Source organism: Methylorubrum sp. SL192 (assembly GCF_026672325.1).
Lineage (GTDB): Bacteria > Pseudomonadota > Alphaproteobacteria > Rhizobiales > Beijerinckiaceae > Methylobacterium > Methylobacterium extorquens.
The window spans coordinates 4962501-5073431 of the sequence record NZ_JAPPQV010000003.1 but is presented as its reverse complement, the minus strand read 5'-3'; the positions used below and the strand labels follow the sequence as shown (position 1 = coordinate 5073431).

General features: G+C 69.4%; 112 protein-coding genes and 1 riboswitch (1 of these 113 cut by a window edge). Of the genes, 39 read left to right on the top strand and 73 right to left on the bottom strand.

Annotated features, from left to right (window positions below):
- Nucleotides 1-63 precede the first annotated feature (63 nt).
- The 18 genes from OVA30_RS24645 to OVA30_RS24560 form a co-directional block, all read right to left on the bottom strand.
- Entirely contained in the window at nt 64-957 is an 894-nt protein-coding gene (locus tag OVA30_RS24645) for a dihydrodipicolinate synthase family protein (RefSeq protein WP_268177286.1), read from the bottom strand.
- Between the two features lie 95 nt (nt 958-1052).
- Nucleotides 1053-1499 (bottom strand): hypothetical protein, encoded by a 447-nt coding sequence (locus tag OVA30_RS24640; protein WP_012605745.1) that lies wholly within the window; start codon nt 1497-1499, stop codon nt 1053-1055.
- Between the two features lie 3 nt (nt 1500-1502).
- Nucleotides 1503-1835, bottom strand: a complete 333-nt coding sequence (locus OVA30_RS24635; RefSeq protein ID WP_268177285.1) for a flagellar protein FlgN — start codon at nt 1833-1835, stop codon at nt 1503-1505.
- A gap of 5 nt (nt 1836-1840) precedes the next feature.
- Nucleotides 1841-2281 (bottom strand): rod-binding protein, encoded by a 441-nt coding sequence (locus OVA30_RS24630; RefSeq protein WP_268177284.1) that lies wholly within the window; start codon nt 2279-2281, stop codon nt 1841-1843.
- A gap of 101 nt (nt 2282-2382) precedes the next feature.
- A complete protein-coding gene (locus OVA30_RS24625) occupies nt 2383-2793 on the bottom strand; it encodes a hypothetical protein (RefSeq protein WP_003604060.1) in 411 nt (136 codons plus the stop codon).
- A gap of 5 nt (nt 2794-2798) precedes the next feature.
- Nucleotides 2799-3569 (bottom strand): flagellar biosynthesis protein FliR, encoded by a 771-nt coding sequence (fliR, locus tag OVA30_RS24620; protein ID WP_012252435.1) that lies wholly within the window; start codon nt 3567-3569, stop codon nt 2799-2801.
- On the bottom strand, nt 3566-5647 hold the full coding sequence (gene flhA, locus OVA30_RS24615) for a flagellar biosynthesis protein FlhA (protein WP_012252434.1): 2082 nt from the start codon (nt 5645-5647) through the stop codon (nt 3566-3568). The genes fliR and flhA overlap by 4 nt, the downstream gene beginning before the upstream one ends.
- Nucleotides 5648-5989: 342 nt before the next feature.
- Nucleotides 5990-6256 (bottom strand): flagellar biosynthetic protein FliQ, encoded by a 267-nt coding sequence (locus tag OVA30_RS24610; RefSeq protein WP_003604057.1) that lies wholly within the window; start codon nt 6254-6256, stop codon nt 5990-5992.
- 130 nt (nt 6257-6386) lie between these two features.
- Entirely contained in the window at nt 6387-6803 is a 417-nt protein-coding gene (gene flgD / locus OVA30_RS24605) for a flagellar hook assembly protein FlgD (protein WP_056112466.1), read from the bottom strand.
- A 6-nt stretch (nt 6804-6809) separates the two neighbouring features.
- Complete coding sequence (flbT, locus tag OVA30_RS24600) at nt 6810-7295, bottom strand: flagellar biosynthesis repressor FlbT (RefSeq protein ID WP_373691188.1); 486 nt, start codon at nt 7293-7295, stop codon at nt 6810-6812.
- 46 nt (nt 7296-7341) lie between these two features.
- Nucleotides 7342-7692 (bottom strand): flagellar biosynthesis regulator FlaF, encoded by a 351-nt coding sequence (gene flaF / locus OVA30_RS24595; RefSeq protein ID WP_003604052.1) that lies wholly within the window; start codon nt 7690-7692, stop codon nt 7342-7344.
- Between the two features lie 40 nt (nt 7693-7732).
- Complete coding sequence (locus OVA30_RS24590) at nt 7733-8785, bottom strand: flagellar hook-associated family protein (RefSeq protein WP_182570127.1); 1053 nt, start codon at nt 8783-8785, stop codon at nt 7733-7735.
- A gap of 7 nt (nt 8786-8792) precedes the next feature.
- Entirely contained in the window at nt 8793-10256 is a 1464-nt protein-coding gene (flgK, locus tag OVA30_RS24585; RefSeq protein WP_268177282.1) for a flagellar hook-associated protein FlgK, read from the bottom strand.
- Between the two features lie 78 nt (nt 10257-10334).
- Nucleotides 10335-11546, bottom strand: coding sequence for a flagellar hook protein FlgE (locus OVA30_RS24580; protein WP_268177281.1), 1212 nt, complete (start codon nt 11544-11546; stop codon nt 10335-10337).
- Between the two features lie 82 nt (nt 11547-11628).
- The gene (fliI, locus tag OVA30_RS24575) at nt 11629-12957 is read right to left on the bottom strand and encodes a flagellar protein export ATPase FliI (protein ID WP_268177280.1); all 1329 of its coding nucleotides are present in this window, start codon (nt 12955-12957) and stop codon (nt 11629-11631) included.
- Between the two features lie 4 nt (nt 12958-12961).
- Nucleotides 12962-13690 carry a flagellar basal-body rod protein FlgF gene (flgF, locus tag OVA30_RS24570; RefSeq protein WP_003606031.1) on the bottom strand — a complete coding sequence of 243 codons (729 nt, stop codon included), beginning with the start codon at nt 13688-13690 and terminating at the stop codon, nt 12962-12964.
- Between the two features lie 5 nt (nt 13691-13695).
- On the bottom strand, nt 13696-14949 hold the full coding sequence (locus OVA30_RS24565) for a DUF1217 domain-containing protein (RefSeq protein WP_268177279.1): 1254 nt from the start codon (nt 14947-14949) through the stop codon (nt 13696-13698).
- A gap of 172 nt (nt 14950-15121) precedes the next feature.
- Nucleotides 15122-15694: a hypothetical protein gene (locus OVA30_RS24560; RefSeq protein WP_268177278.1), complete on the bottom strand. Its 573-nt coding sequence runs from the start codon at nt 15692-15694 to the stop codon at nt 15122-15124.
- Nucleotides 15695-15896: 202 nt separating this feature from the next.
- On the opposite strand from OVA30_RS24560, the gene OVA30_RS24555 reads away from it, so the two are divergent.
- Both OVA30_RS24555 and OVA30_RS25970 read left to right on the top strand, forming a co-directional pair.
- On the top strand, nt 15897-16196 hold the full coding sequence (locus tag OVA30_RS24555; RefSeq protein WP_268177277.1) for a PilZ domain-containing protein: 300 nt from the start codon (nt 15897-15899) through the stop codon (nt 16194-16196).
- A gap of 522 nt (nt 16197-16718) precedes the next feature.
- A complete protein-coding gene (locus OVA30_RS25970) occupies nt 16719-18476 on the top strand; it encodes a flagellin N-terminal helical domain-containing protein (RefSeq protein ID WP_085856751.1) in 1758 nt (585 codons plus the stop codon).
- A gap of 119 nt (nt 18477-18595) precedes the next feature.
- On the opposite strand, the gene OVA30_RS24540 is transcribed toward OVA30_RS25970, so the two are convergent.
- The gene (locus tag OVA30_RS24540) at nt 18596-19276 is read right to left on the bottom strand and encodes a response regulator transcription factor (protein ID WP_268177276.1); all 681 of its coding nucleotides are present in this window, start codon (nt 19274-19276) and stop codon (nt 18596-18598) included.
- Nucleotides 19277-19660: 384 nt separating this feature from the next.
- Between OVA30_RS24540 and OVA30_RS24535 the strand changes: the two genes are divergently transcribed.
- Nucleotides 19661-20938 (top strand): aminotransferase class I/II-fold pyridoxal phosphate-dependent enzyme, encoded by a 1278-nt coding sequence (locus tag OVA30_RS24535; RefSeq protein ID WP_268177275.1) that lies wholly within the window; start codon nt 19661-19663, stop codon nt 20936-20938.
- Nucleotides 20939-21088: 150 nt separating this feature from the next.
- Here the strand turns inward: OVA30_RS24535 and OVA30_RS24530 are convergent, their stop codons facing one another.
- The 8 genes from OVA30_RS24530 to OVA30_RS24495 form a co-directional block, all read right to left on the bottom strand.
- A complete protein-coding gene (locus OVA30_RS24530) occupies nt 21089-22210 on the bottom strand; it encodes an ATP-dependent DNA helicase (protein WP_003600490.1) in 1122 nt (373 codons plus the stop codon).
- A gap of 47 nt (nt 22211-22257) precedes the next feature.
- Nucleotides 22258-23181, bottom strand: coding sequence for an oxygen-dependent coproporphyrinogen oxidase (gene hemF, locus OVA30_RS24525; RefSeq protein WP_268177274.1), 924 nt, complete (start codon nt 23179-23181; stop codon nt 22258-22260).
- 43 nt (nt 23182-23224) lie between these two features.
- A complete protein-coding gene (locus OVA30_RS24520; RefSeq protein ID WP_268177273.1) occupies nt 23225-25411 on the bottom strand; it encodes a TonB-dependent siderophore receptor in 2187 nt (728 codons plus the stop codon).
- A 191-nt stretch (nt 25412-25602) separates the two neighbouring features.
- Nucleotides 25603-27309 carry a flotillin family protein gene (locus OVA30_RS24515; RefSeq protein ID WP_268177272.1) on the bottom strand — a complete coding sequence of 569 codons (1707 nt, stop codon included), beginning with the start codon at nt 27307-27309 and terminating at the stop codon, nt 25603-25605.
- 36 nt (nt 27310-27345) lie between these two features.
- Nucleotides 27346-28014, bottom strand: a complete 669-nt coding sequence (locus OVA30_RS24510) for an OB-fold-containig protein (RefSeq protein ID WP_268177271.1) — start codon at nt 28012-28014, stop codon at nt 27346-27348.
- The gene (locus tag OVA30_RS24505) at nt 28011-29150 is read right to left on the bottom strand and encodes a PspA/IM30 family protein (RefSeq protein ID WP_268177270.1); all 1140 of its coding nucleotides are present in this window, start codon (nt 29148-29150) and stop codon (nt 28011-28013) included. The genes OVA30_RS24510 and OVA30_RS24505 overlap by 4 nt, the downstream gene beginning before the upstream one ends.
- 263 nt (nt 29151-29413) lie before the next feature.
- Nucleotides 29414-31111 (bottom strand): methyl-accepting chemotaxis protein, encoded by a 1698-nt coding sequence (locus OVA30_RS24500; protein WP_268177269.1) that lies wholly within the window; start codon nt 31109-31111, stop codon nt 29414-29416.
- A 229-nt stretch (nt 31112-31340) separates the two neighbouring features.
- On the bottom strand, nt 31341-31790 hold the full coding sequence (locus OVA30_RS24495; RefSeq protein ID WP_268177268.1) for a tRNA (cytidine(34)-2'-O)-methyltransferase: 450 nt from the start codon (nt 31788-31790) through the stop codon (nt 31341-31343).
- A 140-nt stretch (nt 31791-31930) separates the two neighbouring features.
- Between OVA30_RS24495 and OVA30_RS24490 the strand changes: the two genes are divergently transcribed.
- The 3 genes from OVA30_RS24490 (at nt 31931) to OVA30_RS24480 (ending at nt 35643) form a co-directional block, all read left to right on the top strand.
- Nucleotides 31931-33787 carry an ABC transporter ATP-binding protein gene (locus tag OVA30_RS24490; protein ID WP_012605725.1) on the top strand — a complete coding sequence of 619 codons (1857 nt, stop codon included), beginning with the start codon at nt 31931-31933 and terminating at the stop codon, nt 33785-33787.
- A 24-nt stretch (nt 33788-33811) separates the two neighbouring features.
- Nucleotides 33812-35230, top strand: coding sequence for an MATE family efflux transporter (locus OVA30_RS24485; protein ID WP_268177267.1), 1419 nt, complete (start codon nt 33812-33814; stop codon nt 35228-35230).
- 65 nt (nt 35231-35295) lie between these two features.
- Nucleotides 35296-35643, top strand: a complete 348-nt coding sequence (locus OVA30_RS24480; RefSeq protein WP_012252413.1) for a DUF3140 domain-containing protein — start codon at nt 35296-35298, stop codon at nt 35641-35643.
- Nucleotides 35644-35654: 11 nt separating this feature from the next.
- Here OVA30_RS24480 and mtnA read toward each other — a convergent pair whose 3' ends face one another.
- The 6 genes from mtnA to OVA30_RS24450 all read right to left on the bottom strand — a co-directional run bounded on the left by mtnA (nt 35655) and on the right by OVA30_RS24450 (nt 41482).
- A complete protein-coding gene (gene mtnA, locus OVA30_RS24475; RefSeq protein WP_268177266.1) occupies nt 35655-36752 on the bottom strand; it encodes an S-methyl-5-thioribose-1-phosphate isomerase in 1098 nt (365 codons plus the stop codon).
- A 142-nt stretch (nt 36753-36894) separates the two neighbouring features.
- On the bottom strand, nt 36895-37098 hold the full coding sequence (locus OVA30_RS24470; RefSeq protein ID WP_268177265.1) for a DUF1902 domain-containing protein: 204 nt from the start codon (nt 37096-37098) through the stop codon (nt 36895-36897).
- Between the two features lie 123 nt (nt 37099-37221).
- Nucleotides 37222-38829: a phosphoglycerate dehydrogenase gene (gene serA, locus OVA30_RS24465; RefSeq protein ID WP_253389550.1), complete on the bottom strand. Its 1608-nt coding sequence runs from the start codon at nt 38827-38829 to the stop codon at nt 37222-37224.
- Between the two features lie 157 nt (nt 38830-38986).
- Nucleotides 38987-40162 carry a phosphoserine transaminase gene (locus OVA30_RS24460; protein WP_268177264.1) on the bottom strand — a complete coding sequence of 392 codons (1176 nt, stop codon included), beginning with the start codon at nt 40160-40162 and terminating at the stop codon, nt 38987-38989.
- A gap of 173 nt (nt 40163-40335) precedes the next feature.
- Nucleotides 40336-41058, bottom strand: a complete 723-nt coding sequence (trmD, locus tag OVA30_RS24455; protein ID WP_268177263.1) for a tRNA (guanosine(37)-N1)-methyltransferase TrmD — start codon at nt 41056-41058, stop codon at nt 40336-40338.
- Between the two features lie 106 nt (nt 41059-41164).
- Complete coding sequence (locus tag OVA30_RS24450) at nt 41165-41482, bottom strand: hypothetical protein (RefSeq protein WP_268177262.1); 318 nt, start codon at nt 41480-41482, stop codon at nt 41165-41167.
- Nucleotides 41483-41591: 109 nt separating this feature from the next.
- Between OVA30_RS24450 and OVA30_RS24445 the strand changes: the two genes are divergently transcribed.
- Nucleotides 41592-42323, top strand: coding sequence for a class I SAM-dependent methyltransferase (locus OVA30_RS24445; RefSeq protein WP_268177261.1), 732 nt, complete (start codon nt 41592-41594; stop codon nt 42321-42323).
- A gap of 68 nt (nt 42324-42391) precedes the next feature.
- Nucleotides 42392-43186 carry a bestrophin-like domain gene (locus OVA30_RS24440; RefSeq protein ID WP_012605717.1) on the top strand — a complete coding sequence of 265 codons (795 nt, stop codon included), beginning with the start codon at nt 42392-42394 and terminating at the stop codon, nt 43184-43186.
- Between the two features lie 7 nt (nt 43187-43193).
- Here the strand turns inward: OVA30_RS24440 and rimM are convergent, their stop codons facing one another.
- From rimM to OVA30_RS24415, 5 genes are all read right to left on the bottom strand, one after another.
- Complete coding sequence (gene rimM, locus OVA30_RS24435; protein ID WP_268177260.1) at nt 43194-43865, bottom strand: ribosome maturation factor RimM; 672 nt, start codon at nt 43863-43865, stop codon at nt 43194-43196.
- A 124-nt stretch (nt 43866-43989) separates the two neighbouring features.
- Complete coding sequence (gene rpsP, locus OVA30_RS24430) at nt 43990-44352, bottom strand: 30S ribosomal protein S16 (RefSeq protein ID WP_268177259.1); 363 nt, start codon at nt 44350-44352, stop codon at nt 43990-43992.
- The gene (locus OVA30_RS24425; protein WP_012252404.1) at nt 44352-44699 is read right to left on the bottom strand and encodes a chorismate mutase; all 348 of its coding nucleotides are present in this window, start codon (nt 44697-44699) and stop codon (nt 44352-44354) included. Before OVA30_RS24425 ends, rpsP begins: the two co-directional genes overlap by 1 nt.
- Nucleotides 44696-46258 carry a signal recognition particle protein gene (gene ffh, locus OVA30_RS24420; RefSeq protein WP_268177258.1) on the bottom strand — a complete coding sequence of 521 codons (1563 nt, stop codon included), beginning with the start codon at nt 46256-46258 and terminating at the stop codon, nt 44696-44698. Before ffh ends, OVA30_RS24425 begins: the two co-directional genes overlap by 4 nt.
- A gap of 18 nt (nt 46259-46276) precedes the next feature.
- Nucleotides 46277-46498: a hypothetical protein gene (locus OVA30_RS24415; protein ID WP_003601553.1), complete on the bottom strand. Its 222-nt coding sequence runs from the start codon at nt 46496-46498 to the stop codon at nt 46277-46279.
- A gap of 492 nt (nt 46499-46990) precedes the next feature.
- Here OVA30_RS24415 and OVA30_RS24410 point away from each other — a divergent pair, with 492 nt between their 5' ends.
- The 5 genes from OVA30_RS24410 (at nt 46991) to OVA30_RS24390 (ending at nt 51240) form a co-directional block, all read left to right on the top strand.
- Nucleotides 46991-47497, top strand: a complete 507-nt coding sequence (locus OVA30_RS24410) for a hypothetical protein (RefSeq protein ID WP_268177257.1) — start codon at nt 46991-46993, stop codon at nt 47495-47497.
- A 365-nt stretch (nt 47498-47862) separates the two neighbouring features.
- Entirely contained in the window at nt 47863-48948 is a 1086-nt protein-coding gene (locus OVA30_RS24405; protein ID WP_268177256.1) for an aromatic ring-hydroxylating oxygenase subunit alpha, read from the top strand.
- Between the two features lie 49 nt (nt 48949-48997).
- Nucleotides 48998-50059, top strand: coding sequence for an MBL fold metallo-hydrolase (locus OVA30_RS24400; protein ID WP_268177255.1), 1062 nt, complete (start codon nt 48998-49000; stop codon nt 50057-50059).
- 93 nt (nt 50060-50152) lie between these two features.
- On the top strand, nt 50153-50581 hold the full coding sequence (locus OVA30_RS24395; protein WP_268177254.1) for a RusA family crossover junction endodeoxyribonuclease: 429 nt from the start codon (nt 50153-50155) through the stop codon (nt 50579-50581).
- The gene (locus OVA30_RS24390; RefSeq protein ID WP_268177253.1) at nt 50578-51240 is read left to right on the top strand and encodes a hypothetical protein; all 663 of its coding nucleotides are present in this window, start codon (nt 50578-50580) and stop codon (nt 51238-51240) included. The genes OVA30_RS24395 and OVA30_RS24390 overlap by 4 nt, the downstream gene beginning before the upstream one ends.
- Before the next feature lie 4 nt (nt 51241-51244).
- Here OVA30_RS24390 and OVA30_RS24385 read toward each other — a convergent pair whose 3' ends face one another.
- The 3 genes from OVA30_RS24385 to hslV all read right to left on the bottom strand — a co-directional run bounded on the left by OVA30_RS24385 (nt 51245) and on the right by hslV (nt 54105).
- On the bottom strand, nt 51245-52117 hold the full coding sequence (locus OVA30_RS24385; protein ID WP_268177252.1) for an EamA family transporter: 873 nt from the start codon (nt 52115-52117) through the stop codon (nt 51245-51247).
- A gap of 2 nt (nt 52118-52119) precedes the next feature.
- Complete coding sequence (gene hslU / locus OVA30_RS24380; RefSeq protein ID WP_003601561.1) at nt 52120-53433, bottom strand: ATP-dependent protease ATPase subunit HslU; 1314 nt, start codon at nt 53431-53433, stop codon at nt 52120-52122.
- Nucleotides 53434-53544: 111 nt separating this feature from the next.
- Entirely contained in the window at nt 53545-54105 is a 561-nt protein-coding gene (hslV, locus tag OVA30_RS24375) for an ATP-dependent protease subunit HslV (RefSeq protein WP_012252396.1), read from the bottom strand.
- Nucleotides 54106-54303: 198 nt separating this feature from the next.
- Here hslV and motA point away from each other — a divergent pair, with 198 nt between their 5' ends.
- From motA to OVA30_RS24360, 3 genes are read left to right on the top strand one after another with little or no spacing between them, the layout of a single operon-like run.
- Nucleotides 54304-55179: a flagellar motor stator protein MotA gene (gene motA, locus OVA30_RS24370; RefSeq protein WP_003601565.1), complete on the top strand. Its 876-nt coding sequence runs from the start codon at nt 54304-54306 to the stop codon at nt 55177-55179.
- Nucleotides 55180-55193: 14 nt separating this feature from the next.
- A complete protein-coding gene (locus tag OVA30_RS24365) occupies nt 55194-56240 on the top strand; it encodes a flagellar motor switch protein FliM (protein WP_268177251.1) in 1047 nt (348 codons plus the stop codon).
- On the top strand, nt 56224-56520 hold the full coding sequence (locus OVA30_RS24360) for a hypothetical protein (protein ID WP_076641205.1): 297 nt from the start codon (nt 56224-56226) through the stop codon (nt 56518-56520). Before OVA30_RS24365 ends, OVA30_RS24360 begins: the two co-directional genes overlap by 17 nt.
- 13 nt (nt 56521-56533) lie before the next feature.
- Here the strand turns inward: OVA30_RS24360 and OVA30_RS24355 are convergent, their stop codons facing one another.
- Nucleotides 56534-56806, bottom strand: coding sequence for a PepSY domain-containing protein (locus OVA30_RS24355; protein ID WP_268177250.1), 273 nt, complete (start codon nt 56804-56806; stop codon nt 56534-56536).
- Between the two features lie 200 nt (nt 56807-57006).
- On the opposite strand from OVA30_RS24355, the gene fliN reads away from it, so the two are divergent.
- From fliN to OVA30_RS24330, 5 genes are all read left to right on the top strand, one after another.
- Entirely contained in the window at nt 57007-57333 is a 327-nt protein-coding gene (gene fliN / locus OVA30_RS24350; RefSeq protein ID WP_003601570.1) for a flagellar motor switch protein FliN, read from the top strand.
- A gap of 22 nt (nt 57334-57355) precedes the next feature.
- Complete coding sequence (locus OVA30_RS24345) at nt 57356-58435, top strand: flagellar motor switch protein FliG (protein ID WP_003601571.1); 1080 nt, start codon at nt 57356-57358, stop codon at nt 58433-58435.
- A gap of 43 nt (nt 58436-58478) precedes the next feature.
- Nucleotides 58479-59540, top strand: coding sequence for a flagellar biosynthesis protein FlhB (gene flhB, locus OVA30_RS24340; protein ID WP_003601572.1), 1062 nt, complete (start codon nt 58479-58481; stop codon nt 59538-59540).
- Nucleotides 59537-59983: a hypothetical protein gene (locus tag OVA30_RS24335; RefSeq protein ID WP_003601573.1), complete on the top strand. Its 447-nt coding sequence runs from the start codon at nt 59537-59539 to the stop codon at nt 59981-59983. Before flhB ends, OVA30_RS24335 begins: the two co-directional genes overlap by 4 nt.
- Nucleotides 59984-60204: 221 nt before the next feature.
- Nucleotides 60205-60906, top strand: a complete 702-nt coding sequence (locus tag OVA30_RS24330) for a response regulator transcription factor (protein WP_003601574.1) — start codon at nt 60205-60207, stop codon at nt 60904-60906.
- A 7-nt stretch (nt 60907-60913) separates the two neighbouring features.
- Here the strand turns inward: OVA30_RS24330 and OVA30_RS24325 are convergent, their stop codons facing one another.
- The 16 genes from OVA30_RS24325 to flgB form a co-directional block, all read right to left on the bottom strand.
- Nucleotides 60914-61582 carry a transglycosylase SLT domain-containing protein gene (locus OVA30_RS24325; protein ID WP_081397072.1) on the bottom strand — a complete coding sequence of 223 codons (669 nt, stop codon included), beginning with the start codon at nt 61580-61582 and terminating at the stop codon, nt 60914-60916.
- Nucleotides 61536-63116 carry a flagellar hook-length control protein FliK gene (locus OVA30_RS24320; protein ID WP_268177248.1) on the bottom strand — a complete coding sequence of 527 codons (1581 nt, stop codon included), beginning with the start codon at nt 63114-63116 and terminating at the stop codon, nt 61536-61538. The genes OVA30_RS24325 and OVA30_RS24320 overlap by 47 nt, the downstream gene beginning before the upstream one ends.
- Before the next feature lie 275 nt (nt 63117-63391).
- Entirely contained in the window at nt 63392-64747 is a 1356-nt protein-coding gene (locus OVA30_RS24315) for a chemotaxis protein (protein WP_268177247.1), read from the bottom strand.
- On the bottom strand, nt 64744-66132 hold the full coding sequence (locus tag OVA30_RS24310) for a MotB family protein (protein ID WP_268177246.1): 1389 nt from the start codon (nt 66130-66132) through the stop codon (nt 64744-64746). Before OVA30_RS24310 ends, OVA30_RS24315 begins: the two co-directional genes overlap by 4 nt.
- A gap of 1 nt (nt 66133) precedes the next feature.
- Entirely contained in the window at nt 66134-66859 is a 726-nt protein-coding gene (locus OVA30_RS24305) for a hypothetical protein (protein ID WP_268177245.1), read from the bottom strand.
- Entirely contained in the window at nt 66859-68538 is a 1680-nt protein-coding gene (gene fliF / locus OVA30_RS24300) for a flagellar basal-body MS-ring/collar protein FliF (RefSeq protein WP_268177244.1), read from the bottom strand. Before fliF ends, OVA30_RS24305 begins: the two co-directional genes overlap by 1 nt.
- A 545-nt stretch (nt 68539-69083) precedes the next feature.
- Nucleotides 69084-69866 carry a flagellar type III secretion system pore protein FliP gene (gene fliP / locus OVA30_RS24295; RefSeq protein ID WP_012605699.1) on the bottom strand — a complete coding sequence of 261 codons (783 nt, stop codon included), beginning with the start codon at nt 69864-69866 and terminating at the stop codon, nt 69084-69086.
- The gene (locus OVA30_RS24290) at nt 69863-70345 is read right to left on the bottom strand and encodes a flagellar basal body-associated FliL family protein (protein ID WP_056112353.1); all 483 of its coding nucleotides are present in this window, start codon (nt 70343-70345) and stop codon (nt 69863-69865) included. Before OVA30_RS24290 ends, fliP begins: the two co-directional genes overlap by 4 nt.
- 82 nt (nt 70346-70427) lie before the next feature.
- Nucleotides 70428-71135: a flagellar basal body L-ring protein FlgH gene (flgH, locus tag OVA30_RS24285; protein ID WP_003602007.1), complete on the bottom strand. Its 708-nt coding sequence runs from the start codon at nt 71133-71135 to the stop codon at nt 70428-70430.
- Nucleotides 71135-71719 carry a MotE family protein gene (locus tag OVA30_RS24280; RefSeq protein WP_003602010.1) on the bottom strand — a complete coding sequence of 195 codons (585 nt, stop codon included), beginning with the start codon at nt 71717-71719 and terminating at the stop codon, nt 71135-71137. The genes flgH and OVA30_RS24280 overlap by 1 nt, the downstream gene beginning before the upstream one ends.
- On the bottom strand, nt 71719-72846 hold the full coding sequence (flgI, locus tag OVA30_RS24275) for a flagellar basal body P-ring protein FlgI (protein WP_012605695.1): 1128 nt from the start codon (nt 72844-72846) through the stop codon (nt 71719-71721). The genes OVA30_RS24280 and flgI overlap by 1 nt, the downstream gene beginning before the upstream one ends.
- Complete coding sequence (flgA, locus tag OVA30_RS24270) at nt 72843-73337, bottom strand: flagellar basal body P-ring formation chaperone FlgA (RefSeq protein WP_003602013.1); 495 nt, start codon at nt 73335-73337, stop codon at nt 72843-72845. The genes flgI and flgA overlap by 4 nt, the downstream gene beginning before the upstream one ends.
- 65 nt (nt 73338-73402) lie before the next feature.
- The gene (gene flgG / locus OVA30_RS24265; RefSeq protein WP_003602015.1) at nt 73403-74191 is read right to left on the bottom strand and encodes a flagellar basal-body rod protein FlgG; all 789 of its coding nucleotides are present in this window, start codon (nt 74189-74191) and stop codon (nt 73403-73405) included.
- A gap of 92 nt (nt 74192-74283) precedes the next feature.
- Entirely contained in the window at nt 74284-74637 is a 354-nt protein-coding gene (locus tag OVA30_RS24260; protein WP_003602017.1) for a flagellar hook-basal body complex protein FliE, read from the bottom strand.
- A 13-nt stretch (nt 74638-74650) separates the two neighbouring features.
- The gene (gene flgC / locus OVA30_RS24255) at nt 74651-75064 is read right to left on the bottom strand and encodes a flagellar basal body rod protein FlgC (RefSeq protein WP_173390174.1); all 414 of its coding nucleotides are present in this window, start codon (nt 75062-75064) and stop codon (nt 74651-74653) included.
- On the bottom strand, nt 75064-75453 hold the full coding sequence (gene flgB / locus OVA30_RS24250; RefSeq protein WP_012252379.1) for a flagellar basal body rod protein FlgB: 390 nt from the start codon (nt 75451-75453) through the stop codon (nt 75064-75066). The genes flgC and flgB overlap by 1 nt, the downstream gene beginning before the upstream one ends.
- Nucleotides 75454-75610: 157 nt before the next feature.
- Here flgB and OVA30_RS24245 point away from each other — a divergent pair, with 157 nt between their 5' ends.
- Nucleotides 75611-78286, top strand: a complete 2676-nt coding sequence (locus OVA30_RS24245; RefSeq protein WP_268177240.1) for a heparinase II/III domain-containing protein — start codon at nt 75611-75613, stop codon at nt 78284-78286.
- A 143-nt stretch (nt 78287-78429) separates the two neighbouring features.
- Here OVA30_RS24245 and OVA30_RS24240 read toward each other — a convergent pair whose 3' ends face one another.
- Together OVA30_RS24240 and carA are read right to left on the bottom strand one after the other, a co-directional pair.
- Nucleotides 78430-78804, bottom strand: a complete 375-nt coding sequence (locus OVA30_RS24240) for a hypothetical protein (RefSeq protein ID WP_003602026.1) — start codon at nt 78802-78804, stop codon at nt 78430-78432.
- A 138-nt stretch (nt 78805-78942) separates the two neighbouring features.
- Nucleotides 78943-80193 (bottom strand): glutamine-hydrolyzing carbamoyl-phosphate synthase small subunit, encoded by a 1251-nt coding sequence (gene carA / locus OVA30_RS24235; protein ID WP_056498554.1) that lies wholly within the window; start codon nt 80191-80193, stop codon nt 78943-78945.
- 188 nt (nt 80194-80381) lie between these two features.
- Between carA and OVA30_RS24230 the strand changes: the two genes are divergently transcribed.
- Nucleotides 80382-80840 (top strand): GatB/YqeY domain-containing protein, encoded by a 459-nt coding sequence (locus tag OVA30_RS24230; protein WP_268177238.1) that lies wholly within the window; start codon nt 80382-80384, stop codon nt 80838-80840.
- Between the two features lie 188 nt (nt 80841-81028).
- Here OVA30_RS24230 and OVA30_RS24225 read toward each other — a convergent pair whose 3' ends face one another.
- Nucleotides 81029-82195: an L-dopachrome tautomerase-related protein gene (locus tag OVA30_RS24225; RefSeq protein WP_268177236.1), complete on the bottom strand. Its 1167-nt coding sequence runs from the start codon at nt 82193-82195 to the stop codon at nt 81029-81031.
- Nucleotides 82192-83178 (bottom strand): SMP-30/gluconolactonase/LRE family protein, encoded by a 987-nt coding sequence (locus tag OVA30_RS24220; protein WP_268177235.1) that lies wholly within the window; start codon nt 83176-83178, stop codon nt 82192-82194. The genes OVA30_RS24225 and OVA30_RS24220 overlap by 4 nt, the downstream gene beginning before the upstream one ends.
- Nucleotides 83179-83312: 134 nt before the next feature.
- Between OVA30_RS24220 and dnaG the strand changes: the two genes are divergently transcribed.
- Both dnaG and rpoD read left to right on the top strand, forming a co-directional pair.
- Nucleotides 83313-85238, top strand: a complete 1926-nt coding sequence (gene dnaG / locus OVA30_RS24215) for a DNA primase (protein WP_268177234.1) — start codon at nt 83313-83315, stop codon at nt 85236-85238.
- Nucleotides 85239-85439: 201 nt separating this feature from the next.
- Nucleotides 85440-87440, top strand: coding sequence for an RNA polymerase sigma factor RpoD (gene rpoD, locus OVA30_RS24210; RefSeq protein ID WP_015821049.1), 2001 nt, complete (start codon nt 85440-85442; stop codon nt 87438-87440).
- A gap of 44 nt (nt 87441-87484) precedes the next feature.
- Here rpoD and OVA30_RS24205 read toward each other — a convergent pair whose 3' ends face one another.
- The 3 genes from OVA30_RS24205 to OVA30_RS24195 form a co-directional block, all read right to left on the bottom strand.
- Entirely contained in the window at nt 87485-88828 is a 1344-nt protein-coding gene (locus tag OVA30_RS24205; RefSeq protein ID WP_268177233.1) for an MFS transporter, read from the bottom strand.
- An 8-nt stretch (nt 88829-88836) separates the two neighbouring features.
- On the bottom strand, nt 88837-89841 hold the full coding sequence (locus OVA30_RS24200; protein ID WP_003604499.1) for a helix-turn-helix domain-containing protein: 1005 nt from the start codon (nt 89839-89841) through the stop codon (nt 88837-88839).
- A gap of 291 nt (nt 89842-90132) precedes the next feature.
- A complete protein-coding gene (locus OVA30_RS24195) occupies nt 90133-90501 on the bottom strand; it encodes a hypothetical protein (RefSeq protein ID WP_003604497.1) in 369 nt (122 codons plus the stop codon).
- Nucleotides 90502-90797: 296 nt separating this feature from the next.
- On the opposite strand from OVA30_RS24195, the gene OVA30_RS24190 reads away from it, so the two are divergent.
- From OVA30_RS24190 to OVA30_RS24160, 7 genes are all read left to right on the top strand, one after another.
- Nucleotides 90798-92072, top strand: coding sequence for an adenylate/guanylate cyclase domain-containing protein (locus OVA30_RS24190; RefSeq protein ID WP_003604495.1), 1275 nt, complete (start codon nt 90798-90800; stop codon nt 92070-92072).
- Nucleotides 92073-92195: 123 nt separating this feature from the next.
- Nucleotides 92196-92318, top strand: a riboswitch (TPP riboswitch).
- Nucleotides 92319-92396: 78 nt separating this feature from the next.
- On the top strand, nt 92397-93632 hold the full coding sequence (gene thiO / locus OVA30_RS24185; protein ID WP_268177232.1) for a glycine oxidase ThiO: 1236 nt from the start codon (nt 92397-92399) through the stop codon (nt 93630-93632).
- Nucleotides 93629-93841: a sulfur carrier protein ThiS gene (gene thiS / locus OVA30_RS24180; RefSeq protein WP_268177231.1), complete on the top strand. Its 213-nt coding sequence runs from the start codon at nt 93629-93631 to the stop codon at nt 93839-93841. Before thiO ends, thiS begins: the two co-directional genes overlap by 4 nt.
- A gap of 2 nt (nt 93842-93843) precedes the next feature.
- The gene (locus OVA30_RS24175) at nt 93844-94665 is read left to right on the top strand and encodes a thiazole synthase (protein WP_268177230.1); all 822 of its coding nucleotides are present in this window, start codon (nt 93844-93846) and stop codon (nt 94663-94665) included.
- Nucleotides 94666-94671: 6 nt separating this feature from the next.
- On the top strand, nt 94672-95289 hold the full coding sequence (locus tag OVA30_RS24170; protein ID WP_268177229.1) for a thiamine phosphate synthase: 618 nt from the start codon (nt 94672-94674) through the stop codon (nt 95287-95289).
- 283 nt (nt 95290-95572) lie between these two features.
- Nucleotides 95573-96367, top strand: a complete 795-nt coding sequence (locus tag OVA30_RS24165) for an inositol monophosphatase family protein (RefSeq protein WP_003604530.1) — start codon at nt 95573-95575, stop codon at nt 96365-96367.
- Between the two features lie 82 nt (nt 96368-96449).
- Nucleotides 96450-96995 (top strand): adenine phosphoribosyltransferase, encoded by a 546-nt coding sequence (locus OVA30_RS24160; RefSeq protein WP_003604529.1) that lies wholly within the window; start codon nt 96450-96452, stop codon nt 96993-96995.
- 125 nt (nt 96996-97120) lie between these two features.
- Here the strand turns inward: OVA30_RS24160 and purQ are convergent, their stop codons facing one another.
- The 5 genes from purQ to OVA30_RS24135 all read right to left on the bottom strand — a co-directional run bounded on the left by purQ (nt 97121) and on the right by OVA30_RS24135 (nt 100671).
- The gene (gene purQ / locus OVA30_RS24155; RefSeq protein WP_268177228.1) at nt 97121-97801 is read right to left on the bottom strand and encodes a phosphoribosylformylglycinamidine synthase subunit PurQ; all 681 of its coding nucleotides are present in this window, start codon (nt 97799-97801) and stop codon (nt 97121-97123) included.
- The gene (gene purS, locus OVA30_RS24150; protein ID WP_003604525.1) at nt 97801-98040 is read right to left on the bottom strand and encodes a phosphoribosylformylglycinamidine synthase subunit PurS; all 240 of its coding nucleotides are present in this window, start codon (nt 98038-98040) and stop codon (nt 97801-97803) included. The genes purQ and purS overlap by 1 nt, the downstream gene beginning before the upstream one ends.
- Before the next feature lie 191 nt (nt 98041-98231).
- Complete coding sequence (locus OVA30_RS24145; RefSeq protein ID WP_015821040.1) at nt 98232-98456, bottom strand: hypothetical protein; 225 nt, start codon at nt 98454-98456, stop codon at nt 98232-98234.
- Nucleotides 98457-98637: 181 nt separating this feature from the next.
- Complete coding sequence (locus OVA30_RS24140; protein ID WP_003604522.1) at nt 98638-99240, bottom strand: ActR/PrrA/RegA family redox response regulator transcription factor; 603 nt, start codon at nt 99238-99240, stop codon at nt 98638-98640.
- A gap of 36 nt (nt 99241-99276) precedes the next feature.
- The gene (locus OVA30_RS24135; RefSeq protein ID WP_147018654.1) at nt 99277-100671 is read right to left on the bottom strand and encodes an ActS/PrrB/RegB family redox-sensitive histidine kinase; all 1395 of its coding nucleotides are present in this window, start codon (nt 100669-100671) and stop codon (nt 99277-99279) included.
- A 145-nt stretch (nt 100672-100816) separates the two neighbouring features.
- Between OVA30_RS24135 and OVA30_RS24130 the strand changes: the two genes are divergently transcribed.
- On the top strand, nt 100817-102061 hold the full coding sequence (locus OVA30_RS24130) for a polyhydroxyalkanoate depolymerase (protein ID WP_076641243.1): 1245 nt from the start codon (nt 100817-100819) through the stop codon (nt 102059-102061).
- Nucleotides 102062-102156: 95 nt separating this feature from the next.
- Nucleotides 102157-102882, top strand: coding sequence for a M48 family metallopeptidase (locus OVA30_RS24125; protein ID WP_076641245.1), 726 nt, complete (start codon nt 102157-102159; stop codon nt 102880-102882).
- Nucleotides 102883-102968: 86 nt separating this feature from the next.
- On the opposite strand, the gene OVA30_RS24120 is transcribed toward OVA30_RS24125, so the two are convergent.
- Nucleotides 102969-103388: a hypothetical protein gene (locus OVA30_RS24120; protein WP_056456722.1), complete on the bottom strand. Its 420-nt coding sequence runs from the start codon at nt 103386-103388 to the stop codon at nt 102969-102971.
- A gap of 236 nt (nt 103389-103624) precedes the next feature.
- Here OVA30_RS24120 and OVA30_RS24115 point away from each other — a divergent pair, with 236 nt between their 5' ends.
- Genes OVA30_RS24115 through OVA30_RS24100 form a run of 4 tightly spaced genes read left to right on the top strand, consistent with a single transcriptional unit; the run spans nt 103625 to nt 108625 of the window.
- Nucleotides 103625-104167 carry an invasion associated locus B family protein gene (locus tag OVA30_RS24115; protein ID WP_015821037.1) on the top strand — a complete coding sequence of 181 codons (543 nt, stop codon included), beginning with the start codon at nt 103625-103627 and terminating at the stop codon, nt 104165-104167.
- 60 nt (nt 104168-104227) lie between these two features.
- Nucleotides 104228-104860, top strand: coding sequence for a hypothetical protein (locus tag OVA30_RS24110; protein ID WP_268177226.1), 633 nt, complete (start codon nt 104228-104230; stop codon nt 104858-104860).
- A gap of 58 nt (nt 104861-104918) precedes the next feature.
- Nucleotides 104919-106973, top strand: coding sequence for a glycosyltransferase family 2 protein (locus OVA30_RS24105; RefSeq protein WP_268177225.1), 2055 nt, complete (start codon nt 104919-104921; stop codon nt 106971-106973).
- The gene (locus tag OVA30_RS24100) at nt 106970-108625 is read left to right on the top strand and encodes a glycosyltransferase (RefSeq protein WP_268177224.1); all 1656 of its coding nucleotides are present in this window, start codon (nt 106970-106972) and stop codon (nt 108623-108625) included. Before OVA30_RS24105 ends, OVA30_RS24100 begins: the two co-directional genes overlap by 4 nt.
- 6 nt (nt 108626-108631) lie before the next feature.
- On the opposite strand, the gene purC is transcribed toward OVA30_RS24100, so the two are convergent.
- Together purC and nth are read right to left on the bottom strand one after the other, a co-directional pair.
- Entirely contained in the window at nt 108632-109426 is a 795-nt protein-coding gene (purC, locus tag OVA30_RS24095; protein ID WP_003605938.1) for a phosphoribosylaminoimidazolesuccinocarboxamide synthase, read from the bottom strand.
- Between the two features lie 193 nt (nt 109427-109619).
- A complete protein-coding gene (gene nth, locus OVA30_RS24090; protein ID WP_268177223.1) occupies nt 109620-110321 on the bottom strand; it encodes an endonuclease III in 702 nt (233 codons plus the stop codon).
- Between the two features lie 131 nt (nt 110322-110452).
- Between nth and OVA30_RS24085 the strand changes: the two genes are divergently transcribed.
- Nucleotides 110453-110931: the 5' portion of a DUF2244 domain-containing protein gene (locus OVA30_RS24085; RefSeq protein WP_268177222.1), read on the top strand. It continues 43 nt past the right edge of the window; only the first 479 of its 522 coding nucleotides appear in the window; the start codon lies at nt 110453-110455; the stop codon falls past the right edge of the window.

Here is a 110931-nt window from a genome sequence, read left to right as displayed (position 1 = left end):
AAACAGTTCTGCGTGAATCGACCTTTAAGAACGCGGGAGCGCGAGTGTCCCGCAGCGGCCGGATCAGGCGAGCGCGAGCCGGTCCACGACCTCCGCGACCCGATTCCGGACGGGTTCGGACAGCGGCAGGATCGGCCGAGGCGGATCGGCCCGGCACAGGCCGAGGTGATGGGCCGCCGCGTAGGTGACCCGCAGGCTGGAGAATTCCTTGAACAGGTCCCAGAGCGGCTGCATCCGCGCGTTCAGGGCCCGCGCCCGCGCGGCCTCGCCGGCGCGGGCCGCCCGCAGGATCGCGAGACAGGGTTCCGGAAACAGCCCAGCCGCGACGCTGTACCAAGCCTCGCCGCCAGCCAGCAGCGCCTCGGCCGCGTTCCAGTCGCCGCTGAAGCCGAGCCGAAACTCGGCCGGCACCGCCCGGCGCAGGGCGTCGAGCTGGCCGGCCACCGCGTCGGAATCCGACGCCGGGCTCTTGAGCGCGCGGATTCCGGGCACCTGCGCCAGCCGCCCGACCAGCGAGGGCGTGAACCGGAAATGCGTGGTGCCGGGATTGTCGTAGATGCAGATCGGCAGGCCGCTGCCCGTGGCTACGGCAGAGAAATGCTCGAACACCTCCTCGTCGGTCAGCGGCGTGTAGGAGATGGCGGCCAGGAGCCCGGCGGCGGCGCCCGCCGCCCGCGCATCCTGCGCCAAGGCCACGGCCTCGTCGGTGCGCAAAGCCCCGATTCCAACGATGACCGGCACCCGGCCGCCGGCTTCCTCAAGAGCCACATCAAGCGCGCGGCGCCGCTCCGCGCGGGAGAGATAGGCGTAGGTGCCTGTGCTGCCGAGCAGCCCGATCGAATCCACCCCCGCGGCGGCGAGCGGCGCGATGAGGGCGCGCAACGCCGCCGGATCCACGCGTCCGTCGGGGGAGGCGGGGGTGATGGGAAAGGCGGAGAGGCCGGTAAAGCAGGTCATGACGGCGGCAGGATGGGCGGGCGCCGGAGCGCGGTCAACGCCGACCGCATGTTCGACGCGACGGTCAGTTCAACCGGTCACGGCGCGCGGCGCGATTACGAGCGCACCTCGCGCTTGGCCACGAAATTCAACTCGTCCACCAGCACGTCCTTCACCACGTCGGAGCCGAGGCGCTCGTTCACCTTGGCGCGGATCTGGGCCAGCCGGCCGTTGATGTCGTAGCGGGCGAGCTTGCGGAAATCGATCGTGGTGTCGCCGTAGATCTGGCGGAAGGCCTCATCGACCACGAAGGCGTTGGGCGCGACGGGGAGCGTGTGCATCAGCTTGGCGTCGGCCGTGAAGACCAGCACGGCGATGACGTAGCCCTGCACCTTGCCCTCGGCGACCATTGGAATGTTGATGGGCGCAAGCTTCTGATATTGCAGCCCTTCGAGATAGGGCTCGGTCGATTTCGAGAAGAACCCGCCGCCGAAGGTCACTGCCGCGTAGCAGGAGGCGATGGTGACGGCGCAGATCCACAGGCCGGAGACGAGGACGCGCATGGATTAGTCGCGTCCCAGGCGGGCCGAATAGGTGCCGTCGGACTCGGCGGCCTGCAGGCTAGCCTGCAGCGTCTCGCCGACCTCCTCCACCGCCCGCAGATGCAGGGCGACGGCCTCCTGGTTGCGGATCAGCTTGTCGCGCAGGCGCGCCAGCACGATCCCGGTCTCGGCGTCGAGGGTCGCGACGTCGAGGCCGCGGGCGAGGCGGGTGAGTTCCAGCAGGCTCCGGCTCTTGGCCCGGTTGACCGCATCGAGATCGAGGGCCGCGTTGGCGCCGAGTGCCTCGGTCTCGGCCTCGACGGTGGCTTCCAACCGCTTCAGGGAGTCGATCAGCATGGCGGTCAGACCTTGCCCGAGACGCCGGTGCCGGTGGGCGCGACGGTGGTGGCGGCGGGGCGGGCGGCGTTCAGCATGCGGGCGATGCCGATGCCGCCGGTCTGCGCGATCTGCTGGCCGAGCTGCTCGGCCAGCATCGACTTCCAGATGCCGCCGGCATTGCCCTTGCCGAAGACGGTCTCGGCCTTGGGCAGCATTGCCTCGACGAATTGCTGGATCACCTGCCCTTCGAACTTCCGGTAGGGGTCGGCGGAGCCGGTCCGTGCGGTTTCGTTCTTCAGGCCCGTCAGCGCCCCGTGGACGTCGAGGGGCATGTGCGTGGTCAGGCCCACCTCGCGCGCTGCGTCGTCGGCGGCGCTGGCGAAGGCGGCCGGGTCGCCGGGCTGCGACAGCTTGGCCGCGGCCTCCTGATAGCGGGCCGGGTCGGCGGCGCGCGCCACGTCCATCACGATGTCGGAAGGGGGGTGATGCTCATCGCGCCGTCAAACCTTGATACGGCGCGAACCGGGCGCGCCGCTGAGGATGGACCGATCCTAGATCCGCTGGCTTACGGGAGGCTTGCGTCGCGGCGCTGGGCGAGGCCGTCGAGCCGCTCCATCGCGTCGAGCCGGTCGCGCTCTCGGTCGAGCAGCGTCTCGATCCGCTCGGCGCTCAGCTCCGCGCGCTTCTGCGCGAGGCCCTGCTCGCGCACCTCGTCGGCCTGGGACGCGGCGATGCGTTCGAGTTCGGTCGCCCGCGCGGCGAGCCCGCGCAGACGGCGGTTGGCGGCTTCCAGGAACAGGTGGCCGTGGGCGGAGGACCCGACCGCCGCGAGCAAAGCCGCCCGGTCCGCCTCGACCGCCTCGGCATTGCGCCGGGTCTCGGCGAGCTGCCACTCGGCGGCGCGGCGCATCTGCTCCTGCACGGCGGTGAGCCGCTCGGCGCGCTTCAGGCGCTTGGCGATGTCGGCGGCGGACATGGCACTCAGCCTTTGCGCAGCCAGGCGACGTAGCCGGACAGGAACTGCGTCATGAACTCGCTGGAGAGCGTGTAGAGCAGCAGCAGCGCACCGAACATCACGAAGGGCGTGGCGACGAAGTAGACGGGGATCGTCGGCGTGAGCTTGTTCACGAAGCCCGCCGCGAGGTTCACCGCCACCGCGTAGATGATGAAGGGGGCCGCAATCCGCAGGGCGAGGGTGAAGGCCTCGGCGATCTGGTCGGCGATGCGCACCAGCGCGGTCTGCGTCCCGAAACCCTCGCCGGGCGGGATGCGGCCGTAGGAATCCACGAGGCCGCGGAACAGCTCCCAATGCAGGTCGGCGGCGAACATCAGCGCGACCGCGGTGAAGACGATCAGCGATTCGACCGCGGGGATCGCGTCGGTCCCCTCGACCGGCGTGCCCGGCATCGAGCCGAAGCCGACCATGGTCGAGACCGCGTTCATCACGGTTTCCAGCACGAAGACGAAGATGCGTCCGAGCAGGCCGATGAGCAGCCCCGTCACCGTCTCGCTAGCGATCCAGGTCAGCGTTTCGGTCGGCGCCTGACCCGAGAGTTTGGTCTGAAACAGCGGCAGCAGAAGCGGCGTGACGGCGAGCGACACGCCGCCGGCAATGAGGAGCCGCACCTGCGCCGGCACGCGCGGGCTGGAGAAGCCGGGCACGATCAGGAGGCAGCCGCCGATCCGGCAGAAGATCAGGAAGACGCCGAGGAAGGCCTCTCCGCCGAACAGGCTGCCGAAGCCCGGAATCACGAGATGGTGCCCAGCGATTTCAGCTCGACGCCGCGGGCGATCTCCAGATGCGAGAGCACGGGCAGGGTCGGGAAGATCCGCTCGATGATCATCCGCACGTATGGCCGGGCGTCGGGAGCGGTGACGAGGGCAAAGCCGTGGACCTGCCGCATCCGTTCGCGGATCGCCTCGCCGGCTTCCGTGCCGAACTGCTCCACGAGGCGCGGGTCGATGTCGAACTCGATGACCTCGCCCTTGGCGTCGCGCTTCAGGCTCTGGTGGAAGGTGAGATCCCAGTTGGCGCCGAGCCGTAGGACGTGCAGCACCCCGTCCTCGGCGAGATCGCCGCAGATCTGCTGCGCGACGCGCATCCGGACATGCTCCGCGATCTGCTCGGCGCGGCGGGCATGCGGGCTGATCTCGGCCACCGCCTCCAGGATCAGGTGCAGGTTGCGGATCGAGACGCGCTCGGAAAGTAGCAGCTTCAGCACCGCCTGCAGGCCGGAATGCGAGATCTGCGAGGGGCAGATCTCGTCGATCAGCCGCTTGTATTCCGGGTCGAGCCGGTCGAGCAGCGCCCGCATGTCCTTGTAGGACAGGAACTGGGGCAGGTTGTTGCGGATCACCTCGGAGAGGTGGGTGAGCAGGACGGAGGCGCCGTCGATCGCCTCGAAGCCGGAGCGGCGGATCTCGCCGGCATAGGCGTCGACGACCCAGAGGGCCTTCATGCCGAAGGCGGGCTCGCGGACTTCCTCGGACGGCACGTCGGGGCGCGGCCCGTCGCCGACGACGACGAGCAGCTCGCCCGGCCGCATCTCCTGGGTCGCGGCCACCGTGCCGTGAATGCGAATCTGGTAGGTCTTGGGCGGCAGGTTGAGGCTGTCGGTGAGCTTGATGTCGGGCACGACGAAGCCGTACTGGCGCGCGAACTTGCGCCGCATCTTGGCGACGCGGTGGTGCAGCTCGGCGTGATTGCCCTGGATCTGGGCCGCGACCTGACGGCCGAGGCAGAGCTCGATCTCCGGGGTGCGCAGCTGCTCCTTGACCGATTCCTTGGTCTCGGCCTGCTTGCTCTCCTCCTCGCGCTTCACCTGGGCGGCCGCGGCGGCGGCCCGGGACGCCCGGCGCCTCGGAATGGTGATCGCCACGAAGCCCATCAGGCCCGCGAGCGTGACGAAGGGCAGGAACGGCAGGCCGGGGACGATGGCGAACATCAGCATCAGCGCGGCGGCGACGATCAGCGCGCGCGGATAGGCGCTGAGCTGGCCGAGCACGGCTTCCTCGGTCGCGCCGCGGGTACCGCCCTTGGAGACGAGAAGGCCGGCGGCGAGCGAGACGATCAGCGCGGGGATCTGCGAGACGAGGCCGTCGCCGACCGACAGCTTGACGAAGACGTCGGCGGCCTGGCCGAGCGGCATGCCGTGGCGGGTGGTGCCGATGATGACGCCGCCGAAGACGTTGACGGCGATGACGATGAGCGAGGCCACCGCCTCGCCGCGCACGAATTTCGAGGCGCCGTCCATCGAGCCGAAGAAGGCCGATTCCTCTTCCAGCTCACGGCGGCGGCGCTGCGCCTCCTTGTCGTCGATCAGCCCCGCATTGAGATCGGCGTCGATCGCCATCTGCTTGCCGGGGATGGCGTCGAGGGTGAAGCGGGCGCCCACCTCGGCGATCCGGGTCGCGCCCTTGGTGATGACAAGGAAGTTGACCGTGATGAGGATCATGAAGACGACGATTCCGATGACGAAATCGCCGCTCATCACGAATTGCGAGAAGCCCTGGATGACGTGGCCGGCGGCGTCCACGCCCTTCTGGCCGTTGGCCAGGATCAGCCGCGTCGTGGCGATGCCGAGCGCCAGCCGCAGCAGCGTCGCAATCAGCAGCACGGTGGGGAAGGCCGAGAATTCGAGCGGCTTCTGAATCCAGAGCGCCACCATCAGGATCAGCACCGAGAGCGCGATCGAGAAGGCGAGGCCGACATCGATCAGCACCGCCGGCACCGGCAGGAACAGCACTGCGAGGATCGCGACGATGCCGGCCGCGAAGCCGAAGTCGCGCCGCGACCGCTTTTCCAGGACGAGCGCTTCGCTCACCGCCATGACGTGAACCGATTCCCTCAAGGTCGAGGCGGTTGTGGCGCGGCAAGCTTGCGCGGGGATGGGTGCCCGCGGGCAAGGGCAAGGGCAAGGGCAGGAGAGGGGGCGGAAGAGGCGTCGGCAGAGGCTCTTAACCGTGACTCTCGAAGCCTGCCGTCACCCGTCGCATGGCTGGGCGTCGAATCGGGTGCTGCCGTGGCCCGCGCTTGGTGTTAAGGTCTTCTCCGTCGAAGCTTTTGTCCTTCCCAAGGTCGAGGCCTTCGCGCGGGACCGGGCGGTCAAGTCTCGACAGCTTCCTCCGCCCGGTCCCAACCGTTCTCCCGCCCTCGCGCCGGAGGCGGGGCTTCAGAACCCGGTCGCGATCCGGCCGTAGGTCATCTCGGCAAACGCGTAGATCTGCGCGCCGACGAAGGTGCCGGTCACCAGCATCACCAGCAGGATCGCGACGATTTTCGGGACGAAGGTGAGCGTCACCTCCTGGATCTGCGTCAGCGCCTGAAGCAGGGCGACCGCGATGCCGACCAGCATCGCCGCGCCGACGGAGGGCCCGGCGGCGACGATCACCGTCCAGATCGCGGAGCGGACGAGTTCGAGGGCGTCGACCTCGTTCATGATGGGGTCTTCGGATGGCGCATCGTCTTCGTCCGAAAGCCGGGACCCAGCTTTCGGGACGATGCGCTCGGCTCTTGTCCTTGCATCACCTTGTTCCGAAAGCCGGCGGTCACCCTTTCGGGACGATGCGCTAGCTGATCGAGATACCGGAGGCGAGCAGCATCTCACGGCCGTCGGTGAGCTTGGCCATCACACCGTCGCCGGTGACTCGCACCGACTGCACCGTACCGGAGGTCAGGCCGTCGGCCGAGGTGAGGCTGCGCCCGATGATCGCGTCGGCCTGATTCAGGAAGCTCGACGTGAGCAGCGAGTCGAGCTTCTGGTTGGTCTTGGTGGCCTGCTCGACCTGCGAGAAGGTCGCGAGCTGGCCGACATATTCCGTCGAGTCCATCGGCTTCGTCGGATCCTGATTCTGTAGCTGGGCCATCAGCAGCGTCAGGAAGGTGTCGGCGTTCATCTTGGAGGCGACCGAAGTCGCCGCCTTCGCCGCCGCGGCGGTGGTCGTGCTGGTGGTGCCGGTAGTCGTGCCGGTGCTGCTGACGTCCATGGAAGTTCAGGCCTTGTCGGAGGAGAGGGCCGGCCGGGTCCGCGGCCGGCGGCGTTGGCCGGAGCGGGCGGAAGGCACGAGGGCGGCGGGCGGCACCTCGGGGAGGGGAGCCAACGGGCCGAGCAAGGTGGCCTCCGTCGCGTAGAGGCCGCGGATGAGCTTCAGCGCCTCGAAGGCCCGGCCCGCCTCGACGAGGGCGTGCGCCGCCGCCAGCCCGTCCCGGATCGCGGGTTCGGTTGTCACGGCGAGGATGCCCTCCTCGATCCGGGCATAGAGCGACCGGGCCGGGCCGGCCTGGGCCGGGGTGATCAGCATGGTCTGCGCCGCGAAATAGAGCTGGCGCAGGGGCGTCGTTGCCTCCTCCGCCTGGAGGACGTGGCCCTCCAGCAGGAAGGTCGCGTCGTTCATCAGTTCGAGCGCAACCTTGCGGTCGACGCGCACCACCGCGCCGTTGATGTAGACGCGCTCGCCCGCTTTCAGGCTCAGGTGCATGGTGCGGGCAGCGGCCCGGCCGGTTTCGCGCGTCATGGCCCGCCCCCTACTGCAATCCGTCGCGGATCGAGGTGTTGACCTCGATCAAGGCCGCGAGGCTGCGGTCGGGTGCGCTCAGCACTTCGCCGGCCTCACGCATGTTCCACAGGCCGATGGCGACGAGGTCCGCGCGCAGGCTTTCGGGCAGCGCGTTCTCGGGGTCGAGCAGGTCGGCGATCAGCACGTTCCAGAGATCCTGGATCGAGCCGACCGCGGCACTCCGCGCCGGGCCCGCCGCGGCGCCCTGCGCTTCGGCCGTGCGGAGCTGGCTGAGCGCCCGGTCGAAGGCGTCGCGCTCGCGCTCGCGACCGAGGTCGGGCGCGTCTTCCATGATCTCGGCATAGGACAGGCGGTACATCGGGGCCGACGCTCCGTACTCGGTTTCAACAGGCGGGCGTTCAGGAGATGAAGTTGATCAGGCTGAGACTGCGCAACTGCGCGGTCAGCCCGTAGGACATCTGCATCTGGGTCGTGATGGCATCGACCCGGCTCTTGGCTTCGGCCGGATCGACGTTCTCCAGATCGCGGATCTGTCCGGTCAGCAGCGCGGTCTGCTTGGCCATGCGCGCGTTCGCCTCCGTGATCTGGCTCTGGGCGCGGCCGAGATCGGCCTGCATCGTCGTGAGGCTGCCGCTGACTTGGCCCAAAATATCCATGACCTTGCCGGTGGCCACGTTCTGCGCCTCCTGCGAAAGGCCGGACAGGCCGAGCCCCGAGGCGATGACGTAGGCCATGCCGAGCTTGCGGAACGGCTCGGCGTTGGCGCTGACCGAGGTGGTGACGGTCTCGGTGAGCGAGATCTGGCTGTCGAGGGTGCGGCTCGACGCGCCCGACCACGTCCGGCTCCAGTTCACCTCGGTGAACAGGCCGGCGAGCGGCCCGTCGATGAAGCCCTGGAGTTGGTTTGGGGTGATGGTGGATGCCGCCGCAGAGCCGGGCGCGAAGCCGAAGAAGTCCGTGAAGAGCTTATCGACCGCTGTCTTGGCGGCGGAGGTCGGGCTGCCCTCGTAGGAGGTCAGCGGTGCCGCCCCACTGTTCGTGCCGCCGAACACGAACTGACCGTTCGTGCTGGTGTTGAGCGTGCCCGCCAGCGCCGCGAGGCGGCCGCGCGCCGAGTCCACGAGCGTCTTCGCCCGTTGATCGGTGGGGAGGGCGGTGAGTTCGTTCAGGGTCGTCTCGGCGGACGAGCGAATCTCGGTGAGCGCGCCCTGGGTCGCCGCGAGCCGGGACGTGGCCGCGGCGTTGCTCTGAGTCAGCGAAGCGAGCACGGCGCTCTGCCGCCGCAGGCCGAAGGCCCCGGCGACACCGCCGCCGAGGGTCGCGCCGACATCGGCGAAGCGGCCGGTGGCGATCTCCCTGGTCGCGTTCGCGAGTTCGCTCTGGAGCCGCGAGACGCCTGTGCGCGGCGCATTCCAGAGGTTGAGGCTTGAGATGAAGCCGGTCGTCATCATGGCCGTATCACCGCACCGCGTCGAGGAGGGTCTTGAGGAGGTCGTTGACGACCGAGATCAGCTTGGCCGAGGCGCTGTAGGACCGCTCCAACTGGAGGGCGAGGGCGGTCTCGTCGTCGCCGTTCACGCCCGCGACGTTCGAGAGCGCCTCGTTGGCGCGCGTCAGCAGGGTCTTCTGGTAGGACGCGTCGGTCGACGCGTCCTTACGCTGCGCTTCGAGCCACCCCGCGGAGGAAGCGGCGAGGTCGGGCAGGCCGGCGGAGGTGCCGAGGCCGAGGGCCGGATCGACGGGCCGGGCCGCCGTCAGCGCCGTGAGAAGGCCGCGAAGGCGGCCCGCATAGGCCGCGTCGCCGCCCGCAGCCGGGTCGGCATAGTCGCTACCGTTCATGCCGCCGCTGCGCAGCAGGGCGACGGAGCCGCCTCGGGCCGGGTCGACCGCCGCGTTGACCGAAATCGAGGCCGCGAGGCCGGTGCGTCCGGCGGCCGTGGGCAGGATCCCGCTGCCGCCCGCGGTGAACAGGCCGGCCCGCGGACCGCTGTCGGGGCCCACGGCGTCGCTCTCGGCGAAGGCATCGATCAACCCGCCGGCGAGGGCGTCGAGCTGCGCCTCGTACTGGACCGCCGCACCGTCGCGCAGGGCCACGAGCCCGGCGATCCGCCCGGAATTGAGCGGCATCGGCGAGGTGGCCCCGGTCACCGGCACGCCGTCGATCCGCACGCCGCCGCCGACGGTGCCCGCGGCAAAGACGGATGTGGCCGAGAACGTGACCGCGCGGGGGCCGCGCTCGAACAGGGTCACGCCGCCATCGGTATAGAGCGCCATGTCGCCGCCCTCGCGGGCTACGGCGTGGACGCCGATCTCCTGCGACAGCGCGGTCAGGATGCGGTCTCGGTCGTCCAGCGCGTCGGTGGCGTCGCCGCCGAGGGCCGTGGTCTTGGTCACGGCGCGGTTGGCAGCGTCGAACCGGACGAGAAGGTCGTTGATGCGGCTCACCGAGGCGGCGATACCGGCATCGGCCTCCGCCCGTGCGGCGTGGATTGCGTCCGCCGCTTGGCTCAGGCTTCCCGCCAGAGCCTTGGCCGACTCGACCGCGTCACGGGCGAGCTGCGCGTTGTCGGGCTGGTTGGCGGCGGCCTGGAGCGCGGCTTGAAAGGTCGTGAGGCGCGCGGCCGGCGCAGTCGGGTCGTCGGTGTCGCCGACGGTCTGCGCGAGCTTCGTCAGCCCGGTGAGAAGGGCGTCGCCGCGGGCGGCGTCCGACGAGGCGTTCAACGTGCGGGCATAGAGCGCCGGGTCGCCCGCACGGGTGATCGTTACCGTGGCGCCGCCCGTGCTGCCGGCGACCAGCGTCGCGATCTTGCGCGAATAGCCGGGATCGTTCGCGCCCGCGACGTTGCGCGCGGAGACGGCGATCTGGTTCGAGTTCGCGAGCAGCGAGGCGCGGGCGGTGTTGAGCGCGAGGGTGAGACCCATCGGTCGGTTCCTGGGACGCGATACGAGACGGGGACGCCGGTGTCGGGCCGGCGCCCCCGGATGCGACGACGGTTCGCGTTAGCGCTTCAGGTTCATCAGGGTTTCGAGCAGCTCGTTGCCGGTCATGAACACCTTGGAGTTGGCGGTGTAGACCGTCTGCGACTCGATCATCGTGGTCAGTTCGGTGCTGACATCGACGTTGGACTGTTCGAGCGCGCCGGCCTTCAGGATGCCGCGCCCGCCCTGGCCGGCGAAGCCGACCTGGATGTCGCCGGATTCGGCGCTCGTGGTGAAGACGTTGCCGGCCCGCGGCGCGAGGTTGTCGGGGCTCGCCACATCCGCCAGCGGCACCTTGAACGCGGCCTTGCGGGTGCCGTCGGTATAGACCGCGTAGACGGTGCCGTCCTCGCCGAAGGCAGTTCCGCTCACGGAGGTGGGCGACGAGCCGTTGGCGGTGCCGGAGAGGTTGTGGTCGCCGGAGAGCTGGGTCAGACCGCCCAGATCGACGGGGATGCTACGGCCGTTCGGCACGTTCACGAGGGCCGAGCCACCGCCGTTGACCTTACCGTTGCCGTCGAAGGTCACGTTGGTCGTGCCGAGGGACGTGGTCGGCGGGGCCGGGTCGAAGAATTCGACAGACCAGGAATTGGCGGCGGTCTTGGTCATCTGGACGTCGAGCGTCACCGGCCGGCCGACATTGTCGTAGACCTTGAGCGAGTTCTTCTTCGAGTAGCCGATGGCACCCGTCGCCGTCGGATCGTAGACCGGCGTCTCGAAGGAGAGGTTGCCGCTGACCGTGGCGGCGGTGGAGGGCCGCGCCTCCTGGCCCATCACGCTGACATTGACCGGCTTGAGGTCGGCCACGCCGTTGAGGACCGGGTTCGGGGTGCCGTTGGCGAGGCTGTAGCCCATCAGGGTGAAGCCGCCGGCATTGACGAGGTTGCCGGTCTTGCCGTCGACCACGAAGTTGCCGGCCCGGGTCATGAAGGGCGCGCCGGCGGCATCGCTCACCACGAAGAAGCCGTTGCCCTGGATCGCGAGATCCTTGTCGGAATTGGTCGAGGCGATGGGGCCGCCCTCGCTCACCGAACGGCGCAGCGTGGTCTCGACCGCACCCGAGTTGTAGTTTCCGACATCGCCCGAATCGAGCAACAGCGACGAGAACTCGGCCGAAGTGCGCTTGTAGCCGGTGGTACTGGCGTTCTGAATGTTCTCAGCCACCGTGGAGATGCGGTTGGACTGAGCGTTCATTCCGGAGACGCCCGTGCGGAGCACGCCGATGAGACTCATGCGGACACCTCGTTGACTTTCGAATTCTGGCGCACTGGACACGGTGTCGCTTGCGCGGGGCTGAAGGTTTTGCGGGGCACAATCAGCCCCGCAGGGATTGGGCGAGCTCGAGGAAGGCGTCGCGGCTCGGCGGCTGGCCCGGCTCCTGCCGCAGGGCCTCGTAGATCCGCGGCACGAGGCTGACGGCCTGGTCGAGATCGGGATCGCTGCCGGCGCGGTAGCCGCCCATCAGGCGCAGATCCCGTGTCTCCTCGAAGCGGGCCATCATGCTCTTGAGCTTGCGCACCAGCTCGCGCTGGTCGCCGGTCCAGACCTCGCCCGCGAGGCGCGAGATCGAGCCGAGCAGCTCGATCGCCGGGTAGCGGCCCTGCTCGGCGATGGCGCGGTCGAGCACCACGTGGCCGTCGAGGGTGCCGCGGATCGAGTCGGCGACCGGGTCGTTGTGGTCGTCGCCATCGACCAGCACCGAGAAGATGCCGGTGATCGTGCCGGTACCCTCCGCGCCGGGGCCGGCGCGCTCGAGGAGGCGCGGCAAGTCCGAGAACACGCTCGGCGGGTAGCCGCGCGCCACCGCCGGCTCGCCCGCGGCGAGTGCCACGTCGCGGGCGGCGTGGGCGTAGCGGGTCACGGAATCGACGATGAGCAGCACCGACTCGCCGCGGTCGCGGAAGGACTCGGCCACGGCCAGCGCCACCTTCGGCGCTTGGCGGCGCATCATCGGGCTTTCGTCGCCGGTCGAGACGACGATCACGGCGCGGTCGCGCGCGGCAGCGATGGGGCCTTCGAGGAACTCGCGCACCTCGCGTCCGCGCTCGCCCACCAGCGCCACCACCACGCTGTCGAAGCCCTGGGCGCCGGCCAGCATCGCCAGCAGGGTCGATTTGCCGACGCCGGAGCCGGCGAAGATGCCGATGCGCTGTCCGGCGCAGAGCGGCGTGAACAGGTCGATCGCCCGCACCCCCGTGGGCAGCGGCGTCTTCACCCGGGCGCGGGTCATCGCGACGGGCGGGTCGGCATCCAGCGGAACGCTGGCGGGCCCCTCGGCCAGGGGGCCGAGCCCGTCGACGGGGCGACCGAGCGCGTCGATCACCCGGCCCTTCCAGCGCGGGTCCGGGCGCAGCTGCGCCGGGCCGATGCGATGGGCGAGACTTCCGATGCCGGCGTCGATCCGGCTCTCGAACGGCTTCACCGTGGCGCCGGCCGCATCGATGCGGACCACCTCGCCGACCTGCGTGCGGCCGTCGGCGGAGAAGCCCATGCGGTCGCCGAGCCGCACGAAGGCGGACACGCCCGCGACCCGTGCCGCGCTGGCGGTCACCTCGCGCACGGGGCCGGCGACCCGCACCAGCGGCAGGTCGCGGCGCCCGGCCTCCATCGCCTGTTCCAGGCGCTCGATCGCGTTGAGGGTCATCGCATCAGCCCTGCGGTCCCAGCGTCTTGACGGCGCCGGTGAGGGTGGTGTCGGCCTCCGAAGTCATCGTCGCCGCGCTCTCGAAGGCGCGCTGAATCGCGATGAGCCGGGTCATCTCCATGATCGGATTGACGTTGGCGCCCTCGACATAACCCTGCACGAGGCCGATGCGGGTGAAGTCCTGCACCGGCCGGCCGGGCAGGCTCGCGGCGACGGCATTCTCGCCCGAGCGCGTCAGCGTCGCCTTCGGGTCGATGCTGAACACGCCGAGCGCGCCGACTTGGTTCACCCCCTGGTGGATGCTGCCGTCCCGGCCGATGACCGGCGGGCCAGCCTGGGGATCGAGCAGCAGCGGGCCGCCGCCGGGATCGACCACCGGCATCCCGCCCACCGTGCGCAACTGCCCGTTGGCGTCCATCGTCAGGCGCCCGTCGCGGGTATAGAGCGTGTCGCCCTTCGGTCCCTTCACGCCGAGCCACGCGTCGCCCTGGACGGCGACATCGAGGGCGGAATCGGTCTTCGTCGTCGGGCCGGCGGCGCGCGAGATGGTGGTCTTGCCCGGACCGACGAAGGCGACCTCGCCGCGGTTCGAGCGGGCGAGCAGTTCCGAGAAGCTGACTTCCTCCGCCCGGAAGCCCACCGTCGCCATGTTGGCGACGTTGTTGGCGGTGGTGGTCAGGCGCTTTTCGAGGGCGATCTGGCTCGACAGGGCGACGTAGAGGCTGCTCTGCATGGCCCTTAAGCTCCGATCCGCGCCGTCTGCACGCTCTGGAGCGTCTCGGCGTCGAGGCTGCCCGTGCCGGTGAACAGAGCGAGGATGGGTGCGCTGGCGGTGTTGTTCTGCGCGTCCCAGATCGCCGCGAAGCGCCGCACGAAGGCGTCGAGCTTGGCAGGGTCCCGGAAGCTCGCGATGTCGATCTTTCTGTCGATCAATTGGGCCCGCTTGGCCAGGGCCTCGCTCGTGGCCGCGCCGCTCGTCGACGGCAGGCCGATCACGGTGTTGGCCACTTGGCTCAGTGCCGCATCGCCGAGGATGTCGTAGGCGCTCGTGAGCGTCGATGCCTTGCGGGCGAAGTAGAGCGCGAGGCGCACGCCCGTATCGGCGTCGCCCGCCTCGCTCTCCAGCGACTGGCGCAGATAGGCCTGGGTGACGGCCTGCGCCATCAAGTCGGGCCCCAGATCTGTGCCGAAGCCGATATCGACGGCGGTCCGATTGGTGGAGAGCGGGGCATTGCGGATCGTCAGGGTGCGGTTCGGCCCGCCCGCGTCCACCAGCGTGTCGGCGTCCCGGCCCATGCCGCCGTAGGCGCCGTCGGCGCCGAAATCGGTCAGTCCGGTGGTCTCGAAGAACAGGCTCCCGTCGGCGGCGAGACCCGCCTGGACCTTGCCCTTGAGGGCGGATGCCTCGATCTGTGCCGCCACCGCTGCGGCGATCTCCGTGGGCGTCACCTTCGCGGGATTTGCCACCTGACCGGCCAGGGTTTGCGCGTTGAGCCGGATCGTGACCGATTGCGTCGTCGTGGCGTCGACCCGGGACTCCACGAGGAAGCTCGCCTCGGCCCGGCCGCTGAAATCGTACGTGTCGGCCAGGAGCTTCGGCGCGCTGAGCGAGGCGGCGACGGCCTTCTTACCGAAGCTTTCGGGGGCGGCACCTGTGGCGGTGACGCCCTGGCCGAAGCTGAACGCCTTGGCAAAGGCGGTGTAGCGGTCGTCTGCCAAGCGGTTGGCGAAGCTTGCCGCGCTGGCAGCGCCTTCCTCCAGCACTTTGCGCATCAACCCCTTGGCGTAGATCATCTCCTCCAGGCCGTAGGCCTTCATGGCGTAGGCGTAGAGGCGCTGGTCGCCGAGCAGGTCGTCGACCGATTTCACCTGGCCGATATGGGCCTCGTAATAGGCGATCTCTCGGGCAACCGTCGGCTCGGCCGCCATCCGGGAGAGGGAGGCGGGGAGATCCTTGGCGATCAGCCGGTAGCTGGTGAGGGTGTCGGTCACGGGCGGGCGCCTGGGTGAGAGCGCGGGAGGAAGGCAACCGACGGCTCGGCGGCCCGAGCAGGATCCGATGCTACGTTTGCATCGTCTTTGTCCGAAAGCCGGTGACGACCTTTCGGGCCGATGCTTAGGGCGGCTCCCTTGTCCCAGGCTTGCCCGTCTCCGGCCGGTCGCGTCACGGCGCCACCGGGCCGATGATCGTCTCGGTGGTGATCACGACCCAGCCCGCGCCGGTCCGGCGGATCGACAGAACGCGGCCCGCACCGGGCAGAACGCTACCGAGCGCGGCGGTGCGCTGTCCCTCCTGGTTCTCCAAGGTCGCGATCCCGTCGGCGACCCCGCGCAGGGCGTAGGCGCCCACGGGCGGCAGGACCGGCGACTCCGTCGGGCCCTGAAGGCCGGCGACGGCTGCCGCCACAGGCCGGTCGGGCAGCGAGCCGGTGGTGACGGGATCGAAATCGGGGTCGGCCAGGCGCCCCTGCGCCACGGTCTTCTTCCAGGTGAAGGGCGCGGTGCCGGCGGGCAGCACAGCCTGCACCGCATATTCATGCGTTCCGGTCGCGATGGCGTAGCCGGCGAACCCGCTGGCGGTGAGGGCAAGCAGGACGAGGCCGGCCAGCACCGTGCGTTCCCCGGCCGCCTCGCGGGCACGGCGGGCCGCGATGCTGCCCGCTACCGGCCGCGCCGGAAGGTTCGCGGCGCGTGAGGCGGTGCCGAGGGACGATCGCCGTGCGGAATCGGACGTCATGGAGGTCTCGACAGGTGATCCCGGCGCGCCGCGCGAACCGTCTTCGCGGCGCGTGCCCCGGGGGCGAAAGCGTCATCCTTCATGATCCGTCTACAAATATGCTTGACATCCGGTTAACGATGCCGCGCGAAGGGGCGTCCCATCTCATCGACAGCGCCGCGGGCGGCCGTTAAGCCGAAGGAGAGGGCGCCGGGGAGCGAGCATGGCCGATCCGCGGGAAAGTGTTTCGCCGGAATCCGCAGCGCCCGTCGAACGGGCGGGCAAGCGTCACCGCGTCGTCCAGCAGGGCCGCATCGTCCTCGGCCCCGAACGCCTGATCGCCTGCACCGTGCGCGATCTCTCGCGCCGCGGCGCCAAGATCCGCGTCGCCCCCGAACATGACTTGCCGGAGACGTTTTCCCTCGTGATCGCCGCGCATGACCTGCGCACGATGACCGCCCGGCTGTGCTGGCGCCGCGGAGATTTCGCAGGTGTTGTCTTCGAGGGCGAGGCGGTCGTTTAGAGCGCCGCCCGGCGAAGTGGTCACCGGTTCGTCGAACGAATGCGCGGAAAAACAAGGACCGGGAGACGCGGGCCCGATCTCGTCGGGTCGGGTGCGGCTCTTGGAAAAAGACGATGCAACGGCAAGAGCTTGCCCCGCATCGCCCCGGATCCGATCAGCAGGACGATGCCTGAGCGGCTTCTCCACAGAAGCGCGGCCGGCCTGTGGAGAGCAGGGGGCGGGACGATGCGGGACAGGCTCGCTTAATCGCTTCGTAACGCGCGACCGCCATTGTCGGTCCATCGAAAGGCGCCTTCCGCAACGATGCGGAGCGGCCTTCGAGAAGAGGCCAGCGGGTGAACCCTCCAACGGGTTCATGGACATGATGTCGGTCCGTTGATCCGGTGCGAGTCCGGAGGTGTGATGCGCGGCGAAACGAGCCCTCAGGGGCTTGCCGCGGCCCTCTCGATAGGGCCGTGCGGCCGCACCGGTGCGAGTCCGGTCCTAAGAACCGTCCCCCCTCTTTTGCCGGAAGTCTGATCCGTGACCAGCCTGCTCACCAACATCTCCGCCATGACGGCGCTGACGACGCTCAAGGGCATCAACAGCCAGCTCGACGCCACCTCCAACCGCGTCTCGACCGGCCAGCGCGTCTCGACCGCCTCCGACAACGCCGCCTACTGGTCGATCGCCACCACGGTGCGCACCGACAACGCCTCGCTTTCGGCCGTGAAGGACTCGCTCGGCCTCGGCTCCTCGGCGGTCGACACCGCCTACAATGGCCTCAACTCGGTCCTGTCCGACCTGCAGAACCTGCGCGCCAAGCTGCAGACCGCGCTTCAGCCGGGCGTCGACCGGAACAAGGTCCAGACCGAGATCAAGGCCATTCAGGACAAGATGAAGGCCACCTCCGATTCCTCGACCTCGTCCGGTCAGAACTGGCTCTCCGTCAATTCCTCCCCCACCAACACCGGCTATCAGGCGACCCAGAACGTCGTCGCCGGCTTCTCTCGCGACACGACGGGCACCGTCGGCTTCTCGATGATCGGCATCGACGTCAACGCGATCAAGCTCTACGACGTCGCAACCTCGACCGTGAACACCGCCGCGACCGAAGGTAAGGTCACCGGCGCCCAGTCGCTCACCGGCACCTCGGCGTTCTCCCCGGGCGGTGTCGTCGATTTCGCCGCCGTCACCGCCGGCAAGTCGAAGCAGGTCTCCTTCACCGTCACGCTCGGTACCGGCGCCAGCGTCGACATCGTCCTCGACAAGAAGACCATGATGTCGGCCGCCAAGGATCTGACCAAGGTCACGACCGACGAGTTCCTGAGCGCGGTCAACAATCAGATCGCCGCAAGCACGACGATGGCCGGGAAGGTGACGGCGAGCCTCGACACGGCGGGCCGCCTGTCCTTCCAGACGGCGGCGACCGGCTCGGGCACCGATGCCCAGGTCTCGGTGACGAACAACGCGGTCTCCAACGGCAAATTCGCCGCGGCGGATGTCGGTTTCGGCACCTTCTCCGGCTTCATGACGGGGACGGCCTTCACGGCGATGGACGTGACGACCGCCAAGGTCCTGACCGTCAACGACGGCGCCGGCGTCAAGACGGTCACCCTCAACGCTGCATCCTTCTCCGCGCTCGGAGCCGACGCGACCTCGGCCGCCAACACGGCCGTCAACGGTGACGACGTCGCCGCGATGATCAACGCCCAGCTGAAGACGGCAGGCAGCAAGGCGCGGGTCTCCTTCGCCGGCGGTGCCCTGTCGTTCGGTTCCAACGCCGGCGGCTCGACCACGATCACGCTGAACGGCGCGGATGTCGCCGGCTTCGGCTTCACCGCCGCCGACTCCACCACCGGCACCAGCGGCTTCACCGGTAAGGGTACGGCCGCAGGCACGACCAACGCCAAGGGTATCCTCGACACGGTCGATGCGACGACGACCTTCTCGATCGGCGAAATCGGCACCGGCGGCACGGGCATCAACATTGCCGGCCTCGTCGGAACCACCGGCGACACGACCCTCAAGAACATCATCACCCAGGTCGAAAAGGCCATCGCTTCGGTGACCAACGCCGGCACCAAGCTCGGCGCTAACAAGACCCAGATCGACGGCCAGAAGACCTTCGTCGACACCCTGATGAAGGCCAACGACCGCACCATCGGCACCCTCGTCGATGCCGACATCGAGGAAGAGTCGACCAAGCTGAAGGCGCTCCAGACGCAGCAGCAGCTCGCTGTGCAGGCGCTCTCGATCGCCAACTCGGGCAGCCAGAACGTGCTGTCGCTGTTCCGCTAAGCCGAGACGCCCCAGCCGCTCGCGCGGCTGGGGCACTTGCTGGAATAGGAAAAGGCCGCGCTCACACCGAGCGCGGCCTTTTTCATTGAGGGATCGTAGTGGGATCGTGTGCGGCTTCTTCAGCCGACGAAGGTGTAGCCCGCCATCCGCTTGGCCTCGATCGGGTCGTAGCCGAGGCGCATCCGCAGCTTCTTGCGCAGCTTGCTGATATGGCCCTCCACCACGCTCTCCTCGACGCTGGTGTCGAGGTCGCCGTAGACCGCCGTGAAGATCTGGCCCTTGGTCACCTGCCGGCCGCGGTTCTTCGAGAGATATTCGAGGATGTGGCGCTCGCGCCGGGGCAGGATCAGGCAGGCACCGTCGATCTCCGGGTCGCGGCCGTCGGTATAGACCTTGAGGCGGCCCGACCGGTCGGGGGCCGGCGCCGGCTCGACGCCGCGGCCGGTCCGGCGACGGATCGCGGTGGCGCGGGCGATGATCTCGCGGACATGGACGGGCTTGCGCACCACGTCGTCGATGCCGACGGTGAACAGCGCCAGGGTCTGCTCCAGGGAGCGGGTCTCGTTGAGGGCGATGATCGGCGCCCGGCTGAGCGAACGGATCGCCACGGTGCAGGAGGCGCGGTCGGCGCAATCCCCGATCAGGAAGCCGTCGATCGCCTCGACGTCGATCCGCGGCGCGGCGTCGAGCCAATCCCTCATGGACCCGATGGCCAACCCTTGAGCCTCCACGCCCTCCGCGCCGAACCCGGCGACGTAGTGGTCGGTCACGCTCTGCCGCTCGTCGACAACGATGTACATCGTCTGTGCTCGAAGATGTGCACGGTCATTGCGTCAGACACGAGTGTCACTCGCGCGCCGCCATGGCCGATTGAATTGTTGAGGGCTGTCGAATGCTTTTGGACCGCGGCTCGGGAGCGCTTTTGCGGGACGCTCCTGTTTGCCGCTTCCTCCATCATTTGACGGATTTAGCTTTTTGGTTGGAATGGTTAACAGTGCGTTAAGGCCAAGCTCGCGGTTCATCCCGCGTTAGGAGTTTGATCATTTCGCACCTGCAAACGTGACAGATGCGCCACAGTGGGACTGGGCGACCCGGCGCTCGCCCACGCCTTTCCGGCGGGATGGCCTTGACCCCGGCTCCGCCGCGGGTTCGAACGCGGCCTCGGCACCGCCACGAGGAATCCCATGCCGTCGCTGTCCACCCTGTCGCCTGAAGCCCTGTCGGAGCTGCGCTCCAGCCTGCGCGGCGAGTACGAAGCCCTGAAAGCGCAGGGCCTCAAGCTCGACATGACCCGCGGCAAGCCCGCCTCCGATCAGCTCGACCTCGCCGCCGAGATGCTGGCGCTTCCCGGCAACCGGGACACCACCGCCGAGGACGGCACCGACGCCCGCAATTACGGCAACCTCCAGGGTCTGCCCGAGACCCGCGCACTGTTCGCGCCGGTGCTCGGCGCGGCGCCGGAGCAGATCGTGATCGCCAACAATTCGAGCCTCGCGCTGATGCACGACGTGCTCGTCTACGCGCTGCTGAAGGGCGTGCCCGGCGGCACGGGGCCGTGGTCGAAGCAGGAGCCGATCACGATCCTCTGCCCCGTTCCGGGCTACGACCGCCACTTCGCCCTGTGCGAGGGCTTCGGCATCCGCATGATCCCGATCCCGATGACGGGGGAGGGGCCGGACATGGCGGCGGTCGAACGCGAGGCCGCCGACCCTTCGGTGAAGGGCATCTGGTGCGTGCCGCAATACTCGAACCCGAGCGGCGAGACCTATTCCGAGGAGACCGTCCGGCGGCTTGCCTCGCTGAAGGCGGCGGCGCCCGATTTCCGCATCCTGTGGGACAACGCCTACGCGGTGCACCACCTCACCGAGGCGCGGCCCGCGCTGGTCAACATCCTGGAGGCCTGTGCCGAGGCCGGAAACCCGGACCGGCCGATCGTGTTCGCCTCGACCTCGAAGGTGACGCTGGCCGGTGCGGGCCTCGCGATGCTGGCCGCCTCGCCCGCGAACGTGAAATGGTATCTCACCCAGGCCGGGCGCCGCAGCATCGGGCCGGACAAGCTCAACCAGCTGCGCCACGTCCGCTTCCTGCGCGACACCGCCGGGATCGCCGCCCACATGGAGCGCCACCGCGCCCTGATCGCCCCGAAATTCGCCGCGGTGGAAGCGGCGTTCGCCGCCCGCCTCGACGGTTGGGAGGTCGCGCAGTGGAGCCGGCCGCTCGGCGGCTACTTCATCACGCTCGATGTCGCCGACGGCACCGCCTCGCGGGTCGTCCAACTCGCGGGCGAGGCGGGCATCGCGCTCACGCCCGCCGGCGCGACGCACCCCTACGGCAAGGACCCGCACGACCGGACGTTGCGCATCGCGCCGACCTTTCCGGGCCTCGACGCCGTGCGCAAGGCGGCCGAGGCGGTGGCGCTCTGCACGCTGCTCGCGGCGGTGGAAGCGCGGGCGGCGGCATGAGGGCGAGCCATTCTCCGCAGGTGATGCGGAGAATGGCGTTCCTCATCCCCGCACGTGGTGAATGGGATAAATCGGAGATGACCTCATCCCCTCTCCCCACAAGCGGGGCGAGGGGACGAGCTCAGGCCGGGAGAGCGCCTGGGATCGGCGCTACACCACCACGGTGATCGCCTGCGCCGCGCGCGTCAGGCCGGTATAGAGCCAGCGGGCGCGGTGCTCGCGAAACGCGTAGGACTCGTCGAACAGGACCACCTTGTCCCATTGCGAGCCCTGCGCCTTGTGGACCGTGAGCGCGTAGCCGTAGGTGAACTCGTCGGTCTCGCGGCGCAGGAAGAGCGGGATCTCCTCCTCCGAGCCCTCGATCACCTGCCGCAGCACCTTGATGTCGACGGCGCGGCGGCGTGCCGCCGGGTCGTCCTCGGGCACCACGTCGAGGCGGACCGTGTCGGGGCGGGGCGGCGCGCGCAGGGCCTGCACCGTCCAAGTCGAGCCGTTGAGCAGGCCCTTGGTGCGGTCATTGCGCAGGCAGACCAGCTTCTCGCCGACCGACGGCATCGGGTCGGTGTGCCCGGCGAGTTCCCGCAGGCGGTTGTTGTAGAGGCGGCGCGTCCGGTTGAGGCCGACCAAGACCTGATCGCAATCGAGCACCTGGGCCGGATCGATGTCGCGGCGGCGCACCACCCGGCTCTGGCCATACTCGCCGACTTCGAGCCGCCCGCCCTCGCGGATCGTCATCGCCATGCGCACGATCGGGTCGTCGGCGGCCTGCCGGTGGACGTCGGTGAGCATCACGTCGGGCTCGGCCTCGGTGAAGAAGCCGCCGCCGCGCACGGGCGGCAACTGGGCGGGATCGCCCAGCACCAGCACCGGCTTGTCGAAGGACAGGAGGTCGTGGCCGAGATCGGAATCGACCATCGAGCACTCGTCGATGACGATGAGGTCGGCTTTGGCCGCCGGGCCGGAGCGGTTGAGGCTGAAGGTCGGGCCGCCCTCGTCGCCCTCCTTGGTGCGGTAGATCAGCGAGTGGATCGTCGCCGCGTCGTCGCAGCCCTTCTGGCGCATGACCGAGGCCGCTTTGCCGGTGAAGGCGCCGTAGACGACCGGGCCGTCGATGTCGTCGGCGATGCGGCGCGCGAGCGTGGTCTTGCCGGTGCCGGCATAGCCGAACAGGCGGAAGACCTGGGAGCCGCCCTCCTTGCGCCAGCGGGCGATGGCTTTGAGCGCCTCGTCCTGTTGCGGGGCGAAGCGGGTGGGAAGCGAGGACTCGGCCATGGCGTCACGTCATAAAGGAGTCGGCCGAATTGTGGACCGTCTTCCGGTCAGGGCCAGCGCACGGTCGGCGGCAGCGAGGACAGGATCGAGGCGACGTTGCCGCCGGTCTTCAGGCCGAAGATCGTGCCACGGTCGTAGAGCAGGTTGAACTCGACGTAGCGCCCGCGCCGCACCTGCTGCTCCTCCCGGTCGGCCTCGGTCCAGGCCTGCGCGAGGTTGCGCCGGACGATCTCCGGATAGGCCTTGAGGAAGGCCCCGCCGACATCGCGGGTATAGGCCAGGTCCGCCTGCGGATCGCCGGTCCAGTGATAATCGTAGAAGATACCGCCGATGCCGCGGGGCTCGTTGCGGTGCTTGAGGTGGAAATACTCGTCGCACCACGCCTTGTACTTCTCGTAGTCGGCGGCCGGTGCGTGTTTCTCGCAGGCCTCGCGCAGGCAGGCATGGAAGAACTGCGTGTCCGGGTCTTCCTGCGTGCGGCGCCGGTCGAGTACGGGAGTGAGGTCGGCCCCGCCGCCGAACCACGCCTTCGTCGTCACGACGAAGCGGGTGTTCATGTGCACCGTCGGAACGTTCGGGTTCCAGGGGTGGACGATCAGCGAGATGCCGGTGGCGAAGAAGCGCGGATCTTCGGCCGCGCCCGGCATCTGCGCGCGGAATTCCGGCGCGAACTCGCCGTGAACGGTCGAGATGTGGACGCCGGCCTTCTCGAACACGCGGCCCTTCAGCATCGCCATGACGCCGCCGCCGCCCGGCGCGCCGCTATGGTCGGTGCGCTGCCACGGGGTCTTCTCGAATGTCCCTGCCTCTTTCGGGGCGTCGGGATGGAAGGGGCCCGTCGCCTCCGCCTCCAGCGTTTCCAGCGCGGCGACGATCCGGTCGCGCAGGGTGGCGAACCACGTCCCCGCCTCGCTCTTCAGCGCGGCGAGGTCGTCGGGTGAGGGGAGGGGAGAAGCCGTCGCGTCGCTCATGCGAGAGGCTTTCCCACCCGGGGCGCGATCCGTCAATTCGGGCTCAGAACTTGTAGGTCAGGCTACCGAGGATCGTGCGCCGCGTGCCGACGAAGCAGTCGCCGCGGGCAAGGCAGGTCGAGAGATACCGCGTGTCGGCGATGTTGGAGACGTTGAGCTGCGCGCGCCAATGCGCGTCCTCCCAGCCGACCAGCGCGTCGGCGAGCGTCACGGCCGGCGTGTTGAAGCTGTTGAGCGAGCCGTTGAAGGATTCGCCGATATAACGCACGCCGCCGCCGACGAGGAAGGAGCCGGGCACCTCGGCCAGGGTGAAGCGGTGCGTCACCCAGAGCGAGGCGAGGTGCAGCGGCTGCGTCTCGACCCGCGCCCCGGCATTGTCGCCGGCCGCGTAGCGGGCATCGGTATAGGCGTAGCTCGCGATGATGTTGGTGTCGTTGTTGATCGTCGCGATCGCCTCGATGTCGCCGCCCTGGATCTTGACCTTCCCGGTCTGGATCGAGATCGGCAGGCCGCTCGGATCGGGGGTGAGCCGGTTGCGCTCCACCGTGTCGTAGATCGCCGCGTTGACCGCGAACCATGGGGTCGGGCTGTACTTGAAGCCGCCCTCGATCTGCTCGCCCTCGATCGGCCGGCAGGCCCCGCCCGCGCAGACATTGGCGCCGAAGATCGGGGTGAACGAGGTCGCGTAGGAGACGTAAGGGGTCAGCCCGTTCTCGAAGGCGTACATCAGGCCGATGCGGCCGGTGGTGGCCTCGCCGGCGACGCTTTCGGCGCCGCGCGTGGCGCTGTTCACCCAATCGTGCCGCATCGTGGCGAGCACGATCCACTGACCGAACTTGATCTGATCCTGCAGGTAGAGGCCGGTCTGGCTCTGCGAGAGCGCGGTCGGCACGCCGAGATCCGGCGGGGTCACGCCGACATAGACCGGCGCGTAGAGGTCGAACGGGCGGGCATCGGTGCCGAAGCCGGTGCGGGTGCTGTCCCATTGCTGGCGGAAATCGACGCCGCCGAGCACCGTATGCGAGATCGGCCCGGTGTCGAACCGCCCCTGAAGGTTGGTGTCGGTGGTGATCCGCTCCTTGATCGAGCTGACCCGGTAGGTGAACCGATCGACCGTCCGGCGGGCGGGATCGAGGAACGGCGCGTTCGGCAGATCCGCGCTCGGCGTCAGCGTGTAGACGTTGCCGTAGGCCGATTGATACGTGCCGTCGATGTGGCTGTAGCGCAGGTTCTGCCGCAGGATCACGTTGTCGTCGAAGCGGTGCTCGAACAGGCTGGTGATCGAACTCGTCTCGGTCTCGTAGCGGTTGAAGTTCGGGTCGCCGGTGAAGCGGCTCAGCGGGATGAAGCCGTTCGGCCCGGCATAGAGCGAGCCCTCGCGCGGCAGGAAGGCGTCGGAGGCGCCGAATGCGTCCTTCTGGTGCAGGCCGATCAGGGTCCAGCTCGTGTCGGCGGAGGGGCGCCACGTGACCGACGGGTTGATGACGTAGCGGTCGTTGGCGACGAAATCGGTCTGCGCGTCGGCGAGCCGCCCGACGCCGACGAAGCGGTAGAGGAACTGCCCGTCCTCGGTCAGGCGCCCGGTCGAATCCGTGAAGGCTTCCTTCCAACCGTAATTGCCGAACCGCACCCCGGCCTCGGTGTAGGGCACGTCGAGAGGGCGCTTCGAGACGAGGTTGATCAGGCCGCCGACGGGGCTCGACCCGTAGAGGGTCGAGGCCGGGCCGCGCAGCACCTCGAAGCGCGACAGGGTGTAGGGGTCGGGCCGCGGCTCGTTGAAGACGTCGGGATCTTTCAGGCGCAGGCCGTCGAGGAAGATCGCCGCGTCCGAGCCGCGGATGCGCGGATAGTCGCCGCGGGTGCTCGGGCCGTAGGCTTCCGCGGCGACGCCCGCAGTGTAGCGCAGGGCTTCCTGCACGCTGGTGGCCGCCTGCTCGCGGACCTGCTGCTCGCCGACGACCGAGATCGATTGCGGCGTCTCCCTCAACGCCGTGTCCGTCTTGGTGCCGGTGGCGCTGCGCTGCGCGACGTAGCCGGGGACTGGACCGAAGGCGCTCTCGGTGCCGGCTCCGCCGGGGCCGCTGCCGCCCCGGCCCGAACCCTCGACGCTGAGCGTTTCCAGCGTCACCGCCTCCTGCGCCCAGGCCGCGCCGGACGAACCGAGGGCGGCCGTGCCGGCGAGAAAAGCGGCAAGTCCGTAACGCAGTCGATCACGCAACGCAGACGACATCTAGGAACCCAGTTTCGTTATTCGCTGATGAGGCAGCTAGAACGAGGCGCTGAGCTTCGCAACACAGGTTACGTTTCTGGAAATAGAACGATTCAAGTCTTCAAGGTGATCCGGGTTTAGCTTCAAGCATCAGACGTGACTTTCGGGGAGATCATGCCTGTGCACATTCCTGCTTCGCTGTTTCTTTTCGGTCACTCGGCCGCGGCGGCGTGCCCTTTGGCGGCCGGCTCGACGGCCGTGCCGTTCCGCAGCCCGCCGACCAAGGTATCGAGGCTGCCCTTGCCCTCGGCGAAGCCCGCCTCGTTCAAAATCGCGCCGAGGATCGGGCTGTTGTACTGGTAGCGCAGCAGGTGGCCCGAGAGGCTGTCGCCGAAATTGGCCGAGACGCCGCCGGCGCCGTTGCCGCTGCCCATCATCCCGCCCGCATCGAAGATGCGGATCGAGTCGATCTTCTCCACCGCCCGCATACTTTCGCGCAGGGCATCCGGGATGATGCCGAGGCGCTTGAGGTTCGTCTCGAAAGCGCGGGCCTCGGCCGACAGCGCGTTGCGGGCCTCGTTCATCACCCGCTCGCGCTCGGCCTCGGCCTGTCCGAGCTTGGCGATGGCCTCCGCCCGCGAGGCGGCGGCGGTCGCCTCGGCCTCGGCCAGGGTGATGATGGCGTTGGCCCGGTCCTCGGCGGCGCGCCGCTCGGCCTCCGCCGTCACGGTGACGCCGGTCGCCTCCCGCTCGGCCTCCTGCTTGGCGGCGATGACGGTGACCTCGCGCTCACGCTCGGCGATCTCCTTGGCTTTGGCCGTGGCGACCCGCTCCTCCGCGGCCACGGCGAGCGCCTCCGCCGCCTTAGCGGCGGCACGGGCCTGCGACTCCTTCTCGGAGCGCTCGGCGATCTTGATGGCGTTGTCCTGAAGGATGAGCTGACGCTCGCGCTCAGCCTCCGCGTTGCGCTGGGCGATGGCCAGATCCGCCTCGATCCGCGCGCCCTCCGAGTTCTTGCGCGCCTCGGCCTCGCGCAGACGGACCACCTGCTCGCGCTCGATCCGCGCGGTCTCCTCGCTCTGCTGAGCGCGTTGCTCGGCCTGGGCGGTCTCGGCCCGAGTCTCGGCGGTCTTGTTGGCGATGTCGCGCTCCTGGGCGAGTTCCGCCTCGCGGGTGGTGCGCTTGATCTCGAGCTGCTTCAGCGCGGTCTCGCGGTCCTTCTCGGCCACCGCGACCTCGGCGTCGCGCTCGGTGGCGTTGCGCTCCTTGCGGCGCTGCTCAGTGATCTCCTTCAGCCGCGCGAGGCCTTCCGCGTCGAACGAGTTGTCCGGGTTGAAATGCTCGATCGAGGTCTGGTCGAGGCGGGTCAGCGAGGCGGATTCGAGTTCGAGGCCGTTGTGGCGCAGGTCGCCCGAGACCGCCTCCTGCACGCCCTTCACGAAGGCGGCGCGCTTCTCCTGAAGGTCGGGCAGGGTCATGCCGGCGGCGACCGAGCGCAGGGCATCGACGAACTTCGCCTCGATCAGCTCGCGCAGCAGCATCGCGTCGTTGGTGCGGTCACCCAGCGTCTGGGCGGCGAGCGCGATCGATTCCTCCTTGGGCTCGACGCGGACGTAGAACTCCACGGTGATGTCGGCCCGCAGGCGGTCCTTGGTGATCAGCGACTCGTTGCCGGAGCGCTTCACTTCGAGGCGCAGGGTGTTGAGGTTCACCATGGCGATGGAGTGGAACACCGGCAGCAGCACCGCGCCGCCATCGACCACGACCTTGCGCCCGCCGAGACCCGTGCGGACGAAGGCGGTGTCCCGCGTTGTGCGCCGATAGAGCCGGCTGAACACGAAGCCGATGCCGAGCAACGCGACGACGATGATGCCGGCGATCACCAGCAGGTTGACGATGCCGGGGCTGATCAAATCCATCGTGAGCGACCCTTTCGGTGGGGGAAGAAGAAGCGATCAGAGATCCGGCGCGGCGGGCACCGCGACGTAGACGGCGTTGGCCCGGTCCACGATCAGGACGCGGGCGCCGGCTTCCATGGCCGGGGCTCCGGGCGCGGCGCGGGTGCGCAGGAAGTGGGTGTTGCCGTGGCGGTCCACCGCCCGGACTTGGCCCGGAAGGCCTTGGTCGAGCGGCCCGAGGGTGACCTCCGCCGTCGCGCCGATCAGGTCGTCGGCGCTCACGACGTAGCTCTCGTCCCGCGGGATCAGCCGGGCGATGGCCTTGGTCGAGACGCGCAGGGCCGGCAGCGTCGCCGCCCCGGCGGCCGGAACCGCCAGGAGGGCGGGCAGGGGCGCGATGACGGCTGCGGCGAGGCCCTGCACCACGAAGCCCGCCAGGGCGAAGACGGCGAGTGCCAGGATCAGAAGGATCAGGAAGGGCACCCGGCCGAGATTGACCCACGACATCACTGCGGCGGGCGAGAAGGCGGCGTCTGCATCCGCCGCGCTCGTCAGGTCGCCGCCGCTCCCCGCCTCGTGACCGAGAGCACCGTCCACCAGCCCTGAGAGGGACTGCCCGAGGAGGAGGGACAGGGCCTCCACCGCGACGAGGCCGGCCATCACCACCGCGGCCAGGGTGAAGGGGAACAGGGCGGAGCCGGCGAGGGGGCCCACCAGCGAAGTCATGAGGGCCGGCCCTGCTTGAGCGCCGCGAGCCGGCGCTCGATGGTGTCGTCGCGGTGGAGACGATCCAGTTCCTCGACCGAGGGGTCGGCGACCGCCGAGGCAGTTCCGGTGACCCGGTCGATCGCCTGCAGCGATTGTTCGAGCTGGCGGGTGCGCGTCGCCTCCTCGCTGCCGTAGCCGTCGAGCAGGTCGGCCGCCTTGGCCGGGGGCTTGCGCAGGAGCGCGATGCGGTGCTCGGCGTCGCGCCGGGCGGCGGTGGCCGCCTGCATCGCTTTTGTCGCCGCCCCGTGCCGCTCGGCAACGTCGGCAAGGCTCGAATCGATCGCCTCGATCTGGCTCTCTAGGTCGAGCTGCCGCGCGATGCCGGCCCGCGCCAAGTCCTCGCGCCCGTTCGAGAGCGCCAGCGATAGCTTCTCGGGCAGCGCCCGCAACTCGCCGTCGAGCTGGCCGCGCCGGGCGGAGAGCCGGTGTTCCTCGGCCTTGATCTTGCCGAGGTCGAGCCGGGCCTCTTGGATGACGGCGTCGATCTCGCGCAGCGCCTGCTCGGCCACCGCGAGGCCGTTGCGATCCTCCACCGCTTCGAGGGCGGCGTTGGAGAGGCCGCCGATGATCCGGCCGACACGGGTCAGGATGTTTTCAGTCATGCGGGTCTCCTCCTGCGGTGCGGTGACGGAGACGCCCACCTGGATGGTGAGCGCGTCGCCCGCGATGGTGAGGCGGGCGCTGGAGAGTTCGCGCCAGGGGCCGTCGTAGCCCTCGACGCGGTAGGGCATCGTGCGCCGGCCGTTCATCGTGGTCAGCGCGATCTCCGAGGCGCCCTTCACGCTGAACAGCTTGTCGTCGAGCGGCATCGACGTGACCGTCTCGGGGTCGAACCCGGCGGCGCGCTGGGCGAAGTCGCGGATGCCGAGCGTCACGAGCCGGGCGGGCAGTCCGGTCTCGTCGCGCACCCGCTGGTAGCCGTGCTCGATCAGGGCGACGACGTTGGCGCGCAGGCCATGCTCGCGGCGGATTTCCTCGAGCAGAACGAGCATCCGCCGATAGGCCGCGAGCAGGGCGAACACCTCAGCGAGATCGGCCGGCTCGGGAAGGAGCCGGTAGGTGAGGCGAGAGGGGAGGGTTCCTGAACGGGTCACGAATCGAAGCTAAAACACCGTTTCGGTGTCTTCAAGCGCCGCACACGCGTCGGATGTGACATTCGCTAGGATATGCCCGTGGCGCGTGTGATGGGGCACATCGATCCCGACTCGTCGGGTCGGCGTCGCGATGCGGTCATCGGGCCGTCACGCGACGGCGGCGCGACGTTGCCCTGCGATTCGCCGGTCGCCGGACCCAAGCGGCAACGAAAAAGACCTCGCCCGTTGGGGCGAGGTCTCTCGGTCGTGCCACGGTGCGGTGGTCAGGCGGCCCGGACGGTCGCGAGGAAGCGCTGGACCTCCGCCGACAGGTGTTCGGATTGCCGCGACAGCTCGGCGGACGAGGTGAGCACCTGGCTCGCGGCGATGCCGGTCTCCTCCGAAGCCTGGGCGACCCCGGAGATGTTGCGCGTCACCTCGGCGGTGCCGCTGGAGGCCTGCGCCACGTTGCGCACGATCTCCTGCGTGGCGGCGCCTTGCTGCTCGACCGCTGCGGCGATCCCGGCCGCGACGTTGTTGATCTCGCGGATTCGGCTCGTGATCACGCCGATCGCCGCGACGGCCTGATCCGTGACGCCCTGGATCTCGCCGATCTGACCCGAGATCTCCTCGGTGGCGCGCGCGGTCTGGCTGGCGAGTTCCTTGACCTCCGTGGCCACGACCGCGAAGCCGCGCCCGGCTTCGCCCGCCCGCGCCGCCTCGATCGTGGCGTTCAGCGCGAGCAGGTTGGTCTGGGAGGCGATGTTGGAAATCAGCCCGACCATGTCGCCGATCCGGGCCGAGGTCGTCCGCAGCGCCTGAACCAAGTGGGTGGTCTGGTCGGCCTCGCCAACGGCGGCCTGGGCCAACCCGGACGAGCCCTGCACCTGACGACCGATTTCCTGGACGGAAACCCCCAACTCCTCGGCGGCGGCGGCGACCGTGCCGACATTGGAGGCGGCTTCCTCGGCCGCCGCGGCGACGGTCGTGGATTGCGAGGCCGTCTCGGTGGCGGTTGCGGTCATCTGCTGTGCGGTGGCCTGCAGCTCGGTCGCCGAGGCGGACACCATGCCGACGATGCCGCCGACCGCCGCCTCGAAGCCGTCGGCCAGTTCGACCATCGTGCGCTTGCGCTCGGCCGCTGCGGCTTCGTCCGCGCGCCGACGCACCTCGGCCTCCTCGGCCGCCTTGCGTGCCACCATGGCCTTGATGCCCTCGACGGCCCGGCCGACCGCACCGATCTCGTCGCCGCGGGCGGCCTCCTTGATCTCGGCCTCGATCTCGCCGCGCGCCATCCGCTGGAGGACGCCCACCAGGCTTCCGAGCGGGCGGGTGATCGAGAGCACGACGATCGAACCGGCCAGCGCCATCGCTCCCAGCAGGCCCACGACCGCGAAGCCGATGAGCATGGAGGTGCCGCGATCGGCGTCCTCCGTTGCCTTCACCTTCGCCGCGGCAAGCTCGCTGGCCAGCAGCGTGGAGCGGTTCTGCATCCATTCGTTCAGCTTGAGCCGCGCCGGGATGCCGACATCCCGCGCGATCCGGAAGGCCTCGTCCCCCTGCTGACGCAGGCCGAGGTCGTAGACGCGATCGAGCGTCGCGAAGAAGCTCTCGATATCGCGCCGCACGGCCTCGTTGGCGGTCCGCCGCTCGGGCGTGTCGGCCAAGGCGAGAAGCCGGTCGGCGCCCTCCCGTGCCTCGGTCATGCCGGCCTGCTGGCGCGTCCGAAAGCGAGCCTTGTTCTGCGGATCGCTCTCAAGCAACATGTTGCGATCCATCACCGCGGCCTCGGTGATGCCTCCCCGCATATGCAACAGCGCATCGAGGCGCACGGCCTGGACGTCGACGATCCGGGCGGTCTGTTCCGAGAGGCCGCGCATCACGTCGCGGGCGTAGACGATCAGGCCGGCACTGATCATTACAGTCAATGCGAATGGTAACGCAATTTTAAATAATAGCTTCGCGTTGCTGAAAATGTTCATTGAACGACCCTGGAATTCGGCAAAATGCCTAAAACTTATTCAGCAACGCCCCTCGTGAAATCTGAGTTAACATTTGCAATAGAGAGGGCCCTTGTCGCAGGGGGAAACGTAGCCGTCCGGCTCCGAGACAGGCTCTGCCCATCCGCTCCGAACGCAGCCGTGCTCCCTGGCGTCGGCGGCCATCAGCGGGTGCCGCGGACGCGCTCGGCCCTACCTGATCACCTGCCCTTCATCCGACTTGCCGGATCGCCTCGCCCAGCATCATCGCGGCGCAGACCGCCACGTTGAGCGAGCGCAGGCCCGGCCGGATCGGCACCACCACGCGGGCATCGGCGGCCGCGTGAACCGCTTCCGGCACGCCGGCGGATTCACGGCCCATCAGCAGGCAGTCGCCGTCGCGGAACGCGTGCTGCGTGTAGGGCACCGAGCCGGTGGTGGTGGCGAGCACGAGGCGGATACCTATCTCGCGCCGCCACGCCTCGAAGGCGTCCCAGGAACGGTGCCGGGTGATCGCGACGTGGTCGAGATAGTCGAGCCCCGAGCGGCGTAGGTGCCGGTCGGACACGTCGAAACCCGCGGGTTCGATGATCTCCACGGCGATCCCGAGGCAGGCGGACATGCGCAGCATCGTGCCCGTGTTCTGCGGGATATCGGGCTGGTAGAGGGCGAGGCGCAGCATCGGCGGGGAGGGATTGCGAAGGGGCGAGGCGAGTTAGGGCAAGGCAGGGCAGGGTCTTGCCTGCGGCATGGGCGCAGGGTTGGCCCGGCGTCAAGGAGGCTTACCTCAGCCTCTCATTCCTCACTTGGTCTCACAAAAACATGTTCCTCGATTGGCTCGAGCGCCGCATCGATCCGTTCGCGCCCTTCGACGACCGGCGCGTGCCGCCGAAGACGGTGCTCGGTTTCGCAGGGTTCTATCTGCGGCCGATCCGCTTCGCGCTGCTGGCCCTGTTCGTCATCGCCGTGGTCGCGGGCGGCATCGAGGCGTCGCTCTACCTGCTCATGCGCTGGTTCATCGACCTGATGAACGCGGCCGACCGCACCACCGTGCTGAGCGACAACGCCGTGCCGCTGACGCTCGCCGCGCTGCTGCTCCTCGTGGTGCGCCCGCTGGCGGCCTTCCTGCACGAGCTGGCCTCGAACCAGCTCATCGTGCCGCAATCGACCAACCAGATCCGCTGGCGCACCCACCTCTACACGCTGGGCCACTCGCTCTCGTACTTCCAGGCGGATTTCGCCGGGCGGCTCGCCAACCGCACGGTACAGGTCGGGCCGGCGGTGCGCGAACTCGCCGTCGTGTTCATCGACACGCTGCTCTACGTGGCGATCTACGCGGTCACCGCGATCGGGCTGTTCTCCTCGATCTCCGGCTGGCTGGCACTTCCTGTCGTCCTCTGGGTGGTGGCCTATGCCGGGCTGACGGCGTGGTTCGTGCCGCGCGCCCGCAAGCGCTCGCACCTCACCGCCGAGACCCGCTCGACCCTGATCGGCCGGGTGGTCGACAGCTACACCAACATCCTCACCGTCAAGCTGTTTGCCCGCGACCGCGAGGAGCGCGCCACCGTGCGCGATGCGGTCGATACCCACACGCGGGCCTATCTCCACCAGTTCCGGCTCACCACGTTGACGACGAGCCTGCTGGCGGGGCTCAACAGCCTGCTCCTGTTCGCCACCGCAGCCGTCTGCTTCGCACTGTGGCAGCGCGGTGCGCTGACGACCGGCGAAGCCTCGGCCGGCCTCGCGCTGATCCTGCGGCTGATGGCGATGTCGGGCTGGGTGATGCAGACCGTGCGCGGCGTGTTCGAGAATGTCGGCGTGATCCAGGAGAGCATGCAGACCATCGCCCGTCCGCACGGCCTCACCGATGCGCCCGATGCGAAGACGCTGCAGGTCACCGGCGGCGAGATCCGCTTCGAGAACGTCGATTTCCACTACGGGCGGGGTGATGCCAGCATCATCGAGGACTTGTCGTTCCAGATCCGCCCCGGCGAGAAGGTCGGGCTCGTCGGCGTCAGCGGCGCGGGCAAGAGCACCATCACCGCGCTGCTGCTGCGTCTGCATGACGTCGAGGGCGGTCGCATCCTGATCGACGGGCAGGACATCGCCGGGGTGACGCAGGATTCCCTGCGCCAAGCCATCGCCATGGTCAGCCAGGACACCTCGCTCCTGCACCGCTCGATCCGCGACAACATCGGCTACGGTCGCCCGGATGCCACCGACGCCGAGATCGAGCAGGCGGCGCGGCTGGCGCATGCCCACGAGTTCATCCTCGACCTCGTGGACCACAAGGGCCGGCGCGGCTACGACGCCCATGTCGGCGAGCGCGGGGTGAAGCTCTCGGGCGGGCAGCGCCAGCGCATCGCGATTGCCCGCGTCATCCTGAAGGACGCGCCGATCCTGATCCTCGACGAGGCGACGAGTGCCCTCGACAGCCAGGTCGAGGCGGCGATCCAAGAGGCACTCGACACGCTGATGGGCGACAAGACCGTGCTGGCCATCGCCCACCGGCTCTCGACCATCGCCGCGCTCGACCGGCTGATCGTGATCGACAGCGGCCGGATCGTCGAGGAGGGCACCCACGCCGAACTGATCCGCCGGGGCGGGCTCTACGCCGACCTGTGGCGGCGCCAGTCCGGCGGCTTCCTGGGGGATCGGGCGCCGGCTCCGGCCTCCTGAGCGAACGAACGGAGCTGAGAACACGTGACGTCTTCACCGAGCCTCGCGGCCGGCGCCCTCGGGCGGCCGCCGGCTTCGCCCTGGCTCGACGAACTGCGCGCGACGCTGAAGCTGTCGGCGCCGCTCGTCCTCATCAACCTCGCCCAGCACGGTCTGGTCGCCTCGAACGCGGTGCTGCTCGGCCGGCTCGGCGCCGAGCCCATCGCCGCGGGTGCGCTCGCCACCAGCCTCTACCTGCTGCTGTTCATCGGCGGCATCGGCCTCACCTCCGCGGTGGCACCCCTCGTCGCGGAGGCCGTCGGGCGGGCCGCGGGCGCGGGGGCGGGCGAGGTGCGGCGCACGGTCCGGGCGGGCCTGTGGGTCGGCTTCCTCGTGACGCTCGCGCTGATGCCGGGGCTCTGGTTCACGGAAGGGCTGCTGCTCGCGCTCCACCAGGAGCCGACCGTCGCCCGCGAGGCCGGCGCCTATATGCGGGTGCTGCAATGGTGGATGTTCCCGGCCCTCGCCTTCATGGTGCTGAAAGGCGCGCTCGCCGCGCTCCAGCGCCCGGGGCCGCCGCTCGCCGTGAGCCTCGCCGCGCTTCCGCTTAACATCGCGCTCGGGGCCTTCTTCGCCTTCGGCCCGCCGGACCTCGGCATCGTCGGCGTCGCGCTCGGCACCGTGGTCACCGAGTTCCTGGCGATCGCCGCCCTGGTCGCGGTGATCCGGCTCGACGGGGGCCTCCGCCGCCACCGCATGTTCGCCCGCCTCTGGCGCTTCGACACCGAGCGCCTCGCCCGCGTCGTGCGGGTCGGCCTGCCGATGGGCGTGGCGGGCATCGCCGAGGCTGGCCTGTTCGAGGCGGCCACGGTGGCGATGGGCACCTTCGGCACGCTGCCGCTCGCCGCCCACGCGATCACGCTGCAGATCGCCGCGACCTGCTTCATGGTGCCCAACGGCATCGGGCAAGCGGCGACGGTGCGGGTCGGCCGCGCCTATGGCGCCGCGGACCGGGCGGGCCTGCGCCGCGCGGGCGCTGTCGCGCTCTGGCTCGGCTTCGGCTTCATGGTGGCCTGCGCGCTGGCGCAGCTTTTCGCTCCGCACACGCTGATTAACCTGTTCCTCGACGCCGAGGCGCCGGGCGCGGCCCAGGTCTATCCCGTCGCCGCCGGATTCCTGATCTTCTCGGCGCTGTTCGCGATCTCGGACGGCGTGCAGTCGGTGGCGCTCGGCGCTTTGCGCGGCTTGCAGGACACCAAGGTGCCGATGCTGATCGCGCTGTTCGGCTACTGGGGCATCGGCGTGCCGCTCGGGGCGGCGCTCGCCTGGGGCGCGGGCACGGGCGGACGCGGGATCTGGGCCGGCTTTTGCGCCGGCCTTCTCGTGGTCTCGGTGGCGCTGGTGATCCGCTGGCGGCGGCTGAGCGCCGGCCGGCCGCGCGTCCCAAGCGCGCAGTCGGCGTGAGGCCGGAACCGCGTCCGAAACGCCCCCGTTCTCGCCCCGACGAGACCGGGAGGACGAGGGGCGCCATGGCCGAGAAAGACGATCACGAGACCATCTGGAAGGACTTCAAGGGTGCGGTGAACATGACCGCCTCGGCCCTCGAAAAATTCCTGGAGACCGACGAGAGCCAGTCGGTCGGCCAGAAGAAGGACGGCGGCGAGGCCACCGGCCACAAAGAGGGCCGGCGCATCGTCGAGATCCTTCACAAGAAGAAGGCCGACCTCAGCGACGACGACTACGCCCACATGAAGAAGGTCGTGGGCTACGTGAACCGCCACCTCAAACAGGGCGGGCCCGAGGACAAGTCCAAGACCGAGGACTCACCGTGGCGGCTGTCGCTGATGAACTGGGGCCATGATCCGCTGAAGGACTGACGGTCCGTTCGTCAGGCGGCCCGGCGCCGCTCCGGATAGAGCCCGGCCAAGCCGTCCTCGGAGGCGTCACAGACGCCGCGCTCGGTGATGATGCCGGTGACGAGGCGGGCGGGCGTCACGTCGAAGGCCGGGTTGGCCACCGGGCTTCCCGGCGAGACCACGGCGACGGTGGCGAAAGCGCCGTCATCGGTGCGGCCGGTGAGATGGGTGACCTCGCGGGCGTCGCGCTCCTCGATCGGGATGTCGCGCACCCCGTCGGACAAGGTCCAGTCGATCGTCGAGAACGGCAGCGCCGCGTAGAACGGGATGCGGTTGTCGGTGGCGGCCAGCGCCTTCAGATAGGTGCCGATCTTGTTGCAGACGTCGCCCGACGCCGTGGTGCGGTCCGAGCCGACGATGCAGACATCGACCTGCCCGTGCTGCATCAGATGGCCGCCGGCATTGTCGGCGATCACGGTGTGCGGCACGCCGTGGGCGTTGAGCTCGAAGGCGGTGAGCGCCGCGCCCTGGTTGCGCGGCCGGGTCTCGTCCACGAAAACGTGGACCGGCACGCCAGCATCGTGCGCGACGTAGATCGGCGCCAGCGCCGTGCCCCAATCGACCGTGGCGAGCCAGCCGGCGTTGCAATGGGTCAGCACGTTGACCGGCCCGTCCTTCTTCGCGGCGATCTCGGACAGGATCTTGGCACCGTGCTCGCCGATGGCGCGGCAGCTCGCGACGTCCTCGTCGGCGATAGCAGCGGCCTCCGTGAAGGCCAGCGCCTCGCGCGCCGATTGCGGGGCGCGGCGCAGCACGGCGGCCATCCGGTCGAGCGCCCAGCGCAGGTTGATCGCGGTCGGCCGGGTTGCGGCGAGGGTCGCGGAAGCCCGCTCGATCCCCGCCTCGCTTGCATCCTGCCGCATGGCCAGCGCCATGCCGTAGGCGGCGGTGACGCCGATCAGCGGCGCGCCGCGCACCACCATGGTGCGGATCGCCACCGCGGCGTCGTCCAAGTTCGCCAACCGCTTGAGTTCGAAGGCGAAGGGCAGCCGGGTCTGGTCGATGACCATGATGGCATCGCCGTCGGCCTCGGGGAAGATGGTGCGGTAGGGGCGGCCGTCGATCTTCATGGTGTGCTCGCGCGTGAGAGCATCAGCTCGGCCGCGGCCAGGGCCGTCCGGAGCGATGCCTGACGATGTCTCATCGCGCGAGTGTGTCGCCAGGATGGCCCCGGCCGGTCAAGTCGTCCGAGGCCGTCTTTCGACGGCGTTTTCAGCGCTTCACCCGTTCGACGTAGATGTCGAGATAGGCGCCGTCGTCGAGGCCGAGCAGGTCGCGGATCATGCCGGGCAGCTTGCACAGCAGGGCCGGTATGGTCGGCGCCTCGGTGGCGAGGCCCGGCACCGGCGAGTCGTGCACGAAGAAGACGCCGGCCGCCTCGTCCCAGGCGCAGCGAACGGTGAATTTGCGGGCCATCGCGCGATCCTCTTGGTCAGGGGGAGGGGGGACGGCGCGGGAAGCGCCGTGCCGTGACGGTCGAGGGAGCGGTCGGGATCGTCCGCCGGGGGCTTGCTGGCCTCAGTCGGGGGCTTGCCGGCCTCAGAAGCGTACGGGGCGGACACGTTTCACCTGTGGGATCGCTTCGATCGCCTTCAGAACCTCGGGAGAGACCTCGGCATCGACCGCCACGAAAGCGATGGCGTTGCCGCCCTCGGCCTCGCGGCCCATCGCGAAGGTCGCGAGGTTGACGCCCGCCTCGCCGAGCACGGTGCCGAAGCTGCCGACGAAGCCCGGCCTGTCGTGGTTGCGCACGTAGAGCATCAGCGGCGCGAAGGGCGCGTCGATGTTAATGCCGCGGATCTCGATGACGCGCGGCTTGCCGTCGTTGAAGACGGTGCCGGCGGCGTCGCGCGGCATGTCCTCCGCATCCACGGTGATGCGCACCACCGACTCGTAGTCGCTGGCCCCGCCCTCGCGCTTGATCTCGTCGATGACGATCCCACGATCCCGCGCGATCACGGGGGCCGAGACCATGTTCACCTCTTGCAGGATCGGGCGCAGCACGCCGGTCACCGCTGCCGAGGTCAGTGCCCGGGTGTTCATCCCGGCCACCGCACCCTCGTAGGTGATGCGGATGCCCTTGATCGGCGCTTCCGTGAGCTGGCCCAGGAACAAGCCGAGTTTTTCGCACAGGGCGACGAACGGCTTGAGGCGCGGCGCCTCCTCGGCCGAGATCGAGGGGAAGTTGATCGCGTTGGTGATGGCGCCGCTGAGGAGGTAATCCGCCATCTGCTCGGCGATCTGGAGCGCGACGTTCTCCTGCGCCTCGGAGGTCGCGGCGCCGAGATGCGGCGTGCAGATCACGTTCGGGTGGCCGAAGAGCGGGTTCTCGATCGCCGGTTCGGTCACGAACACGTCGAGGGCCGCGCCCGCGACATGGCCGGAATCGAGGGCGGCACGCAGCGCGATCTCGTCCACGAGGCCGCCGCGGGCGCAGTTGACGATGCGCACGCCGCGCTTGGTCTTGGCGAGGTTCTCTTCCGAGAGGAGGTTGCGAGTCTTGTCGGTGAGCGGCACGTGCAGGGTGATGATGTCGGCCCGCGCCAGCAATTCGTCGAGTTCGACCTTCTCGACGCCGATTTCGAAGGCGCGCTCCGGCGTCAGGAAGGGATCGTAGGCGATCACCTTCAGCTTGAGCCCGATCGCCCGGTCGGCGACCACGGCGCCGATATTGCCGCAGCCAACGACGCCGAGCGTCTTGGCCGTCAGCTCGACGCCCATGAAGCGGTTCTTCTCCCACTTGCCGGCCTGGGTGGAGGCGTCCGCCGCCGGGATCTGGCGGGCGAGCGCGAAGATCAGGGCAATGGCGTGCTCGGCGGTGGTGATCGAATTGCCGAACGGCGTGTTCATCACGATCACGCCCCTGGCGGTCGCGGCTGGCACATCGATCGTGTCGACGCCGATGCCGGCGCGGCCGATCACCTTCAGCCGGGTGGCTTGCGCCAGCAGCTTGTCCGTCACCTTGGTGGCGGAGCGGATGGCGAGCCCGTCATATTGGCCGATGATGGCGGCGAGCGCCTCCTTGTCCTTGCCGAGGCCGGGCTGGAAATCGACCTCGATGCCGCGATCGCGGAAGATCTGGACGGCGGCGTCGGACAGGGCGTCGGTGATGAGGACCTTGGGCTTGGTCTGGGTGAGCTTAGGCACGGGAAGCACCTCGCATCATGCGGGCGCGCAGGATCGCTGCCTCGCACGGAGGCATGGCCGGTCGCCGCGTCGCGCGGGACATCACCGGCGGATCGCTGGAGCGCGTCAATAAGCAAATGGCCGGTCTCGCGACCGGCCATCATGACGTCTCAGACCCTCAGGCCGCCGCGGCGGCGAGCGCCGCCTTCTCCTGGGCGAAGGCCCAGTCGAGCCAGGGGGTGAGCGCCGCGAGGTCGGACGCCTCCACGGTGGCCCCGCACCAGATGCGCAGGCCGGCCGGCGCGTCGCGGTAGGCACCGAAGTCGAAGGCGACGCCTTCTTTTTCCAGCCGCGTGACGAGGGCGGCGGCGAACGCCTTCACCGCGGCGTCTCCCTTGGCGAGCACGTCCGAGTCGGTGATCACGAGGCAGACGCCTGTGTTCGAGTAGGTCGCCGGATCCACCGCGAGATGGCCGATCCACGGGGTGCGCGCCACCCAGTCATGGATCACCCGCGCATTGGCGTCCGCCCGCGCATGGAGCGCGTCGAGGCCGCCGATGCTCTGCGCCCATTTCAGGGTGTCGAGGTAATCCTCGACCGCGAGCATCGAGGGCGTGTTGATGGTCTCGCCCTTGAAGATGCCCTCGAGCAGCTTCCCGCCCTTGGTCAGGCGAAACACCTTCGGGATCGGCCAAGCCGGCGTGTGGCTCTCGAGGCGCGCGACGGCGCGCGGCGAGAGGATCAGCATGCCGTGCGCGGCCTCGCCGCCCATCACCTTCTGCCAGGAATAGGTGACGACATCGAGCTTGTCCCACGGCAGCGGCATCGCGAAGGCGGCCGAAGTCGCGTCGCAGATCGTGACGCCCTCACGGTCGTCGGCGATCCAGTCGGCGTGCGGGACCTTCACGCCGGCGGTGGTGCCGTTCCAGGTGAAGACGACGTCGTTGTTCTTGGTGTCGATCGCATCGAGCTTGGGCAGGATGCCGTGCTCGCCGACATGCACCTTCGGGTCGATCCGGAGTTCCTTGAGCGCGTCCGTGACCCACTCGGCGCCGAAGGAATCCCAGGCCATCACCTCGACGGGCTTCGGGCCGAGCATCGACCACATCGCCATCTCGACGGCGCCGGTATCGGAGCCGGGGACGATGCCGATGCGGTAATCGGCGGGGATGCGCAGAACCTTGCGTGTCAGCTCGATGGCTTCGGCGAGCTTCGCCTTGCCGACAGCCGAGCGGTGCGAGCGGCCGAGCGCGGCACCGGAGAGGGCATCGAGGCTCCAGCCGGGACGCTTGGTCGTGGGGCCGGACGAGAAATAGGGCACGCGCGGACGCGCGGCGGGCATTTGAGCCGTCATGTCATCCATCCTTCCAGATGGTTGCCTCCCGTTGGGGGGAGGTGTCCCGCCGCTGGAGATGACGGATCACGCGCCACAATGCAAGCGGCCATTCCTGCATTCAGCGCCGTGTGTGCTGCCGGTGACAGAACGATGGTTCAGTTGCCGGAAGAATAGATGTGGTGAAGTTCCATCTAAGGTTCATCCCGCTCCAGCAGGTCGGGGCGGCGCGCCCGCGTCAGCGCACGGCTCTGCTCCGCCCGCCAGCGGCCGATGGCGGCGTGGTTGCCGCCCATCAGCACGTCGGGAATCGTCCGGCCCTCCCATTCTCGGGGCCGGGTGTAGTGCGGGTATTCGAGCAGCCCGCCCTCGAAGCTCTCCTCGACGCCCGAGGCGTGCTTGCCCATCACGCCGGGCAGCAGGCGCACGCAGGCGTCGATGAGCACCACGGCCGCGATCTCGCCGCCCGAGAGCACGTAATCGCCGATCGAGACCTCCTCCAACGCGCGCGCCTCGATCACCCGCTCGTCCACACCCTCGAAGCGGCCGCAGACGATGATGGCACCGGGACCCTCGGCCAGCGCCCGCACGCGGTCCTGCGTCAGCGGCCTTCCGCGCGGGGACATGAGGAGGCGGGGGCGGGGATCATCCGCCGGCGCCGCGGCGTCGATGGCGGCCCCGAGCACGTCGCAGCGCAGCACCATCCCGGCCCCGCCGCCGGCCGGCGTGTCGTCGACGTTGCGGTGCCGGCCGAGCCCGTGCTCGCGGATCTGACGCGGCTCCAGGCTCCACGTCCCCCGGCCGAGCGCGTCCCCCGACAGCGAATGACCCAGCGGACCGGGAAACATCTCCGGGTAGAGAGTCAGGACGGTGGCCCGCCAGGGGGCCGCCGCGCCGGGGAGAATGGGCTCGCTCATGCCGCTTGATGGCGGCGGCGGGCGGGCCGGTCAACGGAGGCCGCCCGCCGAACCATCGTCATGAGCGGTGGGCGTGGGCGTTCGGACGACGGTAGCGACGCGACGGTCAGCGCCGAGCCATCGGTGCCCGCCGCTTCGGTGCGGAAGTGCGATGGCTCTTGAGCCTCCGTTGCGGGCGCGGGCGGATACGGCGCTCGGCCGGGTCCATGCCGGGCTCGGCGTAGGGCTCCGCGGAATATCCGGACGGCCGGTTCACCGTGGAGAGGCCGAACGGATCGGGCGAGCCCATGGGCAGTCCGACCGTCGCACCGGGCATGCTCTGGGCCTGGGCAAGGCTCGCCGGGAGGAGCGTCAGCGCCAGGGCGGCGGCGGCCGCGAGGATCGCTTGGCGAAGGAAGAGAGGGCGAAGCATCGGGTTGTGCATGGGGTTCTCGTTCGCGCCTGGGTTCGGACCTGCCTCGACAGAACGGGGACAGTTCACGAAGGTTCGCCCCGGCCGGTGCGTTCCGCGCATTTGTGCGTTGAAAGCCGGCATGATCCGTTTTGCCGCCGCCCTCATCCTCCTGTCGCTTCCGGCCCTCGCGGCCGAGCCGCTCGCGCCTCCCGGCGCGCCGGCCGAGCGATTCCCGAGGCCGGATCGCCCGGTCGCCGAGATCGTCGCGCCGCAATGGGCGCACGAGCGGGAGCGGGACAAGGCCGACGAGGTAGGGCAGGTCGCCCGCCTGATGCGGATCGCCCCCGGCGAGACGGTGGCCGATATCGGCGCGGGCAGCGGCTACTACGTGTTCCGTCTTAGCCCCCGCGTCGGGCCGCAGGGGCGCATCCTCGCGCAGGACATCACGCCGGATTACCTCGCCGATCTGGAGCGCCGGCTCGCGGAATCAGGGTTGTCCAACGTCACCCTGGTGCGCGGCGAGGCGCACGACCCGCGCCTGCCGCCCGGCTCGGTCGATGCGGCGGTGCTGGTCCACATGTACCACGAGATCGCCCAGCCCTTCGGCCTGCTCTGGAACCTCGCCGCCGCGATGAAGCCCGGCGGCCGGGTCGGGATCGTCGATGCCGATGCGATCCCCTCGCGCCACGGCACGCCGCCGAAACTCCTGCGCTGCGAACTCGCTTCCGTCGGCTACCGCGAGGTGTCGATGACGCGGCTGAAGGGCGGGGTCGGCTATCTCGCCGTCTTCGAGGCGCCCGCGCCGAACCGGCGGCCGGCACCGGAGACGATCCGCCCTTGCCGGGACGAGGCCACGCGCGAAAGGCGCTGACGCGTCTTTACCGAATCGGAGGGGTTGGCCGGCCACGCTGCCGGCCCGTCCTCATAATCCGCTCGGCAATGATCCTCGACCTCTGGCTCGACCAACCCGTTTGGTTGATGTTCACCCTCCTCTCGGGCGTCTTCCTCGCGCTCTGTCTGCTGTTGAGCCTGCTCTCGAACCTGCCGTGGACGCGGTCGGGGATGCGCCTGCTCGCGAGCGGAATCGTGCCGCCCTATATCGGCGTGATCGCGGTGCTGCTCTCGCTGCTGACGGGCTTCGTCGCCAACGATGCTTGGGAGCGGCAGCGGCAGGCCAGCCGCGTGGTCCAGGCCGAGCGGTCGCACGCGCTCGCGGTCTACGATCTCAGCATCGCCTCCGCGCCGGACATGAGCGGCCTGCGCACCTCGCTGTTCGCCTATCTCGATGCCGTCGTGAAGGAGGAGTGGCCCTCCATGGCCGCGGACGGCGCCTCGGCCCCGGCCGTCGGCCAAGCGCTCGGGCGCCTGCTCCAGACGGCGGCCGACCCGCGCACGGCCGCGGAGGCGGGCGAGGCGACCTATGCGGCCCTTCTCGAAGCGGTGATGCAACTCCGCTCGGCCCGTAGCGAGCGTCTCGCCCTCAGCGCCGCGCGCAGCGACGAGAGCAAGTGGCTGACGCTGCTCGTGCTCGCGATCCTGACGCTGACATCGATCGCCCTCGTCCATTGCGAGCGCCCGTTCGCGCAAGCGACCACGCTCGCCCTGTTCTCCGCCGCGATGGTGACGACGCTGAGCGTGATCGCGATGCACGAGCGGCCCTTCGATGGGCCCCTGGCGCTGTCGTCCGAGCCGATCCGCCTCGCTCGCGTCGCGATGGAGGCGGGCACACGCTGATCGGTGATCAGCCCGGATCGTCGGCGGGCTTCGGCCCCGGCGGGGCGAACAGATCGTCGGGCGGGTCGGCAACGACCTTTCCACCGGCGATGTCGAGGCTCGGCACGAACGCCTTGGTGAAGGGCAGGAGCGCGGTCGGGCCGCCCGCTGCCGGGCGGATCTCGAGCAGGTCGCCACCGCCGAAATTTGGCACCGCCACGATGGTGCCGATCACCGTCCCGGCGCCGTCCTCGACGGTGAGGCCGATCAGGTCGGTGAGGAAGAACTCGTCCTCGTCCTCCACCTCGCCCAGACGCTCGCGGGCGATGGCGAGGGTGACGCGGTTGAGGGCTTCGGCGCCGGTGCGGTCGTCCACGCCCTTCACCCGCACGATCAGCAGGTCGGGGGAGCTGCCGGCGGCGGGCCGGACGTTGGCGAGTTCGAGGGTGCGCCCGTCGGAGGCGTGCAACGGGCCGTAGCCCGCGATCGCCAGGGGCTCGCTGGTATGGGATTTCAGCCGGATTTCGCCGTGCAGCCCGTGCGGCCGGCCGAACTCGCCGAGCAGGACAAGCCCCGGATCGGGGGAGGCGGGCGGGGTGGGCGCGGCGGCGTGCGGCTTACGGGCCGAGGTGACGGCCTCCGTAGGGAGGCGGTCGGACCGCGCAGGTCCGCGCGATGAGGATCCGGGGCGGCGGGCCATGCAGTCTGCCTGTCTCGATCGGTCAAATGTCCCGCCCCGGACCCAGCCGGGTCCGCCCGGCTCGGGCGGACCGGAGCGGATCCCGGGCAAGCCCGGGATCCGTCGTGGGGAGGGACGGCCTGGCTTACGCCGCGGCGTCTTCGGCCGGGGCGGCAGCCTTCTCGGCGCGCTTGGCGGCGCGCTCCCTGGCCTTCTCGCCCGGCTCGGCCTTCTGCGGGTTGTTGCGGGTCGGGCGCTTGGCGAGGCCGGCGGCGTCGAGGAAGCGCAGGACGCGGTCGGTCGGCTGCGCGCCCTTGGCGAGCCAGGACTGGATCTTCTCGTTGTCGAGCACGATCCGGGCCGGATCGTCCTTGGCCTTCATCGGGTCGTAGGCGCCGACCTTGTCGATGAAGCGGCCGTCGCGCGGGGCGCGGGCGTCGGCGATGACGATGCGGTAGTACGGGCGCTTCTTGGCGCCGCCACGGGTGAGACGGATCTTGAGGGACATCAGTCGTTCCTTTCGGTGTCGGGTTTCGCTGGAGTGTTCTGATCGACGCTTTCGGCGATCGTCCGGTGGTGCCGAATGACTTCCTTGACCACGAAGGCGAGGAATTTCTCGGCGAAATCGGGGTCGAGCTTGGCTTCGACCGCGAGATTTCTCAGGCGCTTGACCTGACGGGCCTCCCGATCCGGATCGGAGGGAGGCAGACCCTTGCGGGCCTTCAACTCGCCGACCCGCTGGGTGCAGCGGAAGCGTTCGGCGAGCAGATGGATGAGCGCGGCATCGAAGTTGTCGATGCTCTCACGCAGGCTTGCCAGCTCGGGATCGATTCCTTGCGCGGACAAGATTGTCATTTCTTCTTACCCGGCAGGAAGCCGCCCAGCCCCGGCATCTTCGGTCCGCCCAAACCCGGCAGGCCCGGCATCTTTCCACCCCCGAGCCCCGCCGGCATCGGCGGCAGCTTGCCGCCGAACTGCTTCTCGATTTCGGCGATCTGCTCCGGCGTCGGCTCCGGCATGCCCGGCGGCAGCTTCATGCCGCCCGGCAACCCGCCCGGCATACCACCGCCGAGGCCGAACATGTTGCCGAGCGCCTGGCCGATGCCGCCGCGCTTGCCCGAGCCCATCGCCTTCATCATGTCGGCCATGGTCCGGTGCATCTTGAGGAGCTTGTTAATCTCCTCGACCTTGACGCCGGCACCCGCCGCGATGCGCTTCTTGCGGCTGTTCTTGAGCAGATCGGGGTTCTTGCGCTCCCCTGCCGTCATCGAGGAGATGATGGCGCGCTGACGCTTGAACATCTTCTCGTCGAGGTTGGCGCCCTCGACCTGCTTCTTCATCTGCCCCATGCCGGGCAGCATCCCCATCAGGCCGCCGATGCCGCCCATCTTCTCCATCTGGGCGAGCTGCATCGACAGGTCTTCGAGGTCGAACTTGCCCTTCCGCATCTTCTCGGCGGTGCGTAGGGCCTGCTCGTGGTCGATGGTCTCGGCCGCCTTCTCGACGAGCGAGACGATGTCGCCCATGCCGAGGATGCGGTTGGCCACCCGCTGCGGGTGGAATTCCTCCAGCGCATCGACCTTCTCGCCGACGCCGACGAGCTTGATCGGCTTGCCGGTGACGGCGCGCATGGAGAGCGCCGCGCCGCCGCGGGAATCGCCGTCCATGCGGGTCAGCACGATCCCGGTGACGCCGAGGCGCTCGTCGAAGGCGCGCGCGGTGTTGACCGCGTCCTGGCCAGTGAGCGCGTCGGCCACCAGCAGGACTTCGTGGGGTTTCGTCGCCGCCTTGACCTCGGCGGCCTCGTTCATCAGGCCCTCGTCGACCGTGGTGCGGCCGGCGGTGTCGAGCATGACCACGTCGAACCCGCCGAGGCGGGCGGCTTCCATAGCACGCTTGGCGATCTGCACCGCCGACTGGCCGGCGACGATCGGCAGGCTCTCGACCTCGACCTGCTTGGCGAGCACCGCCAACTGCTCCATCGCCGCGGGACGCCGCGTGTCGAGGGAGGCGAGCAGCACCCGGCGCTTGTCACGCTGGTTCAGCCGCCGGGCGATCTTGGCCGTGGTGGTCGTCTTGCCCGAGCCCTGGAGGCCGACCATGAGGATGGCGACGGGAGCGGGTGCGTTGAGATCGACGACGCTGGCATCGGTGCCGAGCATCGCGATAAGCTCGTCGTTGACGATCTTCACGACCATCTGGCCGGGCGTCACCGACTTGAGCACGACGGCGCCCACTGCCTTCTCGCGCACCTTGTCGGTGAACGAGCGCACCACCTCCAGCGCCACGTCGGCTTCGAGCAGCGCGCGGCGCACCTCGCGCATGGCGGCGGTGACGTCGGCTTCCGTCAGGGCGCCGCGGCGCGTCAGGCCGGAGAGGATACCGGAAAGGCGGTCGGAAAGGCCTTCGAACATGTGTCGCGTCAGCCTGGGCTACTGGTGAAGGCCGGCATTGGCCACGCGGCGCGCGCGGAGCGCATCCTCGAAGGAGGCCACCGCACGGGCGAACTTGTCCCGGCACGCCGCATCGCAGAAACCGACCACCGCACCGTTGTAGAGGGTCAGCGCCTCGGGCACGATCGGCTTGCCCGACCACGGGCAGAGGTCGTTGACCGCATCCTCGATGCGAAGGGTGGTGTCGCTCGCGGGCGCCATGGCAGGGCTCGTTTGACGCTTCGGCGCACGCCCGGCAACGACAAGGGCGCCCGAGGGCGCACACGCGCTGTCGGACGTTGACCTCCGGCCCCTCGGGCCGGTCGGCGGCTCATCGTGACGTTCGAACGTCGAAATGGAGCCGGGCGGATAGGCCCTGGCCCGCCCCAAGTCAATCCCAAGCCCGTTTCCTATCAGGGCCATCGCTCGAAAGCGATGACCCTGCTTTGTTGCCGGCCTCAGTCGCCGGCGCCCGCCTCCGCGGGCTTAGGCTTCCGCTCCGCTCGATGCTTTCGGGGGCTTACGCCCCAGAAAGCCCGCTCCGCGCGGCGCTCTTCGCGCCGCGAAGCCGCGCCTGCGGCTTCGAGCGATGGCCCTGCATTTCCTGGGGCGATCCCGACGGAGGGTTTGCCCGCTGACCGATGCGGGACCGTACCCGAAACGGACGTAAGCGGATGGTTAAGCTTTACTCTTCGTTAAGCATGTTGAGGTCTGATGCTCCTCAACGCACCGCTGGAGGTGCCCGAGGACTTCCCGATGTCGGAACCCGCGCGACAGGCCCCGTCTCCCGAGCCCGGTCTCCGGTCTCCCGCTGCTACCGCGCCGCTGCGTGATTGGCTCGCCACGATGCGCACCGCCATGTCCGACACGCCTGCCGTCGAGACGCGCGGCGCGGAGCCCGCTCCCGCCGAGCCGGACGCCGAGGCCCGCAACAGCGGCTGGTCGCCCCGCCTCGTCTCCGTCGCCGCAAAGTCGGCTGAGGCTGCCGACGAGGACGTCGCCGAGATCATGGCTGAGAACATGATGCTGAAGGCTCGGCTCCGGCTGGAATCCGAGCGCCGCGACGAGCTTCAGGTCATCCTGGCCCAGGAGATCCGCGAGCTGCGCGCCCACATCGCCGAAGAGGTCGGCAAGATGGACGACCTGCGGACCGAGCGCGATCTCTGGCGCGCCCGCTGCGAGGCCCTGGCCGCCCCGCTGTTCCAGGTTCAGCACCGCTGAGCCGTCCTCAAGACATTAGAAATGCGAAGGGCCGCCCCGAGGGGCGGCCCTTCCATTGTCGAACCGGTCAGTCCGACGAAACCTGCTGAGATCCCGCGGGTGCGTTAGGCGCACACGCCGGAGGCAACAGTCCAGGTCTTGGTCGTCGGCGACGGCTGATGACAATGAGACACTGGATCACCTCCTTTCGTTCGTTGCGGATGAGCCCAAGGTAGGGGTGATTTTCGCCGTGCGAAAGAGCCTTGGCGGCTGATCCGGTGCGTTGTCTCGCCGCGGTGCAGCATGCGGTTCCGCCCATGCCGCTGGCCGCCGGGCGGCGAGGAGCCTAAAGAGGGCGCCCGTCAGCATCGGGCCCTTCAGACGTCATGTCCTCCGCCACCGCCCCGCGCATCTCTACCGACGACGCCCTCGATCCGCGCGCCATGCGCGAGCCGTTGTCGAACGCCTGGTACTGCGCCGGCCGCGCCTCGGCGGTCGCGGGCGGAAAGATGCGGGCCGTCGCGCTCAACGGCGAGCAGGTCGTGCTCGGCCGGGCCAAGGACGGTAGCCTGTTCGCGCTGCGCGACCGCTGTCCCCATCGCGGCATGGCTTTGTCCAAGGGCAAGTTCGACGGCGACACGCTGATGTGCCCGTTCCACGGCTGGCGCTTCGGCACCGACGGGCGCTGCCGCGACGTGCCGACGCTCTCCGCGCACGACGCCTCGGACTTCTCGCGCATCGCGGTCCAGCGCTTCCCCATCGTCGAGAGCGCGGGCTTCCTCTGGGTCAACCCGCATCTCGGCCCCTCCGACGCCGGCGCCGTGCCGGCGGTGCCCTCCCTCGATTTCGAGCCGGCCGGCTGCCTCGTGCTCGAACTGGAGGTCGAGGCCTCGTTCGACCTGACGACGCTGAGCCTCGTCGATCCGGGCCACGTCGCCTTCGTCCACGACACGTGGTGGTTCCGGCCCTCGAAGGAGCTGCGGGAGAAGGTGAAGACCTTCCAGCCCGTGCCGCACGGCTTCGTCATGACGAGCCACGCGACCACGACGAGTTCGCCGGTCTACCGCCTGCTCGGCGGCGCCCCGGAGGTCGAGATCGAGTTCCGCCTGCCCGGCGTGCGGCTGGAGCGGATCAAGGCGGGTACGAAGCGCGTGGCCAACTACACCTTCGCCACGCCGATGGCCCCCAACCGGACGATGCTGACCAACGCGCTCTATTGGAGCATGCCGGCGCTCAACCTCCTGAAGCCGATCGCCCGGCCGCTGATGCGCCAGTTCCTGACCCAGGATCAGCAGGTGCTCCAGCACGCGCAGGCGGGCCTCGACCGCAAGCCGACCATGGTGCTGCTCGGCCAGGGCGATCTGCCCTCGCAATGGTATTTCCGCCTCAAGCGCGAGGCCCTGGAGGCGGCGCGCGAAAGCCGCCCCTTCGCCAACCCCCTGACCCGCCAGGAGCTGCGCTGGCGCTCGTGAGGCCCTGCGCCGCGCTTGAACCGCGGACCGGACAGGCCATCTTGGCCGTATGAAGAAGCGTGGCCTGCTCACGGTCGCCAGCGCGGCCACGGTGATGACCCTCGGGGGTGTCGGCTACGCCGCGCATCGCCGGAACAAGAACCCCTATTACCGCGGCCCCGAGAGCGCGCATTTCGACGGGCTGCGCTTCCACGCCCCGAACCAGCCGCCCGACAAGTCGCTCTCCGACCTCGCCCGCTGGCGCCGGACCGGCAAGCCCGAGGCGTGGCCGGCGAGCTTCCCGAGCCCGTTTCCGGCGGACAGGCCGCCGGAGCGGTTCGAGGGGCTTCGCGTCGTCCTGATCGGACATGCGAGCTACCTGTTCCAGGTCGCGGGCCGCAACATCCTGGTCGATCCGGTCTATGCCAAGCGCGCGAGTCCGGTCCGCTTCGCCGGGCCGAAACGGGTCAACGCGCCGGGCATCGCCTATGCCGACCTGCCGCCGATCGATGCGGTGCTGATCACGCACAACCATTACGACCATCTCGACGGGCCGACGATCGCCCGCCTGTGGCAGGACCACCAGCCGCTGATCGTCGCCCCGCTCGGCAACGACGCGATCCTGCGCGGCTACGACGAGACCATGCATGTCGAGAGCCACGATTGGGGCGAGTCGGTCGATCTCGGCGCCGGCATCACCGTGCATCTGACGCCGGCCAACCACTGGTCGGCGCGCGGCTTCAACGACCGGCGCATGGCCCTGTGGTGCGCCTTCGTGCTCACGACGCCGCGCGGTGTGCACTACCATGTCGGCGATACCGGCCTCGGCGACGGCGCGCTCTTCCGCGAAATCCGCGCCCGGTTCGGCCCGCCCCGGCTCGCGACTCTGCCGATCGGCGCCTACGAACCGCGCTGGTTCATGCAGCCCCAGCACATGAACCCCGCCGACGCCGTGGAAGCCCTGGGCCTGCTCGGCGCCGATCAGGCGCTCGGCCACCATTGGGGCACGTTCAAGCTCACCGACGAGGGCATCGAGCGCCCCGTCGAGGCGCTGGGCGAAGCGCTGACGGCGGCTGCGCTTCCGCCGGATCGGTTCCTGGCGCTGCGGCCGGGGCAGGTTTGGGAAGGGTAGGGACAGCGGATCTGCAAGCACGCGTTGCGCTCTTCACGGCCTGATGGCAGCGTGGCCGAAAGAGCGGATCGAGTCGCGAAGGTACGCCGGACCTTGCCCGAGCAGGAGACGCTATATCCCCTTGAGTTCGTCGTACCGTCCACGCCGGTTTCACTTCAGGCGAGCAGCCGCTCGAAGGAGCGTTGGAAATCTGCCGTCAGAGAGGCCGCGCGGGAGCGGATTCGTGAAACGGATCCCCTGGGCTTTCTTGATCGGCGCCCATTAGGTCTGACAATCTATTACTTTTCAGCTCTGCCGATGGAAGGCGACATCGACAATATCGTGAAACCGATTATGGATGCTTTGATCCACGTCGCCTGTATGACGGACAACGATGTCGAACGTATCGTCGTCCAAAAGTTCGAACCCGAAGTGGGGTGTGCGTTCACCGATCCAAGTGCGCAGTTGGTGGCCGCTCTGGATGTTCCGCCCCCCGCTGTCTACGTCAGGATCGACGACGACTTGAGTTGGAGGTTCCTGTGACGGCACAGGTTCGATCGCTTCGGCCCGAGGCTGAGAAGCACTTCATCGACGCTTTGCGCCGGCGCTACGAGGAGCAGGGTTTCGCTTTCACGTCGGAGCCCGATCCGAAACAGCTTCCCGGATTTTTCGGTTCCTATGTTCCGGATGCGCTTGCTCAGAAGTCGGGACGCAACATCGTCATCGAACTGAAGGAGCAGGCGACGTCATCGACACAGCGTGCTTTGTCCGAGATCAGGCGCCTCTTCGAAGACCATGCCGATTGGCAGTTCCGCGTGTTTTATACCGGAACCGATCCGCAACAGGCCGAGACGGTTGCGCCCGCCTCCCCGGATCTCATTCGGGAATCGGCTGACGAGGTGAAGGCACTCGCTGCACAGGGCAATCTGCGGGCGGCCTTCATCGTGGGCTGGGCCCTGTTGGAGGCGGCCTTGCGAGCCCGTCGCGATGGATTGGAGAGTCTGTCACGCAAACCCGGCACGGTCGTCCAGACGCTGGCAATGGAAGGCTTCATTGAGCCGCCAGCAGAGCGCCGATTGCGCGAACTGATCCCACTGAGAAACCGCATCGTTCACGGCGATCTGACGGTCGAGCCGACGACGGCGGAGATCGAGTTCGTCCTCGCGACCATCGAAAACGTTTTGGACGCCGACTTGTCTTAAGCACTCACGGGCTCTGCGACGTCCGCCGTCTGGCCGCCAGCGTGATCCCTGCCGAGGCCGCCACGATGCAGGCGATGGCCCCGCCCTGCACCGGGGTCAGCCGCTCGCCGAGCAGGGCGAGGGCGGCCACCGACGCGACGGCCGGTTCCAGGCTCATCAGCACGCCGAAGGCGGGGCGGGGCAGGCGCGTGAGGGCGAACATTTCGAGCGAGTAGGGCAGGGCACTCGACAGGACGGCGATGACGAGACCCGTCGCGAGCGTCGCCGGGGTGAACAGGTCGGTGCCGGCCTCCACCAAGCCCACCGGTGCGACGACGAGGGCGGCGACCAGCATACCGAGCGACACCGCCCGACCGCCGCCGGCCCGGCCGGCGCGCTGGCCGAACACGATGTAGGCGGCCCAGCACAGGCCCGCGCCCAGCGCCAACGCCGCGCCCGTCGGATCGAGGGTGCTCGTCTCGCCCAGCGGCAGCAGCAGGCCGAGCCCAAGCACCGCGAGTCCGATCCAGGCGAAGTCGCGTGCCCGGCGCGAACCCGCCAACGCCACCGCCAGCGGACCGGTGAACTCGATGGCCACCGCGATGCCGAGCGGGATCGTGCGGAGCGACAGGTAGAACAACAGGTTCATGAGCCCGAGCGCCGCCCCGTAGAGCGCAATGGCACCGATCTCGCCCCGCTCAAGACTGCGTCGCCACGGCCGCCAGACCGCGAGCAGGATCAGCGCCGAGAAGCCGACGCGGAGCGACGTGACGCCCGCCGCGCCGACGACCGGAAACAGCCCCTTGGCGAGTGCGGCGCCGCTCTGAATCGAGACCATCCCCGCCAGGAGGGCGAGGATCGGCAGGGCGATGTCGGGCGCGGCGTTGCGTCCGCGCACGATCAGAGAATGAAGCGGCTCAGATCGGCGTTGGCGGCCAGATCCTCGACCCGGTCGCGCACATAGGCTGCGTCGATCGGCACCGTCTCGCCGGAGCGGTCAGTGGCGGTGAACGAGATCTCGTCGATGACCCGCTCCAGCACGGTCTGCAGGCGGCGGGCGCCGATATTCTCCACCGAACCGTTCACCTCGACGGCGACGCGGGCGAGCGCGTCGATGGCGTCCTCGGTGAAGTCGAGCGTGACGCCTTCCGTCTCCATTAGCGCCACCGTCTGCTTGATGAGGCTGGCTTCGGTGGCGGTGAGGATCTGCTTGAAATCCTCGACGGTGAGTGGCTGCAACTCGACGCGGATCGGCAGGCGGCCCTGCAACTCGGGCAGCAGGTCGGACGGCTTCGAGACGTGGAAGGCGCCGGAGGCGATGAACAGGATGTGGTCGGTCTTCACCGGCCCATGCTTGGTCGCCACGGTGGTGCCCTCGATCAGCGGCAGCAGGTCGCGCTGCACGCCCTCCCGGGAGACGTCGGCACCCGAGCGGCCCTCGCGGGCGCAAATCTTGTCGATCTCATCGAGGAAGACGATGCCGTTGTCCTCGACCTCGCGGATCGCCTCGCGGGTCAGCGCGTCGTCGTCCACGAGCTTATCGCTCTCCTCGGCGATCAGCGGCGCGTAGGCCTCCGCCACCGTGATGCGGCGCGGCTTGCCGCGCTGGCCGCCGAGCGCCTTGCCGAGCATGTCGGAGATGTTGATCGCCCCCATCGAGGCGCCGGGCATGCCGGGGATCTCGAACATCGGCATACCCTGCGAGCCGGACGGGGCCAGCTCGATCTCGACCTCCTTGTCGTCGAGTTCGCTCGCCCGCAGCTTCTTGCGGAAGCTTTCGCGCGTCGCCTGGCTCGCGGTCGGCCCCACCAGGGCGTCGAGGATGCGGGATTCGGCGGCCGCTTCCGCCTTGGCCTTCACCGCCTTGCGCTTCTCTTCCCGCGTCAGGCCGATGCCGACCTCGACGAGGTCGCGCACGATCTGCTCCACGTCGCGGCCGACATAGCCCACCTCGGTGAACTTGGTGGCCTCGATCTTGAGGAAGGGCGCGCCCGCGAGCCGGGCCAAGCGCCGGGCGATCTCGGTCTTGCCGCAGCCCGTCGGGCCGATCATCAGGATGTTCTTGGGCGCCACCTCGTCCCGCAGCGGCCCTTTCAGTTGCTGGCGCCGCCAACGGTTACGCAAGGCGATCGCGACCGCGCGCTTGGCGTCCTTCTGGCCGACGATGAAGCGGTCGAGCTCGGAGACGATCTCGCGGGGAGAGAAGGTGGTCATCGGGCTCCTGCGGCCGTTTTTTTGGGACGTGTGGGGCGGCGCGCCGGGCGCGGGGCCTTTCCCACGAACGATCTAAGCGGGCGAGGCCCGGCTTTCCAGGGAGCGCGGCCCTCAGGCCGCGTCGAGGGTTTCGATCACGAGGTTGCCGTTGGTGTAGACGCAGATCTCGGCGGCGATCTTCATCGACCGGCGCACGATCGCCTCGGCGTCGAGCTCGCCGTCCTCCAGCGCGCGGGCAGCGGAGAGGGCGTAGTTGCCGCCCGACCCGATCGCCATCACCCCGGTCTCGGGCTCCAGCACGTCGCCGGCGCCGGACAGCAGCAGGCTGACCTCCTTGTCGGCCACCAGCATCATCGCCTCCAGCCGGCGCAGATAGCGGTCGGTGCGCCAATCCTTGGTGAGTTCGACGCAGGCGCGGGTGAGCTGGCCGGGATACTGCTCCAGCTTGGCTTCCAGTCGCTCGAACAGGGTGAAGGCGTCGGCGGTGGCACCGGCGAAGCCGCCGATCACCGTGCCCTTGGCGAGGCGCCGGACCTTGCGGGCATTGCCCTTCACGATGGTCTGGCCGAGGCTGACCTGACCGTCGCCGCCGATCACCACCCGGCCGCCCTTGCGGACCATGAGGATCGTGGTGGCGTGCATCTGCGGCAGGCGATCGTCGGTTTGGGCCAAGGAAACGCTCCGGTTCGAGGGAAAAGGCCGAGCCTCAGTTAGGCGCTCGAACGCCCGCCTCCAAGGTCAGCCCCGGCATCGGCGTGCCTTGCCGCTGCGCGAAAAAGCTCCGCGCAAGCCACTATGCCTATTGGCTCGGACAAAGGGCCGCCGCGCGTCGGCACCCGTCCCCGCAGCGGTGTCCCCCGGAGTCTTCTCATGGGAATCCTCGTCGGCCTCGTCATCGCGATCGGCTGCATGCTCGGCGGCTTCGTCGCCATGGGCGGGCACCTAATCGTGATCTGGCAGCCCTGGGAGTTCGTCATCATCTTCGGCATGGCGGCGGGCACCTTCGTCATCGCCAACCCGATGAAGACGGTGGTCGATTCGGGCAAGGCGACGATGGAGGCCTTCACCAACAAGGGGCCGAAGCGCCAGGACTTCCTCTCGCTGCTGGGGCTCCTGCACGCCCTGATGCGCGACTTGAAGACCAAGCCGCGCAACGAGGTCGAGACGCATTTCGACGATCCGGCGAATTCCGAGATCTTCAAGAACTATCCCGAGGTGACCAAGGACCAGGATCTGGTGCTGTTCATCTGCGACTATTGCCGCCTGATCCTTATCGGCAACGCCCGCTCGCACGAGATCGAGGCGCTGATGGAGGAGGAGATCGGCACGCACAAGAAGTACAAGCTCAAGCCCTATGCCGCGATCAACACCGTGGCGGAGGCGCTGCCGGCGCTCGGCATCGTCGCGGCGGTGCTCGGCATCGTGAAGGCGATGGGCGCGCTCGACCAGTCGCCGCAGATCCTCGGCGGCCTGATCGGCGCAGCGCTCGTCGGCACCTTCATCGGCGTGTTCGCGTCCTACGGGATGCTCGCCCCGCTCGCCGTGAAGATCAAAGGCGTGCGCGAGAAGCAGTGCAGCGTCTACACCATCGTGAAGCAGAGCTTGATCGCCTACATGAACGGCGCGCTGCCCCAGGTCGCGATCGAGCACGGCCGCAAGGGCATTGCCGGTGCCGACCGCCCGACCATCGACGAAGTCGAGAGCGCCACCGTGCCCGGCGCCCGCGCCGAACCGGCCGCGGCGTAAGGGGTCGATCGCAGATGGACGAGACCGAAACCCCCGGCGCGGCGCTCGACGCGGCCCCCGAGGCGGCGCTCGACACGGCGCCCGCGGGAGCCCCCGAGGCGGCCCCCGAGCGCCAGCCCGAATTGCCCCCGTTCGTGACGGCGACCAAGCCCGCGACCGACATCCGAACCCGCATCCAGGAGGCCGGCGGCCTGTCGCTCGACCGGCTGCCGATGCTCAGCGTGGTGTTCGACCGCCTCGCCACCGCCTGCAGCGATGCGGCCAAGCACCTGGCCGCCTCCACGACCTTCTACTCCCTGAGCGGGGTCGAGAGCGGGCGCTTCGGCGAGTTCCTCGACGCCTACGACGCCAATGCGGTGGTCGGCATCTTCCAGGCACCGGAATGGGACGGCCACGTCCTGGTCGGGCTCGACCGCGACTTCCTCTACACCATGGTCGAGGTGCTGTTCGGCTCCGACGGCGCCGAGCCGCCGGTGGAGGACGAGCGCACCTTCTCGGCGATCGAGCTGCGCATCGCCCAGATGGTGTTCGAGCAGGTCGGCAAGGCGCTCGAATCCTCCTTCGGCCTCGTCTCGCAGACCGCCTTCCGCCTGGAGCGGATGGAGACCCGGATGGAGTTCGCGGTGATCGGCCGGCGCTCCAACAAGGCGGTGCAGGCCAAGTTCCTGCTCCAGGCGCTCAACCGCGGCGGCGAGATGTTCCTCATCATCCCGCAGACGGTGCTGAACCCGCTGCGTCCGGCGCTCGGCAAGGTGCTGACCGGCGAATCCGCCGCCCGCGACCCGCGCTGGGCCGAACAGATCGCGGCCGAGGTGCAGAAGACGACCGTGCGCCTGCGTGCCGTCCTCGAGGAGCGTCACCTGACGCTCGGCGAGATCGCCGGACTGAAAGTCGGGCAGGTGCTCACCCTCGACGCGACGCCCGCGACGCGGATCAAGCTCGAGGGCAACGACCGGCCGCTGTTCTGGTGCCGGGCCGGCCAGTCGCAGGGCAGCTACGTCCTGCGGGTGGAGGAATCGATCAATCCGGAGAAGGAGGGCGGCCATGGGCTCCTTGGTTGACGGCGTGCTGCTCGTCGCGCTCGTGGCGACGAGCGCCTGCGTGCTGCCGATGTACCTGAAGCTGAAGCGCCTCGACCGGACCCAGGCCGAGTACGGCGCGGCGGTGGCCGCCTCCGGCGTGGCGCTGACGCAGGCCGGCGAGGCGGTGCGCTCCTTCAAGGAGGAGGGCCGCGAGGTTCTGGACGCCCTGAGCCTCAAGATCGAGGAGGCGCGTGCGGTGCTCGACGCGCTGGAGGCGTCGCGCGCGGCCCTCGTCGCGGCCCGCTCGGAGAAGCCGTGAGGCGGAGTCCGTCTCAGTCGTCGCTTTGCTTCTTGGTTTTCTCGACGATCGCTCCGGTCTGCGGATCGAGCTGAACCTTGACGCTCCGGCCGTCCCGGACCGCCTTGGCCTTCCACACCCCGTCATCGGCCTCGATGCTGTGCACCGTGCCGTACCCGGCTTCCGCGAGCTTGGTCAGCACTTGGTCGATCGGCATCCAATCCTTTCCGGGCGTGTCGGCCTGTGCCGATGCCGCGAGCAGGCCGGTGGCCAGCGTGGCGGCGACGAGGGTCTTGAGGGTGTTCATGGGGTTCGGCTCCTGGCGGGTGTCGTGATGCCCCCTTTTGTCACTGGAGAACCCCGCGAACCTGACGGACGCCGTCAGCGAAATGTCAGCCGCGGCGGCTCGCGCGAAGCGTCAACCTTACGACATGCGGCGACAGCCTCGCGTCAGCCAAGCCGGCTAGACCGTCCTCACGCACGAAGCGGACCCGAAGAGCCCGAGCGATGAGCAGCAGCCCCTTCCCCGATACCGATCTGGCCGGCACCGAGCCCCGCGTCGGCGACGGGCGCAACCTCGATTCGATCCTGCGCATCCCGGTGCTGATGCAGGTCGTGCTCGGTTCGGCGACCATGCCGGTGGCGGATCTGATGAAGCTCGGGCGCGGCGCCGTCGTCCCCCTCGACCACCGGGTCGGCGAGCCGGTGGATGTGATGGTCAACGGCCGGGTCATCGCGCGGGGCGAGATCGTGATCGTCGAGGAGGACAATTCCCGGTTCGGCGTGTCGCTGACCGAGGTGGTCGGCCCCTCCGCCACCGACCAGAACACCTGAGCCCGGGCGAGAACGGGCCGCCATGTCTTCGAGCCCTCTGGCATCGAGCCCCGTCCCATCGGACGCCGTCTCCTCGGGCGCCGTCGCCCCCCGTGCGGTGGCGACCCGGCGGCTCGAGCCCGTCGATCAGGTCGCGGCGCTGCTGCTCGCCATGGGCAAGCCCGCGGCCGGGCGGCTCATCAAGTATTTCGAGCCGGACGAACTCAAGCGCATCACCCGCTCGGCCTCGAATCTCGGCGCGGTCAGCCCCGAGCAGCTCGATACGGTGGTGGAGCATTTCTCCGCCGAGTTCTCCGCCGGCAACAGCCTGATCGGTACCGCCAGCGAGGTCGAGAAGCTGCTCAGCGGCCTGCTGCCGGCCGACCAGATCGCCGACATCCTCGCCGACGTGCGCGGCAGCGCCACCCGCTCGGTGTGGGATCGGCTCGGCACCGTGCAGGAGAGCGTGCTGGCGAGCTACCTCGTCAAGGAGCACCCGCAGACCGCCGCGCTGATCCTGTCGAAGGTGAAGCCCGCCACCGCCGCCAAGGTGATGGGCCACCTGCCCGCGCCGGTGCGCAACACGGTGATGCGGCGGATGCTGAGCTTCAAGCCGATCGTCGATGACGTGCTGCACGCGATCGAGAAGACCCTGCACGAGGACTTCATGATCAACGGTGCGCGCAATTCCGGCGCCGACACGCACGCCAAGATGGCCGACATCATCAACAAGATGGAACGCCAGCAGATGGACGACGTGCTCTCCAGCCTCGGCGAGTCGCGTCCGAAATCGGTCGAGATCCTCAAGGGTCTGCTCTTCACCTTCGACGACATCGTCAAGCTGGCACCGCGCGCCCGTACCACTCTGTTCGATGCCGTGCCCAACGACCGGCTGGTGCTGGCGCTGAAGGGCACGGAGGCCGACTTCCGCACCACGGTGCTCAGCGCCCTCTCGGCGCGCGTGCGCCGCATGGTCGAGCACGAGCTGAACGGCGGCGAGCCGGCGGCACAGCGCGACGTGCTGGAGGCGCGCCGCACCATCACCGATCTGGCGATGGAGATGGCCGGGCGCGGTGAGATCGAGATCAATCCGGGAGGCGAGGATGAAGCGCTCATCCGCTGATCCGCGTCCCCGGCGTCAGCTTCGGCATCGGCGGGGCTGATGCGTGGCGGACGACGACAAGGAGAGCAAGACCGAAGCCGCCACCGAGCGGCGGGTGCGCGACGCGATCGAGAAGGGCGACATCCCGTTCTCGCGCGAGGCGCCGGTCTTCGCCTCGACGCTCGGTCTGCTGATCGCGCTGGCCCTGTTCGCGCGGGGGCAGGCGGCGCAGCTCGCCGGCGACTTCGCGCCGCTCCTCGACGATCCGCGCGGCTTCTCCCTGGAGTCCGGCGGCGACGCGATGCTGCTCCTGAGCCGCGTGGCGCTGGCAGCCGGGCGCTTCCTGCTGCCGATCCTGCTGATCCTGGCGGTCTGCAGTCTCAGCGCCTCGCTTCTACAGAACCTGCCGCGCTTCGTTCTCGACCGGATCACGCCGAAATGGTCGCGGGTGTCGCCGATGGCGGGTTTCGCGCGAATCTTCGGAACCTCGGGTCAAGTCGAGTTCCTGAAATCCCTCGTTAAATTCCTGTCGGTCAGTGTCGTTGCCCTTCTGCTCCTGCGCTCGGAGCGGACAAGAGCCGTGAACGCCATGTTCGTCGATCCGAGCCAACTGCCCGAACTGATCCTGACGGTCGCGATCCGTCTGGTCTCGGCTGTGGCCATCGCCACCATCGTCATCGTCGCGGGCGATCTCGTCTGGGCGCGGCTGCGCTGGCAGCGCTCGCTGCGGATGTCGCACCAGGACATCAAGGACGAACACAAGCAGACCGAGGGCGATCCGTCGGTCAAGGCGCGGCTGCGCTCGCTCGCCCAGGACCGCGCCCGCAACCGGATGCTCGCCAATGTCGACCGGGCGACCGTAGTGATCGCCAACCCGACCCATTTCGCGGTGGCCCTGCGCTACGAGCCCAGCGAAAACCCGGCCCCCCTCGTAATCGCCAAGGGGCAGGACCTCATCGCGCTGCGTATCCGCGCGATCGCCGAGGAAAAAGGCATCGCCGTGATCGAGGACAAGCCTCTCGCAAGATCCCTGTACGATGCTGTGCAGGTCGATCAGACGATTCCTGCAGAATTTTACCGCGCCGTGGCGCAGATCCTTTTCTTCCTTTTCGCGAGAGCCCGATGACCCCTCAGGTCCAACGTTTCGCGCCAGGACCGTCGGCCGTCCCGCACAGCCATGCGGCGGCCGAACAGATCTTCGCCGAGGCGCTGCGCGACTTCATCGCCGAGCTGTGCCTGCTCGACGGCGGCGTGCTGATCGGCTGGATCCGCGGCGAGCGGCACGGCAACATCGCCGACATCGTCTCCTCCTCGGCCGAATTGTTCTTCAAGGAATCGGTGCTGACCTACGCCGACGCGGCCGATGTGTGCCTCGATTGGGGCCGCTCCATGCAGGTGGTCCTCGATCTCGAATTCGCGGCCGAGTCGGTGACGGTCTTCTTCAAGCTCGTGCTCGACGAGGTGTTCGCGGGCGTCGCGATTCAGCGAATCGTTGCGGAGGAGACGGCGGCGCTCTCTCTGGAAAACTTCGCCCACGCCCTCCGTCAGGCCCGGGTCGGGCACGCGTGAAGCGGCGCGAATGCCACGCGCATCACACGAACACCGTCACTGTCTGAAAATGTACAATCAGTAGATTGACCCCCTTGCGGCCGCGCTCCATGAATCGGGTGCGGCAGCGTCTCGATGCGTTGCGGAAGGCGGCGGAGACGGTCTTCCGGTGGCGCCCGAAACCTGCCCAGATCGCGGCGCAGTGGCAGGGCGATCCGGCGGGATCAGGGGGATGGTCGTCGATGTATTTCCTGGTCGATCCGCGCGATACCGTGAACGCGGGTTACAAGGCCAGCTTCGAGCGTGAGGGCATTTCCTCGTTCGCGCTCATGCCCGACGAGTTCCTGAGTTGGCTCCGGGCAGCCTCTCCCGCCGACCTCGAAGCGATCCAGGGCTTCCTTCTCGGCGATTTCGCGGAGCGGGCGAAATGCGCGGGCGTCATTCGTAAGCAGTCCCGCGCACCGATCATCGCGCTCGCCGATCTGCGCTCGCTCGAGCAGACCGTCGAACTCCTGGAAGCCGGCATCGACGACGTGCTGCCCAAGCCCGTCCATGTCCGCGAGATCCTGGCCCGCTCGGAAGCGATCTGGCGCCGCGTCAACGGGGCCGTTCAACCGAGCGAGGCGGAAGGCGAGACCGAGGGCGAGGCCCGTGGGCCGGACCGGCTCAAGGTCTTCCACGACGGGCGCGATCCCGAGATCGACGGCGTACCGCTGTCCCTGCCGCGGCGGGAGCGGCACATTCTCGAATATCTCGTACGCAACCGCGGGCGCCGGCTCACCAAGACCCAGGTCTTCAACGTAGTCTACGGCGTCTACAGCAACGGCGTCGAGGAGAGCGTGATCGAGGGCCATGTGAGCAAGCTGCGCAAGAAGCTCGCCGAGCGGCTCGGCTACGATCCGATCGAGGCCAAGCGGTATATGGGCTACACCTACGTCGGGTGAGCCCAATCTACTGGCAGAACGACTTCGCACCCGGCGTCCAGTTGCCGAAGCCGGTGGCGACCATGTTGGTGATCACCCGGCAGACATAGACCTTCTGCGCCGGGTTGTTGTTCGGCCCGGCATGGTAGCGCGCCACGGCGAGCGTCCAGCTTCCCTCGCGCTCCTTCAGCTCCTTCAGGAAGCGCGTCGCGTATTCGACGTTCTGGGCCGGGTCGATCATCGCCTCCAGCGAGGCGAATTTCGCCCGGTGATAGTGATGGTTGATCTGCATGCAGCCGAGATCGACCAGGCGCACGCCCTCCTGCTGCGCCTGGGCGAGGCGCTGCATCACGTCGGCGGCGCCGCTGCCGAAATAGGCCTTGCCCCCGATGTTCATGGCGTAGGGCTGGAGCGAGCCGCGGTTGCCGCTCTCCGTCAGCCCGACCGCGTAGAGCATGCCGAGCGGCACGCCGTGCTTGGCCGCCGCCTGCGCCATCTGGCGCTCGCAGACGCGGGAGGCGCCGGCCATCAAGGGACGTTTGGAGCCGCCGCGCGCGTCGCCGCCCAGTGCGCCCGTCTGCGCGGAGGCAGCCTCCGCGGCGCCCTCGGCGGCGGTGGAATGCGCGGCCGCCGCATTCGGGCCGGCGGCACTAGAGATACAGGCTGCCGCGATCGCGCCCGCGAGAATCCGTCTCATGGTCCTGCTCCTCGGTGGGCGTGGCGGCCGCGTCCGCGCGCGGGGACGGGCGCCGGCCCGATTGATCGGGCGTCGCTGCGCCAGGCTGTCTGTCGTGCTGGCCGCCCTGCGATCCGGCGAAGGACGCGAATCCCTGACCGCGCGGCCCGGATTCGCCCGGGCCGGGGCCGCCCGATTGAATCGTCACGGCCTCGGGCTCGTAGCCGGCCTCGCGCAGCAGGCCCGCGAGCAGGTCGCCCTCCTTGCGCAGGCGCTCGGCGGTCTCCTCGCGGCTGGTGCGCAGGCTCATTTCCAGCCGCCCGTCCTGCAGGCGCATCCGCACCAGCACCGAGCCGAGATCGGCCGGGTGGAGCTGGAGCGTGAGGATCTTCAGCGGCCCGGCCTCGGTCGAAGCCGGAATGGGACGGGCCGATGGAGTCGCTATCGCGGCGGGTGCCGCCGGCAACTGGGCGGCGACCGCGTCGACGATCTGGCGCAGCGGCGAGGCCGGCGCCGGCGTCGGCAGGCCGGCCGTCTCCTGCGGACCGGATGGCGCCAACGGCATGTCCGGGCGCGGTGCTTCGATCGTCACCGCGTCGCTTCCGGCCCTTTCGGCGCGCGCGCCACCTTCAGACTGCGGTCGCGGCACGGCCACGGCGGCATGCTCCGGCATCGTATCCGGGTGTGCGATGGCGGCCGGGCGATCCTGCCGCGATTCGGGGTCGCCTCGGGTCTGCCCCGGCGTGCCGGGTTGGGCGACGGCGACCGGCTCGGCGAGGCTCGTGCCCTCCGGTTGATCGGGGAGAGCGGCGTTGTCCGCCGCACCGACCGGCTCGGCCTGATCGCTCCGGGGCGTCGCGCGTCCGCGGGCAGCGGGGCTTCGCGGAGCTTCGGCGCCGGCCGCTTGTGCCGGGGGAGCGCCCGCCGCTTGCCGAACGGCCTCGTCCGGTGCCGGTGCATGGCTCGCCGGGGTCGATTCGGCGGGGCGGTCAGCGCCTGGAACGGGCGAGGCCGGTCGCGCGGGTGTCGTGGCGGCCGGTGCCGTCAACGCGTTCGCGGGCGCGTCCGGTGCCGGACGATCGGATGGCACGGCCGGATCGCTGGCGTCGCTGCGGGCTGCCGGAGGCTGCATCGCGACCGGTCCTGGCGCGAGCGGTCCGTCCGGCCCGCCGGCCGGCAATGCCGACGGCACGGTCGCATCGGGCGCCTTTTCTGGGCTCACCGGCGCGGCCGGCGCGGCGCCGATGCTGCCGGATGTCGGGGGCATCGGCGGCGCGGATGGCGCGTTCAGGCCTGACTCGATGGCCGTTTCCGCCGGGGCGGCGCCATGGGGCCGGACCGGCGCGAAATGTGTTTCCAGGCCGACCATCGACATCTGCAAGGCCGGCTCCGCCGGGGCCGGGCCGGGCCCTGATCCGGCGCGTGCGGCGGCCCGCTGCACCATGGCCTCCAGGCTGGCATCCGGGGGAACCGCGATCGTCGGCACCGCGGGACCGGTGAGCGCCATCAGCGCCTGCAAGGCCGAGCCGCCGACGTCGAGGGTGGTTGCGGGCAAGGCCTCGGCGGGGAGGGGGGCGACATGTTCGTCCCGGCCTCGACCTGTTCCGCCGCGGCCTCTCCGGTCCGTGCCGTGCCCGTATCGGCCGTCCCGCGCTCCGCCGCCCCGTTCTCGAAGGCGCCGAGCATCGCCTCGAAATCAGGCGGGACGCCCGCGCGCGCATCCTCGCCCGAAGGGGCGCGACCGGCCTCGGACTTGGGCCGCAGAAGGGGGAGGGTGTCGAGGGACCGCATCACGGGTCGATCGTCCGATGGTTGGAGTGCGGGGAGGACTCAAGGGGTGCGGGTGGGGGCATCCATGACGCGCTCGGCCCGGGCCAGGGCCTCCTGCGCTCGCAGGAGCGAACCGGATTCCGGAATCGGCCGGCTCGAAGAGGGGGGCGGGGTCGCGGCGGCCTCGGTGACCGGGGAGGGCGTGCGGATCTGCCGGGCGGTGGAGAGCGCGGCGTCGAGCAGTTCGGCGTCGGTCGGCACGAAATCGGCGCGGTCGAGGCCGCGCAGGGCCTCGTAGCCCTCCTCGAAGCGCCCGTCGGCTACGATCAGCGCCGCACCGCGATAGAGCCGCGCCTGCGCCGCCGGCTGCGAATCCGGCGCGGCGAGCCCCATCGCCCGCTCGGCGGAAAACAGCGCGGTCTCGCGGCGGCCCTGTTCCAGCCCGGCGCGCGCCACCAACAGGTAGAGGTCGCGCCGGCCCTCGGGCTCGATCTCGTCGAGCATCCGCTCCAGGCTGGCGATGCGGGTGCGGTCGCTGTCGAAGTCGAGGCGGGTGAGCGCTCCGGCGAAGCGCTGGCGGAAGTTGCCGGCATAGACCGAGCGGCGGAACCGGCGCAGGTACTGGATCGCCAGCGCCTCGAAGCGGCGCGCATCGCCGCCCTGCGCCACGACGAAGATCTGGCGGCGCAGCGCCCCTTCCTCGACCAGCGTGCCGGGCGCCAGAAGCCGCGCGAGGTCGAGGAGCTCGAGCGACTTGACCGGCGCGTCGCGCACCATCAGCGCCGATTGCGTCAGCGCGAGCTGCCCAGCGAGGCCCGCGGGCATCGTGTGCGGGTCGATGCCGGCGAGCTTGGCCCGCGCCTCCCGCTCGCGCCCTTCCAGATAGGCCAGCGCCCCGAGCGCCAGGGGCTGTTCCGCCTCCGGCACCTTGCCGGATCTGAGGATCACCCGCAGGGCCCCCGGTCCGCCGCCCGCCAATGCGAAGGTGACGGCGGCGCGCACGTTCTCCGCCTCGGCCCAGGTTTCGGGATCGAGGGCGATCAGCCGCTGCTCGATATGGCCGAGGAGCTGACGCTGCGCGAGATGCGCCTGGGTCGAGCCGCGGGCGATGCGGTCCTGCAGGAGTTGGAGCGTGCGCGTCAGTTCGACGGGCAGGCCGTGCGCCTTCACCGGCAGCGGTTCGATCGGCTTTGCCGGGGCGCCGTGGCCGCCATGGTCGTCGGCGGCATGGGCTTCCGCGGGCGGCGCATGGGTGTCGCCGTGCTCGGCGGCCTTTGCCGGAGCGATCACGAGACAGAGGGCGAGCGCGAGAGCCGTGAGGGCGTTGCGGCGCGATGGCTTCGCCGGCCGGCCCGTGATGACGGCCGAGCGGCTGAACCGGGCGAGAGGGCGCCTTGGAAGCGTCCGGAGCATCATTCCGGCAGCCCCCGCAGCAGGATTTCGATGCGGCGGTTCTCAGCGGCCTTGGGATTGCTGGCGATGCGGGGCTGGCGGTCGGCATAGCCCTCGATGCGGTCGATGCGGGCCTCGTCGAGGCCGCCGCGCACGAGCATGTAGGAGGCCATCTGCGCCCGCGCCGACGACAGGCGCCAGTTGTCGTAGGTCTCCGAGCGGAACGGGCGACCGTCGGTATGGCCGCGCACGACGACGCGACCGGGGCGGCTGTTGAGGATCTTGGCGATGCGTTCCAGCGCCTTGACCACCTTCGGTGTCGGCTCGGCCGAGCCGATCCCGAACATGCTGTAATTGATCTCGTCGGTGATGCTGATGAGCACGCCCTCGCCGGTGCGGCGCACCTCAACCTGCGGGGCGGGCGCGCCGTTGGGCAGCGACGGCACGGCCCGCGCGATCTCGGCCTTCAGCGCGGAAAGTGCCGCGGTCTCGGCCGCCTTCGCGGCCTGATCGGCCGGCGCCGCCGATTCCTTTGCAGGGGTAATGTCCTTGGCAGGAGGCACTTCGGCTTTCGCCAGAAGCGTCGGTTCGGCTGGCGCCGGCTTGGCTTCGGCTGGGGATGCGAGCGGTGCCGCCTCGGCCGAGGGCTTGGCGGGCTCGGCGCTCGGAATCGTCAGCGGCATCGGCTCGGCCGAGGCGAGCTTGACACCGGCCTGCCGCATGGCATCGCTCAGGCTCTGGCGGGCGATGTCCTTGGCCGATTCCTTCTGCGGCTCCCTGGGCTTGGAGCCGGCGGTCTGGGCCCGCGCGTCGAGGCGGGAATCGGCCGGCGCGGCGGCGGCGGAGTCGAGGGCGCCGGGATTGTCCGTGCGCCGACGCGGCAGGGCGGCGACCTGCCAGTAGAGCGGGTCGAACGGGTCGCGTCCGGTCTCGCCGCCGGCCACGCCCGGCTGTCCGGCTTCGAGGGCGGAGGCATCCGCGCTCGCGGCTTCCGGCCCGGCGGCCTCGGCCTCCGCGGCGAGTTTGGCGAGCACGGCGTAGGGGTCCTGGAACAGGGCGGATTCGCGGGCGCGGCTGCCCGGCGCGCCGGCTGCGTCGCCCTTGCCCTCGGCATTGCCGCCGTCGCCTTTCCCCTTGCCGGACGGGGCGGGGTCGTTGGGCGTGTCCTGCGGGTCGTTCACGCCCTTGCGGTCGTGGGTGACCTCGGCGAGCTTCACCGGGTTGAAGTACTCGGCGATGGTCTGCTTCTGCTCTTTGCTCGTAGAGTTGATCAGCCACATCACTAGGAACAGCGCCATCATCGCCGTCATGAAGTCGGCGAGCGCGATCTTCCAGGCGCCGCCGTGATGGCCCTCCTCGTGGTCGCCGTGGCGCTTGATGATGATGATTTCGTGGGGGCGGTCCGACATCTTACGCCTCCGCGATCGCGGCGGTGATCAGGCGGCTCCAGGCCGCGAGTTCGGTCTCGATCACGGTCTCGCCCGCGCGCACCGTCACCTCCGGCCCGTCGGCCGCCTCAAAAGCGATCCCGGTCGAGCCGCCGAGCCTTGCGGCGAGCGCCGCGATCAGATCGTCCGGCCCGCGCACCTGCACCGCCGCCCGTTGCGGCTCGGCCAGGATGCGCTTGAGGGCAATGCTGAGTTCATCCAGCGCCTGCCGTTGCAGCGCTTGGCCCAGCACCGGCGCGATCAGCCGCGCGACCCGGTCCGACAGTGTGGCCTCGAGCGCCTGCATGGCCGCGACGAAGCCTTGCGCCAGGATCTCGCTCTGCGCCTCGGTCCAGTCGCGGCGGGCCTGCGCCACGCCTTCCTCGAACAGGGCCTGCTGCGCCGCGCGCTCGAGCGCCGCTTGCGCCGACCACTCTTCCATCGCCTCGGCCCGGCCCTGTTCTCGCCCGCGTGCCTCGGCGGCGGCGATCAGCGCCTCGCGATCCTCGGCAGGCCGCAGGGTGGCCGAGGCGGCGCGGGGCAGGAAGGGTTCGAGCTCGGCCTGGAGTTCGATCGGAGCCGGTGCGGCCGGCTCCGCGGCGGGCGCGCGGAACCACGCCCCCGAAAAATCCGGCTCGCCCGAGAGCGCCGCAGGCGGCGGGGGAGGGGCGGAGAAGTCCGGCAGGTAACGGGCGAGCACCGCGTCCATCACGCCGCCTCCTCACGCATGAGCCAGCGCTTGAGCACGGCCGCGACCTGCTCCTCGTCGATGTCGATGAGCTGCTCCAGTCGCTTCTGCGGCGAGCGGGCCATCTTGTCCTCCAGTTCCTCCAGCAGGCCGGCGACGCCGGGCGCGGGAAGCTTGGCCGCCTCGCCGGAGCCGGGGAGCGCGGCACCCGGTGCGGCCAGCGCCATCGTGCCGTCGGCGGCGAGCGCGGGTGCGCCGTCGGGGCCGGCGAGTGCCGCGACCTCGCTCTGGGCGGTCTCGGGCGTCGCCAGGATCGCGCGCAGGGCCGGACGCAGGCCGAACCAGATCAGCAGGCCCGCCACGACGAGGATCGTCGCCGCGTTGATGAGCGTGCCGGACTGCTTCATCATCACGTCGGTGAGCGAGAGCGGCGGCACCGGCTCCATCGGCTGTCCGTCGTTGACGAAGCCGACCGCCGCGACCTTGATCGTATCGCCGCGCTCCTTGCTGAAGCCCGCGGCCGAGCCCACCAGCTCCTCGATCTCGGCAATCTGCTTGTCGAGGCTGGCCTTGTCGTCGGGCCCGGCGAGCGCGGTCAGCCGCGAGCGGTTGACCAGCACCGCGACCGAGAGGCGGCGGATGGCGTAGCCGTCGCTCACCGTCTGGACCGTCTTCTGGGAGATCTCGTAATTGGTGAGATCTTCCTTCTTCGAGCTTTCGTTGCTCGACTGGTCGTTGCCGTCCGAGCGGGTGCGCTGGTCGGGCAGGTTCTCCTGCGCGCTGGTCGGGCGCTGGCTGTTGCGGTTCTGCGCGTTCTCGCTCTCGCGCACCGAGCGCACCGAGCGCTCCACCCGCTGATCGGGGTTGAAGATCGTCTCGTTCGTGCTTGTCTTGTCGGTGTTGAGCTGGGTCGCGACGCTGATCTCGAAATTGCCGACACCGAGATAGGGCGCGAGCGTGCGGCGGATGTTGTCCTGCATCTCGCGGCTCACCGACTTTTCCAGCGTCGCCATCTTGCCGGTGGGCGCCGTGCCGGCATCGTCGCCCGCGAGCAGCACCGTGCCCTCCGAGCCGATCACGGTGACGCGGTCGGGCTTCATGCCGGGGATCGCCGAGGCGACGAGCTGGCGGATCGCCTGCGCGCCGGACGTGTCGTCGGCCGGCTCGGTGCGCACTACCACGGAGGCGGAGGCCGGCTGCTGGTCCCGGCGGAACGAGCCGCGGTCCGGAAGCACCAAGTGGACGCGGGCAGCGCGCACGCCCTTCATGCCCTGGATCGTGCGGGCGATCTCGCCTTCGAGCGCCCGCACGCGGGTCACCTCCTGCATGAAGGAGGTCATGCCGAGCGAGCCGAGATCGTTGAACAGCTCGTAGCCGGACTTGGAGCTCTGCGGCAGGCCCTTCTCGGCGAGCAGCATCCGCGCCTGCGCGGTGTGGCCGAAGGAGACGAGCACCGCCGTGCCGTCGGACGACACGTCGAAGGGGATGCCGTTGTCCTTGAGCACGCCGCCGATGCGCGACACGTCCTCACGCGAGAGGCCCGTATAGAGCATCTCCTGCGCCGGACGGCTGAGATAGTAGGCGCCGACACCGACGCCGAGAAACACCAAGAGGCCGACCAGCCCGAGGGCGATCAGCCGCCTCGCGCCGAGATCGACGATGTTGCTCCACAATCTTTCGGCTTGCTCGCGACCGAACATCCCCGGACCGATCCCGTTGGCGACCTGACACGTGTCGCCAGACTGAATGAGGGCTCACCCTTGCGCGGGGATTGCGACGCGACAGGTCTCGCGAGCGGTGCCGGGAGCCCTTGATGATCGCGGATGGTTCGGATCAGGCCAGGAGGGCGCGGCTCGGCCGCTTGGCCCGTTCCTGTGCGATGCCGCCTTCCGCATCGCCGACAGCCTCGACACCGGCCCCGAGAACGACATTGGCCCGGCCGATTAGGAGAGGCTGCGGGTTCCCCTCGCCCGGCCGGAGCTGCCGTGCCGATCTGCTCGAGGCCCGAGCCGAGATGGAGCGGGGCGATTTCGCGAGCGATGACGAGGTGAGCGCGGTCTTTTCCAAGTATCGGGCATCGTGAGCGACCCGTATCGCTCCAACCCTCATCCTGAGGTGCCTTCGCGAAGCGGAGGCCTCGAAGGGTGTTCCAGGGATCGCGCTGGATCTGGACGATCCTTCGAGGCCCGCTGATGCGGGCTCCTCAGGATGAGGGTGATGGCCGGGATATTCGCAAAAACCAGGATCAGAAGAACGACCGCACCAAGCCGCTGACCAGCAGGTTCCAGCCGTCGATCAGGATGAAGAACAGCACCTTGAACGGCAGCGAGATCACGGTCGGCGGCAGCATCATCATGCCCATCGACATCACGATGGTGGAGACGATGATGTCGATGACGAGGAAGGGCAGCACGATCAGGAAGCCGATTTCGAAGCCCCGGCGCAGCTCGGAGATCATGAAGGCCGGGATGAGGATGCGCAGGTCGATCTTCTCGCCGGCCTCGGCCTTGGGGAAGGTGCGGCTCGCCAGATCGGTGAAGGTCTGAAGGTCCTTCGGGCGCACGTGCTGGGTCATGAATTCCCGGAACGGATCGACGATCTTGCCGAACGCCTCCTCCTCGCTGATGCGGTTCTCCTGCAGCGGTTTCACGCCCTCGTTCCAGGCGCGGTCGAAGGTCGGCGCCATGACGTAGAAGGTCATGAACAGGGCGAGCGAGACGAGGAACAGGTTGGCCGGCGTGCTCTGAAGGCCCAGGCCCGAGCGCAGGAACGAGAACGCGACGGCAAAGCGCGTGAAGCTCGTCACCATCACGAGCAGGCCCGGCGCCAGCGACAGCACGGTGAGCAGCGCGACGAGTTGGATGATGCGCCCGGAGGCCGCCCCGTTACCGGGCGGCAGCAGCGCGTCGAGACCGGGCACGCCGGTGACGCCGCCGGGCGCGGCACCCTGCGCCAGAGCGGCCGAGGCGGTGAGGCCGGCGGCCAGGGCAAGACCGGCGGTAACGAGGATCGCGCGCGCTCTCTTCACTGGACCACCAGCGATTCGACGATGAGTTCGCGCACCGCACCCTTGGTGCGAGTCGCGACGCGCTCGTTGAGGTCCTCGCGCAGGTGCTGGAGGCCGTTCGCGCCCTCGATCTGCGCCATGGAGAGCGTGCGCAGGTAGGCCAGCGCGTCGGCGCGGATCTCGGCCAGCGTCACCTCGGGGTTGGGTAGCGCGCCGGTGTTGAAGACGACGGAGGATTCGATCCGCACCCAGGAATCGGTCGGCTCGGCGAGGTTCGCCACCACCGAGCCGACGCTGCGCAGGGACAGGTCGCCGGTGTAGTTGAGCACCTTGACCGCCTTGCCGGCCTCCTCGCGCTGCTTGAGGTCGACCGATTTCTCGACGGTGCCGAGCAGGTAGACGCCGAGCCCGCCCCCGGTGCCGACGGCGATCAGCGTGACGAGGGCGAGTGCCCCGATCCAGCCCTTGCCGCCCTTCTTGGAGTCCTTGGCGTCCGCCATCTCGATTCTCCTGGGTTCGCTCACATCGCTTCGCGGTGCGAGCGGTTCGCCGCTTCAGCGCAAGAGCGCTCGGGGCGCGCCGTCAGAACGGTGCGACGGTCTCGAAGACCCGCTGGCCCAGGCTCGGGCCCTGCACGTCGGTGATGCGGCCGCGCCCGCCGTAGGAGATGCGCGCCTCGGCGATCTTGTCGTAATCGATGGTGTTCTTGCGCGAGATGTCCCGCGGGCGGACGATGCCGGCGACTTCGAGCACGCGGACCTCGTTGTTGACCCGCACCTCCTGCGAGCCCGAGATCAGCACGTTGCCGTTGGGCAGCACCTCGGTGACCACCGCCGCGACCGAGAGGCTGAGCGATTCCTTGCGGTCGATCGAGCCCTGGCCCTTGGTCTCGGTGCCGGAGCGGATGCCGGTATCGGCGGTGGCCGTGTCCTTGAGCCCCGAGATGCCGTAGCCGAAATCGAAGCCGAGGCTGCTCTTCTGGCTGCGTCCGCGCTCGCTCGCGTTGTCGAACTGCGCCTTGTCGTTGATGGCGATGCTGACCGTGATGACGTCGCCGACGTCGCGGGCGCGCGGATCCTGGTAGAGCGCGGCGCTCGCCGGGCTCCAGGTCGAGTGGTAGCTGTGGCGCGGGCCGAGCGCACCGAACGAGGTCGGCAGCGGCTCACGCGGCGCGTTGAGCCCGGTGCCGATCGGCGTCAGCAGCGGCGGGCGGCCGAGGCGGTCGAGATCGCTCTGGCAGGCGCCGAGCGAGAGGGCCAGCACGGCCACGGCGGCGGAGGAGGGGCGCATCACGACCTCTGGTTCTTCTTGACGGCCGGAGCGGTCGCGTCCTTGCGGCCCGACTCCGACATCGCACGGGCGAGACCGGCGGCACGGGCCGCCTCCATCTCGGAGAGGATGGCGCTCGCGGTGCGGGCGTTGAGCTTGGTCAGCAGGGCGGCGGCTGCCTCGTCGGGCATGTTGGCGAGCTGGAGCGCCGCCGCGTCGGGCCGCATCTTGGCGTAGACCGCGACCACGCTCTCATCGGCCTTGGCCAGGAATTCGTTGCGGCGTTTGAGCCACGCCTCGTACTCGGCCCGCTTCTCTTCGAGGAGCTTGATGCGCTCCTCGACCTGCCGCTCCATCACCGCGAGCTGCTCCTTCTGCCACGCGAAGCGGGCATCGGCGGCGGCATCCGCGATGTTGGCGCAGTAGCCGGTCTTGGCCGGCTCCTTGGCGACGAAGTCCTGGGCCGAGATCTCCTTCGGCGCGTCGCGGGTGGCGAGCGCCCGCATCGCGGCGTCCTTGGCCGGGTCGGCGTGGTCGCCGCCGGCCGCGAGCGCGGTCCCGCCGAGCGCGAGCCAGCACAGGGCGATGCGCAGCGTCACGTTCATCACTGCACCACAAGCTCCGCCTGGAGGGCACCGGCGGTCTTCACCGCCTGCAGGATCGCGATGATGTCGGTGGGCTTGAGCCCGACCTGATTGAGCCCGCGCACCAGCGTCTGAAGGTCGGAGCCGCCGAGGATGGCGAGCTTGCCGCGCTCCTCCCGCGCCGAGACCTCCGTGCGCGGCACCACGACGGTCTGGCCGTTGGAGAAGGGCTCCGGCTGCGACACCTCCGGTGCCTCGGTGACCCGCACCGTGAGGTTGCCGTGGGTGACCGCGACGGTGGAGATCGTCACGTTGCGCCCGATCACGACGGTGCCGGTGCGCTGGTCCACCACGACGCGGGCCGGCGTGTCGGGCTGGATCGTCAGATCGCCGATCTGCGCCACCAGCCGGGTCTGGGCCATCTGGCGCCCGCGCATCACCACCACGGCGCGCTGGTCCCGCGCGCTGGCGATACGACGGCCGAAGGCACCGAGCGACCACGCGTTGATCGCGTCGGAGATCTGGGTCGCGGTCTTGAAGTCCGGGTTCTTCAGCTCGAACACGAGTTCGGGCAGATCGCGGAAGGTGCCAGGCACCTCGCGCTCGATCATCGCGCCGTTCGGGATGCGGCCCGCCGTCGGCACGCCTTGCGTCAACTGCTCGGCCTGGCCCTGCACCGAGAAGCCGGAGACCGCGAGCGGCCCCTGCGCCGCCGCGTAGACGAGGCCGTCGCCGCCGGTGAGCGAGGTCATCAGCAGGGTGCCGCCGCGCAGCGACGTGGCGTCGCCCATGGAGGTCACGGTGACGTCGATGCGCGAGCCGGTGCCGGTATAGGGCGGCAGGTCGGCGGTCACCATCACGGCCGCGATGTTGCGGGTGCGCAGACGGGCGTCGCGCACGTTGATGCCGAGCCGGTCAAGCAGGGATTGCAGCGATTGCTCGGTGAACTGCGCGTTGCGCAGGGTGTCGCCGGTGCCCTGGAGACCGGTGACGAGGCCGTAGCCGAACAGCTGGTTGTCGCGCACGCCCTTGAGCGTGGCAATGTCCTTGATGCGGGTGCCGGCGGCGAAGACCGGGCCGGTCATGACGGCAAAGCCGAGGCCGGTGAGCAGGCCGAGCAGCACCGCGAGGAGCAGGCGACGGATCATTGCGCGCCGATCCGGATGCGGCCGTCGGCCATCACCGTGCCGAGGATGATGCGGTTGGTGTCGGTGTTGCGCACGCGGATCGTCTCGCCGAGGCCGCCGTTCTGGAGTGGCGCTCCGACCGCGGTGATGACGAGGCCGTTCTCCTCGAAGATCATCTGCGTCGGCGCACCACGGCTCACGAGGCGGGGATCGTCGACGGCGTTGACCGGCACCGGCTCACCCGGCAGCAGCATCCGCCGGGCGACCCGGCCGGCGATCGCGGCGGAGGCATCGATGACCGCCGTGCGCGCCCGATAGGTCGCGGGATAGGCCTGCATCCGCAGCATCGATTCCTTGATCGTGTCGCCGGGATAGATCGTGACGGTCGGCACCGGCAACATGAGTTCGGCATTCGCCATGCCCTCGACGGCCTGCGCCGGGGCGATGGGCTGCGCCGAGCCGGCCGCGAGGGCGGCGAGCACGAGGCCGCGGACGAAGGTCTTGCGGGGCATGGGGGCTCGCGCCGAAGGAGGAGGGGAAGACGCGTAAAAGGATGCGGGCGTGGACGCCGCGTGCGTCAGCGGATGCCCTTGGAGACCGTTCCGGCCATCTCGTCGGCGGCCTGGATCACCTTCGAGTTCATCTCGAAGGCGCGCTGGGCCGTGATGAGGCTGGTGATCTCCTTCACCGGATCGACGTTCGAGCCTTCGAGATAGCCCTGCTGCAGCTTGCCGTAGCTGACGTCGCCGGGATTGCCGACCACGGGCGCGCCGGAGGCCGGGGTCTCGCGGTAGAGGCCGTTGCCGAGCGGTTCGAGGCCGGAATCGTTGGCGAAGTTGGCGAGCGTCAACTGGCCGACATTCTGCAACGCGACCTGCCCGTCGATCTTGGCGAAGACCTGACCGGACTCGTTGATCGTCACCTGTGTGGTGTTCTGAGGAATCAGGATCGCGGGATCGACCGCGTAACCTTCCATGGTCACGAGCTGGCCGGCGTTGTTCTTGTTGAACGAGCCGGCGCGGGTGTACTGGATCTCGCCCGCCGGGCTGGTGATCTGGAAGTAGCCGCGCCCGTTCACCGCCAGATCGAGCTGGTTGCCGGTGTTGGCCAGCGAGCCCTGCCGGTGCAGGTTGCGGATCGCGGCGGCGCGGACGCCGAGGCCGAGCATCGCGCCCTCCGGCACCGCCTCCTGGCCCGCTTGGTTCGGCACGCCCTGCTGCCGCTCGGCCTGGTAGAGCAGATCGGTGAACTCGGCCCGCGCGCCCTTGAACCCGGTGGTGTTCAGGTTGGCGATGTTGTTGGCGATGACTTCGAGGTTGAGCTGCTGGGCGGACATGCCCGTGGCGGCGATGGCGAGCGCGCGCATGGCGAGGGATCCTTCGGGCTAGCGCTCCTTCCGCCGAACGGGATGCCGGTTCGGCGTCAGAGCGCGCGTTGAAACGGAAGCGGCGCGGCCGATCAGATCGGCATGCGGCTGAGTTCGAGGTAGGCGGCGACTACCTTGTCGCGGATCGCCACCACGGTCTGGAGGCTCTGCTCGGCGGACATCACCGCCTCGACCACCTGCTGCGCGGTGGCCTTGCCCTGGATGCCGGAGATCGCCGTGGCCTCGCCGGTGCGCAGCGCGTCGCGGGCGCTGGACGCGACCTGGGCCATCACCTCACCGAAATCGGTGGGCGCGGTCGGGGCGGTCCCGGCGATGCCCGAGAGGGCGGCCGGGCTGAACATGGCCTTCTGGGTCGGCGCGGCCCCGGCGAAGGAGGTGCCGGCGACCTTGTCGAAGGCGGCGAGCGAGTTGAGGGCTTCGATCATCGCGGGCGGCTCTTCAGGACTTCAGGAGATCGATGACGCTGGCGACCATGGCCCGGGCCTGTTTGATGACCTGGAGGTTCGCCTCGTAGGAGCGGTTGGCCTCGCGCATGTCGGCCATCTCGACGAGCATGTTCACGTTGGGCAGTTTGACGTTGCCGTTCGCGTCGGCGGCTGCGTTGGCAGGGTCGTGCTCGGTGCGGAACGGGGCGTTGTCGGTGCCGATCTCGCGCAGGCGCACCGAGGCGACGCCCGCCGCCCGGTCGAGTTCGGCCCGGAACGTCACCGTCTTGCGGGCATAGGGATCGGCCCCCGGGGTCGCGCCGGTCGATTGCGCGTTGGCGAGGTTCTCGGAGACGACCCGCATGCGCAGCGATTGCGCTTCGAGGCCGGCGCTGGCGAGCCGCGAGGCGGAGAGCAGGGGATCGATCATGCGCCGCCCTTCACCGCGGCCATCAGCATGCGATGGAACGACTTCACCACCGCCGTATCGAGGTTGTGCTGGCGGGAGACGTCGCCGGCCTTGAGCATCTCCTGCTCCAGGCTGACCGCGCTCGACGATTGGAGCACTTCCCAGGTCTCGGTGGGCTTGGCCTCGCGCACGGGGATGCCGGTGCCTTGCGTTCCCAGATGGCTCGTGGCGGTCGAGGCCATGTCGAGCCCGGTACGCGCCAGGACCTGGGCGAAGGGCATCACGTCCCGCGCCTTGTAGCCGGGAGTGTTCGCGTTCGCGACGTTTCCGGCGATGGTGGCCTGCCGCGTCGCGAGAAAACGCGCGTGCTGCGAGGCGAGGTCGAACAGGTAGACGCCCGTCGTCATGGCAACGCCCCCATCCCAAGGGCTTCTCAAGAAGCGCGGGACGCGGGCGCACCCGGACGGTGAAACCCGCGTCAGGGAGGAGGTTTAGGTAGGCAATCTTGCACGAGGCTGGCTCGCGCCTTGACACGGCCGATCCCCGAGGTAGCGCCTGTGGGTGATGGACCAGATCGATGAGCAGGCCGCTGCAGCCGTCTCCGACAGCGAGGGCGCAGCGCCCCTGCTGCCGGCCGCTTCACGCTATGCCGGGGGCGCCGGGCCGGGCGGACGCGAGGGACTGCACCGCATCGCACCCAACAACCGCTTTGCGCGGGTGGGCTTGAGCTTTTCCGATCTTTCGCCCGGAACCTGGGCCTGCCTGCGATTCGGTCTTGCCTTCGACGCGGACGAGGCGGCGGCTCTGGCCGTCGATGCCGTCGCGGCCGGCTTCGACTTCCTGGCGGCGGACGGCTCCAGCCTCGATCTCGACCATGTGCCGGGGCTGGCCCGCAGCCTGCTCGATCCGCATGTCGCCTGGATTCCGGGGCCGGCGCTTCTCGGTGCGGAGCCGTTCCGCATCGCCTTCCGCGTGCCCGATCAGGCGCGCGGCGTCAGCGTCACCCTGCGCTCGTGGCGCAACACCGGCGACGTCGCCGTGGCCGACCCTGTCTTGCGCCTCGGCACGCCCGATCCGGCGCCGGCGCCGCGTCGGCACCCCTTGTCCGGCGAAGGGCTCCGATTCGATTACGCGCTGGCCGAGGACGTCGCCCTGGTGCTGCGCGGCCAGATCTACGCCGCGCGGGCCGACGAGCATGCCGCGCGGGTGCGCCTCGTCTACCGTGATGCGGCGGGAGCGGAGATTGCGCCGCCCTATGCCAACGCCGTCTCCGTGCCGGGCCTCGGTGCGGTCATCAACCTCTCGGCCCAGCCGCAGGCCCGCCGCTTCACCCTGACCCTGCGTCCGCCGCCCGGTGCCGCAGCCGTCGCGCTCGATTTCGGCGCGTGGGAGGATGCGCAGACCCCCTCGGAGAGCGAGCTGATCGGCCAGCCCGAACTCGCGCTCGAAGATGATTTCCGCCTTGAAAGCCTTTGCGACGACGACGTCCTCGATGCGCCGGCCTTCCTCGCCCGCCTCGCCGACCGGCTCGGCCTGCCCGAAGGCGTGCCCGCATCGTGGCGGGCGGGGTCCGAGACGGGTGCCGCGCCGATCCTCGCGCGGGCCCGCGACTTGCGCACCGGGCCGGATCGCAGTGCGCGGATCGAGGGGGAGAGTGTCGTCCTGGCTCTGGCCGGCCTGCCCGATTGGACGTTGCCGCAAACGCCGGATTGGCGCGAGGATCCGTTCCGCTCGGTGGCGTGGCGCCTCGCCTATCAGTCGCTGGCTTGGCTGCTGCCGCTCGCCGCGCTTCCGGACGGAGCGGCCCGCGCCCGGACCATCGCCGCGGCGTGGTCGCGGGCCAATCCGTGGAGCCAGCCGGCGGACGGCCTGAGTCTGCACCCGGCGGCTCTGGCCCCCCGCGGCGATGTACTGGCGAGTCTGCTTACCGGCGGCGACGATCCCACCCGAGACGAGCCCGCCCGCGCAGAGATCGCGGCGGAGGCCGCACGGCAGGGCTTCGCGCTTGCCGAGATCGTCGGGCAGAACACCCTGGCGCGGGCTCTGCACGGCATCCAGGCGGCGGCGGCGCTGCTTGCCGTCGCACGGGCGCTGCCTGGCTTCACCTTCGCCCCCTACTGGGACTCCCTGGCGCGCGACAGCCTCACCCACGGCTTCGATGCGCTGTTGTCGGAGGCGGGCGCGTTCACCGATGCCGCCCCGGTGCGGCGCCTCGATCTCCTGAGCCACGGTCAGGCGATCGCCGACGCGCTCGGCGAGACCGAGCCCGGCCCGACGATCCGCCGCCGCGTCGAGGCGGCGTTGCCGGGCCTCGCCGGGCTGATCGATCGCGGCGGGCGGCTGCCGCCCTTCGGCGATGCCCCCGCTGGCCTCGACCATTCCGCCTGGATCGCCCGGCTGTCCTCGCGGGGCCATTCTCAGGGTCACGACCTCGTCGCGGAGCGCGACGCTGCGCCCGTTCCCGAGGGCCGTACCGCCGGCATGCTTGCGCTCCGCTACGATGGGATGGAGCAGGGCTGGGGTCATTTCGCCCTCACCCATACCGCGCAATCACCGCACGGGCATCGCGATTGCACCTCCTTCACCTTCGCCACCGGTTCGCGGCGCTGGATCGTTGAGGGGGGCGGCGCCGAGGGCGTCGAGGTCGGCCCAGCGCGCCATTACCTGCTCTCGCCCCGCGCCCACAATGTCGCCATCCCCGATGGCTGCGAGCCGGTCGCCGGTTCGGGGACGCTGAGCGCGCGGCTCACGCTCGACGGTGCCCAGGCCCTGATGCTCTCCACCACCGTGCATGGGCCCGACTACGCCCATGCGCGCCTCTTCCTCGTGCTCGACGATCTGAGCGGGATGGCGGTGATCGACCGATTCGTGCGGGTGGGGCCGTCGCTGTCGTTCGAGGGGCTGCTGCACCTGCCCCCCGATACCCTCGTCGCGCTCTCCAGCCCCCGCCGGGCGCTCGCCCAGCAGGAGGGGCGGCGACTCGAATTCTTCGCGATTCCGCTGAAGGGGCAGGCGGCTGGGTTGGAGGTCGCCATCGGCCGCAGCGACCGGCCGCACGCGATGCACGGATTTTGCGCGACGGGATCGGGTGGGCTGAGGCCGGCGCCGGTGCTTCGCTACGCCTTCACCGGCCGCGACACGGTCTGCGGCGGTGTCGTCATCGCCGCGGATGCGGGGGCGGAGCAGCGGCTGGTGCGGCTGCTCGCCGACGACGCGGTGCGGCTTTGGGTGGAGGGATGAGTGCCGGCTGAATGCGCTGGCACTCCGGAGTCGCTAGAGCCGTATCCGACCTGATTGCATCAGGTCGGCGTCTCTAGGTCTCTGTTTCGACGCGCTTTCTTTGGCCGAACCGGCGTCCACTTCGTCGGAAAGCGCTCCAGGGTTCAGAACCCGGCGCCAATGACGGCGACGGCGCGGTCGATCGACAGGTAGAACACGCCGAAGGCCACCATCGCCGCGGCGGCGAATTCGAGGGTCTGGTTCGGCAGGGTCTGGAAGCGGCGCATGGTCTCGCGGCCGAAATAGGCGGAGGCCCAGGCGAGCGTCAGGACGGCCGGCATCACGAACAGGTAGGACAGCGTGCTCTCGATCCGCATCGGATCGGTCGGGTCGATCAGCGCGCGGATGTTGCGCACCCACGGCGCGGAAACCGCTGCGTAGAGTGTCGTCAGCCAGGCCAGCCCAACCGCCACGCCAAGGTGGAAGGTGAACAGGCGATGCAGGCGCGAGAAGTCGTCGCGCGCGTCGTCGAGCGTCATGCGGCAAGCCCCCAAACGATCCGGCCGCTGATTCTTTTGCGATCCGGCCATGGGCCAGGAGATGGGGGGCAAGGTGGAGTTTTTTGTGACGCGGGGACGGCGGCGTTTGGGCCGCCGTCCCAGGCGTTCTCTTCAGGCTCAGGCGGCCGTCTCGGGCCGGTTCTCGCGCATCAGCTTCACAAAACGCTCGAACAGATAGTGGCTGTCACGCGGGCCCGGAGAGGCTTCCGGGTGGTGCTGCACCGAGAAGGCCGGGCGGTCGGTGAGCGAGAGACCGCAATTCGAGCCGTCGAACAGCGAGACGTGGGTCTCGACGGCGGTCTCGGGCAGGCTTGTCGGGTCGACCGCGAAGCCGTGGTTCATCGAGACGATCTCGACCTTGCCGGTGGTGTGGTCCTTCACCGGGTGGTTCGCGCCGTGATGGCCCTGGCCCATCTTCACCGTGCGCCCGCCGAGCGCGAGGCCCATGAGTTGGTGGCCGAGGCAGATGCCGAAGGTCGGCACCCGCTCGTCGAGCAGCTTGCGGATCACCGGCACGGCGTATTCGCCGGTCGCGGCCGGGTCGCCGGGGCCGTTGGAGAGGAACACACCGTCCGGCTTCAAGGCCATGATGTCTTCGGCTGTGGTCGTGGCCGGCACCACGGTGACGTCGCAGCCGGCTTCCGCCAGCAGGCGCAGGATGTTGCGCTTCACGCCGTAATCGATGGCCACGACCTTGAGGCCTTGGCCCGGCGCACGCGAGCCGTAGCCGCCCTTCACAGCCCAGACGGTCTCGGTCCAGGCCGTGGTCTCGCGGGACGTCACCGGCGGCACGAGGTCGAGACCTTCCATCGGCGCGAGCGCCGCCGCGCGGGCCTTCAGCGCCTCGCGGTCGAACTTGCCTTCCGGGTCGTTGGCGATGACGGCGTTGGGCATGCCGCGGTCGCGGATCAGCGCGGTCAGCGCCCGCGTGTCGATCCCGGTGATGCCGACGATGCCGCGGGCCTTGAGCCAGCCGTCGAGATGCGAGGACGAGCGCCAGTTCGAAGGCTTGGTGACCGCCGAGGCGATCACTGCGCCGCGCACGCCGGAAGCCGGCGCCGCTTCGAGGCTTTCCAGATCCTCGTCGTTGGTGCCGACATTGCCGATATGCGGGAAGGTGAAGGTGACGATCTGCCCGGCATAGGACGGGTCGGTCAGGATCTCCTGATAGCCCGTCATCGCCGTGTTGAAGCAGACCTCGCCGTCGGCGGCGCCGGTCTGGCCGATGCCGAAGCCTTCGAGCACGGTGCCGTCGGCCAGGACGAGCAGGGCCGTCACCAGCGGCTCGCTCCAGGGCTCGGGCGCCTTGGGTTCCGGGTTCGTGCGCGCGGGATCGGCGCGCAGGGTCGCGGGTTCGTCTTGCAGCATGGGTCCGATCCGGCTTATGTCCGCCGCCTCGCGCGGCCGCTCATTCGGGCCGCGGGGCAAGGCGATATCTCGCGGGGCTCATAGCGAGCCGGCCGCGCCTGGGTCAATCTGGGCGCGGAATCAGCCGTGCGCAATGCCCTGGACGGATCGAACGTCCGCATCGAAACACCCGACGGAGTCATAGCATCATGCTGCGCGAGCGCATCACCGCCGAAATGAAAGCGGCCATGAAGGCCGGCGAGAAGCAGAAGCTCTCGACCGTGCGCATGATTCAGGCGGCGCTCAAGGACCGCGATATCGCCGCGCGCGGCGAGGGCAAGCGTGAGACGGGCGAGGACGAAATCCTCGCGCTCCTCCAGAAGATGATCAAGCAGCGCCAGGAAGCCGCGGGCGTCTACGAGCAGGGCGGCCGGCCCGAACTCGCCGAGAGCGAGCGCGCCGAGGCCGAGATCATCCAGACCTTCCTGCCGCAGCAACTGGACGAGGCCGAGATGCGCACGGCCATCGCCGACGCGATCGCCGAGACCGGCGCCGAGAGCCCGAAGGACATGGGCAAGGTGATCGCCGCGCTGAAGGGCAAATATACCGGCCGCATGGATTTCGGCCGCGCGAGCGCGCTGGTGAAGGACGCGCTGGCGGGGAAGTAATTTTTTCCCGGACGTGCGCAGCTCATCAAGGCGGTATTATCCCACGCGCTTCCTCACCCTGAGGCGACCGCGTCAGCGGGCCTCGAAGGGTCTTCCAGACGGCGCGCGGGATCTGGAGGACCCTTCGAGGCTGCTTCGCAGCACCTCAGGGTGAGGTCGGGGATGGGAGACCTGTCTCTCCCGACACGTCACGCCGGCCCGGCATCGATCCGCATGCGAAAGATCGCGTAGGGCGGCTCCTGCCGGTCGATGCCGCCGTTGTGTTCGGGGCGGCGGTTGGCCTGGGCGGACGACAGGTAGAGCCAGCCGTCTGCCGTGATCCAGAACGTGTCCGGCCAGATCAGGCGCGGATCGGTGGCGATGACCTCGACCCGCCCGTCCGGATCGCGCCGGCCGATGCCGTTGAATTCCTGCAGGCTGAGATAAATCCGGTCGCGTGAATCGGCGGCGAGCCCGCCGGTCAGGCCCTTCTCGCCCAGATCCGTGACCGTTTCCGCGACCGCCGCGTCGTCCTTTCCCGCATCGAGCAAGGCGGCGGTCTCGACCGCGTAGAGGCGCCGGCTCATCAGCGGCGTGTAGTACAGCCGTGCGCCATCCGGGCTCAGCGCGATGCCGTTGGCGCCGCCCTTGATCGGGCTCGTCGTACCGTCGGCCTCGCGCTTCAGCAGCACCCGGCCCTCGACGATCTTGAGGATGCCGGGCACCGATTGCGTGCTGTCATGGTCGGCGAGCCGCCGCACCGCGCGGCCGCTCGCGAGATCGACCGCAATCAGCGCGCCCGCGCCGGTCTGGCCCTGGTCGGTGATGTAGGCCGCCTCGCGCCCCGGCCTCACATCGACCCGCAGGTCGTTGAGCGAGGAGGTCTTGGTTACGACCGATTGCAGCGGGATCGTGCGCAGGATCCCGTTCGTCGCCGTATCGATGCAGACGAGCTTGGCCGCGCCCGGCACCGGCTCGCCCGACGAGGCCATCAGCCCGGCATCGAGCAGCCAGAGGCGGTTCTTCGCATCGAACACGCCGTTGGGGACGTGGAACAGCGTCTCGGCCGGGCGCGCCGGATCGGGCCGGTTCGCCGCCTCGCTCGGATAAGACACGACCCGCCCGTCCGGAAACACCTCGCCCGCGGTAAACACCGTCTGCTCGTCGAAGCGGGGCATGAACAGGAACATCCGGCCGTCGGCGGACAGGGTCAGCCCGGTCGGCGTCGTCGGCGCCTGCGCGGCGACGACGCGTTCGAGAGCGCCGACCGGCGCGGTCGCCGCTTCAGCCTGGGCCGGGCGCGTCGCCATCGTCCGAGCGGCGGCCAAGGCCGCGGTGCCGGCGAGCAGTGTGCGCCGTGCGAGGCGGACCGTCATGGGCGGGTCCCCCCTGAACTGATCGCGGCGCCGCGCACCTTGGTTTCGATGGCGAGCACACGCTTCCCGGCGCAGAGGAACAGCCGCCGCCCGTTCGGCCCGCCGAAGGCGAGGTTGGCGCAGGGGCTCTCGGTCGGGATGTGTCCAACCGGGCGGCCGTCGGCCGACCAGATCCGCACGCCGTCACCCGTGCCGGCATAGACCCGTCCGTCGGTATCGACCTTCACGCCGTCCGGCACACCCTTCGGGACCGTGGCGAAGACGCGCTCCTTCGACAGCTGCCCGTCCGCGACGTCGAAGGCGCGGATCTCGCCCGTCGCCCCTTCGCGGGTGCCCGATTCGCAGATGTAGAGAACGCGCTCGTCCGGCGAGAAGGCGAGCCCGTTGGGCTGCACGAACCGATCCGTGGCGACGGCGAGCGTCCCGTCGAGGGCGAGGCGGAAGACGAAGCGGCCCTTCTGCTCGGACGGGCGCGGTAGGCCCTCCTCGGCCTGATCGATGCCGTAGGTGGGATCGCTGAACCAGATCGCGCCGTCGCGGGCCACCACGACGTCGTTGGGCGCGTTGAGCCGCCCGCCATCGTAACGGTCGGCCAGCACGGTGATGGCGCCGTCGGTCTCCCGCCGCACGACCCGCGACGTGCGGTGCTCGCAGGTGACGAGCCGGCCTTGGGTATCGACGGTGTTGCCGTTGGAATTGTTTGACGGCTCGCGAAATACCTCCGCGCGGCCGCCCTCGCGGATCAGCATCATCCGGTTGCGGCGCACGTCGCTGAAGATCAGGCCGCCGAGGGATGGCGCCCAGACCGGCCCCTCGCACCACGCGCCCTCGTCATACAGCGTTTCCGCCCTAGCCGAAGGATCGAGCACCGCCGACAGATCGTCGGCGGCTCGCGCTCTGGGGGTGAGCGCGCCGAGCAGGGCAAGTCCGAGGAGCGGGCGGCGGGCGATGCCGCAGCGGGGGGGCGAGCGCGATTCCGTCATCGGGCCGGCAACGCATCGCCCCGGCGAAAGCTCCGCGCGATCGGCTTTAAGACTCCGGCAGGCCCGCCGCGCTACACTCCCTGCCGCAAGGCCGGTTCTCCACGTCCACGCGATCCGCTTCCAGCAGAGTCACCGTGCGCTACCCGCCCCACATCCTCGAAGAGATCCGCGCCCGCGTGCCCACCTCCGAGGTGGTCGGCCGGCGCGTGCGGCTGAAGAAGGCCGGCCGCGAGTGGCGCGGCCTGTCGCCGTTCAATTCGGAGAAGACGCCCTCGTTTTACGTGAACGACCAGAAGCAGTTCTACCACTGCTTCTCCTCCGGCAAGCACGGCGACATCTTCAAGTTCGTCATGGAAACGGAAGGCCTGAGCTTCCCCGAGGCGGTCGAGCGGCTAGCCGGCGAGGCCGGCGTCACCCTGCCGAAGATGACGGTCGAGAACGAGCAGGCCGAGGAGCGGCGCAAGGGCGCCCTCGAAGTCATGGAACTGGCCGCCGTCTATTTCGAGGAGCAGTTGCGCGGGCAGGCCGGCGGGGAGGCGCGGGCCTATCTCGACCGGCGGGCCCTGGGCGAGGCGACGCGCAAGACGTTCCGGCTCGGCTATTCCCTGCCCGGTCGGTACGCCCTGCGCGATTTCCTCGCGAGCAAAGGGGTCGATCGCGACCTGATGCTGGAACTCGGGCTGCTCACGGCGCCCGAGGGGGTGAACGTCCCCTACGACAAGTTCCGCGACCGGATCATGTTTCCGATCCCCGACATCCGCGGCCGGGTCGTCGCCTTCGGCGGCCGGGCGATGCAGGCCGAGGCCAAGGCGAAGTACATGAACTCGCCGGAGACGCCGCTCTTCCACAAGGGGCGGATGCTCTACAACCTCCACGCCGCTCGGAAAAGCGCGCACGACCGGAGCCGGATCGTCGCGGTGGAGGGCTATGTCGACGTCATCGCCATGACGCTGGCCGGCTATCCCGAGACGGTGGCGCCGCTCGGCACCGCGCTGACCGAGGATCAGCTCGCCCTGCTCTGGCGCCACGCCGACGAGCCGATCCTCTGCTTCGACGGCGACGGGGCGGGCCAGCGCGCCGCCTTCCGCGCGCTCGACGTGGCCCTGCCGATGCTGGAGCCCGGCAAATCCCTGCGCATCGCGATGCTGCCCCAGGGTCAGGATCCGGACGACCTGATGCGTTCCGGCGGTCCCTCGGCGATCGAGGCGGTACTCTCGGCGGCGCGACCGCTGGTCGAGATGCTGTGGGCACGCGAGGCCGAGGCGGCGACCCTCGAGACCCCGGAGCGCCGCGCCGGGCTCGCACGGACCCTGCGGGAAGCGGTGGCCGGCATTCGCGACGAGACGGTGCGCCGCTTCTATCGCGACGACATCGAGGGGCGGCTGCGGGGGCTGTCCGGCGGGCCGGCCTCATTTTCCGGCGGACGCTCCGAGCGTGCATCCGGCGGACGGCCGGCAGCTCCACGCGGCGCCCCGTTCCAGCGCCGGCCGCGCCCCGGCGATCCGCCGCCGTCGCCCCGCATCACCACCGGCTTCAACCCGCTGCTGAAGACGGCCGCCCCCGTGCCGGCGGCGGGCGGGCGGGCGGCCAAGCGCGAGGCGATGATCGTGATGAGCCTGCTCGCGCATCCGGAACTGCTCGGAATCGAGGAGGAGGCGCTCGCGGCTCTCGAATTGGTGAATCCGGATGCCCGCGCGCTTCGCACTCTCCTTCTCGACCGGGCGGCGGAGGCCGGCACCCCGGAGGCTGAATTGATGGAGGCGCGGCTGCGTCGCGCGGGGCTCGAAGAGGCCCATGCCCGGCTACTCGCGCTGGTCAGTTCCGGCGACCGCTGGACGCTCGATCCGAACGCCGATCCGCAGCGCCTCGAACAGACTCTGCATCAGGCCGTGATCTTGCACCGGCAGACGGGCGCGCTACATAGCGAACTTCACCAAGCTGAGAGAGCTCTTGCCGAGGACGGATCCGAGGCCAATTTCGCGTGGCTGTGTGACGTGCAGCAGCAATTGGCAGTGATCGCTGCGGCCGAGGCGGAAGCGGAGGTCTCTCATGAGGAATGAATTCGCGCCGGCGTGACCGTAGGGTGACGGCGGCGGGGGGCCGACTTGGTTAACGGTCGGTCAAGGCACGGCAAGTTAGAGCGGATGCAACGAGAATCGGCGCGGGCACTCGACAAGCGCGCCATTCCACGACATTGCGACGGGTCTTTCGCGGAGCGCGGGCTCAGCCTGCGGCGCCGCCACGAGAACAATAGGCTGAGCATGGCAACGAAGGCAACCGAGCGGGACGATGCGGACGCCGCCCAGGATCAACCGACGGACGGCCCGCTCCTTGACCTGACGGATGCCGCCGTCAAGCGGATGGTCAAGCTCGCGAAGAAGCGCGGCTACGTCACCTACGAAGAGATCAACGAGGTCCTCCCGGACGGTCAGGTCGACGGCGACCAGATCGAGGATGTGCTCGCGCAGCTCGACGACATGGGCATCCGCGTGGTCGAGGCGGAGGAATCCGAGGAGGCTGCCCCCGAGGCCAAGGCCAACGGCGAAGCCTCTGAGGAGGAGGAGAGCACGGAGGGCGGAGAGGTCGCCGAGACCTCCGGCACCCGTGCCGTCGCCGTAGCGACCCCCACCACCCGCGAGCCGACCGACCGCACGGACGATCCCGTGCGGATGTACCTGCGCGAGATGGGCTCGGTGGAGCTGCTCTCGCGTGAGGGCGAGATCGCGATCGCCAAGCGCATCGAGGCCGGCCGCGAGGCGATGATCGCGGGCCTCTGCGAGAGCCCGCTGACCTTCCAGGCCATCATCATCTGGCGCGATGAGCTCGTCGACGGCAAGGTGCTGCTGCGCGACATCATCGACCTCGAAGCCACCTATGCCGGCCCCGATGCCCGCGGCGCGCCGCAGGAAGCGGAAGCCGAGGGTGAAGAGTCGGAGGAGGCCGAAGGCGCCGTCCCGCCGGAAGGCGGCGACGACGAAGACGACATGGAGAACAACGTGTCGCTTGCGGCCATGGAGGCCGAGATCAAGCCGCGGGTTCTCGAAACCTTCGACAACATCGCCTCGAACTACCGCAAGCTGCGCAAGCTCCAGAACGAGGAGACGGAGCTGAAAACGGGCGGTGGCACCGTGACCTCCGCGCAGACCAAGAAGCAGGCCGAGCTGAAGGACATCGTCGTCACCGACGTGAAGTCGCTCTCGCTCAACGCCAACCGCATCGAGGCCCTCGTCGAGCAGCTCTACGACATCAACAAGCGCCTCATCTCGCATGAGGGCCGCCTGATGCGCGCCGCCGAGCACCACGGCGTCGCCCGCGACGAGTTCCTGCGCCACTACCAGGGCTACGAGCTCGACCCGAACTGGATGGACCGCGTCGCCACGCTGGGCGGCAAGGGCTGGAAGAACTTCGTCGAGCGCGGCGGCCGTCAGGTCGCGGACCTGCGCGAGCAGATCCTGACGCTCGCCTCCGAGACCGGCCTGCAGATCGGCGAGTACCGCAAGATCGTCGCGATGGTGCAGAAGGGCGAGCGCGAGGCCCGCCAGGCGAAGAAGGAGATGATCGAGGCCAACCTGCGCCTCGTGATCTCGATCGCCAAGAAGTACACCAACCGCGGCCTTCAGTTCCTGGACCTGATCCAGGAGGGCAATATCGGCCTGATGAAGGCGGTCGATAAGTTCGAGTACCGCCGCGGCTACAAGTTCTCGACCTACGCCACGTGGTGGATCCGGCAGGCGATCACCCGCTCGATCGCCGACCAGGCGCGCACGATCCGCATTCCGGTGCACATGATCGAGACGATCAACAAGATCGTCCGCACGTCGCGCCAGATGCTGCACGAGATCGGGCGTGAGCCGACTCCGGAGGAGCTGGCCGAGAAATTGGCCATGCCGCTGGAGAAGGTGCGCAAGGTCCTGAAGATCGCCAAGGAGCCGATCTCCCTCGAAACGCCGATCGGCGACGAGGAGGATTCGCATCTCGGCGACTTCATCGAGGACAAGAACGTCGTCCTGCCGATCGACGCGGCGATCCAGTCGAACCTGCGCGAGACCACGACCCGTGTGCTCGCCTCGCTGACGCCGCGCGAGGAGCGCGTGCTGCGCATGCGCTTCGGCATCGGCATGAACACCGACCACACCCTCGAAGAGGTGGGTCAGCAGTTCTCGGTGACCCGCGAGCGCATCCGCCAGATCGAAGCGAAGGCCCTGCGCAAGCTCAAGCATCCGAGCCGGTCGCGGAAGCTTCGAAGCTTCCTCGACAACTGATCCGGACCTCGAACCGGCCGCCCTTCGGGGCGGCCGTTTTCGTTTCAGGCTCGGCGTCGAGGCACCGGTCGCCACGCGCGGCGGGCGAGCAGGGCGGCCAGGGTCCCGACTGCGCCGACGGGGGCGTAGACGGCGAGGAGCGCGAGCCCGAGGCCGGCCTCCCCGAACAGGTGGTCGCTGAGAAGGCCGACCAGAAGCGGCCCGAGACCGAACCCCGCCAGATTGACCGTTGCGAGGAACAGGGCGTTGACCCGGCCGCGCAGCCGCTGCGGGGTCAGAATCTGTATGCCGGCCAATCCGGGGGGACCGGTAAAGCCGAGCAGCGCGACGAGTCCGGCGAACCCGAGAAGCGAGAAGGACAGGTCGGGGCTCAAACTCGCGAACGCCGTCATCGGCACGGCCAGGATCAGCCCCAGTGCCAGAAGCAGCGGCGCGGCATCCCCGCGCCCGGCGCCGCGCAGCCGGTCCAGCACCAGCCCGCCCGCGAAATGGCCGAGCGGCGCGGCGATCAGCACGAGGAGGCCGAGGCGAAGGCCGCTCTCCGCCGGGGTGAGGCCGAAGGAGCGGACATAGAAGGTCGGCGCCCAGGCGGTGAGGGTCTGCGTCATGAGGACCGCGGCCGTCGCGGCGGCGACGTGCGGCAGGTACGCCTTCCGCCGCCGCCCGATCCAAGCCAGGGCGCTGCGAAGCGACACTCCGCGCAGCCCGCGCGACGCCTGTGCCGAAGCGGCGGCCCGCGGGGGCGGCCGGATGCGCAGGACGAGGATCACGAGGACAAGGTTCGGCAGCGCTGCGAGGACGAGCAGGGCCTGCCAAGGGGCGAGCGGTGCAAGGCCGGGAAGAGTGAGACCGCCCCGCGCCGTCAGCCATGCCAGCACGGCTCCGCCCGCGAGCAGGGCGAAGCTGCGGCCGAGCGTGGCTCCGGCGGTGAGTGCCGAGATGCCCCGGCCGAGGCGATCCCGGCGCAGATGCCGGGTCATCAGCGAGAGGGCGGCCGGGCCGAACCCTGCCTGCCCCACGCCCAGCGCGACGCGCGCCGCGAAAAGCGCCCCGAACCCGCTCGCGACGCCGCTGGCGAAGGTCGCCGCACTCCATAACGAGAGCCCCGCCAGGAGAAGGCCGCGCTGGCGGCCGCGATCGGCCACGATGCCGAGCAGCGGAAGGGTGAGCGCGTAGGGGAGGGCGAAGGCCGAACCTTGGAGCAGGCCGAGTTGGGTATCGCTCAGGGCCAGTGCCTGCTTGAGCGGGGTGGCGACCAGCGTCAGGAGAAACCGGTCGCTGAAGGCCGCGAACTGGATCATCGCCAGCAAGGCGACGAGCGGCCAGCCCGCGAGGCCGGCGCGGGCGACGGCGGTGCCCGGCTGCGGGTTCGCGGTAGGGAATGACATTCGTGGGTTCAGGCGAGGGCGCGCGACCAGGCGGACATCAGGTTGGCGGCACTTTCGCCGGGCAGAGGCTGGCCGAGGGTGCCCGCGCGCGGGTGGCGCATCTCGGCGCGATACCGGCCCGGCGGCAAGCCGAACGTGCCGCGGAAGGCGCGGCTGCAATGACTCTCGCTGGCAAAGCCGTGATCGAAGGTGAGGGTGGTGATCGAGCGGGCCTCGACCGGATTGCGGAGCGCCGCGCTCAACCGTTCGAGGCGACGGGTCAGGATGTGGTAGGCGACGCCGCCCGTCGGCTCGAACAGGCGATAGAGCGCGCTGCGCGACAACCCCGCCCCCCTCGCCACCATCGACACGTCGAGTGAGGGGTCGTTCAGCCGCGCTTCGATGAACGCCTCCGCACGCCGCCGCCGCAGATCGGCGATGAGGGCGCTCGAAGCCTCGTCGTCGGGCCTGACCTGTCCGAGAGCGCCGGCCAACAACTCGGTCAGCGCACGGGCGGTGCTCTCCGCGGTGCTCGGCTCGGTGGCGGCGGCGCGCCGCGCGAGAGATCCCATCAGGTCGCCGAGCAGGCCCGACACCGCCTCCGGCAAGATGTGCCCGTGATAGCGGCTCGCCTCGGGCGCCGCCGCCTCGACCAGTTTCCGGCTCAGGCTCACGGTGACGGTCGATGCCGTCTCGACCCGCGAGCGCTGCGGGCGGCTCATGTCGAACAGGATGACGTCGCCGGGTGCGAGGCGGCGTTCCGCGTCGATGGAACCGCCGTAATAAGTGCCGCTGCGCAGGTACTGGATCACGAAGTGATCGAAGTCGTCGCGGCGCACGCGGGCCCCGTCACGCCAATGCCGGACGCCGCTCAAAGTCCGCTCGAAGACGTTGATCGGGCCGAACCGATGCGCCTCTACACGAGCGCGGAACGGCCCATCGGTCGCCGCGACGTCGGTCCCGACCGAGTAGAGCGCATGGTACCCCTCGAAGCCGTCCGCCTCGGATGTGAAGGTGAAGGATTGGTTCGACACGGGCCAGGGAGCGCGTAAGACTCTGAAAGCGTGAGCCCCAGCTGTTATCGGTACCGCTTCAAACAATCGCAAGCGCGATATTATGCAGAAAAGACCACGCTCGCGATCTGTTGAGAGGCATCCATTGATCGGGGGCCAGAGCGCCTTCCAACGGAGTGGTTACCGGTTCGGCGCGAGAAAGCGCGTTGAAACGAAGTCCGAGAGACGCCGACCTGATGCAAACGGGTCGGAGACGGCTCTACGGACGTGTTCTCCGGCCCTTTTCACGCTGCAAGGCCCCTCGGGTCGGGCCTACTCGACGACGAAGCGCGTCTCGCCGGCGTTGCGGTTCCAGAACAAAGTCACCTTGCTGACATTGCACAGGTTCACACCGCGAAATTCGGACTCGTCGCCGTCGTTGTAGACGACCTTGATGTCCCACTTGCAGGCGTTCGAGCCGCCGTTGAACGTGATGTCGGCCGTGTCGCCGTTGGCGATCGCGTCCTTGCCCATCACGTCCTGGCCCCAGTGCGACTGGTTGACGGGCCCGACATAGACCTCGTCGATCTGGTAGCCGGTGCGGTTGATTAGCGTGAAATCCTGCTTGCCCTGAGCCAGGGTGAGGCTCGGTGCGAGCGCCGCGGTGGCCAGAAGGGTGAGGCTGAAAGCGGTTCTCAACATGTCGGGTCGTCCTGTCGCCGATCGATCGGCGGGTCCGGCAGGCGTCCTCCTGCCACGCTTCCGCCTTAGCGCAGGGTCGTGCGCTTCGCATTGCCGGCTTGCTTCGATCGCTTGATCCAGCGTCCCAATTGCGGCCATGCTGGTCGCCATGCCCGGCATCCAGCGTCACGATGCGGCCAAGCTCGTTCGTTAAAGCCGGAGCGTGCCGGGCGTTCGTCGTCCACCATGGGCTCAAAGCGCCGGCCGTGTCCCGCGCGAAGCCTTGCTTTGAGCACCCGAGAACCCACCTTCCAGCGATGCGCGACGCCGACGCCCCGAAACCAACGCCGACGGCGCTCGCCGACGGATCGGAAGCCGAGGACGTCCCGTTCGGGGCTCTGCAACGCTGCGTTGGCATCCGCGACTGGCTGCTCGGGGAGGGCGCCCGGTTGCCCAGGGCCGACGACCTGCTCGCGGGGCTCGCCGAGCGCCTCAACGCGATCGGTGTGCCGATCGACCGGGCCTCCACGGCCATCGACACGCTTCATTCCGAGTATTCGGGCGTTGGCCGGGTCTGGACCCGCGGCGCCGGCTCAACGGTGCGCCTGTTCCCTCACGGCGAGGTTTCCGCGAAGGCCTATCAGGTGAGCCCGTTCTCCACCGTGCACGAAACCGGCGAGTGGCTAAGCCTCGACCTCGCGGAGACCGCCGAGGACGCCTACGCGATCATCCCCGAGCTGAAGGCCGACGGCTACACGCACTACCTCGTCGCGCCCCTGATCTTCACCAACGGCAACAAGAACGGCATCACCTTCGCCACCCGCGCGAAAGACGGTTTTCGCGATGAGGACATCGCGATCCTGCGCTTCGTCATGCCCGCGCTCGCCGCGGTGATGGAGATGCGCATCCTCAACAAGCAGCTCGATACGGTGCTGCGCATCTATGTCGGCGACGAGCCGCATCGCGCGATCCTCTCGGGCGACATCCGGCGCGGGCAGGTGCGCCGCATCCGCTCGGCGATCCTGTTCGCGGATATGCGCGACTACACGCGCCTGTCCGCCAACCGGACGCCGGAGGGCGCGGTCGATCTCCTGAACGCGTTCTTCGACTGCCTCGTGCCGCCGATCGAGCGGGAGGGCGGCGAGGTGCTGAAATATCTCGGCGACGGGCTTCTCGCGATCTTCCGCGAGTCGGGCGACGATCTCGGCGGCGCGGCCAAGAGTGCGCTCACGGCGGCGGAGGCGGCGTTGGCGGCCCTGGCCGAGGCGAACGCGGTCGGGCGCTTCGGCCAGGGCGAGCGGGTGGTCGATGCCGGCATCGCCCTGCATCACGGGGAGGCGGCCTACGGCAATGTCGGCTCCGGCACCCGGCTCGACTTCACCGTGATCGGCCGCGACGTGAACCTCGCGAGCCGGCTGGCGCGGCTCAACCGCACGCTGCAGGAGCCGCTCCTGATGTCGAAGCCGTTCGTGGATTTCCTGTGGGGCGACCCCGATCCGCTGGGAAGCCATGTCCTCGACGGGTTCGACGAGCCGATGGCGGTGTACCGCCCGGGCCGGAGGCGGGCCGCGGAGGCCGCCGCAGCGGAATGAATCGTCCACGAACGCGGCCCCTGCGTTCGGGCGACTCCGCCATCCGGTTTACAGCGTAGACGGATTTGCCTGCTTCTCGGCTCCGGGAGGGATTGACCGCGCGCCGGCCGGGGCCCACATCCGATCTGTTCCAGGGAGATCCCCGACAAGGGGCTGAGAAACCGCTATCGCCGTCGCCGGCAGCGCGGAAATCCTTCGAACCTGATCCGGCTCATACCGGCGTAGGGATTGGACCTGATGGGGCGCTCGTTCGAGCGGACCCGCTTCTATCGAAGCACATGGTGCCAGTTCCTGCGGGCAGACCCGTGGAAGGCACGTTTTTCGATGTCAGACCTGCTGACCTCCCCGATCGGCCAGCGCCGCAGCCTCGCGATACGGCCGCGCGCGGCGGAGTTGCCGCAGCGTGCCGACGTCGCCGTGGTCGGCGCGGGGCTGATCGGCCTGTCGATCGCGTGGCGGCTGGCGCAGGCCGGCCGCTCGGTGGCCGTGGTGGAGCGCGGGAGCGTCGGCAGCGGTGCGAGCCTCGCCGCGACCGGCATGTTGGCGCCGGCCGCCGAGCACGAGCCGGGCTCCGATCTGCTGTTGCCGCTGGCGCTCGAATCCCTGCGCCGCTGGCCGGATTTCCGCGACGCGCTCCAGGCGGCCTCGGGCCGCGAAATCGATTACCGCACCGACGGCACCCTCGTGATCGCCATCGGCCGCGACGAGGTGGAGCGCCTGCGCTTCCGCCACGACCTGCAGCGCCGCTCGGGCGTCTCCGCCGAATGGCTGTCCGGCCCGGAGGTACGCGCGCGTGAGCCGCTGCTGCGCCCCAACGTCACCGCCGGCATCCTCTGCCCCCTCGACGCTCAGGTCGATCCGCGGCTCGTGATGGAAGCGCTGCTGTGCGCCTGCGAGGCGGCTGGCGTCGTCATCAGCGAGGGCGTCGCGGTCGAGGGGCTGGAGCGCCGGGGCGGGCGCGTCACCGGCCTGCACGCCGCCGGCCGCACGCTCACCGCCGACACGGTGATCCTGGCCGCCGGCGCCTGGAGCGGCGAGGCGAGCCTGCTTCCCAGCGACTTGGACGTGCCCGACTTGTCCGTGCCGGTCCGGCCGCTGAAGGGACAGTCGCTAGCCCTGCGCACGACCAAGCGCACCGGCACCCTCTCCCGCATGGTCTGGACCGACGCGGTGCACATGGCGCCCAAGGGCGACGGGCACCTCATCGTCGGCGCCACGGTGGAAGATTGCGGCTTCACCAGCGGTGTCACCGCGGGCGGCATGTTCGCCTTGCTGGAGGGCGCGCGGCGGGTTCTGCCCGGTATCGAAGAAATGGAGATCGACGCGGTCTGGAGCGGCTTCCGCCCGACCTCGGACGACGACGCACCGATCATCGAGGAGGCCGCACCGGGCCTCGTCCTCGCCACCGGCCATCACCGCAACGGCTACCTGCTCGCCCCCGCGACCGCAGATGCCGTGGCGACGCTCCTCACCGAGGGCGCGCTGCCGGACTTCGCCTGCGGCTTCGGACGGGCGCGCTTCTCGTCATCGCATCAAACCGGGGGGAGGGCCGTGGCATGAGGCTGACCGTCAACGGAGAGGCCTGCGAGCGCGAGGCGACCGACCTCGCCGCCCTGTTCGCGACGGAGGCCGAGGAGCGGGGCATCGAGAGTGCCCAGGGCATCGCCATCGCCGTCAACGGCCGCGTCGTGCGCAAAAGCGCCTGGGCCGAAACGTCACTCAACGAGGGCGACCGGATCGAGATCGTCCGCGCCATGCAGGGAGGCTGACCATGAACCATCACGACACCACCCTCGCCCAGACCAACGCCGCAGAGGACGCCTCTGGAGACGACGCGCTGGAGATCGCCGGCATCCGCCTCGCCTCGCGGCTGTTCATCGGCACGGCCGGCTATCCCAGCCAGGAGATCATGGCGCAATCGGTGCGCGCCTCGGGCGCGGAGGTCGTCACCGCCTCGATCCGCCGGGTCTCGCTCCAGGGGCACGGCTCGGACACCTTCCAGAAGCTGAAGGGCGCCCGCTTCCTGCCCAACACCGCCGGCTGCGAAACAGCCCGCGACGCGATCATGACCGCCGAACTCGCCCGCGAGGCGCTCGGCACGTCCTGGATCAAAGTCGAGGTGATCGGCGACCGCGAGACGCTCTATCCGGATGTCGCCGAGCTGCTCGAAGCCTGCCGCCACCTCGTGGACGACGGCTTCACGGTGCTGCCCTACTGCAACGACGACCCCGTGATCTGCGAGCGGTTGGCCGATCTCGGCTGCGCCGCGGTGATGCCGATGGGCTCGCTGATTGGCTCCGGCATGGGCATCGCCAACCCGGCCAATATCGAGCTGATCTGCCGCCGGGCCAAGGTGCCGGTGATCGTCGATGCCGGCATCGGCACCGCCTCGGACGCGGTGATCGCGATGGAGCTGGGCGCCGCCGCCTGCCTCGTCAACACCGCCGTGGCGAAGGCCGACGACCCGGTGCGGATGGCCGGCGCCATGCGCCACGCCGTCGAGGCGGGCCGGCTCGCCCATCTGGCCGGGCGCATTCCGCGCCGCGGCCGGGCCGAGCCGTCGAGCCCGCAACTCGGCCTCGTCGGCTCGTGAGGGCGGGTGACGCTGCCGCCGCTCCTCATCGTCACCGACCGCCACGGCGCGGCGCGGCCGCTGACTGAGACCGTCCGCGCAGCGGTGGCGGGCGGCGCACGCTTCGTCTGGCTGCGCGACCGCGACCTCGACCGCGACGCGCGGCGGGATCTGGCCCACGACCTGATCGCGCTCCTTCAGCCGGCCGGCGGCCGGCTCGTCGTCGGCGCTGATGTGGACCTGGCGGCCGAGACCGGGGCCCAGGGCGTGCACCTGCCGGGCTCTGCCGGGATCGACGGGATCCGCGCGGCGCGGACGGTACTCGGCGCCGGGGCGCTGATCGGGTTCTCCGCTCATTCCATCGCCGAGATTGCGGCGGCCGAGGCGGCGGGCGCCGACTACGCCACCCTCAGCCCGATCTTCCCGACCGCGAGCAAGCCCGGCTACGGTCCCGTCCTCGGTCTCGATTCCTTGCGCGCCGCAGCGGCCCACGGCGTTCCGGTCTTCGCGCTCGGCGGGATCGACAGGGACAACGCCCGCGCCTGCCGCGAGGCCGGGGCGGCGGGTGTCGCCGTGATGGGCGGCGTGATGCGCGGGTCCGATCCGCGCGACGCCACCGCCCAGTTCGTCGCAGCGCTCACTTGAGGGCAGCGATTCCCGCTTGGCGGGCCAATGTGTCGGGATCGCCCGTGCCGCCGATGGCGCCGATGATCCGACCTCCGATCAGCAACGGGAATCCGCCCGGCGAGTCTTACCAACTCTGCGAAGGTCTCACGCTCCCTGCGTGCCCCTCTGGGTCCGGCGCTGGACCCTGCCGGATATCGCCCCTGCGCCGATCACCCCTGGCGCTGCGGCGTAAGGCGTATAGAAGCCCTGACAGATTTCTTTTCCAACGAAGGCGCCCGGCCAGGGCTGCGAGCCGAACCGCATGATCAACTCTCCCCTCATGACCGTCATGGTCGATGCCGTGCGCAAGGCCGCCCGTGGTCTCAAGCGCGACTTCGGCGAGATCGAGAACCTCCAGGTCTCCCGCAAGGGCCCCGGCAACTTCGTCTCGGCTGCCGACCGGAAGGCGGAGGAGGTCCTGCGCGACGCGCTGATGAAGGCGCGGCCCGGCTACGGCCTCATCATGGAGGAGAGCGGGACCATCGAGGGCACCGACCGGAGCCATACCTGGCACGTCGATCCCCTCGACGGGACGACGAACTTTCTTCACGGCATCCCGCATTTCGCGATCTCGGTCGGGCTCGAGCGCGACGGCCAGATCGTGGCCGGCGTGATCTACGATCCGGCCAAGGACGAGCTGTTCATCGCCGAGCGCGGCAAGGGCGCCTTCCTCAACAACCGCCGCCTGCGCGTCTCCGGCCGGCAGGATTTCGCCGACGCGCTCGTCGCCTATGGCACGCCCTATCTCGGCCGCGGCAGTCATGGCCGGCTGCTCAAGGAGGTCGCCGCGGTGATGGCCGTCTCCGGCGGCACCCGCCGCCTCGGCTCGGCGGCGCTCGACCTCGCCTACGTCGCCTGCGGCCGGACCGACCTGTACTGGGAGCGCGACCTCCAGACCTGGGACATCGCGGCCGGCATCATCCTCGTGCGCGAGGCTGGCGGCTTCGTCTCCAGCGCGGATGGCGGCGCCGAGCCGCTCGCGGCCCGCTCCGTGGCCTGCGGGAACGAGGTGCTGCACCGTGAGCTGATCGGCTTGCTGCGCAAGGCCGCCGCGTAACGGGCGGGGCTCCCTCGCGCCCCTCGCTCCTCGCCACCGTTCTCATCGAACGTCCCGCATCGCCGTCAACCGAGCACCCCGCATGGAAGCCCGCCGCCACTCCGCCCTGAAGGACTCGGTCCGCTCGATTCCCGACTATCCGAAGCCGGGCATCATTTTTCGCGACATCACGACCCTGCTTAGCGATCCGCGCTCGTTCCGCCGGGCGGTCGATTCGCTGGTGCACCCCTATGCGGGCGGGCGGATCGATCAGGTCGCGGGCATCGAGGCGCGCGGCTTCATCCTCGGCGGCGCCGTGGCGCACCAGCTCTCCTCGGGCTTCGTGCCGATCCGCAAGAAGGGCAAGCTGCCCCACAAGACCGTCTCGACGGCCTACGCGCTGGAATACGGCACCGACGAGATCGAGATCCACGTCGATGCGATCAAGCCGGGGGATCGGGTGATCCTCGTCGACGACCTCATCGCCACTGGTGGCACGGCGACGGCGGCGGTGAACCTTCTGCGCCAGCTCGGGGCCGAAGTGGTGGCCGCCTGCTTCGTGATCGATCTGCCGGAGATCGGCGGCGCCCAGCGCCTGCGGGATCTCGGTGTCACCGTGCGCACGCTGATGGAGTTCGAGGGGCACTGAACCCCTCACGGCGCCAGGGTTTCTGCTTCGCCTCGCGATGACGGGGAGGCAACTCCTCGGCCGTCATCGCGAGCGTCAGCGCAGCGATCCGGCTGCGCGACGTCCCCTATTCGAGCGATCGGCCGTCAGGCCGCCAGGCTGTCGAACAAGCCCTTGCCGTCGGTGCCGCCGACGAGCCCATCCACGAAGTTCTCGGGGTGGGGCATCATGCCGAGCACGTTGCGCTGCTCAGAATAAATGCCGGCGATGGAGTTGAGCGAGCCGTTGCGGTTCGCATCCTCCGTCAGCGCACCGCTGGCGTCGCAGTAGCGGAAGGCGATGCGGCCCTCGCCCTCGAGGCGGCCGATCGTCTCCGAATCGGCGAAGTAGTTGCCCTCGCCATGCGCCACGCAGACGTCGATCACCTGACCCTCGGTATAGGCCGAGGTGAACCGCGTATTGGCGCGCTCGACCCGAAGGAACTGCCGGTGGCAGATGAAACGGCGGTTGACGTTGCGCATCAGCACGCCGGGCAGCAGGCCCGATTCGCACAGGATCTGGAAGCCGTTGCAGATGCCGAGCACGAGGCCGCCGCGGGCGGCGTGTGCGCGCACCGCATCCATGGCTGCCGCCCGGCCGGCGATGGCGCCGCAGCGCAGATAGTCGCCGTAGGAGAAGCCGCCGGGTACAACCGCGAGATCGGTGCCGGCTGGCAGTTCGGTGTCGGCGTGCCACACGCTGACGACCTCCGCGCCGGAGCGGCGGAGTGCGCGGGCCACGTCGCCGTCGCGATTCGAGCCCGGAAAGACGACGACGGCAGCGCGCATCAGGCGATCTCGACGGTGTAGTTCTCGACGACGGTGTTCGCGAGCAGCTTCTCGCAGGCGGCCTTCAGCGTCGCCTCGGCCTGTTCGCGGTTCTCGGAGGCGACCTCGAGGTCGAACACCTTGCCCTGGCGTACGCCGGAGACCTCATTGATCCCGAACGACTTCAGGGCCGCCTCGATCGCCTTCCCCTGCGGATCGAGAACGCCTGTCTTCAAGGTGACGACGATGCGGGCTTTCATGGCGGGCACTCGTTTAGAAAATCGGCGGGCCGCGCCGCGCGGGGCGACGATGCCGGGGATGGAGGAAGCTGCGCTCGATCGCGTGCGAGTGAGCCGGACTTTTCAAGGCGAACCGGGAGCAGGCGAGGCGCGGCTTGCGGGATCCCGGGAATCTATCGCGGTTTTGTGAAGCGGTCACCGCATGAAAAAGATCAGCGACGCCGAGTCGAGCCGATCGGCTCGGCTTCAGTGGCGCGGCGCCAGAGCTGGACCATGATCCAGGCGGCGACGAGGCTGAACAGCGCCATGAGCACGTGGCCGACTTGGTCGCCGAGATCGAGCAATCCGGCCAGCGCCCAGCCGGCGGCGATGGCCGCGGCGAACACTTCCGTGCCGACCAGCACCATGAGGCCGAGTATCGTGATGAGGTTCCGCATACCCGCGTAAGCCTGTTCCGCTCTTCAAGCGGCGAACTAGCCCGAGGCCGGGGCCCGGCGCAACCGCCCGGAACGAACGAGCAGACACAGATAGGGTATGAATGCGTCGGGCCTGCGCGTGCGCAGACGATTTTGACAACGAAAAGGGCCGGCGGTTTCGATCCGCCGGCCCTTTGTAGATTTAGCGCGGCGCGCGCTTGGCGAGGATACGCTGGAGCGTACGCCGGTGCATGTTCAGGCGCCGTGCGGTCTCAGAGACGTTGCGGCTGCACAGTTCGTAGACGCGCTGGATATGCTCCCAGCGCACCCGGTCGGCCGACATCGGGTTCTCCGGCGGGTCGGCCCGCTCGCCCGGCTGCGCCATCAGCGTGCCGTGGATTTCGTCGGCATCGGCCGGCTTGGCGAGATAGTCGAAGGCGCCGAGCTTGACCGCCGTCACCGCCGTGGCAATGTTGCCGTAGCCGGTCAGGATCACGCCCCTTGCCTCGGGGCGGCGCTCCTTGAGGCGTGCGATCACGTCGAGCCCGTTGCCGTCGCCGAGCCGCATATCGATCACGGCGAAAGCGGGCGCCTTGGTCTCGACGGCCGCGACGCCCTCGCTGACGCTCTCGGCCACATGGACCTCATATCCGCGCGCTTCCATCGCCCGGGCGAGGCGGGTCGAGAAAGGCTTGTCGTCGTCAACGATCAGCAGGCTGCGATCGCTGAAGGCGGAAAGGGGATCGGCATCGGAAAGAAAAGCGGTGTCGGAGCCCGGCACCGTCGTCCCGCTCTGCGTCAGCATGCGGTGCTCCTCGTCGGTTCGTGTCATCTCTCTGCATTATATGGGTGCGGCATCCCGTTCCGTTAGGGGTCGCAGAGAATTGTGCGCAACGCGATGGGGCACAATCACTTCCCTCTCGAAAATGTGACGGGCCCACGTCACCCGCACCAGCGCGCCGTGCTGTCCCACCTCCGTGATGTTGGACAGGAGGAGCTGCGCGCCGGAGCGCTCGATCAGCGTCTTGGCGATGAACAGGCCGAGTCCGAGCCCCCCGCCGACCTCGTCGGGGTTCTGCGAACGGTCGCGATTCCGGGTGGTGACGTAGGGCTCCCCGGCCCTCAACAGCACCTCGCTGGGAAAACCGGGGCCGTCGTCGCGGACCGTCAGCGTCACGCGCTCGGCGTCCCACCCGGCTTCGAGCACCACGCGCGATTCGGCGAAGTCCACGGCGTTGTCGAGGATGTTGGCGAGCCCGAACATCACCCCGGGATTGCGGCGGCAGACCGGCTCCGGCCCGTCGCCCTGCCGCACCACCTCGACGGCGATGCCAAGCGCCCGCTGAGGCGCCACCAGTTCCTCGACGAGATGGCCGAAGGTAACGGTCTGGAGGAAGGTCTCACCCTCCTCGTTCTCCTCGCCCATCGAAGTGAGCTTCGACAGGATGCCGCGGCAGCGATCCACCTGATCGCGTAGCAGGCTCAGATCCTCGGCGATGGCGGGCGAGGCGGTCGGGCCGAGCTGCCGGTCGAGCTCCTTGGCGACGAGCATAATGGTGCCGAGCGGCGTCCCGAGTTCGTGCGCCGCGGCCGCGGCCAGCCCGTCGAGCTGCGACAGGTGCTGCTCGCGGGCGAGCACCAGTTCGGTTGCGGCCAACGCTCGGGCGAGCTGGCGCGTCTCCTCCGCCACCCGCCATGCGTAGACGCCGGTGAAGGCGGTGCCGAGCAGGATCGCGGTCCAGACCCCCGAGACGTAGAGGAAGGGCAGCTCGATCCGCCCGTCGGCGAACCAGGGCAGGGGGCGGTGGACGAGGGCGAGCAGGGTGGCGAGCCCGACCGCCAGCAGACCGAGCGCGAGGGTGCGCTCCGGCGGCAGGGCGGTGGCCGAGATCAGAACGGGGGCGAGGAACAGGAGCGAGAACGGATTCTGCAGGCCGCCGGTGAGGAACAGCAGGCCCGCGAGCTGCACGATGTCGAAGGCGAGAAGCAACGCCGCCGAATCGTCGCTCAGCCGGTAGCTCGCGGGAAAGCGGATTCGCAGCGCCAGATTCAACCAGCACGAGGTGGCGATGACGAGGAAGCACCAGCCGAAGGGCAGGTTGAGCCCGAGCCCGAACTGCGCGCCGACGACCGCCGCACTCTGCCCGGTGAGCGCGAGCCAGCGCAGGCGAACGAAGGTGTCGAGCCGCAGGTGGCGGCCCGTCGGGGTCAGGGTCTTGTGAGCCGCTTCCATCATGGTGCGGCTACGATAGGGCTCGCAGGGGGAACGTCCACGGACGCGTGACCCGGCCCTGTAACTTTGAAGGATTTCTCCACCTGCAACATTCGATAAGATCGATGTTAGCACGGCCGACTCGGGGGCCGCGCCGGGGAGTGCCGAAATGGACCTGGCATATATCTGGTACGAGACGGCCCGCGCGATGTTGACGCCGGCCCGGCTCGCGGCGGATGCCGCTCGGCACAGCCTGGCGAATCCCGGCAATCCGTTCGCCTACGGTCCCTATGCCCGCTCGGCGGCCGCCGCGCTGGAGATGTTCGAGCGCGCGACCCGGCGCTACGGCAAGCCGGCCTTCGGCCTGCCTACGACCGTGATCGACGGCCAAGTCGTCCCGGTCTCCGAGCGCGTCGTCTGGGAACGGCCCTTCGGCCGGGTGATCACCTTCGATCGGGCGCTGCCCGCCGGGCTTTCGGAGCCGCAGCCCAAGCTCCTGATCGTGGCGCCCATGTCGGGCCATTACGCGACGCTCCTGCGCGGCACCGTCGAGGCGATGCTGCCCAACCACCGGGTCTTCATCACGGATTGGTCCGACGCGCGCATGGTCCCGTTGCTGGACGGGCGCTTCGACCTCGGCACGTATATCGATTACCTGCAGGCGATGTTCCGTGACCTCGGGCCGGACCTGCACGTGATGGCCGTCTGCCAGCCCGCTGTGCCGGTCTTCGCCGCGGTCGCGCTGATGGAAGCGGCGGATTCGGCCCATGTGCCGGTCTCGATGACCCTGATGGGCGGGCCGATCGACACCCGCCGCTCGCCGACCGCCGTGAACTGCCTCGCGCAGGAGCGCGGCATGGCTTGGTTCGAGAAGAACTGCATCACGGTGGTGCCGCCGCTCTATCCGGGGGCGATGCGCCGGGTCTATCCCGGCTTCCTGCAGCTTTCGGGCTTCATGGCGATGAACCTCGATCGCCACGTCACCGCCCATACCGACATGTTCCATCACCTCGTGACCGGCGACGGCGATTCGGCGGAGAAGCACCGCGACTTCTACGACGAGTATCTCGCGGTGATGGATTTGACGGCGGAATTCTACCTCCAGACCGTGCAGACCGTCTTCGTCGATCACGCCCTGCCACGCGGGCGGATGCGCCATGACGGACGGCTGGTCGATCTCTCAGCGATCCGCCGCTGCGCCATCCTCGCCGTCGAGGGCGAGAACGACGACATTTCCGGCGTCGGCCAGACCAAGGCCGCCCTCGATCTCACCCCGAACCTGCCCGATGCCCGCAAGGCCTACCACATGCAGGAGAAGGTGGGGCATTACGGCGTGTTCAACGGCTCGCGCTTCCGGTCCGTCATCGCCCCGCGCATCGCCCGCTTCGTGCGGGAGATGGAGGGAAGCGCCTGACCGCGAGGCGGGCAAGCATCCGATCAGGTGGATTTCCGGTGAGAGAGGGATTGCTGGGATGGCTGAGGCGGCCGGCTGCGGCTAGGCTCGCGGGCATGACGCGCGCCCTGCTGCGACGGCCGGATCCGGATCACATCGAGATCGCTCATGACGGGCAAACCTTCCGCATCGCCATTCTGCGGCGGCCGACCGCGCGCCGGCTGACCCTGCGGGTTTCGAGCGCGACCGGCACGGTGGTGCTCACGCTGCCGACCCGGTCGTCGCTCGCCACGGCTCAGAAGTTCGCGCAGAGCCACGGCGGCTGGATCGCCACCCGCCTCGCCAAGCTGCCCGAGCGGGTGCCGTTCGCGGAAGACGCGGTCATCCCGCTCCGCGGTGTGCCGCACCGGATCGTGGCGCGGGAGGGGCGCGGCATGGCCGAGGCGGATCCCGCGAGCGCGACGCTCGCCGTCCCGGGCGATCCGGCGCACATGCCGCGCCGCGTCCGCGAATTCCTGATGCGGGAGGCCCGGCGCGACCTGTCGGAGTCGGTGGCAGTCTACGCGACGCGCCTCGGCCAGCGGCCGGCGCGGGTGACGTTGCGCGACACCCGCAGCCGCTGGGGGTCCTGCACCGCTCGCGGCGAGCTGAATTTCTCCTGGCGGCTGATCCTCGCGCCGCCGGTGGTGCTCGATTACCTCGTCGCCCACGAGATGGCGCATCTGCGCGAGATGAACCATTCCCCCCGCTTCTGGGCGCTCACCAACGAACTTTGTCCGCATGTGGATGAGGCCGAGCGGTGGCTGAAGCGGCACGGCTCGGAGCTGCACCGCTACGGCTGATCCCCAATCCGGCCGATCCCTGCGGGATGGCGGATGCGGGCGATCCTCAGGCGTCGCCTCCGGTCTGATCGACCGGAGGAACCGGCTCAGTACTTCGTCACGATCGCCCGGCTGCGGGCCGGCGCGGCCTCGGCAGGCCAAGTCGGGCGCGGATTGACGTGGCCCGGCCACAGGGTGCGGGGCGCGACGTTGTCGCAAACCTCGCGCTGGCGCAGGTAGGTGGGGCGGCCCATCGCATCGCGGCGCATCACGGTGCCACCATCCCGGCAGAAGCCGGCGATCGCCGCCGCATCGCCACGACGGCGCCCACGCGGATTCCGCTCCACCGGCGGATGCTCGATGGTAAGCGGCGCCTGATGGTTGAGGGAGCGCTCGACATAGGTCGTCGTCGCCTCGGGCGGGAGGTAATCCGATTCCTCGAACGGCAGGGAAAGGGCGGAGGCACCCCCGCAACCCGCCGCGACCAAGAGGGTCGCGAGGGCGAGGGGGGAGGCGAGGCGGCGCATGGCGGTTTCCTCGGATGATCGAGAGCTTGACCTTACCTTAGGGCAGGCGGGCCGCGAGGGGTAGCCGCTTTGCCCCATTCCCGACACACCCTCGCCGCGATTGCTTGACACCGGGAAACCTGCATGGTCCCAACGCCCGAGGCCGCGCGGCACCTCCGAACGCCTCCACTGCGTCAGCGTGAGGGGCATCCGCCGGAGCCGGCCGCCGTCTCGAGAAGCGATCGATCGGAGTTCGTATGAGTCTGTTTGCGGGCGTGGTTCGGGCTTTGCGTCCTGGGACCGGCCGCCGTCTTGCGCTGGTGGCCGCGACCGCTGCGACGGTGCTGGCCGCGGGCGGCGCCGCACAGGCCCAGGGGACCGTGCGCAAGACCTTCGACGATTGGCAGTTGCGCTGCGAGACGCCGGCCGGTGCCAAGGCCGAGCAATGCGCCCTCGTGCAGTACGTGGCGGCGGAAGACCGGCCGAACCTCAACCTCGTCGTCATCGTGCTGAAGATCGCCGACAACCGCGGCTACCTGCTGCGGGTGCAGGCCCCGCTCGGCATCCTTCTGACCTCCGGCCTCGGCCTCAAGATCGATCAGACCGATATCGGCCGCGCCAGCTTCGTGCGCTGCCTGACCATGGGCTGCGTCGCCGAGGTTGTGATGGACGACGGCCTGATCAAATCGATGCGCAACGGGTCGCAATCGACCTTCATCGTCTTCCAGACGCCGGAGGAGGGGGTCGGAATCCCGGTCTCGATGAAGGGCTTCGGCCCCGGTTTCGACGCGCTCAAGTAGGATCGTTCGGCTCCGGAGCGTTCAGGGGATCGCCGGGAAAGGGCAGGGAACGGTCAGACGATGCGCAGGGCGTTGATCATCTTTGGCGGATTGGTGTTGGCCGTGCCTGGCACCGCGCGAGCCGAACCGGGCAGCTTCTTCAAGAACATGTTCGGTGGCCGCGAGGGCGACGCGCCGGCGGTCACCGCGCCGCGGGCGCAGGACCCCGACGACGTCTATTGCCCGCCGGTCTTCGTCCCGGACGGCGGCGCTGCGGTCCAGGCTTTCGCCGGCGCCGCGGGCGACAACCGGCGTCTGCGCCATCAGATCGTGCTTGGTCGCCTCAGCCGCGAGTGCAAGGCCCGGCCCGACGGCTCGGTCGCGGTGCGTGTCGGCGTGGAGCTGCGTGCCCTGCTCGGTCCGGCCGGTGCATCCGGGCGTTTCGAGGTGCCGGTGAGCATCGGCGTGAAGTTCAACGAGCAACCTGTAATGATGCGCAGCCACCGTGTTGCGGTGGCGGTTCCGGCGGGCGCCGCGCAGGGCGAGGCGACGGTCATCGAGAACGATCTCACCGTGCCCGCCGACAAGGCGATGGGCTACGACCTCGAGGTGACCCTGGCCGGCGCTTCGGCGCGCCCGAAGCCGGCCGCGCGCCGCCGCAAGCCCGCACCCGCCGCAGCAGCGGAACAGGGTGAGGCCCCGGCCGCACAATGACGGAATTGTCCGCGCAGCACGGCTGGAAACGCGCTGGAGGACGGCATCGCCAAGTCTGATGGCCAAGCCTGATCCAAGGCGGGGCGATGGGTGGGACCTGTGGCGGGGTCGTGAGACAACGTTCTCTCTGGTGCCCACCAGCGATCCCCTGTTCGACCGCCGCCTCGTCCAGTCGCCCCCTGACCGGAAACCGTGGCAGGACCGTTGGATCGTCCTGACCTACACGCTGCCCGTGCGTGCGCGGCCGCAGCGGCCTCTGCTGCGCCTGCTCCGCAGCGCCGGCCGACGCGACAGCTTCGTGCTGCCGGGTGTGGCCCTCGGCGCCGCGCGCTGGCTCGGCTACCTGCCGGGCGATTGCGACGGCATCGAGATCGCGGCCGAGCCGGGCTTCGTGCTGGAGCGCGTCGGCCTGCGGAGCAGCGTGAGCGTCTTTGCGGAGGCGCTACTGAAGCGGCCGGGACGCGCTGCAGCCGCCCTGCGCGCCGGTCTCGCGCGCGACGAGCGGCGCTGGCGCGACAGCCTTCGCGGCGCCTGCGCGGTGTCACCCCTTGCCCGCTATCCGGCGTGGAAGGCATCGCGGCTGTTTCGGGCCGCATCGACCGAGCCGAGATCCGGCGCGCAGATCCGCCTCGTTCTCCCCGCTCCCTTCGCGCGAGCCGATGCGGTGGCGCGCAGCGTCGCGAGCCTGCGCGCCCAGACCCATCAGGACTGGTCTCTGCTCATCGCCTGGACGGACGGCGCCCCACCGACGAGCCCGGGCATCGACGGGCGCGTGCTCAACACCTCATGGAATCCGGCCGCGACGCTGCACGAGCTTGCCGGAGGGGCCGACCTGTTCGGCCTGCTCCGCCCCGGCGACGTCCTGGCACCCGAGGCGCTCCACCTGCTTGCCAAGAGCCGGGAGGCCGAGGCGGCTGAGATGGTCTATGCCGACGAGGAGACCGCCGACCGGACGCTGAGGCCGCGCCTCAAGCCGGATTGGAGCCCCGATCTGGCGCTTGCCATGGGCTATGTCGGCGCGCCCGCGCTGATCGCCGGGGACTTCCTCGCCAGACTGCCTGCCGAGCCGGTGGATAGCCCCGATGCTTTGGCCCTCACCCTCGATCTCGCGGCCGGGTCCGCGACCCGTGTCACCCACATCCCCCGCATCCTGTGCCGTCGCGAGTCCGTCACGATCGATCCGGCTGCCCGCGCGCCGCGCCTCGACCGTCACCTGCGCAGCACGGGATCGTCGGCGCGTGCGGCGCTCCACGACGGCCGTCTCGATCTTCAATGGCCGCTGCCGGACCCGGCACCGCTCGTCAGCATCATCATCCCCTCCCGCGACCGGCTCGACCTGATCGCGCGGGTCACCGAGGATGTCCTCGAAAAGACGCCCTATCCCGCCCTCGAACTGGTGATCGTGGACAACGGCTCGAAGGAGCCGGCGGTGCTGGATCTGTATGAGCGGTTGCGCCTCGATCCACGGGTCCGGATCGAGCTCTATCCGCACCCCTTCAACTTCTCGGCGCTGGTCAATGCCGGCGCGCGGAACGCGCGCGGCGACGTCCTCGTCCTGCTCAACAACGACGTGGCGGTGCTGCGGCCCGACTGGCTCGACGTCCTCGTTGCCCAGGCGGTCCGGCCGGAGGTCGGCGCAGTCGGCGCGAAACTCCTCTACGAGGATGGGCGCCTTCAGCACGTGGGTGTCGTGGTCGGACTCGGCGGCGAGGCCGGCCATATCCTGCGCCGCCGCCCCGCCGACACGCTCGGCCATCTCGATCGCCTGAGCGTGGCGCACGAGGTCTCGGGCGTCACGGCGGCCTGCCTCGCCGTCACGCGCGAGAAGTATCAGGCCGTCGGCGGTTTCGACGAAGAGACCTTTGCCGTCGACTTCAACGACATCGACTTCTGCCTGCGCCTCGGCGCGCGGGGCTGGAAGACGGTGTGGACACCGCATGCGGTGCTGTCTCACCTCGAATCGGTGAGCCGCGGCCGGCCGGTCGGTGCCGCCCGCGCGCGCTTCGAGCGCGAGGCCGTCGCCTTCACCGAGCGCTGGCGCGACGTCATCCGGCACGATCCGTTCTACCATCCGGCCCTCTCGCTCACGACCTTCGGCGAGGAGCTGGAATGAGCGCCGACGGCTTGCCCCATGCATGGCCCGACGCCCTACTCTTCGCCGCCGAGCCCGCCCCGGGACGCCTCGCGCGACTTGCCCGGGCGCTTCGCCATCCGATACGGGCGCTGCCGATCCTGTCGGCGCGGCTCTCCGGCCGACGATTGCGGGCAGCGCAGGCTTTCGTCGCGCTGGTCGGCGCCCATCATCATTGGGACCGCCCCCGCATCGTCCCACCGCCGAGCGAACCGCATGCCGCCCTCGCGGCAGCCGGGATCGAGCGGGTTGTGACGGATGCGACGGGCGCGATCCGCGTCACCGCGGACGGGTCTCCAATCGTCCTGCTCACGTCCGAAGGCCAGCACATCGCCGTCGGCGCGGCGGCCGCCATCGCCGCCGCCTTCGCCGATCCGGATCGTCACGCGATTTACGGCGACGCATTGTTCAGTCACGCCGCCCACGGCCCCTGGCTTCCCCTGCTGCGTCCGGCCTTCGATCGGGACTACCTGCGCACGGTCGATTATCTCGGCCCCGTCATCGCCCTTCGCCGTACCAGCGTGATCGGAATCGACACCGTTCCCGGCGCCGTCGCGCTCGACCTGACCTTGGCAATCGCGCACCGCTTCGGCACCGGCGCCGTGCGCCACCTCCCAAGCGTCCTGTCCTTCGGCCGCTTCGACGAGGCAGGGGAGGGGCGAACGGCGCGGCGGGACGCGGTCCGGCGCGATCTCGATCGGGTGGGGGAGGGGGGCACGCCCGTCTTGGTCGGGCAAGACGGCGTGATCCGCCTGGACCGGCCCCTGCCGGAGCCGCGCCCCCTCGTCAGCCTGATCGTCCCGACCCGTGACCGGCTCGACCTGCTTCGACCCTGCATCGAGAGCCTGCGTCACCGCACCGACTGGCCGGCCAAGGAGATCCTGATCTGCGACAACGACAGTCGCGATTCCGAGACGCTCGCCTATTTCCGCACTCTCGAGGCAGAGGGCGCGGCGCGGGTCGTCGCCTGTCCGGGTCCCTTCGACTTCGCCGCAATCAACAACCGCGTGGCGGCGCAGGCCCGCGGACGCCTCCTCGCCTTCATCAACAACGACGTCGAGGCCGAAGCGCCGGATTGGCTGGAGCGCATGGTCCGCGAAGCCTTGCGCCCCGACATCGGCGCGGTCGGGGCCCGGTTGGTCGATGGGGAGGGCCGGATCCAGCATGGCGGGATCGTGCTCGGCACCGGCGGTCTCGTCACCCATGGCCACCGCCATTTCGCCGGGGATGCGGCGGGCTATCTCGGCGCGTTGCGCGCCACCCGAAGCGTCTCGGCCGTCACCGCCGCGTGCCTCGTCATCGAGGCGGACAAGTTCTCTCGCGTCGGCGGCTTCGATGCATCGACCTTCGCCATCGATTTCAACGACGTCGATCTCTGCTTGCGGCTGAACACGATCGGCCTGCGGACCCTCTATGTCGGCGGCGCCCGGCTCCATCACCGGGAATCGGCGAGCCGCCGGCCCTCACCGGCGGCGGCCGCCCGACACCGTGCCGAGGTTGAGGCGCTGAAAAAGCGATGGGGGCCGCTGCTTGCGCAGGACCCCCATTATCATCCGGGCTTCGACCCGGATCTCTCGACACATCTCCGCCTTCGCCGAGGCTGGACCGGCCTGGAGCCGGCCGAGCCTCGCTGAAGACGCTTACTGCACCAGGCGCGGACCGCCGGCCTGAACCTTCTCGTTCTCGGACATGATGCCGAGACGCTTGGCGACCTCCGTATAGGCCTCGATCAGGCCGCCGAGATCCTTGCGGAAGCGATCCTTGTCGAGCTTGTCCGAGGACTTGATGTCCCACAGCCGGCAGGAATCGGGGGAGATCTCGTCGGCGACGACGATGCGCATCAGGTCGCCCTCCCACAGGCGGCCCGTCTCCATCTTGAAGTCAACGAGACGGATGCCGACACCGAGGAAGAGGCCCGACAGGAAGTCGTTGACGCGGATGGCGAGCGCCATGATGTCGTCGATCTCCTGGGGCGTCGCCCAGCCGAACGCGGTGATGTGCTCTTCCGACACCATCGGGTCGTTGAGCTGATCGTTCTTGTAGTAGAACTCGATGATCGAGCGCGGCAGCTGCGTGCCTTCCTCGAGCCCGAGCCGCGTCGCCAATGAACCGGCGGCGACGTTGCGCACCACCACCTCGAGCGGGATGATCTCGACCTCGCGGATCAGCTGCTCGCGCATGTTGAGCCGGCGGATGAAGTGCGTCGGCACGCCGATGTCGTTGAGGTGCTGAAAGACGAATTCGGAGATCCGGTTGTTCAGCACACCCTTGCCGTCGATCACCTCGTGCTTCTTCGCGTTAAAGGCGGTCGCGTCGTCCTTGAAGTGCTGGATGAGCGTCCCTGGCTCCGGTCCCTCGTAGAGGACCTTCGCCTTGCCCTCGTAAATGCGACGGCGGCGGTTCATAGGCGTGTACCGTGGTTTGAGGAAGTCCATGGGGCCGAGGCTCCTTCGGAACTGGCACTTGAGGCGAAATCCGCGGCGCGGCGGCCCGTCTGGCGGGCAGACGGCCGGATTATGCTTCCCGAGAGAGACATGTCCGGCCGCCTTAGCATCAATCTACCGGAACGAGGTTTGCAGCACAACGCGTTGGCCGGGCAACGCATTGCCGCCGTGGACGCAGACCCGCCTAATCCCCGGTCGATATGGGGGTAAGTGCCGTCGTCTTCGAGGGGTAGCGGCAGAGATCCGCGATGCTGCAACGCGGACATTCCGGCCGGCGGGCCTTGCAGGTGTAGCGCCCATGCAGGATCAGCCAGTGATGTGCGTTGAGCCGGAACGGCTCCGGCACCCGCGCCTCCAGCCCCGCCTGCACCTTGTCGGTCGTCGCTGCGGAAAACAGGGGAATCCGGTTCGAGACGCGGAAGATGTGGGTATCGACCGCGATCCGCGGCACGCCGAAGGCCACGTTGAGCACGACGCTCGCCGTCTTCGTCCCGACGCCCGGCAACACCTCCAGGGCCTCGGCCTCGCACGGCACCGCGCCGCCGTGCCGCTCCAGCAGAATCCGCGACAACGCGATGACATTCTTCGCCTTGGTGTTGAACAGGCCGATGGTGCGGATGAAGTGGCGAACCCGCTCTTCGCCCAGATCCAGCATCTTCTGCGGCGTGTCGGCGATGGCGAAGAGCGGGGCGGTCGCGAGGTTCACGCTTTTGTCGGTGGCCTGAGCCGAGAGAACCACGGCGACGAGCAGCGTGTAGGGATTCAGGTATTCGAGTTCCGAACGCGGTTCCGGATCGGCCGCGCGCAGCCGCGAAAAGATTTCGACCAGGGTCGCGTCATCGACAGGTTCGGGCGAGGTTTCGACGCCGGCCGCCAGAGCCGGCATCAGCTTGGCCTTGAGCTTTGTCGGCTTGGCCGTCCTTTCGACAGACTTCGCCGACTGACTTTTTACCGCACCAGGGGCAGAAGGGCGGGAAGACGGCTTTTTCGCTGACATCGGCGCGTTATATTCGGCCCATGGCGAGCGGCAACTTTTCTGCGCATCCGGACGGGCTCGATCCGGCAACCATGGACCGGCCGGTCTATTCGGCCGTGATCCGGCCTCACCAATCCTTGAGCCAGGACGGCTTCCGGATCGTGATGGGGTTGTGCTGCCTCGTCTCCCTCGTGACCTCGATCGCCTGCTTGCGGGCCGGCTTCTGGCCGATCGCCGGCTTCTTCGGCCTCGACATGCTGGCGCTCTACGTCGCGCTGAAGGTGAGCTTCCGCCGTGGGCGCTCCTTCGAGGAAGTGGCGATCTCACCCATCGAAGTCTTCCTGGCCCGCATCGATCCGCGGGGCGTGCGGCGCGAATGGCGCTTCAATCCGCTCTGGACCAAGCTCAGCCGCATCGATGACGACGAGTTCGGATTGCGGACCCTGACGCTGACCTCCCGCCGCGAGCACGTCGTTGTGGCCCGTGACGCCTCGCCGGACGAGCGCGCGATCGTTGCCGA

Bases quoted from the DNA above. Each gene is read 5' to 3' on its own strand.
- OVA30_RS24645 (WP_268177286.1), bottom strand. From the start codon at position 957: ATGACCTGCTTTACCGGCCTCTCCGCCTTTCCCATCACCCCCGCCTCC.
- OVA30_RS24640 (WP_012605745.1), bottom strand. From the start codon at position 1,499: ATGCGCGTCCTCGTCTCCGGCCTGTGGATCTGCGCCGTCACCATCGCC.
- OVA30_RS24635 (WP_268177285.1), bottom strand. From the start codon at position 1,835: ATGCTGATCGACTCCCTGAAGCGGTTGGAAGCCACCGTCGAGGCCGAG.
- OVA30_RS24630 (WP_268177284.1), bottom strand. From the start codon at position 2,281: ATGGACGTGGCGCGCGCCGCCGACCCGGCCCGCTATCAGGAGGCCGCG.
- OVA30_RS24625 (WP_003604060.1), bottom strand. From the start codon at position 2,793: ATGTCCGCCGCCGACATCGCCAAGCGCCTGAAGCGCGCCGAGCGGCTC.
- flhA (WP_012252434.1), bottom strand. From the start codon at position 5,647: ATGGCGGTGAGCGAAGCGCTCGTCCTGGAAAAGCGGTCGCGGCGCGAC.
- OVA30_RS24610 (WP_003604057.1), bottom strand. From the start codon at position 6,256: ATGAACGAGGTCGACGCCCTCGAACTCGTCCGCTCCGCGATCTGGACG.
- flgD (WP_056112466.1), bottom strand. From the start codon at position 6,803: ATGGACGTCAGCAGCACCGGCACGACTACCGGCACCACCAGCACGACC.
- flbT (WP_373691188.1), bottom strand. From the start codon at position 7,295: ATGCACCTGAGCCTGAAAGCGGGCGAGCGCGTCTACATCAACGGCGCG.
- flaF (WP_003604052.1), bottom strand. From the start codon at position 7,692: ATGTACCGCCTGTCCTATGCCGAGATCATGGAAGACGCGCCCGACCTC.
- OVA30_RS24590 (WP_182570127.1), bottom strand. From the start codon at position 8,785: ATGATGACGACCGGCTTCATCTCAAGCCTCAACCTCTGGAATGCGCCG.
- flgK (WP_268177282.1), bottom strand. From the start codon at position 10,256: ATGGGTCTCACCCTCGCGCTCAACACCGCCCGCGCCTCGCTGCTCGCG.
- OVA30_RS24580 (WP_268177281.1), bottom strand. From the start codon at position 11,546: ATGAGTCTCATCGGCGTGCTCCGCACGGGCGTCTCCGGAATGAACGCT.
- fliI (WP_268177280.1), bottom strand. From the start codon at position 12,957: ATGACCCTCAACGCGATCGAGCGCCTGGAACAGGCGATGGAGGCCGGG.
- flgF (WP_003606031.1), bottom strand. From the start codon at position 13,690: ATGCAGAGCAGCCTCTACGTCGCCCTGTCGAGCCAGATCGCCCTCGAA.
- OVA30_RS24560 (WP_268177278.1), bottom strand. From the start codon at position 15,694: ATGACGTCCGATTCCGCACGGCGATCGTCCCTCGGCACCGCCTCACGC.
- OVA30_RS24555 (WP_268177277.1), top strand. From the start codon at position 15,897: ATGGCCGATCCGCGGGAAAGTGTTTCGCCGGAATCCGCAGCGCCCGTC.
- OVA30_RS24540 (WP_268177276.1), bottom strand. From the start codon at position 19,276: ATGTACATCGTTGTCGACGAGCGGCAGAGCGTGACCGACCACTACGTC.
- OVA30_RS24535 (WP_268177275.1), top strand. From the start codon at position 19,661: ATGCCGTCGCTGTCCACCCTGTCGCCTGAAGCCCTGTCGGAGCTGCGC.
- OVA30_RS24530 (WP_003600490.1), bottom strand. From the start codon at position 22,210: ATGGCCGAGTCCTCGCTTCCCACCCGCTTCGCCCCGCAACAGGACGAG.
- hemF (WP_268177274.1), bottom strand. From the start codon at position 23,181: ATGAGCGACGCGACGGCTTCTCCCCTCCCCTCACCCGACGACCTCGCC.
- OVA30_RS24520 (WP_268177273.1), bottom strand. From the start codon at position 25,411: ATGTCGTCTGCGTTGCGTGATCGACTGCGTTACGGACTTGCCGCTTTT.
- OVA30_RS24515 (WP_268177272.1), bottom strand. From the start codon at position 27,309: ATGGATTTGATCAGCCCCGGCATCGTCAACCTGCTGGTGATCGCCGGC.
- OVA30_RS24510 (WP_268177271.1), bottom strand. From the start codon at position 28,014: ATGACTTCGCTGGTGGGCCCCCTCGCCGGCTCCGCCCTGTTCCCCTTC.
- OVA30_RS24500 (WP_268177269.1), bottom strand. From the start codon at position 31,111: ATGAACATTTTCAGCAACGCGAAGCTATTATTTAAAATTGCGTTACCA.
- OVA30_RS24495 (WP_268177268.1), bottom strand. From the start codon at position 31,790: ATGCTGCGCCTCGCCCTCTACCAGCCCGATATCCCGCAGAACACGGGC.
- OVA30_RS24490 (WP_012605725.1), top strand. From the start codon at position 31,931: ATGTTCCTCGATTGGCTCGAGCGCCGCATCGATCCGTTCGCGCCCTTC.
- OVA30_RS24480 (WP_012252413.1), top strand. From the start codon at position 35,296: ATGGCCGAGAAAGACGATCACGAGACCATCTGGAAGGACTTCAAGGGT.
- mtnA (WP_268177266.1), bottom strand. From the start codon at position 36,752: ATGAAGATCGACGGCCGCCCCTACCGCACCATCTTCCCCGAGGCCGAC.
- OVA30_RS24470 (WP_268177265.1), bottom strand. From the start codon at position 37,098: ATGGCCCGCAAATTCACCGTTCGCTGCGCCTGGGACGAGGCGGCCGGC.
- OVA30_RS24460 (WP_268177264.1), bottom strand. From the start codon at position 40,162: ATGACGGCTCAAATGCCCGCCGCGCGTCCGCGCGTGCCCTATTTCTCG.
- trmD (WP_268177263.1), bottom strand. From the start codon at position 41,058: ATGAGCGAGCCCATTCTCCCCGGCGCGGCGGCCCCCTGGCGGGCCACC.
- OVA30_RS24450 (WP_268177262.1), bottom strand. From the start codon at position 41,482: ATGCACAACCCGATGCTTCGCCCTCTCTTCCTTCGCCAAGCGATCCTC.
- OVA30_RS24445 (WP_268177261.1), top strand. From the start codon at position 41,592: ATGATCCGTTTTGCCGCCGCCCTCATCCTCCTGTCGCTTCCGGCCCTC.
- OVA30_RS24440 (WP_012605717.1), top strand. From the start codon at position 42,392: ATGATCCTCGACCTCTGGCTCGACCAACCCGTTTGGTTGATGTTCACC.
- rimM (WP_268177260.1), bottom strand. From the start codon at position 43,865: ATGGCCCGCCGCCCCGGATCCTCATCGCGCGGACCTGCGCGGTCCGAC.
- rpsP (WP_268177259.1), bottom strand. From the start codon at position 44,352: ATGTCCCTCAAGATCCGTCTCACCCGTGGCGGCGCCAAGAAGCGCCCG.
- OVA30_RS24425 (WP_012252404.1), bottom strand. From the start codon at position 44,699: ATGACAATCTTGTCCGCGCAAGGAATCGATCCCGAGCTGGCAAGCCTG.
- ffh (WP_268177258.1), bottom strand. From the start codon at position 46,258: ATGTTCGAAGGCCTTTCCGACCGCCTTTCCGGTATCCTCTCCGGCCTG.
- OVA30_RS24415 (WP_003601553.1), bottom strand. From the start codon at position 46,498: ATGGCGCCCGCGAGCGACACCACCCTTCGCATCGAGGATGCGGTCAAC.
- OVA30_RS24410 (WP_268177257.1), top strand. From the start codon at position 46,991: ATGCTCCTCAACGCACCGCTGGAGGTGCCCGAGGACTTCCCGATGTCG.
- OVA30_RS24405 (WP_268177256.1), top strand. From the start codon at position 47,863: ATGTCCTCCGCCACCGCCCCGCGCATCTCTACCGACGACGCCCTCGAT.
- OVA30_RS24400 (WP_268177255.1), top strand. From the start codon at position 48,998: ATGAAGAAGCGTGGCCTGCTCACGGTCGCCAGCGCGGCCACGGTGATG.
- hslU (WP_003601561.1), bottom strand. From the start codon at position 53,433: ATGACCACCTTCTCTCCCCGCGAGATCGTCTCCGAGCTCGACCGCTTC.
- motA (WP_003601565.1), top strand. From the start codon at position 54,304: ATGGGAATCCTCGTCGGCCTCGTCATCGCGATCGGCTGCATGCTCGGC.
- OVA30_RS24365 (WP_268177251.1), top strand. From the start codon at position 55,194: ATGGACGAGACCGAAACCCCCGGCGCGGCGCTCGACGCGGCCCCCGAG.
- OVA30_RS24360 (WP_076641205.1), top strand. From the start codon at position 56,224: ATGGGCTCCTTGGTTGACGGCGTGCTGCTCGTCGCGCTCGTGGCGACG.
- OVA30_RS24355 (WP_268177250.1), bottom strand. From the start codon at position 56,806: ATGAACACCCTCAAGACCCTCGTCGCCGCCACGCTGGCCACCGGCCTG.
- fliN (WP_003601570.1), top strand. From the start codon at position 57,007: ATGAGCAGCAGCCCCTTCCCCGATACCGATCTGGCCGGCACCGAGCCC.
- OVA30_RS24345 (WP_003601571.1), top strand. From the start codon at position 57,356: ATGTCTTCGAGCCCTCTGGCATCGAGCCCCGTCCCATCGGACGCCGTC.
- OVA30_RS24335 (WP_003601573.1), top strand. From the start codon at position 59,537: ATGACCCCTCAGGTCCAACGTTTCGCGCCAGGACCGTCGGCCGTCCCG.
- OVA30_RS24330 (WP_003601574.1), top strand. From the start codon at position 60,205: ATGTATTTCCTGGTCGATCCGCGCGATACCGTGAACGCGGGTTACAAG.
- OVA30_RS24325 (WP_081397072.1), bottom strand. From the start codon at position 61,582: ATGAGACGGATTCTCGCGGGCGCGATCGCGGCAGCCTGTATCTCTAGT.
- OVA30_RS24315 (WP_268177247.1), bottom strand. From the start codon at position 64,747: ATGATGCTCCGGACGCTTCCAAGGCGCCCTCTCGCCCGGTTCAGCCGC.
- OVA30_RS24310 (WP_268177246.1), bottom strand. From the start codon at position 66,132: ATGTCGGACCGCCCCCACGAAATCATCATCATCAAGCGCCACGGCGAC.
- OVA30_RS24305 (WP_268177245.1), bottom strand. From the start codon at position 66,859: ATGGACGCGGTGCTCGCCCGTTACCTGCCGGACTTCTCCGCCCCTCCC.
- fliF (WP_268177244.1), bottom strand. From the start codon at position 68,538: ATGTTCGGTCGCGAGCAAGCCGAAAGATTGTGGAGCAACATCGTCGAT.
- OVA30_RS24290 (WP_056112353.1), bottom strand. From the start codon at position 70,345: ATGGCGGACGCCAAGGACTCCAAGAAGGGCGGCAAGGGCTGGATCGGG.
- flgH (WP_003602007.1), bottom strand. From the start codon at position 71,135: ATGCGCCCCTCCTCCGCCGCCGTGGCCGTGCTGGCCCTCTCGCTCGGC.
- OVA30_RS24280 (WP_003602010.1), bottom strand. From the start codon at position 71,719: ATGAACGTGACGCTGCGCATCGCCCTGTGCTGGCTCGCGCTCGGCGGG.
- flgI (WP_012605695.1), bottom strand. From the start codon at position 72,846: ATGATCCGTCGCCTGCTCCTCGCGGTGCTGCTCGGCCTGCTCACCGGC.
- flgA (WP_003602013.1), bottom strand. From the start codon at position 73,337: ATGCCCCGCAAGACCTTCGTCCGCGGCCTCGTGCTCGCCGCCCTCGCG.
- flgG (WP_003602015.1), bottom strand. From the start codon at position 74,191: ATGCGCGCGCTCGCCATCGCCGCCACGGGCATGTCCGCCCAGCAGCTC.
- OVA30_RS24260 (WP_003602017.1), bottom strand. From the start codon at position 74,637: ATGATCGAAGCCCTCAACTCGCTCGCCGCCTTCGACAAGGTCGCCGGC.
- flgB (WP_012252379.1), bottom strand. From the start codon at position 75,453: ATGACGACGGGCGTCTACCTGTTCGACCTCGCCTCGCAGCACGCGCGT.
- OVA30_RS24245 (WP_268177240.1), top strand. From the start codon at position 75,611: ATGGACCAGATCGATGAGCAGGCCGCTGCAGCCGTCTCCGACAGCGAG.
- OVA30_RS24240 (WP_003602026.1), bottom strand. From the start codon at position 78,804: ATGACGCTCGACGACGCGCGCGACGACTTCTCGCGCCTGCATCGCCTG.
- carA (WP_056498554.1), bottom strand. From the start codon at position 80,193: ATGCTGCAAGACGAACCCGCGACCCTGCGCGCCGATCCCGCGCGCACG.
- OVA30_RS24230 (WP_268177238.1), top strand. From the start codon at position 80,382: ATGCTGCGCGAGCGCATCACCGCCGAAATGAAAGCGGCCATGAAGGCC.
- OVA30_RS24225 (WP_268177236.1), bottom strand. From the start codon at position 82,195: ATGACGGTCCGCCTCGCACGGCGCACACTGCTCGCCGGCACCGCGGCC.
- OVA30_RS24220 (WP_268177235.1), bottom strand. From the start codon at position 83,178: ATGACGGAATCGCGCTCGCCCCCCCGCTGCGGCATCGCCCGCCGCCCG.
- rpoD (WP_015821049.1), top strand. From the start codon at position 85,440: ATGGCAACGAAGGCAACCGAGCGGGACGATGCGGACGCCGCCCAGGAT.
- OVA30_RS24205 (WP_268177233.1), bottom strand. From the start codon at position 88,828: ATGTCATTCCCTACCGCGAACCCGCAGCCGGGCACCGCCGTCGCCCGC.
- OVA30_RS24195 (WP_003604497.1), bottom strand. From the start codon at position 90,501: ATGTTGAGAACCGCTTTCAGCCTCACCCTTCTGGCCACCGCGGCGCTC.
- OVA30_RS24190 (WP_003604495.1), top strand. From the start codon at position 90,798: ATGCGCGACGCCGACGCCCCGAAACCAACGCCGACGGCGCTCGCCGAC.
- thiO (WP_268177232.1), top strand. From the start codon at position 92,397: ATGTCAGACCTGCTGACCTCCCCGATCGGCCAGCGCCGCAGCCTCGCG.
- thiS (WP_268177231.1), top strand. From the start codon at position 93,629: ATGAGGCTGACCGTCAACGGAGAGGCCTGCGAGCGCGAGGCGACCGAC.
- OVA30_RS24175 (WP_268177230.1), top strand. From the start codon at position 93,844: ATGAACCATCACGACACCACCCTCGCCCAGACCAACGCCGCAGAGGAC.
- OVA30_RS24165 (WP_003604530.1), top strand. From the start codon at position 95,573: ATGATCAACTCTCCCCTCATGACCGTCATGGTCGATGCCGTGCGCAAG.
- OVA30_RS24160 (WP_003604529.1), top strand. From the start codon at position 96,450: ATGGAAGCCCGCCGCCACTCCGCCCTGAAGGACTCGGTCCGCTCGATT.
- purQ (WP_268177228.1), bottom strand. From the start codon at position 97,801: ATGCGCGCTGCCGTCGTCGTCTTTCCGGGCTCGAATCGCGACGGCGAC.
- purS (WP_003604525.1), bottom strand. From the start codon at position 98,040: ATGAAAGCCCGCATCGTCGTCACCTTGAAGACAGGCGTTCTCGATCCG.
- OVA30_RS24145 (WP_015821040.1), bottom strand. From the start codon at position 98,456: ATGCGGAACCTCATCACGATACTCGGCCTCATGGTGCTGGTCGGCACG.
- OVA30_RS24140 (WP_003604522.1), bottom strand. From the start codon at position 99,240: ATGCTGACGCAGAGCGGGACGACGGTGCCGGGCTCCGACACCGCTTTT.
- OVA30_RS24135 (WP_147018654.1), bottom strand. From the start codon at position 100,671: ATGATGGAAGCGGCTCACAAGACCCTGACCCCGACGGGCCGCCACCTG.
- OVA30_RS24130 (WP_076641243.1), top strand. From the start codon at position 100,817: ATGGACCTGGCATATATCTGGTACGAGACGGCCCGCGCGATGTTGACG.
- OVA30_RS24125 (WP_076641245.1), top strand. From the start codon at position 102,157: ATGACGCGCGCCCTGCTGCGACGGCCGGATCCGGATCACATCGAGATC.
- OVA30_RS24120 (WP_056456722.1), bottom strand. From the start codon at position 103,388: ATGCGCCGCCTCGCCTCCCCCCTCGCCCTCGCGACCCTCTTGGTCGCG.
- OVA30_RS24115 (WP_015821037.1), top strand. From the start codon at position 103,625: ATGAGTCTGTTTGCGGGCGTGGTTCGGGCTTTGCGTCCTGGGACCGGC.
- OVA30_RS24110 (WP_268177226.1), top strand. From the start codon at position 104,228: ATGCGCAGGGCGTTGATCATCTTTGGCGGATTGGTGTTGGCCGTGCCT.
- OVA30_RS24105 (WP_268177225.1), top strand. From the start codon at position 104,919: ATGGCCAAGCCTGATCCAAGGCGGGGCGATGGGTGGGACCTGTGGCGG.
- OVA30_RS24100 (WP_268177224.1), top strand. From the start codon at position 106,970: ATGAGCGCCGACGGCTTGCCCCATGCATGGCCCGACGCCCTACTCTTC.
- purC (WP_003605938.1), bottom strand. From the start codon at position 109,426: ATGGACTTCCTCAAACCACGGTACACGCCTATGAACCGCCGCCGTCGC.
- nth (WP_268177223.1), bottom strand. From the start codon at position 110,321: ATGCCGGCTCTGGCGGCCGGCGTCGAAACCTCGCCCGAACCTGTCGAT.